This window comes from Paenibacillus pectinilyticus, from assembly GCF_001700435.1.
Lineage (GTDB): Bacteria > Bacillota > Bacilli > Paenibacillales > NBRC-103111 > Paenibacillus_E > Paenibacillus_E pectinilyticus.
On sequence record NZ_LYPC01000014.1, the window covers coordinates 922,742 to 1,038,084 of the forward strand.

At 46.6% G+C, this 115,343-nt stretch carries 73 protein-coding genes (2 of these 73 running past the window's edge); 60 read left to right on the plus strand and 13 right to left on the minus strand.

All coding sequences use genetic code 11. The features are described from left to right. From A8709_RS10920 to A8709_RS10940, 5 genes are all read left to right on the plus strand, one after another. Positions 1-824: the 3' portion of an MFS transporter gene (locus A8709_RS10920; RefSeq protein ID WP_065852373.1), read on the plus strand. 442 nt of this gene lie to the left of the window's left edge; the window shows 824 of its 1,266 coding nt (coding positions 443-1,266); the start codon falls outside the window, past its left edge; its stop codon occupies positions 822-824. Positions 825-976: 152 nt separating this feature from the next. Continuing rightward, entirely contained in the window at positions 977-1,432 is a 456-nt protein-coding gene (locus tag A8709_RS10925; protein WP_065852374.1) for a CBS domain-containing protein, read from the plus strand. Positions 1,433-1,564: 132 nt separating this feature from the next. Continuing rightward, on the plus strand, positions 1,565-3,052 hold the full coding sequence (locus A8709_RS10930; RefSeq protein WP_084224820.1) for a spore germination protein: 1,488 nt from the start codon (positions 1,565-1,567) through the stop codon (positions 3,050-3,052). Beyond that, the gene (locus tag A8709_RS10935) at positions 3,049-4,143 is read left to right on the plus strand and encodes a GerAB/ArcD/ProY family transporter (protein ID WP_065852375.1); all 1,095 of its coding nucleotides are present in this window, start codon (positions 3,049-3,051) and stop codon (positions 4,141-4,143) included. Before A8709_RS10930 ends, A8709_RS10935 begins: the two co-directional genes overlap by 4 nt. A 2-nt stretch (positions 4,144-4,145) precedes the next feature. Next, on the plus strand, positions 4,146-5,279 hold the full coding sequence (locus A8709_RS10940; protein ID WP_065852376.1) for a Ger(x)C family spore germination protein: 1,134 nt from the start codon (positions 4,146-4,148) through the stop codon (positions 5,277-5,279). 15 nt (positions 5,280-5,294) lie between these two features. Here the strand turns inward: A8709_RS10940 and A8709_RS10945 are convergent, their stop codons facing one another. After that, positions 5,295-6,779: an oligosaccharide flippase family protein gene (locus A8709_RS10945; RefSeq protein ID WP_065852377.1), complete on the minus strand. Its 1,485-nt coding sequence runs from the start codon at positions 6,777-6,779 to the stop codon at positions 5,295-5,297. Positions 6,780-7,040: 261 nt separating this feature from the next. On the opposite strand from A8709_RS10945, the gene A8709_RS10950 reads away from it, so the two are divergent. The 11 genes from A8709_RS10950 (at position 7,041) to A8709_RS11000 (ending at position 26,092) form a co-directional block, all read left to right on the plus strand. Further along, positions 7,041-9,365 carry a helix-turn-helix domain-containing protein gene (locus A8709_RS10950; RefSeq protein WP_065852378.1) on the plus strand — a complete coding sequence of 775 codons (2,325 nt, stop codon included), beginning with the start codon at positions 7,041-7,043 and terminating at the stop codon, positions 9,363-9,365. Between the two features lie 218 nt (positions 9,366-9,583). Further along, positions 9,584-11,233: a type 2 periplasmic-binding domain-containing protein gene (locus tag A8709_RS10955; RefSeq protein WP_065852379.1), complete on the plus strand. Its 1,650-nt coding sequence runs from the start codon at positions 9,584-9,586 to the stop codon at positions 11,231-11,233. 83 nt (positions 11,234-11,316) lie between these two features. Then, complete coding sequence (locus tag A8709_RS10960; protein ID WP_244163166.1) at positions 11,317-12,210, plus strand: ABC transporter permease; 894 nt, start codon at positions 11,317-11,319, stop codon at positions 12,208-12,210. Positions 12,211-12,225: 15 nt separating this feature from the next. Further along, positions 12,226-13,104 carry a carbohydrate ABC transporter permease gene (locus A8709_RS10965; RefSeq protein ID WP_065852381.1) on the plus strand — a complete coding sequence of 293 codons (879 nt, stop codon included), beginning with the start codon at positions 12,226-12,228 and terminating at the stop codon, positions 13,102-13,104. A gap of 14 nt (positions 13,105-13,118) precedes the next feature. After that, positions 13,119-15,353 (plus strand): glycosyl hydrolase family 95 catalytic domain-containing protein, encoded by a 2,235-nt coding sequence (locus A8709_RS10970; RefSeq protein ID WP_065852382.1) that lies wholly within the window; start codon positions 13,119-13,121, stop codon positions 15,351-15,353. A gap of 73 nt (positions 15,354-15,426) precedes the next feature. Continuing rightward, a complete protein-coding gene (locus A8709_RS10975) occupies positions 15,427-17,688 on the plus strand; it encodes a chondroitinase-B domain-containing protein (RefSeq protein WP_065852383.1) in 2,262 nt (753 codons plus the stop codon). A gap of 243 nt (positions 17,689-17,931) precedes the next feature. Further along, positions 17,932-18,225: an HPr family phosphocarrier protein gene (locus A8709_RS10980; protein WP_065852384.1), complete on the plus strand. Its 294-nt coding sequence runs from the start codon at positions 17,932-17,934 to the stop codon at positions 18,223-18,225. After that, positions 18,225-19,691, plus strand: a complete 1,467-nt coding sequence (locus A8709_RS10985) for a protein adenylyltransferase SelO (RefSeq protein WP_065852385.1) — start codon at positions 18,225-18,227, stop codon at positions 19,689-19,691. Before A8709_RS10980 ends, A8709_RS10985 begins: the two co-directional genes overlap by 1 nt. Positions 19,692-20,050: 359 nt before the next feature. After that, on the plus strand, positions 20,051-24,175 hold the full coding sequence (locus A8709_RS35115) for a fibronectin type III domain-containing protein (RefSeq protein WP_065852386.1): 4,125 nt from the start codon (positions 20,051-20,053) through the stop codon (positions 24,173-24,175). 147 nt (positions 24,176-24,322) lie between these two features. Further along, complete coding sequence (locus tag A8709_RS10995) at positions 24,323-25,087, plus strand: sugar phosphate isomerase/epimerase family protein (protein ID WP_065852387.1); 765 nt, start codon at positions 24,323-24,325, stop codon at positions 25,085-25,087. Between the two features lie 30 nt (positions 25,088-25,117). Beyond that, on the plus strand, positions 25,118-26,092 hold the full coding sequence (locus A8709_RS11000; RefSeq protein WP_065852388.1) for a Gfo/Idh/MocA family protein: 975 nt from the start codon (positions 25,118-25,120) through the stop codon (positions 26,090-26,092). Positions 26,093-26,120: 28 nt separating this feature from the next. Here A8709_RS11000 and A8709_RS11005 read toward each other — a convergent pair whose 3' ends face one another. Next, positions 26,121-27,197, minus strand: a complete 1,077-nt coding sequence (locus tag A8709_RS11005; RefSeq protein WP_065852389.1) for a YncE family protein — start codon at positions 27,195-27,197, stop codon at positions 26,121-26,123. A gap of 176 nt (positions 27,198-27,373) precedes the next feature. Between A8709_RS11005 and A8709_RS11010 the strand changes: the two genes are divergently transcribed. From A8709_RS11010 to A8709_RS11050, 9 genes are all read left to right on the plus strand, one after another. Next, positions 27,374-28,264 carry an SMP-30/gluconolactonase/LRE family protein gene (locus A8709_RS11010; RefSeq protein ID WP_065852390.1) on the plus strand — a complete coding sequence of 297 codons (891 nt, stop codon included), beginning with the start codon at positions 27,374-27,376 and terminating at the stop codon, positions 28,262-28,264. A gap of 183 nt (positions 28,265-28,447) precedes the next feature. Continuing rightward, positions 28,448-30,265 (plus strand): sensor histidine kinase, encoded by a 1,818-nt coding sequence (locus tag A8709_RS11015; RefSeq protein ID WP_167357053.1) that lies wholly within the window; start codon positions 28,448-28,450, stop codon positions 30,263-30,265. Positions 30,266-30,365: 100 nt separating this feature from the next. Then, complete coding sequence (locus A8709_RS11020; RefSeq protein WP_065852392.1) at positions 30,366-31,136, plus strand: response regulator transcription factor; 771 nt, start codon at positions 30,366-30,368, stop codon at positions 31,134-31,136. Between the two features lie 115 nt (positions 31,137-31,251). Further along, positions 31,252-32,637: an ABC transporter substrate-binding protein gene (locus A8709_RS11025; RefSeq protein ID WP_065852393.1), complete on the plus strand. Its 1,386-nt coding sequence runs from the start codon at positions 31,252-31,254 to the stop codon at positions 32,635-32,637. Between the two features lie 95 nt (positions 32,638-32,732). Next, positions 32,733-33,674 (plus strand): carbohydrate ABC transporter permease, encoded by a 942-nt coding sequence (locus A8709_RS11030; RefSeq protein WP_084224823.1) that lies wholly within the window; start codon positions 32,733-32,735, stop codon positions 33,672-33,674. Then, complete coding sequence (locus A8709_RS11035; RefSeq protein WP_065852394.1) at positions 33,674-34,498, plus strand: carbohydrate ABC transporter permease; 825 nt, start codon at positions 33,674-33,676, stop codon at positions 34,496-34,498. Before A8709_RS11030 ends, A8709_RS11035 begins: the two co-directional genes overlap by 1 nt. Before the next feature lie 45 nt (positions 34,499-34,543). Then, positions 34,544-36,703, plus strand: a complete 2,160-nt coding sequence (locus A8709_RS34905) for a carbohydrate-binding protein (protein WP_065852395.1) — start codon at positions 34,544-34,546, stop codon at positions 36,701-36,703. 18 nt (positions 36,704-36,721) lie between these two features. After that, positions 36,722-39,073: a glycoside hydrolase family 31 protein gene (locus tag A8709_RS11045; protein ID WP_065852396.1), complete on the plus strand. Its 2,352-nt coding sequence runs from the start codon at positions 36,722-36,724 to the stop codon at positions 39,071-39,073. Positions 39,074-39,286: 213 nt separating this feature from the next. Further along, positions 39,287-41,125 (plus strand): LTA synthase family protein, encoded by a 1,839-nt coding sequence (locus tag A8709_RS11050; RefSeq protein ID WP_244163155.1) that lies wholly within the window; start codon positions 39,287-39,289, stop codon positions 41,123-41,125. A 368-nt stretch (positions 41,126-41,493) separates the two neighbouring features. On the opposite strand, the gene A8709_RS11055 is transcribed toward A8709_RS11050, so the two are convergent. Both A8709_RS11055 and A8709_RS11060 read right to left on the minus strand, forming a co-directional pair. Then, positions 41,494-42,159 carry a DUF559 domain-containing protein gene (locus A8709_RS11055; RefSeq protein WP_065852398.1) on the minus strand — a complete coding sequence of 222 codons (666 nt, stop codon included), beginning with the start codon at positions 42,157-42,159 and terminating at the stop codon, positions 41,494-41,496. Positions 42,160-42,624: 465 nt separating this feature from the next. Beyond that, a complete protein-coding gene (locus A8709_RS11060) occupies positions 42,625-43,491 on the minus strand; it encodes a helix-turn-helix transcriptional regulator (RefSeq protein WP_065852399.1) in 867 nt (288 codons plus the stop codon). A 154-nt stretch (positions 43,492-43,645) separates the two neighbouring features. On the opposite strand from A8709_RS11060, the gene A8709_RS11065 reads away from it, so the two are divergent. Further along, positions 43,646-45,628, plus strand: a complete 1,983-nt coding sequence (locus A8709_RS11065; protein ID WP_065852400.1) for a glycoside hydrolase family 127 protein — start codon at positions 43,646-43,648, stop codon at positions 45,626-45,628. Positions 45,629-45,683: 55 nt separating this feature from the next. On the opposite strand, the gene A8709_RS11070 is transcribed toward A8709_RS11065, so the two are convergent. Then, positions 45,684-46,160 carry a hypothetical protein gene (locus A8709_RS11070; RefSeq protein WP_065852401.1) on the minus strand — a complete coding sequence of 159 codons (477 nt, stop codon included), beginning with the start codon at positions 46,158-46,160 and terminating at the stop codon, positions 45,684-45,686. Between the two features lie 197 nt (positions 46,161-46,357). Beyond that, positions 46,358-47,224 (minus strand): phytanoyl-CoA dioxygenase family protein, encoded by an 867-nt coding sequence (locus A8709_RS11075; RefSeq protein WP_065852402.1) that lies wholly within the window; start codon positions 47,222-47,224, stop codon positions 46,358-46,360. Positions 47,225-47,351: 127 nt separating this feature from the next. Here A8709_RS11075 and A8709_RS11080 point away from each other — a divergent pair, with 127 nt between their 5' ends. Continuing rightward, positions 47,352-48,206: an AraC family transcriptional regulator gene (locus A8709_RS11080; protein WP_065852403.1), complete on the plus strand. Its 855-nt coding sequence runs from the start codon at positions 47,352-47,354 to the stop codon at positions 48,204-48,206. A gap of 81 nt (positions 48,207-48,287) precedes the next feature. Here the strand turns inward: A8709_RS11080 and A8709_RS11085 are convergent, their stop codons facing one another. Continuing rightward, the gene (locus tag A8709_RS11085) at positions 48,288-48,611 is read right to left on the minus strand and encodes a winged helix-turn-helix transcriptional regulator (protein WP_065852404.1); all 324 of its coding nucleotides are present in this window, start codon (positions 48,609-48,611) and stop codon (positions 48,288-48,290) included. A gap of 171 nt (positions 48,612-48,782) precedes the next feature. Here A8709_RS11085 and A8709_RS11090 point away from each other — a divergent pair, with 171 nt between their 5' ends. From A8709_RS11090 to A8709_RS11205, 24 genes are all read left to right on the plus strand, one after another. Beyond that, positions 48,783-50,579, plus strand: a complete 1,797-nt coding sequence (locus A8709_RS11090; protein WP_065852405.1) for a sensor histidine kinase — start codon at positions 48,783-48,785, stop codon at positions 50,577-50,579. Beyond that, on the plus strand, positions 50,576-52,177 hold the full coding sequence (locus A8709_RS11095) for a response regulator (RefSeq protein ID WP_065852406.1): 1,602 nt from the start codon (positions 50,576-50,578) through the stop codon (positions 52,175-52,177). Before A8709_RS11090 ends, A8709_RS11095 begins: the two co-directional genes overlap by 4 nt. 126 nt (positions 52,178-52,303) lie before the next feature. Continuing rightward, positions 52,304-53,677 carry an ABC transporter substrate-binding protein gene (locus A8709_RS11100; protein WP_065852407.1) on the plus strand — a complete coding sequence of 458 codons (1,374 nt, stop codon included), beginning with the start codon at positions 52,304-52,306 and terminating at the stop codon, positions 53,675-53,677. A gap of 113 nt (positions 53,678-53,790) precedes the next feature. Continuing rightward, positions 53,791-54,675 carry a carbohydrate ABC transporter permease gene (locus A8709_RS11105; protein WP_065852408.1) on the plus strand — a complete coding sequence of 295 codons (885 nt, stop codon included), beginning with the start codon at positions 53,791-53,793 and terminating at the stop codon, positions 54,673-54,675. A 27-nt stretch (positions 54,676-54,702) separates the two neighbouring features. After that, positions 54,703-55,536 carry a carbohydrate ABC transporter permease gene (locus A8709_RS11110; RefSeq protein WP_065852409.1) on the plus strand — a complete coding sequence of 278 codons (834 nt, stop codon included), beginning with the start codon at positions 54,703-54,705 and terminating at the stop codon, positions 55,534-55,536. 57 nt (positions 55,537-55,593) lie between these two features. Then, positions 55,594-57,990, plus strand: a complete 2,397-nt coding sequence (locus tag A8709_RS11115) for a glycoside hydrolase family 95 protein (protein ID WP_065852410.1) — start codon at positions 55,594-55,596, stop codon at positions 57,988-57,990. A gap of 1,172 nt (positions 57,991-59,162) precedes the next feature. Next, positions 59,163-60,440 (plus strand): hypothetical protein, encoded by a 1,278-nt coding sequence (locus A8709_RS11120; RefSeq protein ID WP_065852411.1) that lies wholly within the window; start codon positions 59,163-59,165, stop codon positions 60,438-60,440. Positions 60,441-60,799: 359 nt separating this feature from the next. Then, entirely contained in the window at positions 60,800-62,914 is a 2,115-nt protein-coding gene (locus A8709_RS11125; RefSeq protein ID WP_065852412.1) for a glycoside hydrolase 5 family protein, read from the plus strand. Between the two features lie 153 nt (positions 62,915-63,067). Next, on the plus strand, positions 63,068-64,921 hold the full coding sequence (locus A8709_RS11130; RefSeq protein WP_065852413.1) for a sensor histidine kinase: 1,854 nt from the start codon (positions 63,068-63,070) through the stop codon (positions 64,919-64,921). Beyond that, on the plus strand, positions 64,899-65,630 hold the full coding sequence (locus tag A8709_RS11135; protein WP_065852414.1) for a response regulator transcription factor: 732 nt from the start codon (positions 64,899-64,901) through the stop codon (positions 65,628-65,630). The genes A8709_RS11130 and A8709_RS11135 overlap by 23 nt, the downstream gene beginning before the upstream one ends. A gap of 116 nt (positions 65,631-65,746) precedes the next feature. Further along, positions 65,747-67,063, plus strand: a complete 1,317-nt coding sequence (locus tag A8709_RS11140; protein WP_167357056.1) for an ABC transporter substrate-binding protein — start codon at positions 65,747-65,749, stop codon at positions 67,061-67,063. Positions 67,064-67,143: 80 nt separating this feature from the next. Then, entirely contained in the window at positions 67,144-68,022 is an 879-nt protein-coding gene (locus A8709_RS11145) for a carbohydrate ABC transporter permease (RefSeq protein WP_065852416.1), read from the plus strand. A gap of 52 nt (positions 68,023-68,074) precedes the next feature. After that, a complete protein-coding gene (locus A8709_RS11150) occupies positions 68,075-68,917 on the plus strand; it encodes a carbohydrate ABC transporter permease (RefSeq protein ID WP_065852657.1) in 843 nt (280 codons plus the stop codon). 20 nt (positions 68,918-68,937) lie between these two features. Further along, positions 68,938-70,920, plus strand: coding sequence for a Sip1-related alpha-galactosidase (locus A8709_RS11155; RefSeq protein ID WP_065852417.1), 1,983 nt, complete (start codon positions 68,938-68,940; stop codon positions 70,918-70,920). Positions 70,921-70,952: 32 nt separating this feature from the next. After that, complete coding sequence (locus A8709_RS11160) at positions 70,953-72,902, plus strand: glucosidase family protein (RefSeq protein WP_065852418.1); 1,950 nt, start codon at positions 70,953-70,955, stop codon at positions 72,900-72,902. A gap of 137 nt (positions 72,903-73,039) precedes the next feature. Continuing rightward, a complete protein-coding gene (locus A8709_RS11165) occupies positions 73,040-73,750 on the plus strand; it encodes a YebC/PmpR family DNA-binding transcriptional regulator (RefSeq protein WP_065852419.1) in 711 nt (236 codons plus the stop codon). Between the two features lie 1,642 nt (positions 73,751-75,392). Next, positions 75,393-76,415 (plus strand): LacI family DNA-binding transcriptional regulator, encoded by a 1,023-nt coding sequence (locus A8709_RS11170; RefSeq protein WP_065852420.1) that lies wholly within the window; start codon positions 75,393-75,395, stop codon positions 76,413-76,415. 313 nt (positions 76,416-76,728) lie between these two features. Then, the gene (locus tag A8709_RS11175) at positions 76,729-77,829 is read left to right on the plus strand and encodes a Gfo/Idh/MocA family protein (RefSeq protein ID WP_065852421.1); all 1,101 of its coding nucleotides are present in this window, start codon (positions 76,729-76,731) and stop codon (positions 77,827-77,829) included. A gap of 23 nt (positions 77,830-77,852) precedes the next feature. Further along, complete coding sequence (locus tag A8709_RS11180; RefSeq protein ID WP_084224825.1) at positions 77,853-78,743, plus strand: carbohydrate ABC transporter permease; 891 nt, start codon at positions 77,853-77,855, stop codon at positions 78,741-78,743. Positions 78,744-78,745: 2 nt separating this feature from the next. Beyond that, on the plus strand, positions 78,746-79,576 hold the full coding sequence (locus A8709_RS11185; RefSeq protein ID WP_065852423.1) for a carbohydrate ABC transporter permease: 831 nt from the start codon (positions 78,746-78,748) through the stop codon (positions 79,574-79,576). Positions 79,577-79,625: 49 nt separating this feature from the next. Then, on the plus strand, positions 79,626-81,002 hold the full coding sequence (locus A8709_RS11190) for an ABC transporter substrate-binding protein (protein WP_065852424.1): 1,377 nt from the start codon (positions 79,626-79,628) through the stop codon (positions 81,000-81,002). A 124-nt stretch (positions 81,003-81,126) separates the two neighbouring features. Then, positions 81,127-85,686, plus strand: a complete 4,560-nt coding sequence (locus A8709_RS11195) for an S-layer homology domain-containing protein (protein WP_065852425.1) — start codon at positions 81,127-81,129, stop codon at positions 85,684-85,686. Between the two features lie 45 nt (positions 85,687-85,731). Beyond that, entirely contained in the window at positions 85,732-87,207 is a 1,476-nt protein-coding gene (locus A8709_RS11200; RefSeq protein ID WP_065852426.1) for a hypothetical protein, read from the plus strand. Between the two features lie 109 nt (positions 87,208-87,316). Beyond that, complete coding sequence (locus A8709_RS11205; protein WP_065852427.1) at positions 87,317-89,380, plus strand: methyl-accepting chemotaxis protein; 2,064 nt, start codon at positions 87,317-87,319, stop codon at positions 89,378-89,380. A gap of 50 nt (positions 89,381-89,430) precedes the next feature. On the opposite strand, the gene A8709_RS11210 is transcribed toward A8709_RS11205, so the two are convergent. Beyond that, on the minus strand, positions 89,431-92,490 hold the full coding sequence (locus tag A8709_RS11210) for a rhamnogalacturonan endolyase family protein (protein WP_065852428.1): 3,060 nt from the start codon (positions 92,488-92,490) through the stop codon (positions 89,431-89,433). Between the two features lie 143 nt (positions 92,491-92,633). Between A8709_RS11210 and A8709_RS11215 the strand changes: the two genes are divergently transcribed. Together A8709_RS11215 and A8709_RS11220 are read left to right on the plus strand one after the other, a co-directional pair. Then, a complete protein-coding gene (locus A8709_RS11215) occupies positions 92,634-93,500 on the plus strand; it encodes an AraC family transcriptional regulator (protein ID WP_065852429.1) in 867 nt (288 codons plus the stop codon). A gap of 219 nt (positions 93,501-93,719) precedes the next feature. Further along, complete coding sequence (locus tag A8709_RS11220) at positions 93,720-95,426, plus strand: extracellular solute-binding protein (protein WP_084224829.1); 1,707 nt, start codon at positions 93,720-93,722, stop codon at positions 95,424-95,426. A gap of 140 nt (positions 95,427-95,566) precedes the next feature. Here A8709_RS11220 and A8709_RS11225 read toward each other — a convergent pair whose 3' ends face one another. Further along, a complete protein-coding gene (locus A8709_RS11225) occupies positions 95,567-99,781 on the minus strand; it encodes a fibronectin type III domain-containing protein (protein ID WP_065852431.1) in 4,215 nt (1,404 codons plus the stop codon). 297 nt (positions 99,782-100,078) lie between these two features. On the opposite strand from A8709_RS11225, the gene A8709_RS11230 reads away from it, so the two are divergent. The 7 genes from A8709_RS11230 to A8709_RS11260 all read left to right on the plus strand — a co-directional run bounded on the left by A8709_RS11230 (position 100,079) and on the right by A8709_RS11260 (position 111,223). Continuing rightward, the gene (locus A8709_RS11230) at positions 100,079-101,842 is read left to right on the plus strand and encodes a sensor histidine kinase (RefSeq protein WP_141692492.1); all 1,764 of its coding nucleotides are present in this window, start codon (positions 100,079-100,081) and stop codon (positions 101,840-101,842) included. 32 nt (positions 101,843-101,874) lie between these two features. Beyond that, a complete protein-coding gene (locus tag A8709_RS11235) occupies positions 101,875-103,545 on the plus strand; it encodes a response regulator transcription factor (protein WP_065852433.1) in 1,671 nt (556 codons plus the stop codon). Positions 103,546-103,669: 124 nt separating this feature from the next. Then, positions 103,670-104,569 carry an ABC transporter permease gene (locus tag A8709_RS11240; protein ID WP_065852434.1) on the plus strand — a complete coding sequence of 300 codons (900 nt, stop codon included), beginning with the start codon at positions 103,670-103,672 and terminating at the stop codon, positions 104,567-104,569. A gap of 19 nt (positions 104,570-104,588) precedes the next feature. After that, the gene (locus tag A8709_RS11245) at positions 104,589-105,473 is read left to right on the plus strand and encodes a carbohydrate ABC transporter permease (RefSeq protein WP_065852435.1); all 885 of its coding nucleotides are present in this window, start codon (positions 104,589-104,591) and stop codon (positions 105,471-105,473) included. 35 nt (positions 105,474-105,508) lie between these two features. Continuing rightward, complete coding sequence (locus tag A8709_RS11250; protein WP_065852436.1) at positions 105,509-107,578, plus strand: beta-galactosidase; 2,070 nt, start codon at positions 105,509-105,511, stop codon at positions 107,576-107,578. A gap of 63 nt (positions 107,579-107,641) precedes the next feature. Next, positions 107,642-110,161, plus strand: coding sequence for a hypothetical protein (locus A8709_RS11255; RefSeq protein ID WP_065852437.1), 2,520 nt, complete (start codon positions 107,642-107,644; stop codon positions 110,159-110,161). Between the two features lie 27 nt (positions 110,162-110,188). Continuing rightward, on the plus strand, positions 110,189-111,223 hold the full coding sequence (locus A8709_RS11260; RefSeq protein WP_065852438.1) for an SGNH/GDSL hydrolase family protein: 1,035 nt from the start codon (positions 110,189-110,191) through the stop codon (positions 111,221-111,223). A gap of 536 nt (positions 111,224-111,759) precedes the next feature. On the opposite strand, the gene A8709_RS11265 is transcribed toward A8709_RS11260, so the two are convergent. The 4 genes from A8709_RS11265 to A8709_RS11280 form a co-directional block, all read right to left on the minus strand. Next, entirely contained in the window at positions 111,760-112,452 is a 693-nt protein-coding gene (locus tag A8709_RS11265) for an LrgB family protein (RefSeq protein ID WP_065852439.1), read from the minus strand. Further along, complete coding sequence (locus A8709_RS11270) at positions 112,449-112,853, minus strand: CidA/LrgA family protein (RefSeq protein WP_065852440.1); 405 nt, start codon at positions 112,851-112,853, stop codon at positions 112,449-112,451. Before A8709_RS11270 ends, A8709_RS11265 begins: the two co-directional genes overlap by 4 nt. A gap of 106 nt (positions 112,854-112,959) precedes the next feature. Next, positions 112,960-114,774 carry a cache domain-containing sensor histidine kinase gene (locus A8709_RS11275; RefSeq protein ID WP_065852441.1) on the minus strand — a complete coding sequence of 605 codons (1,815 nt, stop codon included), beginning with the start codon at positions 114,772-114,774 and terminating at the stop codon, positions 112,960-112,962. Between the two features lie 4 nt (positions 114,775-114,778). After that, positions 114,779-115,343: the final stretch of a response regulator gene (locus tag A8709_RS11280; protein WP_065852442.1), read on the minus strand. It continues 1,061 nt past the right edge of the window; only the last 565 of its 1,626 coding nucleotides appear in the window; the start codon falls outside the window, past its right edge — the gene reads right to left on this strand; its stop codon occupies positions 114,779-114,781.

The following is a 115,343-nucleotide window of genomic DNA, read 5'->3' on the forward strand; positions in this document are numbered from 1 at the left end:
TGGGTGTGGCTAAGTCGATTATTTTGTTCGAAGTGGCCGTTGGTCTTGGAATTTCCGTTGGCCCACTCTTAGGTGGAGAACTCGGTGCGATTTCATGGCGCGGTCCTTTCTACGGCGTAGCAGGGCTAATGGTCATTGCCTTTTGCTGTATTTACTTCTTAATGCCAAAGAAATCTGCAGGAACAGTCGCAGCGACGATGCCGAAGAAAAAAGTTTCGATTCTAGATCCATTCCGTGCGCTCAAACATCGCTCATTATTCGTATTCGGTATTGCGGCCATGTTGTATAACTTCGGATTTTTCACATTGCTCGTCTATGCAGCACTTGTACTTGGCCATTTGCATCATCTTGATGTTCACCAGCTCGGGTATGTATTCTTGGGATGGGGTCTCTTGTTGGCATTTACCTCCGTCTTTACAGCGCCAAAACTGCAGCAAAAGCAAGGCACGATCAAAGCGATGTGCGTTCAATTACTGCTCTTCGCAATTACGCTTGGGGCAATGGGTTATTGGACGACGGATAAAGCGGTTGTCATTACCATGGTTATCTTGGCTGGGGGCTTCCTAGGAAATAACAATACACTCATTACAACGGCAGTCATGAACGCTGCGCCTATAGAGCGGTCTACGGCTTCCGCGGCATACAGCTTTCTACGTTTTATCGGTGGCGCGCTAGCTCCTTACTACGCGGTTAAATTTGCAGAATGGTTCGACTTCCATGCGCCTTTTTATATCGGAGCAGGCTTCGTCGTACTGGCGGTTATCGTCATTTGGATGAATCGCAAACACTTGAAACACGTGGATGAAGTCGAAAGCGCACATTAAGAAACGAATGATGAATAATATTGAAGATTACCCAAGAACAATAGGTGAAAATGGATTGACTTCATCTCATATAGTTGTATAATACAAGTGTAAAACGTTTTCAATTGTCTGGTTTGAACAACAATCCATTTTACTTTGGAGGGGGAACCGTCATGAAAGCACATGAAATTATGGTCCGTCAAGTATACAAAGTAAAAGAAGACGATCCCATTCGTGTAGTTATCGAGAAATTTATCAAATATCGCATTAGCGGTTTACCTGTCGTTAACGACAGGAATGAAGTCGTCGCTTATTTAAGCGATGGGGACATTATGCGTCATATTGGTAAGCATGATGATCATGTTTTCGATTCCTATTTCTACACGGCTGTATTTAAGGGTGACAACGAAGAGTTCGAGGAACGAGTTCGTAACTTGCTCCCATTAAATGTCATGAGAATTGCCCGCAAGAAAGTCATCACCGTGGATGTGAATGAGGATATTGAGAATATAGCTGCTATTTTGGGTAAAAAACGGATAAAGAAATTACCTGTTGTTAATCAAGGCGCTCTAGTCGGGATCATCAGCAGGGGAGATGTCATCCGACATTCCTTCCAGTCGATTTTGTGAATTAAAGGAAATAGCCATTATAATAAATGAAGAGCCAAGCGACGTTCATTCGCGGGGCTCTTTTTCTTTGTGGAATAAAAATGAAATTTCTCCGCATGCTACTAAGTAAGAGCATATAAAGTAGGGGTCATAATGGGATCCAAATTACAAGGAAAAGAACCAATTCAAGCACATTTACCTGACACGCTTTCCATTCTTCAGTCGATGTCAGCAGAAGCCCCTGATCTGATCATCCGAAAGTTGCAGATTAAAGCTTCTGGGGTGCAAGCTATTCTCAGCTATATGGAAGCCATGTCTGATCGGGATATGATACAGAATAATGTTCTTCATCCCCTCATGCATGAGGGGACAGGGGACTTTGCCATTGGGGACATCGTGACCATTGGCAGCGTTGATCAAGCAGATGATTGGGCACACGTGAATCAGGCTATTTTGCAAGGGAAAAGTGTGTTGTTCCAAGAAGGCAAGTCGTGCGCTGCTATTCTGGATACAAGCAAACCGCCGCAAAGAGCGATTCTCGATTCACAAGTAGAAAAGTCAATCAAAGGCGCTCATCAAGGCTTTATCGAGACAGGAAGTACGAATATTGCCTTGATCCGAAAGCTCATTCCTAGCCGCGAGTTGAAAGTAAAGGAAATTGATGTGGGAGCGAGGGGTTCGCTAAAGGTTAGTCTTCTATATTTGGATGATGTTGCGAATCCGGAAGTATTACAGGAATTTGAAGACCGTATTCGACAAATTGAAATCGATTCAGTCTCAGGTATGGGGGAACTGGAGGAGTTAATTGAGGATGACCCGTATTCGCCTTTCCCCCAATTTCTCACGTCAGAAAGGCCGGATACTGTCGCTCCCAAAATTTTAGAAGGAAGAATTGCAATAGTACTCGAAGGATCACCTAGCGTCATGATGGGGCCGGCTTCATTTGTAAACTTTTTTCAAAATATAGATGACTATACGATGGGGTGGCAACTGGCCACGTTCATGCGCTTGCTAAGATTTACTGCTTTCTTCGTAGCGGTTTTGCTGCCAGCTGTATATATTGCCGTCATTTCCTTCAATTTCGAGGTCATTCCGCTGCAATTGCTGTTGTCAGTAGGCGCTTCTAGGTCAGGCGTTCCCTTTTCTCCCCTAATGGAAGCCTTGATTATGGAGTTTACCCTCGAATTATTGAAAGAAGCAGGGATTCGTCTGCCAGCTCCCATTGGTCAGACCGTAGGGATATTAGGCGCTATCGTGATCGGTCAAGCAACGGTTCAGGCCGGCATCGTGAGTAACATCATGGTAATCGTCGTTTCTTTAACGGGTTTGTCTTCGTATATTATTCCCAATACCGATATGTCCAGCGCCGTTCGCTTAATTCGTTTTCCGATGATGCTGCTGGCATCTTTCTTTGGACTTATGGGCGTGGGAATCGGTATGATGGTGCTCCTTGGCCATCTCATTACATTAGAATCGCTAGGGACACCGTATTTTAGCCCGCTTAGTCCTGTTCGTTTTGCGGATTGGAAAGATGCGTTTATTCGCTTTCCACTGTGGAATTTGGATAATCGACCACTAAACGCACGTCCAAAGCAATTAATACGCCAGCGCTCTAAACGGTCCAAAGGTGATGGTGAATGAAAAAATATGCCTTGAACGACATTACACTGTTTCAATTTATTTTTATGATTCATGGTGCGCAACTAGGTATTGGGATATTTAGTCTTCCTTCTGACCTTGCTAAGGTTTCGGGGACGGATGGATGGATCTCCCTTATTATCGGATGGGCAATCACTGTCGTGATAAGCATGATCATCGTTCAAATTATGAAACAACATCCAGATGATACGCTGTATGACTTACTTCCACGTTATTTTGGCAAATGGATCGGCAAATTATTACATATATTGGTAATTTCTTACTTTCTTTTTGCTTTTTTTACTAGTGGATTAGCTTCGCTTACTGTTATCAAGCAAACACTTTTGCCGAAAACACCGAATTACTGGCTCATGATTTTGATCATACTCCCTATTTATACGATAGCTAGAAATCATGTCCGTATCCTGGCTAGATATGCGGAGATCACCTTCTGGGGATTCCTTTGGCTGCTCCCCCTGTATTTGTTCGCGTTGAAAGAAGGGGTTTGGCTCAATTTATTGCCTGTATTGAAAGATGGCTTGAGTCCTGTATGGGCTGGCATCAAAACAACATCGCTTTCTTTTCAGGGATTTGAAACCATATTCATGCTATATCCCTTTTTAAAACGTAAGGATAAGGCCTTGCAGGGAGTTCTTATAGCGAATACATTGACGCTGATTATTTATTTGTGTGCCGTGATTGTCTGTTTTCTTTATTTTTCACCCGATGGGATCACCAATTACAACTGGCCGCCGCTTCGGGTATTAAAAAGTCTTGAATTTCGCTTCTTAGAACGGTTCGAAGTGATATGGATTGTGGCCTATCTGTTTTTACTATCGAGAGTTTGGATCATTAATTTGTACTTTGCCTCGCTAGGATCAAGCCAACTTATTGGCAAGCAGGATCATCGTCCCCATTTAAGGATATATCTATTGTTTTTTCTAATCCTTTCACTCTTCTTTAAACCTGGATATAGCAAGGGACAGTATCTGACGGACTGGTTAGCCTATGCAGGAATCGCATTCGCTTTTGTATTTCCATGTATATTATGGCCGTATACGGCACTGGTTCGAAAATGGCGGAAGGGGCATTAGCCATGAAGATAAGTTTAATACTCTCTCTTAGCGTTTTCTGCCTCGCCGTATGTTCGGGGTGTTATGATCAAATGGCCTTGGAGGATACTACCCTCACGCTTATGCTCGGATTAGATCTGGATGACAAGAACAATCTCATTGTCTACCAGCAAAGTCCTGTTTTCTATAAAGAAGCGCAGGAAAAATCAGAGTCCATAGGCGTGAAAGTCTCTTCCATACGCGAAGCTCGCTCGAAATTTGATGCGGTAGAGACAGGATTGACGACAGGAGGTAAAATTCAGACGATTCTGCTTGGCAAGCGTCTGATTAAACAACGACAAGATTGGTACTCTTTACTTGATGTGCTGTCACGTGATCCGAAACAAACGGTTACATCGCGGATGGTTATTGTGGATGGTCCTGTCGGCGACATATTCGAGTTTAAACCGAAAGATAAGCCGCGGCTAGCCCTTCACATGAGGAAACTAATCGATACGGCCAACCATAGAATTATCACTACATCTACAACACTGCAAGATTTGAGCTGGCAAATGGAAGAAAAGGGCACGACACCTTCACTTTCCAATGTGAAATTGGACAAAGAGCAAATCTGGGTTACCGGTACTGGTTTACTCCATAAAGATGGCAGCTATGCCACGTCACTCGGATTGCAAGAAAGTTCATTATTACTGCTGTTGCAAGGCCATGCCAAAGGGGAAATATCGCTCTCTGTACCTGTCAGTGGCATGCTAGTCTCGAAAGATCAGAATGCGCAACGTGATCAAAGCATTTCATTGACTATTAAGAAAAGCAAAAAGAAAATCAAAACCCGTTTGAATGCTCAAAACGGATTTGATTTTGATGTAGATTTGAATTTGGCTATTGATATAACTTCGCGTAATTTTGAGTTGAATATAGCCCAAAGCCAAGAGCAATTAGAGGAGCAGATCGCTGCATATTTTGGACAAGCGCTCAGTGATCTCGTTTCGAAATGTCAAGCTGAACATATTGATCCATTTGGTTTCGGGCTGCATGCAAGGGCTTATGAATACGCCGCATGGAAACCCGTCCAAAATAATTGGGCGGAAGCCTTTGCAGAGGCAAAGGTTTCCTTTACGACGAAAGTCTCTATTAAAGCATTTGGCGCGAAAAAGTAAATTTTTCAAGCGCTATTAGTTCATAGTGCTGGTTTGAGGGTGATAACTGTCACGGTTTTTCGGGCTCTTCTCGATGAATACGGTCATAATCAACAGACATAGCAGTCCTGCACATAGGAAAACCGGATACCATGCTTTCGTGAAACGTCCAGCTTCCATAATCACGATCATCCATATCGAGGGGAGAAGCGGCTGTCCGTAGGCTTTCCACCAATCTAACGTAAACTTTTCGATATAAAAAAGCACAATCATCGTTACGGCCGAGACGGCCCAACCCCCGGTATATATCAAGACCGCCCAGACCGGGTTTTTGGCCGCGATAAAAGGGACGATCGCAATCACGAAGATGGCGGCTACGATCATGACCCAGAAGTTGGCCCTCGTTTTGCCGATGCCGGCTAGAATGCTGCCGCCAAGCCGACCTACGGAGGAGAAAAGAACGCCTAAAGCCATCAAGCGAATATACGTGGCGGAATCCCCCGTCGAGTAACTGGAGCCAAATAAAAAGCCATTAATCTGATTGGGAAATAAACAGATCAACGCCGTCAAAGGGTATAAAAGAATATTGTTGTACCGAATACAACTTGTCCCCCGGTGTCTGCTTTCCTCTACATCCTGTGAGCTTTCCGCTACGAAAGGCAGTGTCACGATCATAAAAGCCCAAGTTATGATGCCGATAAACCCTGTAATCCGGAACCCATTTGCCAAATATCCGACCGCAATGACTGAACTTGAACCGACCATCATGATCAAAAATGGTTGTTGAAAGGCTTTGGCAATATTCCCGGCCCATGAAGGTAATCCATACGCTAGCATACTGCGAATTTCTAGTACAGGAAGCCGTCCGAACCATTGTGGTTTATGCACACGTTCAACCTTCCAGCAGACAAAAAGGGCTGTCAGCATCGCACCAACGCCCATCCAAAGCGAAATATTTTCTAAGTGATTCAGCTTTCCAACTGGCCAGACAACCCCCAGCACAGTACCAGCGGTGGCTAGCGCAGTGGTGATGACCATGAAGAAGGCTTGTGTGCCGAAATCTCGATTTCCCGCAAAAGATGAGACGCCTACATTGACGATGGAATTGAATACGAGCATGAACGAACTGAGAATTAAAGCGCCTTTGAGCTCAGGTAAATGATAATAACGAGCCAGCACGGGTGCCAATATGGCGAATAACAGGCCGAAGAAGATCCCGAATACGGTGCTACCCGTCAAGGCAACGCGAAATTTACTTTGGATAGCCTCTTCCGGCTTCCGGGAGAAGGTATAAATCAAGGAAGATGTAAAGCCAATATTCAGAAACAGAGAAGCCAAACCAAAGATTTGAAGCAGGAGATTCACCTGCCCGAATTGGACAGGATCGTGCAGGGCACGGGCCAGAACGATGCTGCCAACGGTTTGGAGCATTTGATTAATGAAGAGACCCAGCACAATGATGGACACATTTCGAAGTAAAAAACGCTGTGTATCCGTAAGTTTTAACCGTGACTTTGGCATATGTAAGACCCCTTCTCTAGTTCGATTAAACGTTTCAACTATGTTAACCAAAGAGTAGCAGAGCCTTAAGGCGATGACAAACCAAGAAATGTAAGCTGAGTGGAGGGAAATGAAGGGATTCGCAGATAAACAATTATAACCGAAGGTAAATGAAGAGATTTATACCTTCCCTTATTTGTAAATCGGTGAGACGCACTCCCTTATTTTAGGTATAATGTGAAGAAAGATCAGTTACCACACGGTGATGAGGGGTACATACGCATGAATCTTAGTCGAATAGGGTTTGACAAACGCAGTGTGATGGTCACGTGGCTCACTTCGTATATCTCGGTGTTACTCGTTCCCATTATTATCAGCGGCCTCTTGTATATGGCTTCTTGGCATGTCGTGGAATCGGAAGTGAATCGCGCGAATAATTCTGCCCTGCAGCAGATGGAGCAAGCGATCGATAACAGCCTCGGCGGGATCGAACGGCTCAGTGTAGAGATTGCGTTGAATAAACAGGTAAACGCTTTCTTGAATACGAGTAAGCCGCTGACGGACAACGATTATTATGATCTGTTCAATATCGCGAATGATCTGAGAGTTTATCAGACGGCGAATGACTTCATTGAGCAAATTTTTATCTATTACAGGAATAGTGATACCGTCATATCGGCAAGAGAACGGACGGATAGCCGTGCGTTATATCAACTCATGGGCCAGCAAGATGGAAGAAGTTACGAAGACTGGAAGTCCTTGTTCAATAAACAATATATTCAGGAATATGCGCCAATTACACTCAGTGAGGATGGTCATTCAGCGAAAGCGGTGGTGTATGCCAAATCCGTCAGTTTAGCTAATTTGGATCAGCAGGGCGCTGTTATTTTGTTCGTGATCAAAGATTCGAAGCTCCTTGAGAAAATCCCCACTTCCGATGCCAATGCCATAGCTGTTCTGGATAAGGAGAACCGATTGGTGGCTGGGAGCGGGTTTGAGCAACGGTTGAATTTTATGGTGTACAATCAGTTGTCAGAGAAAAATGGGTTCTTTTATAACCGTGATGCCGGCACCAAGATGGCGGTTTCGTATACCACTTCGGCGAAGACGGGGTGGAAGTACATCTCGATGATACCTGCTGCGTTGTTTAACGATAAAATGACGTATATGAAAAAATTAGTCTTCGCAAGTATTCTGTTGAGTCTTCTCTTTGGCGGCATTGTCACGATCCTTTTTCTTAGGAAAAATTATACGCCCATCAATCTCCTCATTCGCAGCTTTTCACTGAAAGCCGGTATCCCCTTTAGCGAGGGTTCGAATGAGTATGGTTTTTTACAAGAAGCGCTTAATTCGACCTTCGCCGAGAAGGAGCAGGTTGATCGCAGATTGCATCAGCATCGGGACGTGATTCGTTCCCATTTCCTTCAAGGGCTGCTGAAAGGGCGTTTGGAACCAAGCATCCCGATGTATGAATCCCTTTCTGTGCATGATATGCGGATGGCATCCCCTCATTTTGCGGTACTGCTTTTTCACATTGATGACTATGGGAAATTTCAAGAAGAGGACTATGCAGATACGCAGAAGCTGAAGCTCATTCAATTCCTGATTCTGAATGTGACGGAGGAAGTGATGGGGGACCATCAACAGACGTTCAGTACAGATATGGATGATATGCAAGCTTGCATCATCAATTTCGGGGAAGAACCGAATAAAGACGAGCTGGTTCGCATTGCCGTGGAGGTCAAAGCGTTTTTACTTGAGCATTATCATGTTCATTTGACAGCAGCAATCAGTGGCATGCATCAGGAGTGGCTGGGCATTGCGGAAGCGTATCAAGAAACATTATCTGCCCTGGCTTATCGCCTTGTGATGGGAAGCGGAGAGATCATCTGCTATGATGAATTACCGAGTTCGGATGCATCCGTGCAGTCACGAAGTTATTATTATCCTATGCATGTTGAGCACCAATTAATTAATTTCGTCAAAGCAGGTGACTATGAGAAATCAAGTGCCATGATCGAGCAGATTATCGAGGCCAATAGCTCAAATGCCCTGCTTTCCATCTCACTGGCCAAATGTCTGATGTTCGATCTTGCGAGTACCTTGCTCAAAACGATGGATGACATTAGCGCAAACGGCAACAGCGGTAATAAGCAGGTAGTGCTGGAACAAATGAATCCGATTGAGCGCTTGACCGAATGTGAGACGATGAAGGACATGCAAAGAGAACTTCAGGTCATTCTAGAGCACGTGTGTCGATCGATTCAAGAGGATCCCAAGCGGGAATTGAATCAGCTTAGCGAGTTAGTGAAAGCATACGTGAAAGATAATTACCACGAGGAGAGCTTAAACATCTCGATGATCGGCGGCAAGTTCGGGTTAACGCCTTCCTATTTGTCTAAACAGTTCAAAATGCAAACAGGCGATGCGCTGCTCGACTATATTAGCCGAACTCGCATCGACGAAGCAAAGCGCTTGCTGCGGGCAGCAAGCATGTCTGTTGCGGAAATAGCTAGAAAAGTCGGGTTTGCTGACATCAATACCTTCAACCGAACGTTTAAGAAAATTGAAGGAATAACGCCAACGACATTCAAAGAGATTGGGTAACGATTCACATAAAGACAGTCGTGTAAGCATGCTTACGCGGCTTGTTTCCGTTTTTTATGGATTTTACAGAGTAAGTATCGATTGTGATGACTGCGATTTGCGATTTTAATGATCGTTTTTGGGTTTCGATGATTTCGTATTCGCGCTTTGCCTTCCATAATGAAGCCAAGGTGCAGCACCAACGTGCAGATCACCAACATCCGCAAGGGGGATTATACATGGGGAACTATTCCAAGAAGAAATCAGTTAGCGTGGCATTAAGTGTCGTTGTGGCTTCCAGCCTGTTCGTTGCCTGCTCCAAAGATTCAACGAATGAACAGAGTGACACCAGCAGTGCGAAGCCGACAACAGCACCAACGGCCCAGGTAGGCAAGTACCCACTCACTACACAAGATACTTTAACATCGTGGGAACAGATTGATACGAACTTAACTTCTTTTGTTCCTAATTTGGCGGATGCGCCATTTGGTAAACAACTGGAAAAAGAAACAGGTGTGAAAGTGAAATACACACATCCAGCAGATGGACAATCGAAAGATCAATTTAATCTCTTAATTGCCTCCAATAGTTTGCCTGATGTGATTGAATATAATTGGGGTGGCGTCGGCGGTGGCGGAGGTACGGGCTATCCTGGCGGACCTGAGAAAGCGATTGCCGATAAAATTATTCTTCCATTGAATGATTTGATCAACAAATCTGCACCTAATTTAAAGAAATTGCTACAACAAGACAAAGAGCTAGACAAAATGATTAAGACTGATAATGGCACGTATTATGCCTTTCCGATGATTCGACCTGATAATGGTTTGGTTTTCCGGGGGCCTATGATCCGTAAAGATTGGTTGGATGAGTTGAATTTGCAAGTGCCGACGACAATCGATGAGTGGTACACGGTGTTGAAAGCCTTTAAGGAAAAGAAAGGCGCATCCGCTCCTTTTACAGCCCAGTACAGTAATGAAATGAATATTCAAGATGCCTTCATCGGGGCTTTCAAAACAGCGAATCGCTTCTATGTGGATGATCAAGGGAAAATCAAGTACGGTCCGATTGATCCGCAGTTTAAAGATGCGCTGAGCTTGCTGCGCAAATGGTATGCGGAAGGGTTGATTGATAAGGATTTTGCCCTAAACACGGATACCAAGGCACTTGATAATAAATTGATGAGCGACAGCGCAGGCGCAACGGTTGGTCTATTAAGCGGCGGCATGGGCAGATGGATGGATACGGGGAAGAAGAAAGATCCGAAATTCCAGCTGGTTGCAGCACCATATCCAACCTTGAATAAAGGCGAACGCGCTTACATTGGTCAACGTGATTTCAAATACAATCCCATAGCTAGTAAAGCTGTAACCGGGGATTCCAAAAATGCAGAGCTTGCAGTGAAATGGCTGGATTATGCGTATAGCGAAAAGGGTTCACTCCTATTCAACTTCGGTATCGAGGGTGAAAGCTACACGATGAACAATGGCGTTCCGACATTTACGGACAAAATAAAGAAAAATGAGAAGTATAACCTGCAACAAATGGTTTCGCAATATACGAAGCCGAACGGGCCGTTTCTGGGAGACAGCAGAAAGAGCTTCAATACGTACAAGGAACAAGATGACGCTATCAAAATATGGGGTGAAACGGACGCTGCGAAGCATGTCATGCCACTATTCTTGACACCGACAGCAGACGAAAGCAAAGAACTGGCGAAATATAATACGGCGATTACCAGCTATAAAGAAGAAATGTTCGTGAAATTTGTGATGGGCAAAGAACCGATTGAGAAGTTTGATGACTACGTCAAACGCATTAAAGAAATGGGCATCGACAAAGTAATCAAAATTTATCAGGATTCTTTTGATCGCTACAATAAGCGGTAAGACAAAGAGAGGGATCAGAGATGAACACAATCACCCCTAAACCACAACATCCCTTTTTGCAAAAGAAAAGGTTCACGCTCGGTATGTGGACCGATATTCGTAGAAATAAGCTGTTATACGTAATGTTGGTACCCATTTTACTGTATTATGTCATCTTCCACTATGTCCCGATGTATGGCGCGATCATTGCGTTTAAAGATTTTTCGCCCAGACTCGGGATATGGGGCAGCCAATGGGTGGGATTTGACCACTTCCAACAATTCTTCACAGGTCCATATTTCTGGCGAACGATCAAAAATACGATTCTCATCAGCTTCTACCAGTTGTTATTTGGATTTCCGGCACCGATTGTGCTGGCGCTGCTGCTGAATGAATTGAAACATGCTTTATTCAAAAGGACGGTGCAGACCGTTACGTATATGCCGCATTTCATCTCGCTCATCGTTATTTGCGGTATATTGAAGGATTTCACTTCCAGTGAAGGCGTGATTAACGATATCATTGCCTTTTTCGGAGGGGAGCGTTCAACCTTCCTACTGGAGCCTAGCTTGTTCCGTACCGTGTATGTCTCATCAGGCATTTGGCAGAACATCGGTTGGGGAACGATCATCTTCTTAGCGGCTTTAACCGGGATTGATCAGGAGCAGTACGAGGCTGCTAAGATCGATGGGGCAGGCAGATGGAAACAGATGACGAATGTGACGCTGCCGGGTTTGATGCCAATAATTGTGATTCTGCTTATTTTGGATATTGGGCGAATGATGAATGTTGGTTTTGAGAAAATTATTCTGCTCTATAACCCAGGTACCTATGAAACGGCAGATGTGATCTCATCCTATGTCTACCGTGTTGGCTTGCAGGACTTTAATTACAGCTTCAGCTCTGCGGTGGGCTTGTTTAACTCTGTAATCAATTTCGTTCTGCTCATATCGGCCAACTGGTTAAGCCGCAAATTCAACGATACGAGCCTATGGTAAGGGAGGGGAATGAGCATGCTGAATCGGGCGACGACTTCCCAGAAAAGCTTTGATGTACTGAATATGTTGTTCATGGTCATACTGATGGTCATAACGATTTATCCGCTTGTGTATGTCGCTTTCGCCTCATTGAGTGACGCAAGCCGATTGATGGCACACCAAGGGGTGCTTTGGCGCCCTCTTGGCTTCTCGCTAGACGCTTATACGAATCTATTTCGGAACCCGATGATCCTAAAAGGTTACGGGAACACCCTATTCGTTGTCGTCGTAGGTCTCTTCTTTAACCTCTTGCTAACCTCGCTAGGGGCCTATGCTCTTTCGCGGAAAAGTCTACAATACCGTAAGCCTTTGATGCTGTTTATTATTTTCACGATGTTTTTCAGTGGAGGTCTCATCCCGCTCTATTTAACGATCAAAGGGGTCGGGCTCGTTAATTCACTATGGGCACTCATTCTGCCGCAAGCCGTCAATACGTTTAATCTGATCCTGATGAAAACAGCATTTGAAGCGATTCCAGATGCACTTGAGGAATCAGCCAAAATCGATGGCGCCAACGACTTTGTCGTGCTGTTCCGGATCGTACTGCCGCTGTCCATGCCCGTTATTGCTGTCATGCTGCTGTATTACGGAGTAAGCCACTGGAACTCATGGTTCAATGCAATGATATTTTTGCAGGAACGATCGCTGTATCCGTTGCAGCTTGTCCTGCGTGAGATTTTGCTGCAAGGGGAAGCCAATGCGAATACGGGCGCTTCGGACGGGGATGCGGCGATGCTGGCCGTAACACTGAAATATGCGACGATTATCGTGGCGACGGTACCGATACTGTTCGTGTATCCGTTCTTGCAGAAGTATTTCGTGAAGGGCGCGTTGATCGGCGCAATTAAAGGATAGAGGATGGTGCTGCGTTGAGCGAATTCGAGACATCACAAGTGAAGCTCGATGTGGATTGGGAGCACTTCATGGCAGACCAGGATATGGAGTGGGTCGTGAAGCCGACTAGCTGGGAGGAAGGCGCCTTTCTTGGAAATGGTCTAATCGGCGCGATGATCTATGGGGAGGAACATGCGAGCAAGAGGAATGTGCTTCGCTGGGTTACTGGACGAACGGATGTGGTCGTTCGTAGGACAGACCAGCCAGGCTTTCCTCCCCGCGTACCGATTGGAGAGCTCCATCTGGAGCTGTCAGGAAAAATATACCATCCAACGACGATGCGTTTGGATATTTGGAACGCGGAATTGCATGCAACGCTCACGACGACACAAGGTGAAGTTAAGGTTCGAACTTTCGTGCATAGCGAAGATCCAGTCATTGCAATCGAGCTCGAGACCTCAGAGGGGGAAAGGGATGCGCGATGTGCTTGGGTTGCGTATCCCGAAGTCGATCATGTGCTGAAGAATGCCGATGGCTTTAATTTAAATCAATATGTACCTTCTGTGGATGTGGAGAAATTAGAGGTTAATGGGGTTCATGTTTGCAGGCAACATTATTCGGCGGAAGAAATGTGTGTGACAGCTTGGAAAGAGGTCCAGATCGCGCCGAATCGTCGGGTATGCTTCTTATCGATTGCTTTTGGGCAGGGTAATGCTGATCTTGCCGAGGCTGTTGATGCCATTATAAGGGCTACTAGTCAAGATTTCCAAGCATGGGTGGATACCCACCGTACATGGTGGCACCGATATTACCAACAAAGTTTTATTTCGATTCCTGATGGGCAGTTAGAAAGTTTTTACTGGCTTCAAATGTATAAATTAGCTTCGGCTACGAGAGCAGACAAACCTCTCATTGACAACCAAGGTCCGTGGTTGACTTCAACACCTTGGCCTGGCGTTTGGTTCAATATGAATGTGCAAATGAGCTATTCACCTATCTATACAGCGAATCGGCTTGAACTAGGGGAATCCCTTGTGCGAGCTTTGGAAGCGAACGTGTATAACCTTATTCGCAATGTACGGCAAGAGTTCCAGCACGATTCAGCAGGACTCGGGCGAAGCTGCAGCTATGATCTAGTGGCTACGGTGGATGACGAGGTTGGAAATCTAACGTGGATTTGTCATAATCTATGGCGACACTATCGCTATTCCATGGATGAGGATATGCTCAGCGACGTGTTATTTCCGATTTTGCGTAGAAGTATTCAGTACTATTTACATATCCTTGAAGGGGATGAAGAAGGCAAATTGCATCTGCCGGCAACGATATCGCCGGAGTATGGGTCTTTTATGCGAACGACTGTACAAGATTGCCATTATGATCTGGCTTTACTGCGGTGGGGCTGCAAGACCTTGCTTCACATCTGTGAGCGACATCACATCGAAGACTCGCACATTGAGTCATGGAAGGATGTCTTAGCGAGGCTGACGGCTTTTCCCGTCGACGAAACGGGATTCATGGTCGGGAAGGATACCCCGCTTGCTTATGGGCACCGTCATTTCAGCCATCTGCTGGCGATCTTCCCCCTGCATCTCATCGGATGTGAGGATGAGGCAGATCGCAAACTCGTGGCAACCTCCTTGCGCCATTGGCTAGAAAAAGAAGGGGATTTGCGTGGCTTCAGTTTGACGGGAGCGGCATCGATTGCCGCAACGCTGGGGTGGGGGAATCTGGCCTTAGATCTTCTGAAATCACTCATGCTGTTGATCAAGCCCAATACGATGTATAAGGAAGCAGGCCCTGTCATGGAGACCCCTTTGGCTGGGGCAGAAGCCATTCACGACATGCTTCTTCAGAGTTGGGGCGGCATGCTGCGTGTATTTCCCGCTGTTCCGGATGCGTGGGACGAAGCGGTCTTCCATGACTTACGCGGAGAAGGGGCCTTCTTGGTCAGTGCGTCCCGCAAAGGCGGCGAAACACAGTTTATCCGTGTGAGCAGCTTGGCTGGCGAGCCTTGTAGGATTAAGACGGGGTGGAAGGAAGCTATATACTGGCGAATCAACGGTGATAAGCCCCGTGAGGGGACGGCAGATTTGAGCACAAGCGATGGCGAGATTCAAATGGAGCTTGCGCAAGGGGAAGAAGTTATTTTGCATAGGAGGAAAGAGTCACTAGATCTGGGTATTCGCGCTATGACAAGGAACGATAAGGTCGTCCGCTATTTCGGGGGGCATAAGCCTTGGCGTCTCTATGGAATAACGTGTAGGTGAGGCTCCGATTGTTGATTCTAGGAAAGGAGAGGCAAGTGGGTTTGCGTAAATCATGGATGAGAGGTGTGATTTGATGAGAAAGAGTTGGATTGTTTTCCTATTAACCTGTTTGCTGCTTGCGATGGTACCCTTTTCCGCATCTGCTGCGGATACGAAACGAACGATTGATGCATCAGGTGTTACAGCAAGCTCTGATGATGGGAATGTTGCTGCCAATACGGTAGATGGCAACCTAAGCACCCGGTGGTCGGCAAGTGGTGATGGGCAGTGGATTCAGTTTAACTTAGGCACAGACACGAAGCTAGCCTATTTGAAAATGGCTTTTCTGAATGGCGATACGCGAACATCGAGCTTCGATATTCAAACTTCTTCGGATAATGTGAGCTTCACAACCATCCAGACGAACTTAACCAACAGTGCGAACACGAGCCTTCAAACCTTTGATTTTCCCGACGTGAACGAAGTACGGTATGTTCGGATTATCGGGCATGGAAACTCCGTCAATGCGTGGAACAGTTACACGGAAGTAGAAATATACGGCGAACCTTCTGTAAGCGCTCCCGATGATGCTAAGTTTCCCGTACTAAGCACTTCTGTAACGGCAAGTGGGGATGATGGGAATGTCCCAGCGATTACAATAGATGGCAATATCGCGACTCGCTGGTCCGCAAGTGGCAATGGGCAATGGATCAAGTATGATTTACTCTCCAAAGCGAAGGTGGCTTTTATTAAAATAGCCTTCTTAAATGGTGATACACGAACATCCACCTTCGATGTGCAAACATCTGTCGACAATGTCAATTTCACAACCGTGCTTTCCAATGCATCAAATAGTGCGAATACGAATCTGCAGACGTTCGATTTCACAGACTCAAGTCCTGTTCGCTATGTGCGAATCGTCGGCCACGGTAACTCCGTCAATGCATGGAACAGCTACACGGAAGTTGAAATTTATGGAACTATCCCGGTATCTACATCGGCAGAACTAGCTACAGCACTCAATAATGCGGGCGCTGGGTCCACGATCGTACTGGCTAACGGCACCTATTCGCAAACGGGAGCTTTTATTTTATCTGGCAAAAATGGCACAGCCGCCAATCCCATCAAGATCAAAGCTGCCAATCAGGGCATGGCGATTATTTCTGGTGGTGCTGCCCTGCAAATTCAGAACTCGTCCAATGTGATTGTGCAAGGATTGAAATTTACGAACGCTGGTCAAACCGGTCTCCTCCTGGATGGATCGAACCACGTTCGGGTCACGCGCAATACATTTGCTTTGCAGGCTTCGGGAAGTACGTTAATCTGGCTGCAGGTCAGTGGCGTTAATAGTCACCACAACCGCATAGATCATAATGATTTCGGACCGAAGAGCGACACCGATCCACTGATTGCTTATCAGGGGGACAATAATGGTAATATTTCGCAATATGATGTGATTGAATTCAATTATTTTCATGATGTTGGACCTTGGGTAGACAATGGAAAAGAGACGATTCGACTTGGGTTATCGGGCATTTCGTTATCCAATGGCTACAATACCATTCAGTATAATTTGTTTGAAAACTGCGATGGGGAGCCGGAAATCGTTTCTGTGAAAAGCAGCAGTAACACGGTACGTTATAATACGTTTAAGACATCAAAGGGGGGACTCACCTCCAGACATGGACATAATAATTCTTTCTATGGGAACTTCTTCTTAGGTGATGGTGTTGAGTCCGAGGAAGCGGGCATCCGTATTTATGGGAATGACCATAAGATCTATAACAATTACATGGAAAATCTGACAGCGAACGCGATCATTCTGGATAATGGTAATTACGATGGCGGTAGCAGCGGATATCCGGTGAATCCATCAGCCGATGACTTACGGACTCAGTGGAAAATTTATCGAGCGCAGGTTGTGAATAACACGATTGTGAACAGCACGACGGGCATCGTGGTCGGTTCGGGTAAAACGTATCCCACGCAGGACAGCATCATCGCAAACAACATTGTTAGAAATACGACGGGGACGCTGTACAATGAAGTCGCTTCAACGAATACGCTTTTTGAAGGGAACATCGGGTTTGGCAGCACGGTAAGTAATAATAGCGCGCGAACTACCGCTCAAATTTGGACCATTAATCCGTTGTTCACAACGGTAAATGGCCTGCAAAAGCTAAGTTCAACGAGCCCTGCGATAAATGCTGCAACAGGTACTTACTCGTTCGTTAAAGAGGATATGGATGGCGGCACCCGATCCTTGAATGATATTGGTGCAGATGAAAGATCCAGTGCTACGTTATTCGCTAATCATCCGCTTTCAACGACTGAGGTAGGACCGAATGCACCATAGCGAGTGAGCTCTTGTTTAGGATTTTGTCCCGATCGCAATTCTGTATGACTTCAGGGAAAGCACCATTTTCTATATTGACAATCGACAAGAATGATGATAATTTAAATAAAGTGTATAAATCATATAGATTTAATCGGAATTAAAGCTAACTGGTCATCCGGAAGCATGGATAGGGTATCCATGCTTTTTTGTTTTCCAACATGGCCTACATTTTAATAACGGTATAGCTTAAGGAGGAATAGTATGAGAATTGATTGGACGTTTACGATGAATCAACCATGGACGATAGATCGCGTATTGGACTTTGTGACGATTGCGAATCGCTATACATGCAATATTTACGTTGGCATACAGGGTAGAATGCTGAATGCGAAAGGATTATTAGGCATCGTTTCCTTGAGTCTTTCATTAGGTAATCAATCAACGGTAGATTTGCAACTCGATGGCGTTGATGCGCAGGAAGCTTTCGAAGGTGTATCGGTCTATTTGCAAAGTGCGGACCTCACAGCTCATAAGTCCTTCGCGCAAAGTTCGTGATGAAAACGGTAACCCTCGACATGGGATGGAACTTCGACAACAGTTACGCGCGTTTACCGCATACTTTTTATACCCAGATTCATCCGACGCCTTCCCTATCACCTAGCTTAATCGTGCTAAATGTTCCGTTGGCATTAAGCCTAGGACTGGACGAAAAAGTGCTGCACGGAACGGAGGGTCTAGCCGTCTTGGCTGGCAATGAGATTCCAGTAGGTGGGTTGCCGTTAGCTCAAGCTTATGCCGGGCATCAATTCGGAATCTTTAAGATGCTTGGGGATGGCCGTGCACATTTATTGGGTGAACAGATTACCCCTCTAGGTGAGCGATTTGATATTCAGCTCAAAGGCTCCGGCATAACGCCCTATTCGCGCCATTTGGATGGTCGAGCAGCACTGGGACCCATGCTGCGTGAATATATCATCAGCGAAGCCATGTTTGCGCTTGGCATTCCTACGACGCGCAGCCTAGCCGTGGTAACAACGGGCGAATCGATTCAACGGGACACTGAGCTGACGGGTGCTATTCTCACTCGTGTGGCTGTTAGCCATTTACGCATTGCTACGTTTCAATATGCGGCTCATTTCGGCTCGCATACGGATCTTCGTACACTGGCCGACTATACATTGGCAAGACATTTCCCCGAAATTGGCGAGCAGGAGAACCGTTACTTGCGCTTACTTCAAGAAGTGTTCAAACGCCAGGCGTTGCTGATTGCCAAATGGCAGCTCGTCGGTTTTACGCATGGCGTGATGAGCACGGACAACGTGTCCATTAGTGGCATTACGATGGATTACGGGCCCTGTGCTTTCTTGGATGTCTATGATCCGAGTGCGTTATTCAGCACGAGAGATACAGAAGGACGCTATGCATTTGGCAAACAACCAGAAATTGCAAGGTGGAATCTTGCAAGGTTGGCTGAAGCCTTCTTGCCGTTGTTTGATGTCAGTGAAGCGCAGGGTGCTCACCTTGTGGAAGCTGCTCTTTCGGATTTCTCTGCGCTTTATCAGCGCACATGGCTTTCGGGTATGAGAGCCAAACTTGGCATTTATAACGAAGAATTAGAGGATGACGCTCTCGTTAAAGGACTGCTCGATTTGATGGAGAAGCACCGTGCAGACTACACCAATACCTTTCGAGCCCTATCGCTTGATCAGCCAGTGGATACGGGTCTCTCCGACATACCAGAATTTACGCAGTGGCATGAGCTTTGGCAGGCAAGACTAGGTCGGCAGAAACCGTCTAGATCAGCTGCACATCAGTTAATGCGAAGCAGTAATCCTGCAGTGATCCCGCGCAATCACCGCGTAGAAGAGGCATTAGCAGCTGCCATGCATGGCGACTACAGCGTGATGGAGCGTCTGCTTGATGCACTTGCGAATCCTTACGCCTATCGTCCAGAGCAGGTGGAGTACGCAACTCTGCCAACGGTATGCAGCGTACCTTATCGTACCTTTTGCGGTACTTGATGGTCACAAAACAACAAGCGTTCATGTAAGTCATTTGAGGTAAAAAAGGCTCAGAAATGAGTCTTTTTTTGCGTTGAGGTAATCATTTGACCATAGATGTAAGAAGAACCTGTCTAACACCTGTTTGTGGGGTTATCATCTGAGGATTCTAGGGTTGTCGCCTAGGTGGTCATCCCTTCATAATGAAGCCATGATGGAGTCTGTTTCGAAGGGCTAATAGTCCAAAAGGGCTCTCATCTAGAAGGGTGGTGGTAAGCGTTTACAATGATTCGGAACGGAACCTCGCCAATTCAGTCCTCAAGCTGCCGTTCGCTCGTGAAACACGGAAGTGCTTTTCATACAAAGGAGGAATAACTAGAATGAAACGTCCCAAACGGAAGCAGTCTTTGACCATGTTTCTTTGCTTTATTCTTGTGTTCGTAGGTTTACCGTTCGGCGCCTCTGTCGCTTCTGCAGCGACGACTTTCTCTAATGTATCGCTGAATACGACTACTCCGGGCATGTATGACAAGCTCGAAATCAAATTCGATCTCAGCTCGTCCTATTCCAACCCGTTCAATCCAGATGAAGTGGATATCGAGGCTTATTTCACGACACCATCGGGTGCCACGGAAGTTGTTCCTGGCTTCTATCAATCCGATTCATCGCCTAAATGGGCAGTTCGCTATTCGCCTCGGCAAACTGGCGCTTATAGCGTCGTGCTGAAAGTAACGGACGGTTCAGGAACGGGCACTTCGTCTACCTATAGCTTCTCGGCAGGTGGAGCGGGCTCCAATCGGGGCTTCATGGGCGTTAGCGGCAGTCGATTTGTTGACAGCGCGGGCAAGCAGCTTACCTTAATTGGAACGAATTTCGCTTGGGGATCACCAAGTGATATCCTGTCAGCGATGCCGCAATACAGCGCGGCGAAAATGAACATCATGCGTGTTTGGTACAACGTCTGGTGGGGCAACTACGCGCCGGAGTGGGGGCCAACTGTCACTACGCAGAATGGCATCACTATGAATTACAGCGGTGTCGGTAAATATCAGCTTGAGAATCAAGCACGGATGGACACACTGATTGATACAGCAGCAGCTAACAACATTTATGTGATGCTGACCATGAACAGCTTTGGGGATTTCTATTACGATTGGCCGCAAAATGCGTATAATACCGCCAACGGTGGACCGTCCTCATGGTCAGAGAACAACACGGATTTCTGGACGAATTCGACAGCAATTAGTTATCAGAAGAAGCTGCTTCGTTATGTTTTCGCCAGATGGGGCTATAGCCGTGCACTTGGCATGATGGAGTATTGGAACGAATCGGATAATCGTGTTGACACAAGTGCGACGAACCGTACGTCGTGGCATAATGCCGTCGATACATACTGGAAAAGTCTCGATTTTTACAACCGTCCTACAACAACTAGCTTCGCGTGGAAGGATCATAAGGAATTTAACCAAACGACGTGGGAGACGTTACCTACACTTAGCGCTACGAACTATCATATTTATGATAGTGCCTCGAATGTCATTGATAAATGGGAGGCAGAACTCAAGCATTTCAACGCCGATTTCGGAGGACGTCCTGCTTTCATTGGAGAATTCGGGATCGATGGAAACACGGAAAATCCGAATGATGCCGCTACGCAGCGGTATGTCCATGATGGCTTATGGGCGCCGATATTCCGAGCTGGCGCTGCGGGGGGTGGCCTCTTCTGGGAGTTCTCAGGTACGGGTACGTTTAACGTCCCAGCGAATATCAAAACTTTGCATACGGCGCTTGCTAATTTCGTGCAGCCTGTTGAGCAACAATTGATCACGATGCCGTTCACGGACTTTGGTGTTCAAACGAATACAACGAAGGTTGGCGGCTACAAAAACAGTGACAGAGCTTTGCTCTGGATCAATGATCCAGCAGCTAATTACACGATTGCTAGCCCAAGTACGATTAGTAGTATGAGTTTCTCGCTTACAGGGATGAACAATGGCACATACGATATCACCTATTACAACACGGTGACAGGTACGAATGTCTCGACGGCTACAGCGACTGCTGCTTCGGGTACGTTGACATTGAGCGCGATTCCAGCGTTTACAAGGGACATCGCGGTCAAAGCCATTCGTCAAGGCGCAGATGTGCCTGATACGCAAGCACCGACGGCACCTTCCAATCTTGCGGCACCTTCCAAGACATCTACAACGGTGAATCTGACGTGGAGTGCTTCTACGGATAACTTCGGTGTTGCCGGATATGATGTTTATCGCGGTACGACGCTGATTGGCTCGACAACAGGCGCGGGCTCGACGTCTTACGTAGCAACGGGTCTTACGGCGAATACGGCTTATAGCTTTACTGTGAAAGCCAAAGATGCAGCAGGCAACATCTCATCTGCTAGCAGCGTGTTGAATGTGACAACGAATGCACCTGATACACAAGCACCAACGGCACCGGGCAGTCTGAATTCGCCTTCGAAGACAGACGTCACAGTCAGCCTATCGTGGACAGCATCCACAGATGACACAGGTGTGACTGCTTATGATATTTATCGCGGAGCTTCGCTCGTGGGTTCCACAAGTGGAACATCCACGACGTTTATCGACAGCGGTCTGACCGCATCGACGACCTATAGCTACACGGTGAAAGCTCGTGATGCAGCAGGCAACATTTCCGCAGCGAGCAACTCAGTTGGTGTAACCACACTTCCGCCTATCCCTGCGAATCTACTTCAGAATGCAGGCTTCGACACGGATAGCGGTTTCGGGAAACCAAACCTATGGACATGCGAGCAGGATAATTACTGCTTCTTGGATACGTCTGTCAAACGGTCAGGAACAGGTTCAATGAAAGTTGTGAGCACAACTGGCCCTTGGTTCGGTTTCTACCAAGATGTGAATGGGACTGCGGGTACTGCCTATACGTTCGATGGGTATATCAATGTGGCTGCGAACACAACGACGAATACAAAGGTGAAAGTACAGTTCCTGAACAGCAGTGGCACGGTTTTGACGGATAATATTGTTGCTGAATATGTCAGCGGCACGACGACTGCTGGTTTTGTAAATATGCACGGCATATATACGGCACCTGCGAACACAGCGAAGGTTCGTGTGTACACCTACTTCACGGACAATCGCAGTACGATTTATTTCGATGATTTCTCTTTAACAAGCGGATCAGGCGGAGGTGGCGGTGGGGACACGACGGCGCCAAGTGCGCCAACGGGTTTGACTTCACCGAGCAAAACATCCACGAGTGTCAATCTCTCGTGGACGGCATCGACGGACAATGTCGGTGTAACGGGGTATGATGTCTACAATGGAACTACGCTTGCCGGTTCAACAATGGGCACAAGTTTTACGGCAACAGGCCTCACTGCATCGACAGCCTACAGCTTCACGGTAAAAGCGAAGGATGCCGCTGGCAATGTATCGGCAGCGAGCAGCGCGCTGAATGTAACGACGAACGCGGCCGCAGATACGACAGCGCCAAGCGCGCCAACGGGTTTGACTTCACCGAGCAAAACATCCACGAGTGTCAATCTCTCGTGGACGGCATCGACGGACAACGTTGGAGTAACGGGTTATGATGTTTACAACGGTGCAACATTAGCGGGTTCAACAACCGGAGCGACAACGTTCACGGCAACAGGCCTCACCGCATCGACAGCCTACAGCTTCACGGTAAAAGCGAAGGATGCGGCTGGCAATGTATCGGCAGCGAGCAGTGCGCTGAATGTAACAACGAGCGCGGCTGCAGACACGACAGCGCCAAGCGCGCCAACGGGTTTGACTTCACCGAGTAAAACGTCCACGAGCGTCAATCTCGCTTGGACGGCATCGACGGACAATGTCGGTGTAACGGGGTATGATGTCTACAACGGAGCAACATTAGCGGGATCCACGACCGGAGCGACAACGTTCATGGCAACAGGCCTCACCGCATCGACAGCCTACAGCTTCACAGTAAAAGCAAAGGATGCCGCTGGCAATGTATCGGCAGCGAGCAGCGCGCTGAATGTGACGACGAATGCAGCAGCATCGTCAAATCTCCTGTTTAATCCAGGTTTCGATACGGATAATGGCTCGGGTCAACCAGCTTCCTGGACAGTCGAACAGCCTTATTATTCTTCCTTAAATACATCCGTGAAGCGAACGGGAACCTCATCTCTTCGTATTGACGGCACGACGGGGCCATGGTTCGGGTTCTATCAAGCTGTTTCTGCAACCGCAGGCACGACGTACACGTTCGATGGGTATGTGAACGTTGCAGCCAATAACAATAGTACATTGGATTTCCATCTACAGTACTTAGATGGAAGCGGCAATGTACTGTCAGACAGCGATCTGGCTACGTACAGCGGCACAACGCCGACTTCCGGCTTTGTGAACGTACATGGCTCCGCTGCTGCACCTACTGGAACAGTCACGGTGCGAATCTACGTGTTCTTCCATGATATGCGCGGAACGTTCTACTTCGACGATTTCTCCATCAACTAACTCTTTAAGAGGATCCTCCCTGACATGTCAGGTGAGGATTCTCTTTGTTTGCGGAATCGGTTACCCAGACAACCACTTCATAATTCTTATGAAATCAATTACACTTATAGCGTGGTCTAGAATTTCGGAGTGAGAGGTGGGTTACCAATGATTATACCGGGTATTGTTTCAGTCACTTTTCGGGATAAGACGGTAGAGGAGATCCTTCGTGTAAGCGCTGCCTGTGGATTGCAGGCCATTGAGTGGTCGGAGAATGCCCATGTTTTCCCTGGTGATGCAGAGGGCTCAGTGAAGCTTCGTGAGAAGACAGAAGCGAGTGGCTTACAGATTGCTGCCTATGGATCTTATTTTCGTTTGCTGGAGGAGGAGACGGATCAGGCTTTTAAGCAAAGTCTGCTGTCTGCCAAAGCATTAGGAGCCCCTGTTATCCGCATTTGGGCAGGAAATGTAGCATCTAAGGAAGTGAGTGCGGCCGATCGCATGCAACTTGTTGAGAGGGCAAATCGAGTTGTTGAAATGGCGGCAGTGGAAGAGATTAAAGTTGCTTTGGAGTGGCACAGAAATACGCTGACGGACGAGAATGAATCAGCCCTGAGGTTCCTGGATGAGGTCGATCATCCCAATTTATATTGTTTGTGGCAGCCGGCCATAGGCCTTCCGATGAAAGAGCGCTGTGCAGGTCTTCATGAGTTGGCAGTACGGAAGAAGCTTCTAAATTTGCACACCTATTACTGGAAAGAAGAAGAGCGCAAGCCGCTGTCAGAGGGTTTTCCAGAGTGGCGTCAGTATCTGGCGCAAATAAATCGTCAAGAAGATCGCTATGCACTCATTGAATTCGTCATGGATAATTCAACGGAACAATTAGCCTTAGACGCTAGTGCTTTGAAGCAGCTTATAGCTGAGCTAAACTAAAATAAAATACATAAAGAGCAGGTGGATTTAATGAAGTTACGCATCGGTATGATTGGTTCAGGCGGGTTTAGTAAGATGCATGCCAAATTGTTAGCTGAGAGAGATGACGTGCAGATTGTCGCGGTATGCGGGACGAGTAAAGCAAAAGCAGAAGCCTTTGCTATGGCATGGGAAATTCCGTCCAGCTATGAAAGCTTTAGTGAGATGTTGGACGGCGAAAGCTTGGATGCCGTCTATATCCTAGTTCCGCCCATGTCACATGGTGAATATGAGATGAAACTTATTGAAAGAGGTATTCCTTTCTTTGTCGAGAAGCCGCTGGGTGTGGATATTGAGCTGCCACAGCAGATTCGAACGGCCATTCAGCAGAAATCCTTGTTGACTTCCGTGGGCTATCATTTCCGTTATACAGATACGGTTGGTACGATGAAACAATGGTTGTGTGAGCAGCCTCTCGGCATGATGACAGGTCAATGGATGGGAAGTATGCCTCAAGTTGCTTGGTGGCGGGATCAAGCCAGATCAGGCGGGCAATTTATCGAGCAAAGTACACATATTGTGGACATTATGCGTTATTGCGCAGGAGAGATCGATGAAGTCTACGCTATGTATAGTCAACAAGTGATGCATAAGCAATTTGAAGGTGTTACCGTACCCGACGTGGGAACCGTAACGCTCAAATTTAAAAGTGGCGTCATAGCGAATATATCGAATACATGTGTATTGCCGAATGGCGTAGGTAAAGTTGGGATTACTTGTTATACGCAAGATGGCATACTGGAGTGGGATACTGAACGTGTAACAAGGATCGAAGCGCATCAAACCACAGTTAGGAACAAACAGGTTGACCCGTATCGAGCTGAAAATGAAGCCTTTATTCATGCATTGAAAACGGGAGATACGGGTCGTATTCTTTCGGATTACGAGGATGCTTTCAAGACACAACAAGTGACGGTCGCCGCTTGGGAATCGGCGAAATCAGGATTGCCAATTCGTCTTAGCTGATCAACGCATGTATAATGTGATCTGCGTTTTAATCCTGTACAACGGAAATTGAATTTTCACCACCTATATAAATCCGGTTCGTGCGCGGGTTCATCACCATATCCCCGGCGCCTTTGGCGATTCGAAGAGTCGTAATGGATTTCAAGGTAGTTCCATGATAGACGCTAAGTGGAGAGGTTCCCGTCTCGGAAGATCCGGCTATGAACAGATGGTTTGTAGTCGGATTCACAAGCGTGTTTGTAAAAGTAGGCACAGTTATTGTACGGTAGACGCGATTTGTGTCGCCATTAATGGCAAACAGTTTTCCCTTTTCGGAAACTTGGGCACTTGTTACGTAAATGTGATTCGTCATGGGGTTCAGAATGACATTACTTTGTCGTCTTTCAAGCTCAATACTGCGAACTTTCAGCGTTCGGAGGTTAACCACGGAGCAGAAACGACTGAGGTTGTTCGCGACATAGAGCAGGTTGGTTTTCCTATTAAGAGCTGGGGTAATGACAGGGTTCTTCCCTACCTTGACTGTAGATAGGATGGTATGACGAGTGCCGTGGATGACCGACAAGGTATCATTGGTTGTATTGGTGACATAGATACGGTTCGTCAACTCGTTAACGACGAGCTGAGAAGGACGGCCGATAAAGCGGATACGACGTTGAAGCTTGTTCGTGGTACCGTTCAGAACTACGACGGAAGCGAACTTCGCGGTCAGAGAAATCGTTGTGACATAAATGAGATTGGTGCGTGTGTTTACTGCAATATGGTCGCAGCGTTCGCCGACTTTGACCGTGGTGATGACCCGGTTGGTCAACCCGTTAATGACAGAAACCGTACCATCTAAGAAGTTAGCAACATAGATGCGGTTCGTACGTGCATTAAGAGCAAGATGAGAAGGCAATTGGCCAATGTTCAATGTGGTTATGATTGTATTGGTTTGTGCGTCGAGCACACCCAGACTATGTTCGCCTTGAATAAAATAAACCCGATTCGTAACGGGATTAAGGGCTATGTTGCCTACTCGCGCGCTGACAGGAATCGTGGCGACTAGGCGTGGTAAGCCAAGAGCGACTTGGCGTTTTGCAACGCGTAATGATTTGCGGATCAACATGTGGGAATCCCCTTTCCATAGGCATATGATCCTAGCATCATATTCAAGGCATCGTGTGAGGGGAACTGATTAGATAGACATTGTGAGTTAGCATAGGGGCAGCACAACTTTTCCACGTATCGAACGTCAAATTGGCAAGGAACACATTACGCGCGAAGGGTAAAGGAGAGGTAACTTTGGTACAAGGGAATGCTGAACTTGAGTTAGTGTGGGACGGGAAAGCGACACTCGGAGAAGGACCTGTATGGGACCATCGAACAGGTCAAATGATCTGGGTTGATATTATGGGACAAGTTGTACATCTATTCACGCCTGCTGAGGGCACAACACGGTCCATCGCGGTAGATCAAAAAGTCGGAGCAGCTGTGCCAAGGGAGCAAGGCGGTATGGTCGTGGCCACGGAGCATGGCTTTCATTTCTTAGATGCAGCCTCTGGGTCGCTAGCACGAATAGTGGATCCCGAAAGCCATCTGCCTAATAATCGGTTTAACGATGGGAAATGTGATCGATCAGGCAGGTTTTGGGCGGGAACGATGGCACAAGATGATTCAGGTACAACGGGGTCACTGTATTGTTTGGATGTAGACGGGTCGCTGCGAACTGTTCATGATGGCGGCATTGGGGTATCCAATGGGCTGGGGTGGAGTCCCGACAATAAGACGATGTATTACATCGATTCGCCAACGAAACAAGTTGTGGCCTATGCCTACGACGAGGAAACCGGCGTAATTTCCGATCCTCGAACTGTCGTAACGATCCCGGAGGGAGAAGGATTCCCGGATGGCATGTCCGTAGATAGCGAAGGCATGCTGTGGATTGCGCAGTGGGGAGGCTGGCAGGTCGGCTATTGGAATCCGCATACTGGTGAAAAGTTAGGGTCCATACCTGTTCCAGTGGAGAGAACGAGTTCTTGTGCTTTTGGCGGGGAGCAGTTGGATGAGTTGTATATTACAACGGCAAGTGTAGGTATAAAGGAAGAGGAGTGGGACAAGCAGCCGAATGCGGGTGGTTTGTTTCGAATCAAATTGCATGTAAAAGGAGCCCCGGCGAACTTCTATAGGGGTTAACGAGCAAGCCTTGCGACTAGCATCAGTCGCAGGGCTTCTTTTCATTTTACAGATAGAAATGAAATTTATTAATCGCGTCACCTAGGCCGTATACAATAATCATTGTCTAACCCGTGACAATCAGCTACGATTAGGAAATCTAGCAAAGTTGACGGGGAAGGGCGATTTCACATGGTCATTAAAATGAAATCAAGATCTATCCAGACGAATTTATTCATGACCTACTCGATCATGATTATTGTGGTTAGTCTTTTTCTGGTAACCTCTTTTTACACCTATGAATCGACGATTCTGAGGAAAAGAACGTTCGAATCCTTTCAAGATTTGTCCCAAAGTCTTTCGAATACGTTAGATACCGAAATTAAGAAGATGAATGATCAAACACTCAATGTCGCGTATGCGAATTTATTGAAAGAATACATGGTTACGATGGGCAAAAAAGGGGAAGATGCGAGCGCATCGAGTCTTGATTCGGAGAATTTAATTCATACCAGTCAAATTATTAACATGCTCGTAGATTTAATGGGACCAGCCCAAACGATTAAACAAATTTCACTCTACGATTTGGACGGAAATCGCTATTCCGCAGGGTTGTTTTCCAAATATTTACATGTCCAACTGAAAGAGATGCCGTGGTACAAGGAAGTGTTCTCCAAAAACGGCGGAAGTTACATCTATGGCCCTTTTATCGATCGGGATCTAGAAAATAAATCAAGCCTGTACGCGAACAAAAAGTACATGTCCTTACTGCGCATTTATTATGATAATAATAAATCGGCCCTTGGTGTGATTGAAGCGCAGCAGGATAGCGATGTGATTTTTGCGGGCATCAATGAGTTAATTAAGAATGGTCATGGTCAAAATAAAGTAGTCGTCTACGACGGGAACGGCAAAATTCTGTATCCGTATCAGAATGAAAAGCTGGATCAAACGGATTTGTATTATAAACAAATCTCTCAGAATCCAGATCAAGCTTCGCTGTTGATTCAGAATCCAGAATCGAACAAGCGCGAGCTGCTGTCTTACCACCACTCCAATGAAACCGGTTGGTCGACGGCGATCGTGACGAATGAGCAAGAAGTTCTAGCTCCATTAGCGAGTTTTACGCGGATGACAATCATGCGTGCGGCTATCATTTTGCTGATTGCGCTGCTGTTTTCATTCATCGCAGCGAAACGATTTACCGTACCCATTGCGAAGCTGCGCACTGCGATCAAAAAGATGAACTGGGAGACCATTTCCTCTGGCGAAGTGATGACCCTTGATAGCGGATTGAATGAGATCGAGGAGCTCAATGTCGCTTTTCAGAGGATGAATGCTAAGATCAAAAATTCCATTAGTGATCTTCTGCTCTCGCAGTCCGAGGAAATGAAGTCGAAAATTCATGCGCTGCAGTCTCAAATGAACCCTCATTTTCTGTACAACACATTGACGACGATTAGTGTGATGGCGGAAGCAAATATGAACCAAGAAATCGTTGAGATGTGCCTTAAGCTTTCCTACATGCTGCGCTACATATCGTCAGGCCAGTCTGACTTCGTTCCGATGCAAGCTGAAATCGATTACACGGAAACGTATTTGAATTACATGCAAATTCGTTATCGGGAAGAACTGCATTTCTCCATGGACATTGACGATGCGCTAAAAGCTATACAAATCCCTAAACTCATCATTCAGCCACTGGTTGAAAATGCACTGAAATATGGCATCAACGGTGAACCGCCATGGCATATTTCGATTACGGGTACCATGGATGACAAGCAATGGCAAATTACCGTCCTGGATAACGGGACAGGATTTACCTCCGAAGCTATAACCGTGTTGGGTGATAAAATAAAAAGAATTAACGAGCAGAATGAGCTACCTAGTCTGGAACTGGAAGGCATGGGACTCGCGAATATTTATACCCGTTTGAAACTGTACTATGGCGATCAATTTCAATTTATTTATGGCAATGATGATTCGGGTGGTGCCATAGTTAAGATCGGTGGACCTCGCTGAGTTGGAGGCAAAAAAACACATATAAAAACTCGGTTTATTCCATAGCCTCACAGCGATTCAACATGTAAACTTAATCAATCTCAAAAAAGGAGCTAGTTCTATGACATCAACCAAACCGGCTAACTTTCAAGTTGTCATTGTTGAGGATGAACAGCTAATACTTGATAATCTTGTTCAGAAGATAGCACAATTCGATCTAGGATTCAGCGTTGCAGGCACGGCAAAGAATGGTAAGAAAGGACTTGAACTGATCGCTGATGTACAGCCAAGTCTCGTCATAACCGATATTCGCATGCCTGTCATGGACGGCTTGGAATTAATGAAAGGGGTCTCGTATCAGTTCCCTAATATTCACAAGATTATTATTAGCGGGTATAGCGAGTTTACCTACGCCCAACAGGCGATCCAATATGGGGTCAAAGATTATTTGCTGAAGCCGGTCGATACGAATGCCTTTCGTAAAACTTTAATCGAACTCAAAATCCTGCTTTCTACCGAGCTGCAGTCCTCCAAACAGAAAGAGGGAGATCAGCTTTCGACCGATGAACTCATTGCGGAGTTCCAGTTTTACTTAAAAGAAAACTACACGAGTGAAATAAATTTGGAAGCGCTTTCTAAAAGACTGAATGTCAACCCGACGCATTTGAGCCGGTTATTTACCAAACGTTATGGTGAGAATCCATCGACCTATGTCATTAATTTGCGTATGAATAAAGCGAAATATTTATTAACGAATCACCCGGAATTATCGGTGAAAGCGATAGGCGAGCTCGTTGGCTATACGGATCAGAATTATTTTAGCCATGCCTTTAAAAAGCTGACAGCCGTCAGCCCCGCCTACTATCGAGCGGAGAAGAAAGTCTTTGAATAAAGGCAAAATACAGGCAAAAAAACACAGATAACGCGTTGGTTTACTCCATAGAGTAAACGAGCGAATCGGCATAGAATTACAAATGTAAGAGATACATCAAGGGGAGGAAATAAAAATGAGTAAAATGAAAGCGATAACATCCATGGCGCTAGCTTCGGTTACAGTATCCGTAGTACTGGCTGGTTGCGGAAGTGAAGAAACGAGCAGTTCGGCAACAAAAGCTGCAACGGCAACAGCGGGAGCCACGGCAACTGCAACCGCATCAACTGCGGCGAAAAAAGACGTGAAACTTACCTTCCTGGCGAACCAGGATCAGGTGCATGAGCCATTAACAGCGTTAGCCAAGAAATTCGAAAGTGAAACGAAAATCTCCATTGATTTTCAAATCGTGCCATCGGATCAATTCTCGAATTTGCTGAACACGAAGCTTAATGCCAAAGAGGGTCCAGACCTCTGGATGGATCAAGGCGGGAAATTTAGACTGGCTTCTAAAGCCATTGATGCTGATAATAATTTGGTTGATTTTACTAGTGAAGCCTGGACGTCAACCTTGAAGCCGATCTACGCGGAGCATGTGACAGCGAATAAGAAAGTTGTCGGTTTACCTTACTGGGATTTGGGTGCAAGCACTTCTTGGGTGTACGTGTATAACAAGAAAATCTTCGAGAAATTGAACCTAACCGTTCCCAAAACCTATGACGAATTTATCAATGTCCTGCAAAAAATCAAAGATTCGGGCATCACGCCGATCTATGAACCTGGTGCAGACGGCTGGCATCAGCAGTTGCCTGTTTTTGAAATGGGCCCCCGCATTAATGAAGTAAGTCCTGGCATCTATGACAAGCTCAATGCGAATCAAGTCAAACTTGCGGATGACCCTAACACGGTGAAATTAATGGATCAAATTAATCAGCTTGTCGTGAAAGGCTTCTACGGTAAGGATTACATGAGCCAACAAAATGCGAACAATTATCAAGCGATTGCTTCTCAAAAGTTCGCCATTACTCTAGATCATACGAACTTTGGGACAGAAATGGTCAACGCGGTGAAAGACTCTGCCGTTAAAGCAGAAGATATTGGTGCTTTCGTCATGCCGTTCCTAGATAATCAAACGATCAATGTAAATCCACAAGGTCCTTCCATCTTCGCGTATAAGCCAGGCAAGCATGTCGCTGAAGCGAAGCAGTTTATCGCCTACCTAGCGAAACCTGAGAACCTGCAATACTACTTAGATAATGATGCGAAATTCTCCGACTTGCCTTATACAGGGTTAAAAGCGAAACCGAATCCAATTGTCGATCAACTGATGGCGACAGCACAGAACAAGCTCGGAACGGTTATGCAATCGGCTGTTGCTTACATTGATCCACAATGGATTGATACAGGCAAAGATGTCGTCTCGCTCTTCTTCCAGAAAACAACATCCAAAGGTGTTTGGGAGAACGTAGATAAACGAAGAGAACAGCAAGCGAAAGCGAATCAGGACCCTAGCTGGAAATAAACCATAGAAGAGATCACAGTCTGCAGGCGCAAGAGTCTCACAGCTGTTGCTGCCTGCATGACGGATCGGTGATCGGTAGTAGGAGGAGAACGGAGATGGCGTCAGTAGCTCTAACCGTCACAGAAGAGAAGAAGCGTACTCGTCGTAAAAAAAGTTTTCAGCAAAAGCTGTATCCGTTCCATTTTGTACTTGGCGCGTTGATTTTATATGGTTTTTTATATGTCATACCTAGTTTAATGGGGATTTATTACTCCTTTACCGACTGGAGCCAATTCAATCAAGGAATTCATTTTGTCGGCTTGGCGAACTATAAAGCGATCTTTGTAGAAGACAATGCGGGCGTTCATTATGTGCAATACATCTTCAATACACTCAAATTCACCGGTATTACGACTGTTTTAAAAGGTGTCATTGCCCTTGGTTTAGCGCTGCTCGTTAATAAAGGCATTCGCTTCAAAAATATCCATCGTGGATTGATCTTCCTGCCGGCCATCCTTTCCTTCATTGTGACAGGTTTGGTGTTCAAATCGATCTTGCATCCGACGACTGGATTGTTGAATCATTTGCTGACTTCCATCGGATTAGAAGGGTTGGCACAATCATGGCTGACCGATCCGAGTTGGGTGTTTACCTCGATCTATGCAGTTGATGCATGGAAGGGTGTGGGTTATTTAATGACGATCTTTCTCGCAGGCTTGCAAACGATTCCAGAGGAATATTATGAAGCAGCAGAAATCGATGGTGCCAGGTTTTGGCGAAAATTGTTCCATGTCACGTTCCCTTTGCTCATGCCGGCTGTTATGGTAACGACGGTGCTTAGCGTCTTATATGGGCTGCGCGTATTTGATATCATCTACGTGCTTACCAATGGCGGGCCTGGTGATTTGACCGATGTTCTCTATACCGTTGTTTTAAAAACATTCGGCTACGGCTACTACGCCGTTGGTTCCGCGCTTTCTTCCATTTTGTTTGTATTTATGATCATCATCGGTTACTTCATGATTCAATTCATGATCAAAAATGAGGTCGAATTATAATGAACACATCTAAAATTATGCTATGGGTGACCAAAAACACAGCCGTTTGGCTGATCAGTCTCGTCATGTTCATTCCATTTATACTTGTGCTACTGAATTCCTTCAAGTCTGTAGGCGAATCTACATCCATGTCCATGTCATGGCCGACTAGCTGGCACTTTGGGAATTATGTGGAGGTTTTTAAGAAAGGAAAGCTGCTCACCAGCTTTTATAACAGCTTGTACTATGCCATCATTTCCAATGCCGTAGGTGTTATTTTCAGCGCGATGGCGGCCTATGTCCTCTCCAGAAATCGAACCAAGTGGAACCACTTCCTGTTCTTTTTTATTGTGTTGGGGATTGCCCTGCCGATAAACCAGATTCCGCTTACGAAAATGATGCAAATGACGCATCTGATTGACACGCGTACAGGGATGGCTTTGCTCTTTGCTTCGCTGCAAATTCCCTTTAGCGTATTTCTAATTTATGGTTTCATCGGCACGATTCCTAAGCAATTGGACGAATCTGGGAGCATTGACGGCTGCGGGCGTTGGTCGTTATTTATCAAGATCATTTTACCTTTACTTTTACCGGCATTAACCACGGTGATTGTGCTGAATTTCTTGAATACATGGAATGATTTTATGCTTCCGCTGTATTTCCTTCACACCACAGAGCTGTGGCCGATGACGTTGGCGATTTACTCGTTCTTTGGCCGATATTCGGTCCAGTGGAATCTCGTATGTGCGGATATTATGTTGACCAGCCTGCCGGTTATTCTCGTTTATTTGGTAGGACAGCGGTATATCGTTGCTGGGATGACAGCAGGTGCGGTGAAGGGGTAATGTAGGCCAAGCGCACCATAATCGGATAAAGGGGTTGACATTGACATGTTAAAATCAGTTCGATGGACGCAATTCGTTGGGTATATAACGTTTGTCATGCTATGTCTTATAGTCACCGCAGTAATGGCTCCAAGTTCGGCTTCAGCAGCCGTTCAAACGGTAACGGTAGATTTAAATCCTAACAATGGTGCTCCTACGTATCGCGGATCTGGCTTTCTCTATGGATTAAGTGCAGATGGAAGCGCTCCAGCAGGCTCGCTGTTATCGGATTTGAAACCCAAGCTGTTTCGAGGCGGCGGTGCTGGACTGAGCGGTGGGGCTTGGGCGGTTGGCGGTTACAACGGTTATGTGACCCGTTTTAATTCGATTCTTGCGCAATATAATCGAGTGAACGCGATTGGTGCTAAATATCAAATCCTAGTGAGTGATGTCTGGGGCTCTGACGGGCGGACCATTCCAGATAATACGCAGCCGATTTTCCCTGGAGATAACGGGAATTGGACATCGTGGAACAATTTTATCACACAGCTGGTGACAGATAAAAAAGCGAATAACATGTCTAACGCGCGGTATGACATCTGGAATGAGCCAGATGGCGCTTATTTCTGGCCGCGTTCTGAGGCGCAATATTTCGAGATGTGGAAACGAAGTGTGCAATTAATTCGTTCTTTGGATGCTAACGCGGTTATTGTTGGTCCCGGGTATGGAGGCTTTAATGCGAATCAATTAAGCACCTGGCTGGATTATGCCAAAGCGAATAATGTACTTCCCAACATATTGGATTGGCATTTCAGCGCTGATCCTGTGGCGGATGTGCAGACCGCGCAAGGCTTGCTCACGGCGAAGAGTATTACCTCTGTGTCGGGGATGACCATTGGTGAATATATTTGGTCTGCGCAGCAAAATGCGGGTTATACCGCTTGGTATTTAGCTAGATTAGAAAAATCCGGCGTGCTTGGCGCTAACCATGCTATCTGGGATCATTGCTGTGATCAAGGGCTTTTGGATGATATTCTGACCACGAGTTCGCAAAAGAAAGGGCAATGGTGGGCTTACAAAAGCTATGCCGATATGTCTGGAACGATTGTAGGCACTACTGCCTCTGCCAATATTGATGGTGTAGCCAGTAAGGATGCAACGAAACAATCCGCCTCTATTTTGTTAGGAAATCGTGGCGGCGAGACAGGCGATATGGACGTGAACGTCATTAATTTGAATACTGCTGCTTACTTGATCAACAATGGGAAAACGCATGTCGTCGTATCATGGATTAATAATCTCGATCCGCTGGCTGCACCAGTCGTGACCCAATCCTTCGATGCTACAGTCGTGAACAATGCGATTCGAGTAACAATCCCTTGGAATTATGATGTAGATGCCTTCACGATTGCATTGACTCCAGCAAGTGCATCGGCACCGGGTGAAACGAACCTGCCGGGCAAGCTGGAAGCGGAGAATTATAGCATGATGAATGGCATTCAAACCGAAACGACAAATGATACGGGCGGCGGATTGAATGTTGGTTGGACGGATGCCGGTGATTGGATGGACTACCCTGTGAACGTGCAGAACACGGGCACGTATACTGTCGGATTCCGGGTGGCTAGTGTCAATACAACAGGTCAAATTCAGTTGAAGAACAGTGCAGGTACCGTATTGAGCACCGTCAATGTACCGAATACAGGCGGATGGCAGACGTGGACTACAGTGAATGCTACTGTCAACTTGACAGCAGGAGGACAGACAATTCGTCTTTATGTACCTACCGGAGGCTTTAACGTGAATTGGTTGAACTTTACACTGAACCCACCGACAGGGCCTGTAGTTTATCAAGCAGAGAATGCCGTACTTGCCGGCGGCGCTAAGATTATGACGGATCATACAGGGTTTACCGGTACTGGATTTGTTGCGGGTTATGAATTCCAAGGACCATCAACGGCCTTTACAGTGAATGCGGCGTCGCAAGGCAATTATAATGTAGAACTGCGTTATGCGAACGGATCGGGCAGTGTGCGAACACTCAGTATTTATGTCAATGGTACGAAAATCAAACAAACCAGCCTGACGAATCTAGCCAATTGGGATACGTGGGGAACTAAGACAGAAGTCTTGAACCTGCAGGCGGGCAACAACACGATTACGTACAAATTTGATGCAGGTGACAGCGGTTTGGTCAATCTGGATAAAATTTCGGTCAGTCCCTAGTTATGCGAGGAGGAACACATGAAAGACTTTGCTTTTCCCATATCGAATCGTCCTATCGATATCAGTAAGGATTTTACGGTACAAGAAAATACGTATTTTATGGCGGCCGAAATCACGCAGTTCGATAGTCGAACAGCGACAGGCGTTGTACAATTTCGCAGGTATGCACGTAAAGCTAGGATCTGTTTTAATCAGGTGAGTATGCCTTTCGAAGAGACGATGCCTTGGGAATTTCCACCTGAATATGATCACCATCTGAGCGTTCCGATTGCGATTTCCTTTGTTACGAATCGTACCGTGCGTGTTCGAATGTCCGCGAGAACGGTTCGGAAGAAGCAGAATGAGGGTCCTTCCCTGATGATACCGGAAGCCGTGCCGGTGGATGCAAGCTGGGAAATTGAAGAATCAGATGCCTTTACCATCTATCGGCAGCGGCATGGCTCTGTGAAGGTGATCTACGCTCCGTTCCAAGTTGAACTACGTGACCCAAACGGCAAGTTGTTAACCAAAACGGAGCAAATTAACGATACCAAAAATCTGGAAAACTCAGAGCCCATGCCATTCTCCATTGTTCGTCGTGCCCTTGATTTTCAAAGAAGATTAGCTGCGAGCTTCTCGCTAAGTCCGGATGAAAAAATATTCGGCTGCGGTGAATCCTTTACACGATTGAATAAACGAGGACAGAAGCTTGTATTATGTACGTCGGATGCGTTCGGTGCACAGAGTCAGGAGATGTATAAACCGATTCCATTCTTTATGAGCGATAAGGGATACGGGATGTTTGTCCATACCTCAGCTCCGCTGACGTTTGATTTTGGCAACACGTATGATAGCACGAATACGATCTTCCTCGGTGATGAAGAGATGGATTTGTTTCTATTCCTGGGCAGCCCGAAAGAGATTTTGTCCGAATACACCGCGCTAACAGGAAGAAGTCCAGTGCCGCCTTTATGGTCCTTCGGATTGTGGATGAGTCGAATTACGTATAAATCGGAGGAAGAAGTAAGAGAAGTAGCAGCTAAACTGCAGGAGCATCGGATACCTTGCGATGTTATTCACCTGGACACCGGCTGGTTTGAACAGGATTGGCGCTGTAATTATCAATTCTCGAAGGAACGTTTCGAGGATCCTGAAGTGATGATTCAGGATATGCGGGAGCAAGGTTATCGGCTTAGCTTGTGGCAGCTGCCTTATTTTACACCGGGGAATGAGCTGTACCAAGAAATGATCGAGGCCGGGTATGTGGTGACGGATAGCAATGGGAATTTGCCTACAGAGGATGCCATTCTGGACTTCAGTAATCCTGGCGCGGTAGCTTGGTATCAAGCGCATATTGCTCGTCTGTTGGCCAAAGGAATTGGTGCAATCAAAGTTGATTTTGGCGAGGCAGCTCCTATCCATGGGCATTACCACTCGGGGAAAAGCGGGTTCTACGAGCACAACCTGTATCCGCTTCGGTACAATAAAGCTGTGGCAGATATGACAGAAGCGATCCATGGTGAGTCCATCATTTGGGCGCGTAGTGCTTGGGCGGGGAGTCAGCGATATCCGATTCACTGGGGTGGAGATGCAGAGAACACGGACAGCGCCATGGCGGCTTCCTTGAGAGCGGGACTATCGCTCGGGCTGTGCGGATTTTCATTTTGGAGTCACGATATTGGCGGATTTGTTCAAAAGAGTCCAGAAGCGCTCTATCGCCGGTGGCTCCCGTTCGGGATGTTAGTCTCCCACAGTCGCTGTCACGGAGCTCCACCTAAGGAGCCATGGGCTTACAGCGATGCCTTCATGGATGCTTTCCGCCTAGCGGTGGAAATGAAATATAAGCTGCTGCCGTATATCTATACGCAGGCACATATGAGCTCTGAACAGGGCTTTCCGCTGGTTCGATCGTTGTTCTTTGAATTTCCGCAGGATGCTACTTCCTGGTACATCGAGGACGAGTATATGCTTGGAACCGATATATTGGTTGCTCCGCTCATGGAGGAAGGCACAGGTCGGAACGTTTATTTGCCAGCTGGTCAATGGATCGACTATCAAACAGGTCGGGTGTATGCAGGCGCAGCTTGGCATGCGATAGAAGCGGGAGTCATTCCGATTGTTATGCTGGTGAGGGAAGGAGCAGCTATTCTTCATTTGAAAGAAGCAGCGCTGACAACGAATCACCTCGATTGGGATCGGATGGTGTGTACGTTGTATATGGCTTCAGAAGTGGAAGAAATTATTCAACGTACATTTTACCACCCGCTGGAAGAGAAGTTATATACAGTAGAAGTGACGCAGACGAATGGCTGCTTTCAATTTACTGAGGCAACGAAGCAGCAGATACAAGCGTGGGATTGGGAAATTATGAGTGGTGCGAGCTCGAAATAAACAGTTGGCCTTACGATTCGTCGTAGGGCTTTTTCTTTTTGTCTAGCGTGTGCTTATGGGAGATTTGAAAGGTGATTAGAGTGTGCATGACAGTGGTCATAAATCGTTCATAGATCGTTCAAATGATCCAAAAATCCACCATATACGGAGCCATTACCGAGTGGTATACTATTTCAACAGTTTAATATTTAGACAGTGAAAGGAGCGCTCTGTGTGTTAGCACGGCTCAATCATAGATTCTTTTTATTTCCGCTATTTATTGTGATCAAAATTTATATGGCATGGATGATTTTATTTGAAACAGGACCTTCCGCAAGGATCCTTTTAACCGAAATACCAGCAATTTTGATTACGTATTGTATCGTCGAATACTTTGTGAAAAAACATAAAATCGCCTGGTACTTAGCCGTTGACCTTATCATCACGATTTTGTTTTTCTCACTTGTGATCTATTATAAGCATTTTGGTGTCATTGCTACGTATCATGTGTTAACCCAAGCCAAGCAAGTAGGCGCTGTCCAGAAAAGTATTTTTTCTGTGATCGAGCCCCAATATTTCCTATTCTTTTTGGACATTGTGGTTATTGGTTTCTTTGCATTTTTCAGAAAAAAGCAGCCAAGAGTCTGGAAGCCGATTAGTTTCAAAATCGTTACAAGCGTCGCTTGTTTCTCTCTTTTACTGTGCGCCATAAGTGTCATTCCTAACCGCGGTTCTTTTAATGAAAATGTAAAAGCAAGTAAAATGGGCATATTAAATTATGAAATGTATAATCTGCTTTCGCAAAAGAAAGAGGAAATTATCAGTGCAGATCTAATCACACAACCGGCCATTGATGCCTTGAAGAATAAAATTACGGCAGAACAACCAGCCCTGCAAGGCGCGGCGGAGGGCAAAAATTTGATTATCATTCAAATGGAATCTCTGCAAAACTTTTTGATCGGGATGAACATTGACGGTAAAGAGGTTACGCCAAACCTCAATAAATTGGCCCAATCGAACTATTACTTCCCCAAATTTTATCAGCAAATTGGTCAAGGCAATACGTCGGATGCTGAGTTTATGATCAATACATCGTATTATGTACCACCGGATGGCCCGGCCACACAAGTCTACGGCAAGAAAAATTTACCGAGTCTTCCGAAGCTGCTTGAAGAACAAGGCTATACGACGATGAATTTCCATACGAACGAAGTTGGCTTCTGGAACCGTGATGATTTGTACAAGGCGATTGGCTTTGATACGTATTATGACAAACAATTTTTCAAAGACGAGGATGCTTTCTTTTACGGCTCCTCCGATGAAGTACTGTACAGAAAAACCGCTGAAGAGTTAGCGAATTATCAGAGCAAGGGGACACCATTTTACGCGCATATCATTTCTATGAGTTCGCATAATCCATTTACGATTCCCGAGGAAAAATATAAGATGACCCTGCCTGAACGCTATGAAGGCACGTTTGTAGGGGACTATATTCGCGCTGAAAACTATGCCGACTATTCACTCGGATTGTTTATCGATGATTTGAAGGCGCGAGGAATTTGGGAAAACAGCGTCGTTGTCGTCTATGGCGATCATCGCGGATTACCGCTATTTTCTTTGAAAGCTGATGATAAAGCATTAATGCAAGAGGCCTTGGGGCATGAATATGCCGAAAAAGAACTGATTAACATTCCGCTCATTATCGCGGCAGATGGTGTTACCTCCCCTAAAGTACAGACGCAACTTGGCGGGCAAGTGGATGTGCTGCCGACTGTTGCCAACTTACTGGGCGTATCGCTTACGGACTATATGCACTTTGGTCAAGATTTGCTCAACCAAACCAGTTATAACCTGCTGCCGCAGCGCTATTACCTGCCAACGGGATCCTTTGTAAATAGCGAGGAGCTGTTCATGTCTGGCAGTGGATTCGATGATGGCAACTACTATACGCTTGCCGGTAATGCCCATGATCATCAGTCGGCTACCGAAGATGAATTTAATCGTGCATTGAAGCTGCTGCAGCTATCGGATAGCTATGTGTCGCAGTTGCCAGATCGGTTGGAAGAGGATTAAGGATAGGAGGGTGCCCCTCCGCCATTATGATGGCGTTGGGATGCCCTCTTTTTGCGTTCGAATGTGAGGGCATTTCCCGGGGAATATCTGATTGACGATTGGTTTATAAGATGTAAAGAGTGGTGTAGTTTAGTGTGAACTGGTGAATTTAAGAAACAGGGGGTGAATAAGACAATGAGAAGGGCCTATTCGTTTAAAATCTGACTAGTTGGATGGCTTAAGTAAGCGGAGAGTGCTTATTTCATCTCAATAACATAGTTGCAGCACGATTTGTAGAGAATACGCACTCACTGAGGGCTTATTAGATGAATAAATATAGGCACATGTAACTTCCTTATCTGATTGGGTTAGAGCTAGCGAGTGATTGCTTATCCGAAAAGGCTACGATGTTTACCAGTTAGTTTGTAAGAGCGAATACGCGTGGTTCCCGAAGCGGGTTGCAATAGCTCCAATTGAACAAGTCTACGTAGAAGTTTACCAGCATGGTTTCTGCAAATGTGCAGTTGTTCAGAAATTGAATAGGGAAGGAGGGGGGCGTGGGTACGTCCTGCGATTCTAATAATTTCCATTTCCTCTAAGGATAACACAGGCCCTGTATATTGTTCACCAAACCAACTCCCCATCATTTGGAGAACTAGTTGTTGGCTTCGGCGCGGTTTTTCTTTGATTTCATCATAAGCGAATCGAAGTACTTTCCATCCATCCAAGATAAGATGATTTTGACGCGTCAACTGGTCTGCAAACTGCCAACGGTTCAGATCCGAATGGTGAGATTTATAACCATCAATTTCAATACAGACCCTATGAGTTCCTCGTATGTAGGCAAAATCCAAAAAACGAACCCCATCTTTGAAATCAGAAATGGGATATTCCGCATGAAGAAAATCAAAATGGCCAACTGCTGGCCACCAAACCTGCTCGAGAAATAATTTCTCAGCGTGGCCGTGGCCCTCCGTAAGTCGTCTGCGAGATTCTCCCTCTCTCTTTTGCTGCTGTTCCTGCACAAATTTCTCATAGCAATCGTCGAATCGCATCGTATTTCCCCCTCGGATTGGCGTCAGCACAAACAAAAACCGCCCATCTCCAATTGGAGAGAGCGGTCTGTGTGCTTCACGTCCCGAAATATCTATTTCCATTTATTGTACTCGAATTCTTATCTGGGTGGCAAGATGCTGCTTACGAATCTGGATGGTAGGATAGCTGGTTGTTAAACTACGAAGAATGCAGCAGAAATTAAGCTATTTGAGAGTGCTTATTTGTTCGTAAATCCGCTGAATGGTGAGGTTTAGCAAGTCTGAAGTGCTAATTATGGGGTAATAGGTGTGGGGGGCTACGTTTTGAAGTGGATAAGCAATTGTCGTGGTCTTATATGACGATATTCCCCCAGATTAGTTGAAATAAGCAACCTAGGAGTGCTTAAAGCTCTGAAGTCACGATATGCGCAGGAAAAGATGAATGAGATCTGGTAACTGGTATCAACCTGCCATCCTACTCTACACTCACAAAGCATGCTGCTTCCTGAACCTAAGCGGCGAAATATGCGTCGCTTCCTTGAAGCAATTCGAGAAGTAAGGCGCATTCAAAAAGCCTACACTTTCGGCGATGCGGGCGATCGACCATTCGGTTTTGATCAGCAGCAGCTTCGCTTGCTCGATCCGATATGCATGGAGATACGCCATCGGCGTGCAGTCATAGATCTCTTTCATACACCGTACGATGTAATTGGGGTGAAAATGAAACTCCTCTGCGAGTGAGGTATTGGTCACATCGGATTGAAAATGCTGGCGCAAGTAAGCTTCGATTCGCTCAGCAAGCTTGAGAGCGGGCGAGGCATCGCTGCGAGATTGGCCTGCTTCCAGCAGCAGTAATAACTCCATGAAGAGTTGTTGCTCGCTCCAATACGTCGAAGAACGCTGCTGAGCCGAATTCGCCAGGAGCTTGCGGAGATGGCGCTCGGCAAGCGCGAACTCCGGTGGGGAGCTATACTGCGGTATGCGAATCGTAAACGGATTCTCCCAAGAATTCCGTACCTGTGGGTAGACGGGGCTTGCGGAACGCTCTGAAATCAAGCTCCATTTTCCAATAAAGTCAACATGTATCCAATAGAAAACGGTCTCCACATCGCATGGCTTGACTGGATAATGGTGGCGGTCCGGCAGCAACAGCAGCGTTTGACCTTCCGTTACTTCCCATTGGTTGTCATCCTCACCGATGTATAGTGTCCCTTTAATGACCCAAAGAAGATCGAACAGTCCGAGACTCCGTCTTGCCGGATGCTGTTCACCTGGCGAGTAGGTGGAATGACCGATAGTAATGTAATAAGGGAGTGGTGGAAGCTCCATCCAAATCAATCCCGCGTCACTCATTTTGCACAATCTCCTCCAAATAGAGTTAGTGTTAAATTTTATAAAAAAGAGGTTGGATTTATTCGTAGTTATTGCTCTATTTCAAGGATAAACTGAATAAGCGTAATAATCAAATTGTATATAAATCATAGCTGATCTGGAGGAGAATTAACACATGCTGAATACAGCAGGCCCACTGATGAATGCCAACAAAGTTCGTGTACAGGATACATTCTGGAATAGGTTCACTGAACTTGTCCGGGACACCGTGATTCCGTATCAATGGCAGGCACTGAATGATGAAATTCCTGACGCTGAACCGAGCCATGCGATTCGCAATTTCCGTATAGCCGCTGGGTTGGAGGAAGGGGAGTTTGGCGGATTTATTTTTCAAGATAGTGACTTGGCAAAATGGCTGGAGGCTGTTGGATACTCACTTGCGGCTACGCCTAATCCTGCACTGGAGGAAATGGCTGATGATATCATTGATGTGATTGGCAAAGCGCAGCACAAGAACGGTTACATCAATACTTATTTCACGCTAAAGGAGCCTGGAAAAACTTGGACGAACCTGTATGAAGCACACGAACTGTATTGTGCAGGGCATATGATGGAGGCGGCTGTAGCGTATTATGATGCGACGGGTAAAAGAAAACTACTCGATATCGTGTGCAAATTTGCTGACCATATCGAAACGGTTTTTGGGCCCCAGCATGGCCAAATACGCGGCTATGACGGGCATCAGCAGATTGAACTGGCGCTCGTGAAGCTGTCACAGGCGACAGGTGAGGAGCGTTATCTGAAGTTAGCTCAGTTTTTTATTGATGAGCGCGGGGCAGATCCTAATTTCTTCATTGAGGAATGTAAGCAGCGAGAAGGATACAGCTATTGGACAGGTAAACAGGAGCCCATTCCCACTGTTCAACAAATGGCTTATAATCAAGCGGATAAACCAGTACGTGAACAAGACAAAGCGATGGGGCATTCTGTACGTGCTGTTTATATGTATACAGCTATGGCAGATTTGGCCAGATTGACAGGTGATCAGGAGCTTCTCGCCGCTTGCCGTCGCCTGTGGGAGAACACAACAAAAAAGCAAATTTACATCACCGGCGGAATCGGCGCGACGCATCATGGAGAAGCGTTTACCTTTGATTATGATTTGCCGAACGATACGGTGTATGCCGAAACCTGTGCGTCTATCGGTTTAATCTTTTTTGCTCAGCGGATGTTACTAGCAGAAGCGAAGAGCGACTACGCCGATGTGATGGAGCGCGCTCTGTACAACAACGTGATTGGCAGCATGTCACAAGACGGCAAACACTACTTCTACGTGAATCCACTGGAGGTATGGCCAAAAGCTTCCGATATGAATCCGGGGCGTCGACATGTGAAGGCGGTACGTCAAAAGTGGTTTGGATGCTCCTGCTGTCCACCGAATGTGGCGCGCCTGCTCAGCTCATTAAATAGCTACGTGTACACATCTTCTCCTGCTGAAAATACAATCTACATGCACCTCTTTATCGGCAGCGAAGCAAACTTCACCCTTGCTGCTGGAGAAGTCGCATTTACACAGCAATCCTCGCTCCCTTGGAAGGGGGAGGTGCGTCTCGAATTCACAGCTGCTCCTGCGTCGGCAATCACACTTGCGCTGCGTATCCCATCTTGGAGTCGAGGTCAAGCTGTGTTGACCATTAATAATGTGAAGACGGAATATGAAACGCTTAATGGCTATGCCATGGTGAATCGGCAGTGGATGCCGGGCGACACCGCGCAGTGGGAACTTGCTCTGGACGCACAGTTGATAACCGCACACCCCCAAATTCGCGTCAATGCGGGCAAAATCGCGATCGAACGCGGACCGATCGTCTATTGTTTAGAGGAAGTAGATAACGGTACACCCCTTGCGGTTGTTTCGCTCGATTATACGAAGGGACTTACTTCGCAGTTTGATGCAAATTTTCTAGGCGGAGCCGTTATTGTAGAGGCTGAAGGGCTTGCCGATGAAACGACAACGTGGGAAGAAGATACGCCTTATCGTCCTCTGACGTTGCAGTCCGAAACAAAGAAAGTGAAGCTGAAGGCGGTGCCCTATTACTTGTGGGGTAATCGTGGCGAGGGCGAAATGACGGTATGGATTCGTAAAAGCATGGCGTAATAGGTTTAGAAGGACGGTTGCTTGCTAAGCAGACCGTTCTTTTTCGTCTATAGATCTACTTCATTCGCAAACAAATCTCTGTCGAAAGCGTATGAAGCCGATGATAAAGCTCATCAGGGGAGGCGTACTGAAAGCTGGATTTTAATTCGGAGTAGGACCACTCTATGCCTAATTGGCTCATTAAACTATGAAGATGGGTTAGGAGTCCGATGAATTGTACGCGGTGAACGGGAGCCTGGGCATTAGCGGCTAGAATCGGTTTGAAAATGGTTTGCAGGGCATGCTGGGCATGGAGGTGATTCCCGACCTTTAGGCTTTCTAACCAAATGTGCTGTGTTTCGATGGGGGCTAGATGAATTTCACTAGGAATGCCAGGTGATTCGGTAGGTAAATCAGATATTACTATCTCAGGCGGAGGTGCGAGCGGCTGCGTAGTTGTCGAAGTTCTTGGCGAAGTAAAGCCAAGCAGCCATTCGCGGATGCTCCCGATAAAGTGGGGGAGATTCGGAAACAGGTAGGACGTTTTGTTCATGATATAACCTCATTTCTGATCAAATGAACAAAGAGACCTATCCCTTTTGTGATGAAAGGGAAGGTCTCCAGTTATCTGGTGGACGCAGATGTGATATTTTATTATTCCAATAAATTTTATCGGGATTGTTTGCTATTCTTTATTTTAATGGAAATTAGTTTTCAAAGTCAACAGTTTTTCTTGTTCAGTTCCACCTATTAGTCACTATGCTCGGACTTTTCCGCGAGCCAATCCGATAATGTCGCCACACGAGTCGGATACTTGTGACTTCTAGCTAGGAAGCCAACGCCGTGCTGCGGCATCGGATCTTGATCCGTAGGTTGATAGCGCAGATCAACGCTCCAGCGAACTTCATGGGATAGATTCGGGGTGGACATATGCAGACAGCGATCATTGAAAAGAATGGCGCTCCCAGCGGGGACCGGCAAGGCTACAGTTTCTGTTTTGCCAAGCTGGCTGTCTTTCAGTGCCGTATAACCAGTTCCTGTGTAAGTTTCACGATGCCATTTGAGCACACGTTTTCGGTGTGTCTGAGGTTTGATATGCAGACAGCCATTGACTTCATTCGCATCAACAAGGGGGATCCAGACAGTAATAACAGGATTGGCATTGGCATCGGGCCAGTAGGATTTATCCTGATGCCAGGGAACCGCGCCAGCTGCTACCCTTGGGACTTTCGGACGGACGTTATAGACCGGATTCGCGAAAAGCTCTCCACCAATTAAGGATTCCACAGCATCTAGAATTTTGGGATTACTCATAAGCGTGAAATAGCCTGGAATGCGGTCACGCCAGCTGCGGCCATATTTCAGGAAGTTTTCAGCGGTCAAATGTTGAAATAACTCAGCTAAGCGATTGGGAAATGGGCGATCCTCCAGTTTATCAGTGATAAGCCCGTCTTCGAATAGCTCATCTGCAATCATCGAAACTTTCTGGGTCATCGCATCGCGGGCAGAGGATAAATCCTCCTGAGACAAGAGATGGGGGATAATGAGATAGCCTTGCTCCTCGTAAAACTGTTTTTGTTCGGTAGTTAAACTTCCGCTTCCACTTTGCTTAATCATTCTAGTCACCCTCCAACATGTGTTGTAATATAGAAAATAATAACACGATATTGGATAGGTGTATTTGCTCGAGCGTTCGAAGATTGATCAATTCTTCCGATATTTCATTTGGAAAACGAGGTGTATAATGACATCCATTTCTTCGGCGATACCCCATGTAAGAGTTGGTCATTACTATCGATTTCCGATCGAAAGAAACCGAGCGGAAGTTGGCAGGATCGGTTATTGTTATGCCTTCCATCTCGTTGCAGGCGGCAAAGGGACGGTTTCAACTGGCGGAACAACGTATCCTGTCAAGAAAGGGGATTTGATCTATTTTTCGCCTGAAGTCAGTCACTCTTTTTATGCCAATCCGGACCATCCATTATCGACTTATAATCTGTATTGTGATCTCTGGAATTTCAAAATGTCGAACATTCAGCATCTCGTATGGGATGAATCGGATTTCAATCGGGATATGCTTACTCCCATTGAACCTTGCCCAGAACTAGATGTACTTCCTGTTGTGACTCCCATCCAGCATCATGCTGCATTAGGAGATTTATTTATCCATACGGTGATGCAAGCGGGCAAAAAAGAACCCTATTCGGAAAGGATTGTCAGCCATCTCCTTCAGGCGTTTTTACTTGATTTGGTACAAATTGCTGCAAAGTCCGCATTTACCGATTACCGCATCATCCCCATAATCGAGCGAATGGATAAGGAAGCGAATGCGAGCCGGAGCTATGAGGATTGGATGGCCGCTTGCGGGCTTCGCAAAACCCAGTTCCACGAGCTTTTCAAGCAAGCCACAGGCATCTCGCCCAAAGCATACTGGACGAAGGCGATCATGCGGCATGTAGAGGCTGCGCTGTGGGAGAGTAATCGATCGATCACCGCAATTGCGGAGGATTTCGGGTACTCATCCGTGCATCATTTTACCAAACAATTCACACAATTCCATGGCGTTTCGCCTACAGAGTTCAGGAAGAGGAAGACTTGAATAACGTCCGCTGATTCATATTAAAAATCAAAAGGTCATCCCTACTGTCAAAAAGACAGCGTGGATGACCTTTCTCATGAACTAGGATTCCGGTACTGGCAACCATTCGGAAGACCATTTGGCAATCTCGCTGAAGATGGGGGCCAGTGCGAGTCCTTTGTCACTCAGCGAATATTCAATGCGAACCGGAGTTTCCGGGTATACGACACGTTTAACAATTCCTTCTTGCTCTAACTCTTTAAGCCGCTCAGACAATACCTTGCCGCTCAAATTAGGAAGCGCATGGTCAATATTCACAAAACGATGCGGGCCCGAGAGCAATTGGAAGACAATGAGCGACGTCCAACGCTTGCTCAGAATCTCGACCGCCTTCTCGAAACGAGGACACATCTGCGATTGCTCCATTTTCATCACCTCATTATATTCTTTTTATTATAACGTAATGAAGCGATGAAACATAGTGGCTTCTCGCTGGGGTTGGTCGTTCCCATGTCTCGAAAATTACCTGCGAATGCCTGTTTTTTACCTTTCCAAATGGTTTAGAATAGGAGTAATTCTAGTAGAGGGGGCTGCCCGTTGAAGAAGTTACTGTTCATGTACCAAAACATGGTGATTCGCAAGAAGATTATCATCGTTTTCTTGCCGATTGTCGTGCTGCCCCTGCTTGTCATCGTGTTTACATCGAATTATATTTTCTCCCAATCCACGATCCAGAAAACGAAGGTGAACATATCCGGAGAGTCCAGCATTATCGTGACGCGGATTCAGAGCATTTATAACAATGGCGAAACCAGCGCACGCGTGCTGATCAAAAATATCAATAACATTTATCATGAGCTAAATGTCGATTCGACGACGTCTTTTAACAGTGTCAAATTACGTAATCAGCTCTTAAACGAATTTGACTTTAACCTGCGTGCCTTCAAAGATATTGAATCGATTGTATTTATTGATGCGCACGACAATTTCTTCGTATCGGACAATCGACTCGAGAACAATGCAAAGCTTGCCCTGCAGAGTGACATGGTCAAATTACTCAAGCAGGATGGGATTCCGAACAATGAGTGGTTTCCGATGCAGACCCGTAATTATTTGGTGATCGATGAGAAAGCGCCTGTCTTAACGATTGGCAAACGCGTCGTGGACATTGATACGGGTCTCACTTTGGGGAGTTTAATTCTGAATATTAAAGAATCGACGATCTCGGGTATTTTTCCAAACGTTGCTATGAAAGGTGAGGAAGGTTACTACATTGCAGACAGCAAAGGACTCATTGTATCTACCAAGGTAGCTTCCAATCTGCTTCACCCCATTGGCGATGAGCATCTTCGGAGTTGGCTGGAAAGTGGGACGGACGGGGCTTCGATTAATTTGAAAATGAATCAATCCCCCTACCTCATCATGCAGAAGCGTATCCCTGAATTGAATTGGGTGCTCTACAAGCAGATGCTCGTTAATAATTTGAACAAAGAGACGTATACGAACTCCATCACAATTTTTATCGTTGGGGTGCTGTGCATATTGATTGCTTTAATCGGGTCCTTCATGTTATCCAGACATATCGCTAAACCGATCATCGGCCTGACGAAAGTGGCGAAGCATATCCGAGAGGGCAATTTACATATCACCAGCTCGATCCAAACGGTAGATGAAATTGGTATCCTTGCAAAGACGTTCAACGATATGATCGGAACGATTAATGAATTGCTGCTTAAAGTGACGCTGGAGCAAAAGAAGAAAAGGGAATACGAGTTTGCCTTGATGCAAGCTCAGATTAAGCCGCATTTCTTCTATAATGCGCTAGATTTGATTTTCGTTCTGTGTGAACGTGGGAAAACGGAGCTAGCGGCCGATACGACGAAGGCTTTGGCAGATTTTTATCGCGTTTCACTGAGCCAGGGCAAGGAAATTATTACAATCGCCGAGGAACTCAAGAATGCCGAAGATTATCTTTTTATACAGAAGACGAGATATTCGGATATCCTCGATTTTCACATCGAGATTGATGAAGAGATTAAGCCGTATACGATCATGAAACTAGCGATTCAACCCTTAATCGAAAATGCGATCTACCATGGCTTGAAGCCGAAGCTAAGTCGGGGCCAAGTGACGATCCGAGGAACGTTGAAGAAGGATCATATTATCCTCAAGGTTATCGACAACGGAATTGGTTTAACACCTGATAAATTACAACAAATTGAAGATCATATGAATGCGCTCTCTCCCATGAAGTCATTTGGATTGAAGAGTGTGAATGAGCGTATGAAGCTCTATTTTGGTGAACGATATGGAATTGAGATTCAGTCGACGCCGGATGTTGGCACTGAGATTACGTTAATGATTCCGATGCAAAAGGAGAGCTGGTTGCCATGATAAAGGTTTTAATCGCGGACGATGAACCGGAATTCAGACAATATATGGTTGAACTCGTTGACTGGGCAAGCTACGGGTTTGAGATTTGCGGACAGGCGCGGACAGGTGTCGAAGCCGTGGAGCTTGCCGCACTAACGATTCCACAAATTGCGTTGCTGGATATTAACATGCCCGCTATGGATGGTATCGCTGCGGCAGAGATTATGAAAGCGCAGAACAGCGACATCTGTATTGCGCTTGTTACGGGGTATAGTGAATTTGAATATGCACGCCGCGCCATTAAGCTGGGTGTCGAGGACTATGTCCTGAAGCCTTTTCGCAAGGATGAACTGCTAGCTGCAATGCTAAAGTTTAAATTAATGATTCAGAAAAAAGAAGAGGATGCGACGCAGGCGAAAGATGATGCTTTCTTCGCCAAAGAGCGTTTATTGAACGCGCTCATTACCGATGGCTTTGAGACGATGGAAGAGGAGTTTCTGCGCTTTTTTCACAAATTAGGAGTCTCAGTTGATGCCGAGTATTATGTCGTAGCTTCGATAGAAATCGATCAACTGTTTCAAAAGTGGCTGAAACCGCATGATATTTCCCTATGGCGCTTCGCCGTATCGAATGTATTGGGCGACTTGGATGCGCCAAGCGCGAAGCATCTGATCTTCAATGGACCGGAGGGACGGATTATTTCGATCCATTGCCTGGACAGTCAAGAAGAAGTGGATGCGCTGAACCTCCATGCCTATCAACTCTTGATCGATTACGCGAAGAAATATTTCCGCTTCTCCGTAACGATTGGGATATCGAGCCCAGCTGGGCATTTGCGTGAGATTCGGAACGCTTATTTTGAAACCGCTATCGCACTGCAAAATAAATTAACCTCCGGCGTAGGCAAACTCATCGAATATCGCCACTTGAACGAAACGGGGAAGGGCTTTGGCTATTACCCTTTGAAGCTGAATGAACAAGTGCTTTCCGCCTTGCGCAGGAATGAATTGGACGAAGTGAATGGAGCGCTCTTGCAAATCAAAGCATTTATTTCCACGAACCCGACATCTGTAGATCTCACTTATGCGATGATCATGAACTTGATATCCCTGTGTTTATCCCACATAACAGAGCTTGGCGGAGATATTGTGGCGATTCTGGGGGAGGATTTCAAACCTTTTCAGCATATCAAAAAAGTGACCTCACTCGATGAATCCTTCACTTGGATTTCGCTCATTTTTACGAAGACGATTCAGCATTATAGTGTTCAAAAAATGTCTCGGATGGGCAAAATCGTCAAAGATGCACAGTCTTATATTGAAGAAAATTACGCTGACGCAGATTTAGGTGTCGAACAAATCGCGCAGCATTTCCACTTAGACTCTAGCTATATTCGCAAAGCGTTTGCGAAAGAGCTCACGATTAATGTCACGGAGTATATGACGCAATTTCGCATGAAACAGGCCAAACAATTGATGGATACGGTAGATATGAAGCTGCAAGAGCTGTCGGAGCGGGTAGGTTATACGGATGCTGGGTATTTCAGCAAAGTGTTTAAGAAGCACTTTGGCTTATCGCCAAGTGAATATTTGGGAAGAAAAGATACGGCAGACAAATAAGTTTTGGCACGAAAAGTACGGATGGAAGCCCGTTCTTTCCCTTCAAGCGTGGTCTCTCGCCTTCTATAATAAAGACATGACATAGCGCTATGTTCACAACTCACATAATGGTCTAGGGGGATTCATATGAAACGGAAACTAATGAAGGCTTCAACGGTTGTCGTCACGGGTGGATTATTACTTGCAGCAACAGCTTGTGGTAATTCAACATCTACGGATTCATCGACAAGCTCACCATCTGCTTCGGCAGGTGCAGCGGTTAATTCGCCAGCAGCTACGGCGAAAGCAAGCACAGAAACAGTGACGTATAAGCTCATGACGCACTATTCCAATGACAGTGAAAAACAGCCAATCGACTTAGCGATTGCGGAAGTGAAGAAACAGTTCCCAAACGTAACGATTACGCCAGAAGCGATGGCGAACGATAATGGTGAACAGTTGAAAACGAGAATCGCGACTGGCGATCTTCCTGATATCGTAGATATCAATGGTCAGACGATGCCGAATGTGGTGAAATCAGGCAGTATTCTTACATTGGATGCTTTCTTTGCAGCTAACCCAGCCTATGTGGGGAAATTAGCGCAGAACATCGTGGACAATCAATTGAAATATACAGATGGCCACATTTACGCCTTCCCGCGTTCAGGACCAACGGTGGATGTACTCTTTTATAATAAAAAAATATTTGAACAAAATGGCGTAAAGGTGCCTACGAATTATCCGGAATTGTTAACAGCCGTTAAGGCGTTTAATGCGAAAGGGATCGTGCCGATCACTTCCTTTGCGAAACAAGCGTGGCCAATAGGCGCTTTCTTCGATATTTTTACGATGAGAGCGAACCCAGAAGGCATGATGGCACTTTCAAAAGGCACAGCGAAAGCGTCTGATCCTGGTTATACCGATGCGATTAACAAAATGGCAGAATTGATTAAAGAAGGTCTGTTCCAAAAAGGTGCAGTTACAGCCGATTACGATACAGCTCGAGCACTTTTCTATAGTGGCAAAGCAGCAATGCTGATCAATGGGGAGTGGGAGATTCCAGATTCCGTTAAAAATCTAGGCGATGACACGGTAGACTTCCTTGACGTCTTCCCAGTGACAGATCCAGGTAAAGAAGATCAGAATAAAATGGCGCTGCCAGGCGGCTTTGAAATGAATGGCTTCGCAGTTTCCAAGAACGCCAAAAACTCGGAGCTAGCGATTCAAGTTGCTGCGGCTTTCACGCAAGCGTACCAAGAAGTTTCGTTCAAAACGACAGGAAGCACGATGACGACGATCAAAACTGATGGTATTACACCGAACCAACCGCTTCCAAAAATGGCCGTTAAACTCTTGAAAGTGAAAGGCCAATACATCACCAAGTCACAAGTCGAGCACTCACTACCTAATCAGAAATTCGCAGCTTCCTTCGGTGAGGAGCTTCAGAAGTTCGTAGCCGGCGAGCCAGCTGCGCTGTTCATTAGCAATACGGACAAAATGATTGAGAAGTACAAAGAGTAAGTGTGAAGACGAAGCGCAAAAATGAATACAAAAAATAAGTGCAAAGACGAAACACGCTCCATCACGGTGGGGTGTGTTTCCTCACAAATGACTGATAAGGTGTTGAGACATAGATGAATGCTTTGCGAGCGAATTATAAAGCGGTCTTCCTGTTCACGTTTCCGGCACTAGCTGTTTTCACCGTTATTGTCGTCTATCCGTTGATTCAAATTTTTTATCGCAGTATGTTCGACTGGGACGGCATTACAGAAGGTACTTTTGTATTCTTGGATAACTATAAAAATCTGCTTCATGACAGCCTGTTTTATACGTCTTTGAAGAACGGACTTCTTTTCGCTGGAATTCTCACCGTTTTTCAGTTGGGGATAGGAACAATATTAGCCCTTGCGCTAATGAACAAGAGAATGGTCGGACGCAATCTTTTGAGAAGAGTGTACTTTCTGCCTGTTGTGTTATCCGTTTCTGTGGTATGTCAGTTGTGGATTTCGATGTATAACCCGATGTTTGGGCTGTTTAATAAAATATTTGAATTCCTACATCTCTCGTACCGACAGGATTGGCTATCAAGCCCAGGTATCTCGTCGATCATTGCCGTTACAATTGTAAGCTCGTGGCAGTATCTGGGCTATCAGTTTGCCTTGATTTATGCAGGGGCGAAGTCGATTCCGGAGCAATATTTCGAGGCTGCCAAGATCGATGGAGCTTCCACGTGGGTTACACATAGGAAAATCACAATCCCGATGCTGGCTGAGACGTATAAAATGTGTTTGATTTTCGCCTTAGTCGGCGGCCTTAACGCATTCGCACATATGCAAATTATGACCAAAGGCGGTCCTGGAACCGCAACCTATACGCTCACTTATCTAATGTATCGTTCTGCGTTTGTGGTGAATGATTTTGGATATGGCTGTGCCGTTGCCGTTAGTTTAGTGCTGGAATGCCTGCTCGTTACCATTGTTGTTAATCGTTTGGTGGCTAGAGATAAGATAACTTACTAGATAGAGATTAGGATTGAGGTGAGAATCATGCCGCAACATCTCGGCAAGAATATGTTATTTAAATCATTTTTGTGGCTGTATGGAATCGTTTCCCTATACCCCATCCTGTATATGTTGTTTTACTCCTTGAAAAATAATGATGAGATTTTTTTCTCCAATCCGCTAGGGATTCCGTTACATTTTCGCTTCGAAAATTATACGAAAGCTGTTTCGGCTTTTAATGTGGTGGAGCTTTTCAAGAACAGTGTCATCGTTTCAGTGATTTCCATCGCTTTCATTCTGATTCTTTCGCTGGGATTCGCTTATGCAACTGCACGTATAACTTGGCGGTTTCGAGGAGTTGCCTATACGTACCTCATGCTGGGTTTGTTTATTCCTGTTCAAGTTATCATGATCCCATTGGCTATTCTGGTCAAAGATATCGGTTTCGCGAACACGTATTTCTCGCTCATTGTGCCTTACACGGCGTTCAACTTGGCGTTCTCGACGTTGATTTTTTATGGCTTTTTTCGGACGATCCCTGTGGAAATTGAAGAATCGGCCTATATGGATGGCGCTAGCATATATCGGACGTTTGCCCAAATTATTGTTCCATTAGTGAAGCCCTCTATTGCGACAGTTACGATTTTTGCTTTTCTGAATATTTGGAACGAATACCCCATGGCACTTATTCTCGTTACGAATGCCCATTTGAAGACATTGCCGACAGGGCTGATTTCTTTCGTTGGTCAATTTTCGACGGATTGGGGTGCGATGGGGGCTGCCATGGTGCTTTCCAGTTTGCCTACGATTCTCGTATATTTGTTGCTGAGTGAACAGGTGGAAAAAGCTTTGACAGTGGGTTCGGCTGTGAAGGGGTAAACGGTTTCATGGTGAATATATAGAGAGAAGAGTTACGATTGAAAAGGAGTGGTCGGAATGAAATTGAGCTATGAGAGACCTGCTAATGCATGGACAGAAGCGCTCCCCTTGGGCAATAGTCGGTTAGGTGCGATGTTCTTCGGCGGTGTTGAGCAGGAACAGCTTCAGTTGAACGAGGAGTCGTTATGGTCAGGTGCTCCACGAGACTGGCATAATCCACAGGCGATTCAAATCTTGCCAGAAGTGCGGGAGCAGCTAGAGGCAGGTAATTATGCCGAAGCAGATCTGTTGGCCCGAAAAATGATGGGGCCCTATACGCAATCGTATTTGCCTATGGGGCATCTATTCCTTGCGATGGAACATGGGAGCATACATCGAGATTACAACAGATGTCTTGATTTGCAAGATGGCGTCGCTAAGGTGACGTACCGAATAGGCAAGGTTATTTACACACGTGAGATGTTTGTTTCACATCCAGATCAAGTTATCGTGGTTCGTTTGAGCGCAAGTGAACCAGGCATGTTGAATCTGCGTGCAAGCCTTCAAAGTGATTTGCGATTCGACACGACTGCCAGCGAGTCTCAGCTCGTTCTTCAGGGCTACGCGCCGGAGCAGGTTGATCCGAGCTATTACGAAACGAGCCAGCCAATTGTGTATGGCGATCCTGCGACAACGAAGGCGATGCGGTTCGAAGTACGCTTAGCGGCACAGCAGGAGGGCGGAAGCTGTAAGGCTGATGCGAACGGTCTGCATATATATGGAGCAACAAGTGTCACCTTGTTCGTTAGTGCAGCTACAAGCTTTAATGGCCACGACCGAGTGCCGGGGCACGATGGGAAAGATCCTTCTGTTTATACGAAGCAAACGTTGAATAAAGCGCTGCAGTTATCGTGGGCGGATCTTAGAGAGCGACACGTGGAAGACTACAAAAGCTTATTTGATCGTGTTTCGCTGGATCTAGGGGCTTCTCTTACAGCCGAGTCGCTTCCTTCGGAATTGCTGTCCACTGATCAAAGGATAGTGGCTTATGGCGCCACGGATGTTGGACTCGTTCAGCTTTTGTTCCAATATGGACGCTATCTGATGATTACAAGCTCACGGCCAGGATCATTGCCAGCGAACTTACAAGGGATTTGGAATAAAGAAACAAGGCCGCCATGGAGCTCTAATTGGACGCTAAATATCAACGCACAGATGAACTATTGGCCTGTTGAGACCTGCAATTTGGCGGAGTGTCATGAGCCATTGTTGGATTTCATTGGGCATCTGGCTGCGAATGGCCAGGAGACTGCCCGTATTCATTATGGGGCTGATGGATGGGTGGCCCACCATAACACGGATATTTGGTGCCAAACTTCACCGGTTGGCGATTATGGACATGGCGACCCCGTGTGGGCGTTTTGGCCAATGGGTGGGGTTTGGCTGGCGCAGCACCTCTGGGAACACTACGCATTCGGTGGTGATTTAGCCTTTCTGCGGGACAAGGCCTATCCAACTATGAAGGGAGCAGCCCTGTTCTGTTTGGATTGGTTAATCGAGGATGAAGATGGGAAATTAATTACTTCGCCGTCAACGTCACCTGAGCATAAATATGTCGTGGATGGGGTTACATATGGCGTCAGCAAAGCTTCAACCATGGACATGGCGCTAATGTGGGACTTGTTCACGAACTGTATAGAAGCAGCGGCGTTGCTAGAGGACGATACGGACTGGCGTGATCGGCTAGTTGAGGCGAGAAGTCGCTTGCTTCCGATGCAAATTGGTCAGTACGGACAGCTGCAGGAGTGGTCGCAGGACTTCGAGGACGAGGACGTTCACCATCGTCATGTTTCGCATCTGTTTGGTGTGTATCCAGGCAGACAAATTACGGCTGCTGACGAGCCTCGTTTCTTTGAAGCAGCGCGCCAGTCGTTGGAGCGCCGGGGTGACGGCGGAACAGGCTGGAGCTTAGGTTGGAAAATCTCGTTATGGGCTCGTTTTGGAGATGGCAACCGAGCTTTAGGACTAATCGCCAACCTGCTTACACTGGTTGACAGCGACAAGGAGAATTACCATATTGGCGGTGTGTATGCCAACTTATTTGATGCGCATCCGCCATTTCAAATTGATGGGAACTTTGCCGTAACGGCTGGTATTGCTGAGATGCTCATGCAATCTTATCAAGGGTACATTCAGTTCCTGCCGGCTTTGCCGGATGCTTGGGGCACAGGCAGCGTGAAGGGGCTTCGCGCGCGTGGCGGTTTCGAAATCAGCCTGAGCTGGAAGGACCATAGGGTCACCGACGCGACGGTCTTATCCAAGCTTGGCGGGCTCTGCCGAGTGCGTGCCGGTGCGAGTGCTCACTGGCGCGTAGTTGCTGGTGAACAAGGGGAGATACCATTCGTGCTGGAGGATGGTTTGGTGCAGTTCCAGACGGAGAGAGATGGAGCATATCGACTACTTCTTGTGGAGTAGTTGGAATTGTATAGAGTTTAGTCAAATAACCCTTGGAAAGGGTTATTTGGCGTTAGGGCGATATGATCGTGAGTGACAGCTTTGATAGGAGCGAAGATAGTCGGGGGAACAGGTTAAATTGTGAGTAATAGTGGGGGAAGGAATGAATATATCGGAGAAACTAGTTAATTTGAGAGTGGAAGTTGTGATAAGAGTGAAGATAGTCGGGAAAACCAGTTAATTTGTGAGTGACGGTTGTGTTGGGAGTGAAGATAGTCCGGTAAACCGTTTAATTTGTGAGTGACAGTAGTGATAGGAGTGAAGATAGTCGGGAAAACCGGTTAAATTGTGAGTGACAGTTGTGATTGGAGTGAAGATAGTCGGGAAAACCGTTTAAATTGTGAGTGACGGTTGTATTGGAAGTGAAGATAGTCCGGTAAACCGTTTAAATTGTGAGTGACAGCTGCGTTGGGAGTGAAGATAGTCGGGAAAACCAGTTATATTGTGAGTGACAGCTGTGTTGGGAGTGAAGATAGTCGGGAAAACCGTTTAATTTGTGAGTGACAGCTGTGATAGGAGCGAAGAGAGTGTGGAAAACCAGTTAAATTGTGAGTGACAGCTGTGTTAAGCGAACAGCTACTCGGGTACCGGTTAATGGGAGTACTTCGGCCACGCGGCCCAGCCGCAAGTAGAAGAAATCGACATACAGCCATCTCAAGCCCCGCAATCCCAGCCGCAAGTCGAAAGAATCGACTTACAGGCATCTCAAGCCCTGCAATCCCAGCCGCAAGTCGAAAAAATCGACATACAGTCATCTCAAGCCCCGCAAGCCCAGCCGCAAGTCGAGAAAATCGACTTACAGGCATCTCAAGCCCCGCAAGCCCAACCGCAAGTAGAAGAAATCGCCCTGCTTGTCTCCACAAGCCCCGATAAGTAAAAAAATCGCCTTAATATGCTTGTGCGAGGCACTACCTGCCAAACCTGTATGTTAAAACATACAGTTTTTCTACCCCCATCATTCCCCCTAATTTGTCCTGTTTCTTTCCTCGATTTGCCCGTATATTCCCTTCAGTCACCCTCCTGTCAACCTTATACTTATGTGTATAACGCAAGACACGAAGGAGGTGAGGAGCGTATATAGCATTTCAGCTTAGCGCATCAGGCATAAAATCATTCAATTGGAGGTTATTTTCATGAAGAGGACAAAGACACTTGCACTCATGTTAGCGGCAGTAATTATGTTTGCGATTCCATCTCAAAGCTTTGCAGCAAATCCAGTAATGACCGTTAATCTTGGTCAATCAACTGGAGCGCCGCTCCACGGTGCAAACGGTTTTCTGTACGGTTTGAAAGACAGTACCTCACTGAGCGACTCTTTGCTTACAGGCTTAAACAGTCTCGACATGACAGGTCAGATGGCGCCAGACGGGCTCCAACATGCTGGTGGTGACGCCTTCAAGGTGTCGGATCAATGGTTCCGCGCAGGCGGAAAATTTGTACAAATCTATATGCAGGATATCTATAAAGACTGGCCATATCCAACACGTAATATGACAGATTATTTAGCGAAAGTTACGACAATTGCGAACCAAGTTAAAGCTCACAAAGACCGTGCGAAGTTTCTGTACGTGCCTTTCAACGAACCAGATTGGATCTGGTACGGCACTTCAGGAACCAAACTGACAGACTTCAAAAACGATTGGAAAACGGTTTTTCAAAAAATACGCTCTATTGACTCTTCGGCCAAAATTGTCGGACCAAACTTTGAACATTATAACAGTGCAGCGTACCGGGACTTCTATACGTTTGCTAAAGCGAACAATGTCCTTCCAGACTACACAAGCTGGCATGAACTCGATGATACAGTTGACACGTGGTATAACAGCTATAATGATTATCGCAAAATTGAGAGTGACCTCGGCATATCAGCTCGTCCCATTACGATTAATGAGTATGCTAAATCAACCGGTGAGCTCGGTGTTCCAGGGAAATTGCTGCAGTACATGGTTAGATTTGAGAATAGTAAGGTTCATGCGGGACTAGCTTTCTGGCAGCCAGAAGGTAGATTGGATGAGCTCTTAACGGCCAGCTACACCAAATCGGGTGCCTGGTACATGTACCAATGGTACGGAGGATTCACAGGAAATACCATCGCTGTAACACCGCCAACTCAGAATGGTCCAATGCAGGGCGTTGGCTTTTACGATAGTGGGAGAAAGTTGTCTGCTACGATTTTCGGCGGAGGCAGCGGAAGTTTAGATGTGAATTTAACCAATATTCCAGCGGCACTACAGACGAGTGGAAAGACGACGATCGAGGTATGGGGCGTTGATAATTCCAATGGCGGCACTTCATCAGGCACGTATCGCTTATCTAGAGCAGCCTACACGGTTACGAATGGTTCTGTTAAAATCACAGTGAACAATATGAACGCTTCCTCGGCGTATCAAATCGTGATGCTGCCCCAATAAGGCTATCTGAAATCAGGTAGGATGAGCTTCGATTTATTTGAAAAGCGGAAGGACAGAGAGTTTCTCTGGCTTCCGCTTTTTTGCATGATCTTCAGTTCATGGTTCTTCGTTCCATTTACATTAGATCTCGACTTCTTCGCCTCATATACATCCATTACTATAAATCTAAATATCGTCTGTTAATTAAACTACTTCTCTATATTATAATTGGAAACAGTCAGATGAAATTAACCCATGTTGTAACTTGCAGCAGATGAGAAAGAATAAAAGGAGGTTTCAAATTTATCGTAATGGTTAACGTAAAATTGTGTTACAGCCCAGTTATGTAAGCGCATACTTCAAAGGAGGGTAATTAAAAAATGAAAAAAATGTTAGCTCTGTTCTTAGCTTTAACGTTGATGATGACATTGTCCGTGATGTTCGTTCCAACACCTGCAAAGGCGAGTCCAACTGATTTTGTCACAAGAAGCGATCGGTACTTCATGCTAAATGGAGAGAAGTTTTATTATGGCGGCGATAATTTATATTACCTGGGCTTAACACCGGATCAAACGCGAGTAAATAACATATTGGCAGCAGAACAAGCCAAAGGCATTAAAGTAATGAGGATCTGGGCCTTCAACAATCGTCCAGATGATGGCATTCAAACCTCGCTAGGCGTATACAATGAAACGAACTTCAAGCAATTAGACTATGCGTTGTCCCGTGCAAGAGTTTATGGAATTCGTTTAATTATGACGATGGTAAACAATTGGAACGATTATAATGGGATGCAATGGTACGTGGATTCTCGTCTAGGAACGGGGCAGCCACAATATAAATTTTATTCTGATACAGCGGTTAAACAAGATTTTAAAAACTATATCAGTACGATGTTAAACCGCACGAATACGTACACAGGAGTTAAGTACAAGGATGATCCCTACGTATTTGCTTGGGAGCTTGCGAATGAGCCTCGTAACCAGTCCCTTCCAACGAATGATAATGGCGATATGATGCTGAATTGGATTAATGAGATGGGTGCTTACATCAAAGGGATTGATCCCAATCATATGCTGGCCACAGGTGAAGAAGGCTTTAAATATGGCGGTACACAAGGCGGGGAGCCAGATGCCGGCGGGGACAATGTGGATTTTAACCGTGACATTATGAGTCCTTATATTGACTTCGGGACGATCCATGTGTATCCGCAAAACTGGGGAGCACGCGATGATGCATGGGTGAACTATTACCTGACCGACCGTGCGAATATTGCACATAATACCGCACATAAGCCAATGATCGTGGAGGAGTATGGTGTTGAAACAAGTGATGCGGCCTACGGCGGCAGGGATGCGCGATTCACGAACTGGCATAATTATGCGACAGCAGCCGATTACGATGGCATTATGGTATGGCAAATGGAGGATTTCACGAACAGTTCCTTCAGCTTCGATTTCGGTACGAGTTCAGCGACCTTAATACAGAATATGGCTGCGGTTCAAAATAATAAATCGGACAGCACGACTTCTCCGCCTACGCAAGGCATAATCGATCTCTCCAACACATCAACTTCTGGTTCTTCGTTTGGCCGTAATGATACTGATCAGAAGAAGCGGTATGAAACGTTTACAGCAACGAATTTATCCCAAATTACAAGCTTGGATCTACGAATAAAAGCCGACAATGGCGTGCCAAGTAATCTAATTGTGGAATTGTACAATACGAGTAGTAACATGCCAACTGGCTCTCCTTTGGCGTCTGCCCAAGTAGCTGGCTCCTCTATTCCTGCCTCATTTGGTACAGTGAATGTACCTTTAACGTATTCGGGACTAGTCAGTGGGACGAAATATGCCGTTGTGGTTACTCAGGCGACATTATCGAACTCCTCCTTCTATGAGTGGGCAGTGTCAACAGGTAGCAGCAGCACAGAATTCGGCAAATATACGACAACTTGGGTAGATGATTCAGCTGTGGGCGATGGTTCGCTAAAAATCTACGTCTCTGGCACAACGGCTCCAAGTCAAAGCAGCATTGATCTTTCAAATACATCCACCAACGGTTCTTCGTTTGGTCGAAACGATTCGGATCAGAAGCGACGTTATGAAACCTTCACTGCCACGAATTTACCGAAGATAACGAGTGTAGATTTGCGACTCAAAGCAGATGGCGGTGTACCCAGCAATTTGATCGTTGAACTGTACAATACGAGTGGCAATATGCCGACGGGGTCACCACTTGCTTCGATACAGGTTGCAGGAAGTTCGATCCCAGCTTCCTTCGGTACCGTGAATGTTCCCTTGACCTTTAATGGCCTCGTCAGTGGCACAAAGTATGCGGTTGCGGTCAGTCAGGTGACACTGTCTAATACGACTTTTTATGAGTGGGCTGTTGCGACCGGAAGCAGTGCCAATGATTTTGGCAAATACACCACGACGTGGGTAGACGATTCTGCGAGTGGTGACGGTTCAGTTAAAATAAACGTGTCCAATTAATAAACACCTGGAAAAGGCTGTGGTTCTTACACATAGCCTTTTTCAGGTTATGCCTGTGTAACATAGGTGACTAGCGATATTTCTCCTTAAACACAGCCGTTTATTTTGTATAATAAAGTAACAGTCTTACAAGGCGAAAGGAGCTCCACGCGAATGTTCGAACGGCAAATAGGAAATCGTACGCATAGGAATCGAATGTGGATGATGTTAATGAATAGCAGCATGGAGAAGAAGCTCATTTTGGTGTTTATTTTACTGGTCATTATTCCAATCACTGGGATCAGTTACGTCTCCTATCAAAATTATGACAAGTCGATTGAGTCCAATTCCATTGACTATGTAAATGAGTTGTCTGCCCAGTTGATGTCAAAATTAGATGATTACATCGCAGATATGAAAACGATTGCAACCATCCCCTTGTATTCGAGCTGGCCATCGAATGGACTGCAAAATTTATTGGAGGATCCAGAACTCGACCTTCAGAAAGAACGTGAAATCGACGATTACATCCAATTGCTGAGCACGTTTAAAAAGGGCACGGATTCCATTTATATTTTCGATAATTTCGGTAATATTTTCTTTAAAATCAACAATGAAGGTCTGCGTAAGGATATTAAGGAACGTCGAGAAGAGTGGCAGAACTTGGCAAGGAGTTCGAAAGCTCAGCCCGTAGTGTTACTTAGTACGAAAGAAATCTCATCGACTGCGAATTCTAGATATGTGTTTAGCATTATTGAGGATATTAAGAATACCACCACCATGGAGTCGGTTGGCACGATTGTGATTGATACGAATGTGAATGTGATTGAAAAAGAAGTGAAGGGGTTAGACGCTGTAACGAAAGGGAAGACCCTCGTCATCGATGAGCAGAATAATGTGATATTTGACTCGACCAAACAATTGCTAACGAAGAATCTCTCTGACGATCCGGCTGTTCAGAAGGCTGTCGGGAAGCAGGGGGATTTTAAAATAACGATTAATAATGAAACATTTATTTGTACCTATTTGCAATCGGAAGAGACGAATTGGAAAACGATTGTGTATATACCTGTGCATTACTTATCTAAAACAGCGGCAGTAACCAAAAATTTTGCCATCATAGCTACGACCTTAGTCGTCGTACTTGCCTTATGTATCTCGTTCTACTTCTCTAGTGCCATTACCAATCCGCTGCGTAGACTAACCAAATTGATGAAGAAAATACAAGAAGGTGACTGGAATGTCCGGTTTCATGTGACGTACAAGGATGAAGTCGGTGTGCTGGGGAATACCTTCAACACGATGATTAAGCGCATGAAAGAACTGATCGAAGAAATTCATCAAACGAATATTCGAAAGCGAGTGGCGGAGATGGAAGCTTTTCAAAGTCAGATCAACCCGCATTTCATCTATAATACGCTGGAGACGATCCGCATGACAGCCTTACTCAACGATGATAGTGAGGTATCGGATATGATCTATGTTTTAGGTAATATGATGGGCTATAGCATCAATCGAGGTAATGAAATGGTCACTATTCGGGAGGAAATCGAGCACTTAGGGCATTATATGCAGCTCCAAAATTACCGCTTTGACAATAAATTCGATTTTCAAGTCACGATTCCCGAGAGTGTTTACACGTTTCGGATGATCAAATTAATTTTTCAACCGATTGTGGAAAATGCCATCTTTCACGGCTTGGAAAAGAAAAAGAGTGATTGCCGCATTTCGGTTTCGGCCACCTTGGATCAGGGAACAGCTGTCTTCGTCGTTGCAGATAACGGCATAGGGATGGATGAATTGACCTTGCAGCGGCTCCGCAGGCAAATTAATGAGGATCATTATGATCAGGTTTCGAAGCATAAAATCGGCTTAAGGAACGTTCATCAACGGATCAAGCTTCAGTATGGGCCTGCCTATGGCCTTGTGATCAACAGCCAACAGCAGGTGGGGACCACCGTTACATTTTCGCTGCCAATTGGACTATTAGAGGAGGGCTACAGAGATGAAGATAGCCATCGTGGATGATGAATCAAAAATTCGGTTAGGGTTGGCCAAAATGATTGAGCAAGCGAGCCCGCATTATAACATAAACGGTAGTTACTCTGATGGAGACGAGGCGCTGCGCGAACTGAAAACGAACATGGTAGATGTGCTGATTACGGATATTCGAATGCCTTCGATGGATGGACTGCAGTTGATTGAGCACCTTCGGGGGTTGAATCCTGATCTCAGAATCATTATTTTAAGTGGTTTCCGTGACTTTGATTACGCGCGAACGGCTTTGCGAAGCGGGGTTGAAGACTATTTGATGAAGCCAGTCAATCGGGAAGAACTGTATCGATTACTGGAGAAATTGGCGAAAAGTTTGCCACAATCCCTCGTATCAGGCGCTGAGCAGACCGGCCAGAGTCGCATTGTCTCCCTTATTGTGAAGGAGATTGAAGAAACGTATTATCAAGAATTTGATTTGGCGTCATTTTCGGATAAAGCGGGTCTTAATCCGAATTACATCCGACAATTATTCAAGCAGCACCGTGGACAATCCATTACAGACTTTGTCATGCATTTTCGTGTGGAGAAAGCCAAAGAGTTACTGAAATACAACCTAGAGCTCAAAATATACGAAGTCGGTGAGCATGTCGGCTATCTGGATTCGGTATATTTCAACCGTTTATTTAAGAAGATCGTTGGCATGACGCCAAAGGAATATAAGGAAAGCATTCGTTTGATTTAAAAACTTCATTGAAGACTATAAATATGAATCGGGTTACTTTTGACGATCGTTCCAATTTTTTATAATTAAATTGCAAGCGATTACAAGACAACTACATACACGAAGGGGAAATGAAAATGAAAAAATGGTTAACACATTCCATGGGACTTGTTATGGTCATGTCCGTGTTCGCAGGTTGCTCTTCGAAGACGGAAACAGCAGCAACGGTTTCTCCAGCTGCACAAAGTACGGCAGCTGCGACAACGACTGCGGCACAAGCTACGACAAAACCCGAAGATAAGATCAGCGGGAAAATTACCTTTCTCAATCACCGCACAGATATTGCCGAAACCAAGATGAAAGACTACATCGCCGCTTTCAAAAAGCTGTATCCAAACGCAGATGTAGAGAATGAAGCCGTCAAAGACGAGAGCAATATCGTCAAGGTTCGCGCCGCATCACAGCAGCTGCCTGACGTAGTCTTCGTGGGTGGAGATGCCATGAAGCCGCAGAATTATCCAGACTATTTTGTCCCACTCGATGATCTTGGTCTGAATGGTAAAGTGTACTTCGAGGACTCATTTAAGGTGAATGGCAAATTGTACGGCATATCGAGCGGAGGGTCCATCACAGGGGTATTGTATAACAAAAAGGCTTTCGAAAGCGCTGGAATTACCTCCGTTCCCAAAACATTAGATGAGTTCTATGCGGATTGTGAAAAGCTAAAGAGTAAGGGGATTGTCCCTGTTGCGACGAATTTCAAGGATAAGTGGCCTTTATCCCAATATGAAGTTTTGGCCCAATCGATTGCTGGTGATGCCTTAATTATGGATAAATTGGCTGTATCGGATGCGCCCTTTACGTTAGATTCTTCCTATGGCAAAGCGTTAACGATTCTTCGGACTTTAGCGGATAAAAAATATACGGAAAGCGACCTCTTCTCGACAAATTGGGAGGCTTCCAAGAAAGATTTGGCTACAGGTAAATTTGCAATGGCAGTTCTAGGCAACTGGGCGATTCCTCAAATTATTGAGAATGGGGCTCAACCAGATGATATCGGATTTTTCCCAATGCCCGTCGATAACAACGGTACTTTGGTGAGTCCAATTGGATCCGATGCGGCATTAGTCGTTAGTAAAACAAGTAAAAATATCGAAACAGCGAAAGCGTTTGTGAAATTCTTTATTGAGCAATCCGGTTATGCGAACGATTCCGGCTTCGTGCCTCCGATCAAATCCGAACAGCCGAAACTGAAGCAATTAGCAGATTTTATGAACGGCACGAAAATGCTGGAAAGCTCGCCGACCAAAGATTACACGAATCAGGTTTCGAATAAGGCGCAATTTGCATTCCCGGATTTAGCCCAAGAGTTCATGACAACCAAAGATCAACAATCGGTCCTCGATAAATTCAATAAGAAGTGGGCTGCTGCGCGTAAAACAGTTACACAATAATCCTTACATGTTAGCGGGGGAGCAATCATCACGACGTTGACGGACCTCCCCCTTATTCCGAATGACAGAAGGTGAGGCGCATGAGCCTTAGCTATAAAGCTCAGAAAAAGATCATTTTAATTACATTTATGCTGATTCCACTTGCGCTCCTGCTCACATTTTCGTACTACCCTGCCTTGGATCTTGTTTACTTGAGTATGACATCATGGGATGGCGTAAGTCCTACGAAGCTTTGGGTTGGCTTTCAAAATTATACCGAACTATTCTCGGACCCGATGATTTTCAGCATTTTTGCTCATAATTTAGCTTATGTGGCAGCTGGAATCGTGCAAGTTAGTCTAGCCTTATTTTTTGCAGTGCTCTTGAACACAAAGTTAAAAGGGAGAAATATATTTAAAGTTATTATTTTTCTGCCTTTTATAATGAATAGTGTGGCTGTCTCGTATATGTTCGGCTATTTGTATGATCCAGCAAGCGGCGCGCTCAATCTTGTCTTGGGGCATTTGGGCTTGTCCGATAAAGTGAATTGGCTAGGAAATCCGCATCTGGTGAACTTCTCCCTGGGTTTCATTAACATATGGCGGTTTACTGGATTTAATATGGTTATTTTCTTGGGTGCCCTGCAATCCATACCGAAGGAACTGTATGAAGCAGCGCAAATTGACGGGGCAAGCGCGATGCAGACATTTAGACGTATTACTTTTCCAAGTATCGTATCGATCATTGAGGTGAATATGTTTCTTACAATTACCGGTGCAATGGAAGTATTCGAGCTTCCCTTTATTTTGACCAAGGGCGGACCGATCGGTTCAAGTGATACGTTTGTAACGAAAACGATTGAGATTGCCTTTACTTTCGGTAATTTCGGCTTAGCGTCAGCAATGGGCGTTGTGCTTCTTCTGATGGTAGGTATCATTGTTACACTTCAGAAAAAAATCATTTTGCGTGGGGGCGATTAGGATGCGCGAAGCAACTAGAGCGCTGGTGGATCCTGTCTCGTTGAACAACTCGATGGGGAGGAAGTTCATTCCCTCGAACTTTATCGTTAATTTCGTCAAATATGCCATTCTATCTATCGCAACGATATTCGTACTATTTCCACCCTTTATCATTGTGATTAATGCTTTCAAAAGTAATGAGGAATATGCCAAATCGGGGTTGTTCGATTTGCCTCACAGCTTTATGAATTGGGACAATTTCTTGGTTGTTCTGCAGGTAGGGCGGATGGGCCAGGCATTTGTTAACATCGGTATCGTCATTGTGATGGCTGTCGTGTGTAACGTGATGCTTGGCACGATGATGGCATATGCATTGGGCCGATATGAGTTTCGATTGAAGAAGATGGTAATAGGGCTCTACGCGGTTGCAGTACTCATTCCCAGCATCACAACCCAGGTTGCCACGTTCTCGATCATTAAACATTTAGGTTTGTTTAATACGTATTATGCACCAGTTTTACTTTACAGCGGTACCGATTTGGTTCAACTTTTTTTATATTTACAGTTTATCCGCAACATTCCGTACGAGATTGACGAATCCGCCATGCTGGCTGGGGCTTCTCTGTTTCGGATTTACCGTGCAATCATCTTTCCGCTCTTAGCACCAGCAACAGCGACTTTGGTTATTTTGAAAACGATCGGTATTTATAACGATATGTACACGCCTTATTTATATATGCCTGCGCAGCATCTAGGCGTCGTATCGACCACGCTGATGAAATTTTCAGGAACACATAGCGCAGAGTGGAATAGCATTAGTGCCGGTATTCTAATTGTTCTGATCCCTACGGTAGTGCTGTATTTATTTCTGCAAAAGTATATATTCGCCGGCATCATGAATGGTTCCATCAAGTGAGTGTGCAGGGGAGTGGAGGGGTGAAAACGAAGAGCTTGCATTTTGACGATATTATTCAGGTTTCAACATCGGCCGATCAGTGGAAAGTAAATAAAAGCGATCCTGTTGGAGGATGGTTTATCGAGTGTGAACGTATTGCTTCACGATTCATGGAAAGGATCGGTCCCATTTGCCTAGAAAAAGCAGTGAGATGGTTGTCCTTATCCAGAATTGATCCGTACTGGATGGAACCGTACGTTGGTGCAACTGGGGAAGCTATTCCCGCCGATACCCAGCTGCTGCTTTGGGAGCGGAGTGATGGGCTGTATGGTGTCATCCTGCCGCTCGTTTGCGCAGATTGCCGTACAACACTAGCGTCTGATGAACATGGCATCCACCTTAGGATAAAGGGCGAACTGCCCGCAAGTGACGAAGCAACGGTGGCTCTCGCCTACATCGGTTATGGCGCGGATTATGCTGCCTTGGTTGAGAAAGCCATGCATGCTGCGGCTGCTCGTGTGAAGACATTTCGACTCCGCGAGGCGAAGAGCGCCCCTCCTTTTCTCCAGGGACTCGGCTGGTGCACATGGGATGCTTTTTATCATGAAGTCGATGAAGCGAAGCTGCTTGAAGGTTTGGAAAGCTTTAAAACTGGAGGGGTAATCCCCCAATTTATCATCTTAGATGATGGGGCATGGGATACGGAAGGCGATTGGATATCTGATTTTTCCATTAATGCGAGTAAATTTCCTAGTGGGCTAGGTCCGTTTATTCAGAAAGTTAAACAGTGTTACGGTGTGACATGGTTTGGGATATGGCATGCGTTTCAAGGATATTGGGCAGGGATTCAGCCCGAGGGTGCGCTAGCCCGTAGATTTGCTTGGTTCCATAATCGGGCCGTTATTCGGCCGTGGGCACCTGAAGAAGTTGATCTTTATCTCGTAGAGCCCGAGGAAGCTCCTCGCTTATATAACGAGTTGTACCAGTTTCTGGCGGAGGTTGGTGTCGATATGGTCAAGGTCGATGGCCAGTCGGCACTTGAGCTTTTTGCCCATGGCAAGCGAAATGTGGTCAGCACGATGAGAGCTTATCAGGAAGCGATGCAGTCGGCAGCACAACGCTATTTCGACGGCAACCTGATCCATAGTATGTGTCACGGATCTGATATCCCGTTTCATATGAATTCTTCCCTTGTATGGCGAAATTCACAGGATTATTTCCCAACCAAGGGCATGGCCGATCAACAGAAACACATCTATGTCAATGCGATGAACAATATTTGGTCTTCTACCTTTGCGATTCCCGATTGGGACATGTTTCAGACCCATCAAGAAGGGGCTGCTTTTCATGCTGCGGCTAGGTCAATATCTGGGGGGCCTATATATGTGTGTGATAAGCCAGGTCAGCAAAATTTTGATCTTTTGCAGAAGTTAACGATCTCAGGCGGGGTTGTGCTGCGCTGTGAAAGCCCAGCTTTGCCTACGGCGGACTGTGTTTTAGTTAATTGCTTGGGATTCCCGCAGATACTAAAAGTGAGGAATTACGCAGGCGTAAGTGGACTGTTGGGTCTCTTTCATTGTTTCAAAGGTGGTGGTCGGTTGTCCACTTCGATCAGCTCAAGAGCTATCCCAGGTTTAACAGGGGAACGCTTCGCTGTTTATTGTAATCGTCAACAGATGCTTCGCATCGTCGCTGCGGAAGAAGAGCTTCAACTTACGCTCGATACCGCGGAATATGAACTCGTCTCATTCACGCCAATTCAGCGAGGTTTTGCACCGATCGGAATTACGGACAAGTTTAATCATGCGGGAAGCATTGCCGAATGGGAAGTCACAGAGAATGGACATAAGGTTTTCGTGAAAGATGGCGGTGCTGTGATTCTTATGTACTGTGAAACGATCCCTCAGGAAGTACGGATCGACGGTTGCGGAACCGATTTTACCTACGACGAAGTGCACGGAATCTTGCATATTTCGGCGCCTATTGGCAATGCAGTTGTCATAGAAGTGCTCCTTACGAAGTAAGGTTAAATAGAACAGGAAGGGGGGCAGAGAACGTGCCAACATCGAAAATTAACGAGCCCAATTCGGAGAAAAAGTTGCGTTGGAAAATTGGGAATGAAGCAGGTATTGTCTGGGACATTCAACGAGATGACCTGGCTCACCAAGATCATGTTGAAATGAGCGGCAAAGAGATCTCCCTCATTGTGACGTATGGCATAGATTCGCAAGGCGGTATTATTTTAAAACGGAAAGTCGTTTGGCCTGGTTTGCGCACGATTCCGAATGATACCCATGCTAGCTTAATGGAGGAATTTGGGCAGGAGCTTTTGCCTAGAATGTCTGTAAGCGGTCAGGTTATCCATGAAAAAGTGTTTAAGATCTCGTTTGATGGCATGCTTCGGATATCGTCTGTTTCGGATCAGGGGATCATGATAGAGAGAACGATATTCCCCTCGAGAGACAACCCCTATGCGTTAGAACGTATACAGGTGGAGAACATGACAGATGCTGCCATGGAGATCGAGATGGAGCAGATAGCAATCCAGCAGTATCGACGAGGCACGAAAGGGGTTTATATCGTTGAAGCGGGACATGATGCCCCATCATCTGTGATGCTGCAAGCAGGTGAATCGATTACCTACATGTGTTGGATGTGTGCTTCGACGTTACAGGCACCTAAAGTGAGTGTGGACCTTGTTTCAGAGGAAAGGATGCGGCGGCAATTCTTACGTGAGCTCGGTTCGTCTTTGCGGCTTGAATCCCCAGAGCCCCATTTGGATAGAATGTTTGATTTGGCCAAAATCCGCGCGGCGGAGAGTATTTTTCGCACCAAAGGCGGTTTGATGCACAGCCCTGGAGGCGGTTCGTATTATGTTGCGGTTTGGACGAATGATCAAGCGGAGTATGCAGGGCCATTTTTTCCATTTTTGGGAGATCACGATGCAATGGCAGCATCCATGAATGCTTATCGTCTTTACATGCCTTTCATGGGGCCTGACTTCCGCGCCATTCCTTCTTCAATCATCGCAGAAGGTGTGGATATCTGGGAAGGAGCGGGGGATCGTGGGGATGCAGCGATGTATGCCTATGGCGCAGCGCGATTTGCGCTCGCTAGCGGCAGCCTGAGCATAGCCGAGGAGCTGTGGCCCGCGATTGAATGGTGCTTGGCGTTTTGCAGAAAGAAGCTCACATCGAGTGGTGTTATTGCATCCGACTCCGATGAGCTAGAGAATCGATTTCCGAGTGGGGACGCCAATCTGTTCACTTCATCGCTCGCCTATGGCGCGTTGATTTCTTCGGCACAACTGGCAAGAGAATTGGCAAAGCCAACAATCGCTTCTGGTTTAGAGGAAGAAGCGGGCAGGCTTCGACAAGCAATTGAAGCGCATTTTGGCGCAACCGTCGAGGGGTATGAGACCTATCGGTACTATGAAGGGAACGACATTCTGCGTTCGTGGATCTGTGTGCCGCTGACGATGAATATCTTGGATCGCAAGGACCAAACGATTTCTGCTTTGCTATCTTCACGATTATGGGTAAACGGTGGACTCGTCACACAGGCAGGAGAAACTACCTACTGGGATCGATCGACTTTGTATGCGCTGCGAGGAATTCTGTATGCTGGAGAAACGGAGCAAGGCATCACGCGACTCCTCGAATATTCCCGTAATAGGCTGCTAGGCGAGCATGTTCCTTACGCAGTGGAAGCTTTCCCCGAAGGCAATCAACGGCATCTTTCTGCAGAAAGTGCGTTATATGCCCGAGTAATTATCGAGGGATTATTTGGCATTGTCCCGACGGGACTTAATTCTTTTACGTGCTGCCCGCGACTGCCTGATGATTGGGAGACGATGTCGCTTCGTGCAATCCGAGCTTTCGGTTCTTGTTTCGATCTCATCGTTTCACGATGTTCCGACGGCATAAATGTGGAGTGTGTGACACCTGATCAAAAGATAAGTGTTGATTGGGATCAGCAAAGCCCGCTAACGATCCATATAATGTGACATCAAACTCCCCACTCCGCTAAAAATTTGCTATTATCTATAGGGACCTATTTAACATGACGAACGGAAATATTTTAATTTCGTGTGAAAATAGGTTATGATAGGTAATGAAATTATAATAGAAAGTGGGATCCATAGTGGGACGTAAATGGAATAACATAAAAGAAAAGAAAGCTTCGAATGATGCAAGCACAAGTCGCGTTTACGCGAAGTTCGGACTTGAAATTTATGTAGCAGCACGTAAAGGTGAACCAGATCCGGAATCGAATCGTGCGTTGAAAGTCGTTTTGGAACGCGCCAAAACCTATAACGTGCCAAAAGCGATCATTGATCGCGCGATTAATAAAGCCAAAGGCAGCTCAGACGAAATTTATGAAGAGCTTCGTTATGAAGGCTTTGGACCCAACGGTTCCATGGTTATCGTGGATACATTGACGAATAACGTAAACCGTACCGCGTCAAGCGTGCGCGCAGCTTTTAGCAAAAATGGCGGTAACATGGGCGTTACAGGCTCCGTTGCCTATATGTTCGATGCGACAGCGGCTATCGGTATTGAAAACAAGAGCGTCGACGAGATCATGGAAATTCTGATGGAAGCTGACGTTGACGTTCGTGATCTTCTGGAAGAAGAAGACATGGTCATGGTGTATGCGGAGCCAGAGGCGTTCCATGCTGTTCAAGAATGTCTGAAAGCAGCAGGCATCACGGAGTTTACGGTTGCTGAGTTGACGATGATTGCTCAAAACAATGTTACGCTTTCCGAAGAAGGACAAGCTCAGTTTGATAAGATGGTTGATGCGTTGGAAGATTTGGAAGATGTGCAGCAGGTTTATCATAACGTGGAGTAGGTTTAAAAAGTAGCGGAATGGATAGGAGCTAAGCGGTGTGTTTGCGCTTAGCTCCTTTTTCGCGATGGAGGGGGAGAGTTCAAGTTGATCAAGCTCGGAACCCGAGCCTACCGTCAGTAGTCCCTCGCCGAGAGCCCGGAACCCGAGCCTACCGTCAGTAGTCCCTCGCCGAAAGCTCGGAACCCGAGCCTACCGTCAGTAGTCCCTCGCCGAGAGCTCGGAACCCGAGCCTACCGTCAGTAGTCCCTCGCCGAAAGCTCGGAACCCGAGCCTACCGTCAGTAGTCCCTCGCCGAGAGCTCGGAACCCGAGCCTACCGTCAGTAGTCCCTCGCCGAAAGCTCGGAACCCGAGCCTACCGTCAGTAGTCCCTCGCCGAGAGCTCGGAACCCGAGCCTACCGTCAGTAGTCCCTCGCCGAAAGCTCGGAACCCGAGCCTACCGTCAGTAGTCCCTCGCCGAGAGCTCGGAACCCGAGCCTACCGTCAGTAGTCCCTCGCCGAAAGCTCGGAACCCGAGCCTACCGTCAGTAGTCCCTCGCCGAGAGCTCGGAACCCGAGCCTACCGTCAGTAGTCCCTCGCCGAAAGCTCGGAACCCGAGCCTACCGTCAGTAGTCCCTCGCCGAGAGCTCGGAACCCGAGCCTACCGTCAGTAGTCCCTCGCCGAAAGCTCGGAACCCGAGCCTACCGTCAGTAGTCCCTCGCCGAGAGCTCGGAACCCGAGCCTACCGTCAGTAGTCCCTCGCCGAAAGCTCGGAACCCGAGCCTACCGTCAGTAGTCCCTCGCCGAGAGCTCGGAACCCGAGCCTACCGTCAGTAGTCCCTCGCCGAAAGCTCGGAACCCGAGCCTACCGTCAGTAGTCCCTCGCCGAGAGCTCGGAACCCGAGCCTACCGTCAGTAGTCCCTCGCCGAAAGCTCGGAACCCGAGCCTACCGTCAGTAGTCCCTCGCCGAGAGCTCGGAACCCGAGCCTACCGTCAGTAGTCCCTCGCCGAAAGCTCGGAACCCGAGCCTACCGTCAGTAGTCCCTCGCCGAAAGCTCGGAACCCGAGCCTACCGTCAGTCATCCCTCGCCGAAAGCTCGGAACCCGAGCCTACCGTCAGTAGTCCCTCGCCGAAAGCTCGGAACCCGAGGCTACCAGCAGTCGTCCCTCGCCGAAAGCTCGGAACCCGAGCCTACCGTCAGTAGTCCCTCGCCGAGAGCCCGGAACCCGAGCCTACCGTCAGTAGTCCCTCGCCGAAAGCTCGGAACCCGAGCCTACCGTCAGTAGTCCCTTGCCGAGAGCTCGGAACCCGAGCCTACCGGCAGTCATCTCTCGCCGAAAGCTCGGAACCCGAGGCTACCGTCAGTCTTCCCTCGCCGAAAGCTCGGAACCCGAGCCTACCGTCAGTCGTCCCTCACCGAAAGCTCGGAACCCGAGCCTACCGGCAGTCATCCCTCGCCGAAAGCTCGGAACCCGAGCCTACCGTCAGTAGTCCCTCGCCGTAAGCTCGAGCCAAATCGGTGTGGACATCACCTTTTACTCCATTTACATAAGAAAAACCCGCCTTTACAGTAATTTCAGTTGTTCAGATGATAGAAATTTGCTATGCTAGGCTAAAGCGCAAAAATTTGGCGCAAACTTTGGCTACGGGAGGGTGCAAGTTGTCAACATTGAAAGATATTGCTGAGCATGTGGGCGTCTCGATATCCACGGTATCCCGTGTAGTAAATAATGATACGAGAAGATCGGTGAGCGCCGATACCCGCCAAAAAATTTGGGATGCTGTAGCCAAACTTGGCTACCAGTCCAGTAAAGGCACCAGAGAAACTGTCGTTCGCGGTAAGCCATCGAAGTTAAATAAGAAGGTGGGCTGCATTGTTGCAGTTCAGCAGAATAAATATAATCACCCTTACTTTTCTTCAATTCTTGAGGGGATTGATCGTGGACTTGAAGATCATGGCTACGATTTGGCCTTCATCCACTCGGGTGAAGAGCTAAAGAAACCGAATTTGCTGCACAAAATTGTGAAAGAAAGCGATATAAGCGGCATTATTCTGGTTGAGGGGATTGATTCAGCTTCGTACGAATATATCAAAGCACATGTTCCCTATGTCGTAGGCATCGATATTCCGGATAAAGAAGTGCCGCGTGTGGGTTATGATCGTTTATTGGCAGCGAAACATGCGGTTGGTCATTTGATCGAGCGTGGGCATAAACGCATTGGCTTCATCGGAGGATCCGGCCTTTCCATGGATATGGAGAAGGAAAAGCGTTACCGCGGATACCGTGAAATGCTGCAAGAAGCCGGATTATCCATTCCGAAAGATTGGGTGCTCGATACACAATGGGACGTGGAAAAAAGCCACGAGCTCATGAAGCAAGCTTTAGAGGGGCAGAAGGATCGTCCGACAGCCTTTTTTGCCGCCAGTGACATGATGGCAATTTCTGCGATGCGGGCAGCGCTTGAACTCAACTATCGCATCCCAGAGGATATCGCCTTCGCCGCCATCGATAATATTGAGTTCTCGCAGTATTGTTCACCGCCATTAACGACGATCGATATGCCCAAATTTGAAATTGGTTGGATCGCGGCCAAAACATTAATTGATTATATCGATGAAAAAATGCCTGTTCCTGTTACGATTACATTGCCTTATAAATTAATTGAACGAGGATCATCCTAACGAAAATGGACAACAAATCCCCATAAAAACCGTTTGGCTTTGTGCACCCTACATAGTCAAACGGTTTTTTGTTGGGCAGCCGCACAAAAATGCTCTGTTTGTCCAAACTTTTGGATTAATGTGCTATAATGTTTGGATTATTAACGTGTAATTTGGCGCAAAAAATAATCCAAAAACATTGATAAAACTGATTGACAAAACAAGCCAAACCCCTTAATATTCTAAGTGTAAAGAATATTGGCGCAAACGAAAAATAGTTTGGACAAATTTGGCTAACAACTAACTAGACTTTGGCGGGGGAGATAAACAGAATATGAATAAAATTCGAGTAGCTTTAATCGGTGTCGGCGACATGGGAACAGGCCATGCAATGGGATTTGATCAAATCGAACAATGTGAAATAACATGGGTAGCTGATCCAAGCCCAAGTAACTTGGAAAGAGCGCTTCCGTATATCAAAAGAAATAATCCCCAAATTGTTTCGGATTATAAGGACATTTTGGCGCAAACAGATACATTTGATGCTGTCGTGATTTCGGTTCCAAACTATATGCACAAAGAAGTGGCACTAGCTTTTATCGAACGTGGGAAGCATATATTTTTGGAAAAACCAGTAGCCCCAACGCTTGCGGATTGTGATGCCATCATCGAAGCTGCAAAGAAAGCGAATGTCATCCTCCAAATCGGGCTTGTTTATCGCTATTCCAATTTATATCGCCGGATGGAAAAGGAATTGAGCAATGGACGTCTCGACGACGTAACGATGATGTGGTGTAAAGAGTTCCGCGATTCGTTTCCGCCTGTGGATTGGTTCTACGACAGTGCCAAATCTGGCGGTGCGTTGGTCGAAAAGGATTGCCATCATTTCGACATTTTCAACTGGATGATTGGCGCGAAGCCGGTTCGTGTTTTCGCTTCTGGCGGTCAGCATGTTATTAAAAATGGCGAAGAGAATATGATCACCAATTCCTATACGCATTATCCGCCGAAAGTAATTTCGCAAACCAATATTGTGGATCACGCTTGGGTAACGATTGATTACGAGAACGGCAGTAAAGCGAATCTGGGATTGTGCATGTATCTGAAGCCAAGAAACCTCATGGATGAAGGCTTGGAAATCGGGTTGATCGGAAACAACGGCGCTGTCATGGTAGCGAAGAAAGATCGCACAATTGATATCGCGGGTGGACCTGATATGACCAAAGAACATATTGATACGGATGTTGCGTCTGATTCTTACAGTAACGGACACACAGGCAGTCAACGTCAGAGATATGAATTCCTAGACTCCGTCGTGACGGGCAAAGAGCCTTTTGCGAATGGGGAAGTAGGCAGACAGGCCTTGCTCGTCGCGCTTGCAGCGGAGAAATCAATCAAAGAAGAACGCTATGTGTATCTGAATGAATTAGTGTAAGGATTCTAGATTGGAGGTACATGATGGCGTCAAAATGGAAAGAAGAGCTCAAGTTTTTAGGATTTATTTCACCCTGGATAATCGGATTCCTTGTATTCTTCGTCGTACCAGCGTTTACAAGCCTCTTGTACAGCTTCGCGGATTACAATTCCGTTGCTGCACCTGTATGGATTGGTTTTAAGAATTATGTGGACTTATTACATGATCATATTTATCTGAAAAGCTTTGGCAATACGATCTACTTTGTTATTATCGCAGTTCCTGTAACCGTGACGTTTCAGATTCTCACATCCGTCGTTCTGAACGTCGATGTGAAAGGCGTCCATTTCTTTCGTACCTTTTACTACCTGCCCTACCTCGTTCCACCTGTTGCAACCGTGATTTTATGGGTGATGCTCTTCGGAACAGACAGCGGCATGGTTAATCAGCTGCTATCCATCGTTGGATTGCCAAAATTTGATTGGTTCGGTACCGAATCGTTAGTGAAACCCATCATCATTACCATCGGTATTTGGATGTCTGGCGGACCTGTACTCGTTTTCCTTGCTGCGCTGAAAGGCATTCCTGGCCATTTGTATGAAGCGGCCAAAATTGACGGAGCTAACGTTGTTTCTCGCTTTTTCCGCATTACGCTTCCGATGCTATCGCCTTCCATCCTGTTCGCAGTCGTCATGCAGATGATTTACTACTTCCAAATGTTTACGGAATCCATGCTCTTGAACAATGGGGGACCTAACTACGCATCACGTACGTATATGTTCAACACCTTCCAAACCGCGTTCCGTGATTTCAAATTTGGATATGCCATGGCGCAATCTTGGATCTTGTTTATTATTATTCTCATTCTAACGTTAATCGTGATGAAGACGTCGCAAAAATGGGTTTATTATGAGTCAGAGAAAGGAAACGGATAACGATGCGACTGGCGAATGTCTCCAAACAACTTGCCCAATATTTCTTCCTCATCGTCGGACTCGGGATATTCTCAGGACCACTTCTATGGCTCATATCGACGATGCTCAAGACACAAGAACAAACCTTTCAGTTTCCACCTACGTTTATACCCAAACCTTTCACGCTAGATGCTTTTCCTAGGCTGTTTGAATCGATGCCATTAATGGGAAGATGGATCGCCAACTCTTTTGCGATATCTGGATCCGTTGGTGCAGGGACCCTGCTTTTCGCTTCGCTCGTTGCCTTCGGCTTTGCTCGTACAAAAGGGCGTTCGCGCGGCGTACTCTTTGCTATCGTGCTTGCAACCCTCATGATTCCTTCACAAATTACATTGATTCCGCTTTACATCATGTATAAGAAAATTGGCTGGTATAACACGTGGTTTCCACTGATTGTGCCGCAAATTCTAGCAAGTCCGTACTTTATCTTCATGTTCCGTCAGTTCTTCATGACAATTCCCCGTGAATTGGATGAAGCCACTGAAATGGATGGCGGCGGCTATTGGACCATTTACAGTCGTGTCATTCTTCCGCTCTCACGTCCTACGATGATTACGGGATTTATTTTCGCCTTCGTATTCTCTTGGACCGATTTCTTTTCTCCCCTCATTTATATTCAGTCAGAGAAGCTGCAAACATTAAGCGTCGGCTTACAAATGATTATGGGGCAAACCTCACATGATTTCCCTGTGCTGGCTGCTGGTTCTTTTCTAGCGTTACTGCCAATCGGCTGTATTTACTTCTTCGCACAACGTTACTTTATTGAGGGGGTGGTCATGTCCGGCATTAAGTAACAGAGTTGTACGATGTGATGTGAACAGATAAATCTGAGGAGGGTTTTCTATGAAAACGATCAAATTGCTTACTGGTCTGACATCTGTTGCGGTATTAGGTTCTTTGGTACTGACGGCATGTGGGAAAACGGAAACAGCAACGACAACGACTCCAGCCCCAACAACAGCAACTACTACACCTAAAGAGACAGCGAAGGCTGAAGAAGAAATTTCAGGTAAAATCGTCTACTCCCAATGGGGAACCAACGTAGAAACGGAGCAAACGAAAACACTGCTCAAGGAATTCAATAAGAAATATCCGAAAATCGATGTCGAAGTCGTAAGTAAAGACTGGGGCACGTATTGGACATCCTTGACGGCGCAAGCGGCTTCCAAAGATTTACCAGATGTATATAAAATCAGTTTTGCCTACGTAGATAAATATGCAAAGCTAGGCGCGATGAAAGATTTAACAGACATTATCAAAACGAACAACTTCAACACAGGCGACTTTGAACCGGGCGTTCTGGCAACTCATCAAGTGGGGGGCAAACAATATTCCTTGCCTCGTGATGCCAATACCATTGTAACCTATTACAATAAAGCGCTATTTACCGATCCGAAGAAGAATCCAGCAGGCGCTCCTATGCCTAAGGGTGAAATGACGTGGGATCAAGTACTCGACATTGCGAAGAAACTAACTTTGGATAATAAGGGTAAAAATGCTTCCGAAGCTGGATTCGACGATAAAAATATCGTGCAATGGGGTCTAACGGTGGATGCAGCGGGTTCTGCTGACTCCGTTCTGGAACCGCAAATTATTTCCAATGGCGGGAAAATCGTAAACGATGATCAAACCCTTGCCCTGGAATCACCTGAAGCTAAGCAAGTACTGGAGTTCTACCGTGACCTCGTTACGAAATACCATGTGACACCGTCTTCCAGTCAAAGCCAGTCCTTATCCAAAGATCCTTTCCTAACGTTAACAACAGGTAAAGTGGCTATGAGCTTCGCGGGCTCCTGGTCAGCAGCGGAATTCAAAAAAGCGAACATTCAGTTCGACACGTTCTTGCCGCCGAAATTTAAGGATACGAAAACCGTTGTTCAGGTTGCAGGGAATGCACTGAGCCCTTATACCAAGAACGAGAAAGCTGCATGGGCGCTGCTTAGCTGGTTAGCGGGTCCAGAGGGTCAAATTGCACTTGCGAAACAAGGGCAATCCATCCCTGCAAACAAGCAAGCTGCGCAAACCTACTTAGGCATCGATGACGGCTACAACAAACAAACGTTCATCGAGTCGCAGAAGTACGCGATTCCGGTTCCTTTCTTCGATGGTAAAGATAAATTGCTGTGGGATATTATTCCGCAAAAATTAGCTCAGCCGCTTTCTGGCAAGGGTGATATCGACGCTACGTTGAAGGAAATCAAAACGCTTTACGGTAAGTAAGATCATCGTAGTTACATAGTAAGGAACAAAAATGAGATCCATGAATTGACATGAAAACCGTCAACGCTCTGGGTCTCATTTTTTGTTTCCAAATTTATACAATTACTGGAGGTTTGGTTAAAAAATGAACACTTTCAGACCTTGGCGAAGGCTAACCGTACCGCTTTCCTTGGCATCCTTATTAGTCAGTTCTTTCATCGTACCAGCTGGAATTTCAGCACAAGGGAGTGAGCCAGTCGCAACGAAATTTACCGGTGCGTCGGATGAATGGGCCGCAATCCAAAAGGATTCCGTTGCTTACGGCCAAAGCTTGAATCTGCTGAAGGCTGTGCAAAAAAACGGTAAATTGTATCTGTTAGCGACGGGAACACAAATGGATGTTGGCAGTACGACGTTTTATATCGATAGTGATAATGTCGAGACGACAGGGGAGGCGCTTGCCTCTTGGTCGAATAGTGGCGGGATCGATTATAAAATCGTGGGTGATCAGTTGTTCCATTTGGTTAGTGGAGCTTGGGTAGGAATAGATTCCGTTACGCTTAGCAAGACGTCAACTGTTGTAGAAGCTGCAGTTGATCTTTCGAAGCTTGGCCTCTCGGACTCCTCGAAATTGAAGGTAAGCTTCACGAAGAATGGCAATAGCTATTTGCCGGATGCGGGAAAAACCATGTTGGATGTTGATGCTGAAACGACAATGTTTGCTCCAAGCGTGAAGGTGACGGTAGATGGTGCTGTTGATGATTGGGCTGGTGTCACCCCGCTCGGACAGTCGGCTGATGGCAATACGAAATTATATGCATCGCAGAATAACGAAACTTTATCTGTTCTCGTCACAGGTAAGTTAGCTGCGAGCAACGATGTATTCATCGATACGGACAAAGAGAATAGTACCGGATTTGCTTCATGGGCTTGGCCGAAAGCTGGGGCAGATTATTTGTTCGAAAATGGCGGTTTGTTCAAAAATACGGGCGTTGGCTGGTCTTGGGCCTCGGTTGTTGCACCTGACATTCAGTATGCAGCAAGCGGAGCTGGGGATAACCAAGTTATTGAGATGTCGGTTCCTCTACAATCACTTGGGTTAAGTGGACCCAAACCAATCAATATAACGTTCAATGGCGGTGATTATTATGCACCAGCACCAGGTGGAAATCCAGGGCTTGTCATTCCATCTCTCCCTGATGTTACCGTAGATAGCAACGATACGGATTGGGCTGCACTTACGCCTGTTGGCGTTAGCCAAGGAAGTAAACTACAAGATTTATATGCTGTTGTTGAAGGATCGAAATTATATGCCCTTGCGCATGGAACTGATTTCTCAGGGGAGAAGAATCTGTTCATCAATAGTGATAATGATTCGTCCACTGGCTTCCAAGGCTGGCAATATACACATACGGGTGCTGACTATTTGATGCAGAATGGGAGCGTATACAAGAGCGCGGGCTCAGGTTGGGCCTGGGATTTTGTTGGGCCTGCCGAGACGGTCATCAGTTCAACATATGCTGCGCCAGGTCACAGCATCATGGAGAGCGTTATCGATATGAGCGGATGGACGAATGTGTCTAGTACGGTGAGAGTATCTTTGGGTGTGGGAGATGACTACGCGCCTCAAACGTCATCTGTTGCGAATTACCCTGCTGCCGTATCTCTCGCTGGAGCCGTGATGACCGTTGATGGTCTTACGGATGATTGGGCGCAGATTGATACGCAAGCTGTAGCTGGCAGCACGAATTTGACCTTAAATGCTGTTCAAGACAGCCAAAAGTTGTATTTTCTTGTGCAAGGTGCAAATTTGAACACGCAAAACGAATTCTTCATCGACAGTGATAATTCCGCAACTACGGGATACACAGACCCAAGATGGGCTGGAGCTGGCATCGATTATCGGATTGATCGCAATTCTATCTATCGATATGCAGGCGCTTCAGCAGACTGGGTTCGTGTTGGTTCAGCATTTTATAAGCCAATGCCTGACGCCGTTCAAGTTGTTGTGTATCTGGATCAAATTGGCCGAGTTAGCCCTGGTGCGATGAAGGTTGGTTATGTATCGAAGCAGGCGATTGCACTGCCGGAACCTGGGACACCGCTATTGGGGATATCCAAAGTTGTGAATCAGCCCGTAGTGGCCAATGCTTATATCCCAAGGCAATCGTTTGATGTGTTAAACAACCCTTTCATGGGTTGGGTTGCTTGGGCGAGGGATGCAGCGAAGAAGCCAGCAGGTGAGCCGTATGTGCAGCCAAATAGCTTAATGTATGTGGGGATTTCCTGGCGCGAGCTCGAACCGGTCAAAGGTCAATTCGACTGGGCTGGCATTGAAGCCAAGTATCAATTTGCTTACTGGAGCAGTTTAGGAAAAAAAATGAATCTTCGACTTGTCTTGGATACGCCAACGTCCGATCCAACACATAAAGACATTCCCGATTGGCTATACGATGAATTAGTGCAAGCGGAAGGCACGGCAGGAGCAGGTAAATGGTACAACACAGAATCTATTGGCTCTGGATTTGCACCGAACTATAGCTCGCCCGTTCTCATTAGTGAGCATGAGCGCATGCTCAAAGCGTATGCAGCGCACTACGATAACGACCCGCGTGTAGCATTCATTCAGTTGGGCTCATTAGGGCACTGGGGTGAATTCCACAACTGGCCAGAGGATGTATCTGGGAAGTTCCCGCAATTAACGGTAACGAATCAGTATGTCACGCAATATTTGGATAATTTCCACCATAAATTGCTGGGGATGCGCAAGCCATTCCCAATCGCAGCAGATAACCATTTTGGTTTGTTTAACGATGTGTTCGGTGATAAAGGTTCTACAGCATCCTGGTTGGATTGGACGATTAACGGCTGGAATGAAATTAATCTGTACCTCGAGCCAGGCGAAAATGCCGCAGACGTTCAAGCGGCTTCGAAGATACCAGATTTCTGGAAATCGAATTTCTCTGGCGGGGAGTTCACCAGCGGGAATCCGCTGCAATCCTTGAAAGACGACGCGATTATGGAATCACTGTATGAAACATACGCTTCCCATACTTCTTGGCTTGGACCTTCCTCACCGGCCGATTATCAAGTAGGGAAAGATGGTGTGACACAAGCGGTTCAGGAGAATATGGATACGATGCTCAAAACGATGGGCTATCGCTTCATCTTGGAGTCCGCAGCGCATCCAGCTACCGCGAATGAGGGTGACAGCGTAACGTTGTCTACGTACTGGACGAATAAAGGTGTGGCTCCGTTCTACATGGATTGGCCTGTTGCGGTCGCGCTTGCAGATGCTTCAGGACAAATCGTGACTTCCTCGATTACGAAGGCTTCACAGACCGATATTCGCAATTGGCTGCCAGGTGAGCAGCAAGCTGAGCTTCCCTTACATGTGCCAAGCACGTTGACAACAGGAACGTACACGGTGCTTGTCGGTATCCTAGACCCACAAACGAATCAACCAGGCATTCAGTTAGCAATTGCTGGTAAACGTAGTGATGGTTGGTACGCTTTGGACACGATTGCGATTCATGGCGAGAACCCGCCAGTGTCACCACCGTACACGGGTCCAACTCTGTGGCAGGATGATCAGGTACAACAGGTTACCCAAGTTGATCAAGTTAACGGGCATATGTCAGTTACACTGGATGAGAAAAAATCAGAACTCCACTTGCCATTGTCGGCTTTAGCCAATAAAGATGCGGCGTTAGATGTAAAAGGTGGAGCCTTCTCATTGCAAATCCCGAAGGAGGTGATGGATAAGGTTCAGAGCCTGCAGCAGCTGAAAGGATTTACGAATGCACAATTGTCCCTCTCATGGAAAGCTGTGCAAGGTACGGAATTGCAAGACGTGGTTGCTGGATTGTCTACAGCCTCAGGCTCGAAGGGGTGGAGTTCAAGCGGAGGCGCCATTCGACTGGAACTGAGCTTGATTGGTGGAGAAGGTCAAAGCGAAGTGTTGAATCAGTTTACAACACCATTAACATTGACGCTTCCACTGAATGCCAATGCCAATCATGATTTAGTCGGCGTTTATTATCTGGCTGAGGATGGCGTTCCTATCTTCGTATCCAGTCGTGAAGAAGGCGACCATCTCATCGCGCAAGTATCGCATTTCAGCTCCTATGCGGTGTTAGAGCTGCATAAGACGTTTGGTGATGTGCCTAGTGATCATTGGGCATTTGCTGACATTCAGAAGCTAGCGGCCAAACACATCATTGAAGGCGACAGCGAGTCTGAATTTGCACCAAACCGTACAGTAAACAGAGCTGAATTTACTGCCATGCTCGTGCGGGAGCTAGGGTTGACTGCGAAAACGTCAGACTCATCTGGATTTAACGATGTCAATCAGAACGATTGGTATGCAGAGGCTGTGCAAGTTGCCGTGCAGAACGGACTTGTCACAGGGATCGGTAACGGCGCTTTCGGACCGAATCAACCGATAACGAGGCAGCAAGCAGCCGTGCTGTTGCAGAATGCGATCAAAACAGCCAAACTTCAGGCACCAACAGTGACGGGAAGTTCATCTTACGAGTCGTTCCGAGACAAGGAAACAGCAGCAATATGGGCCCAAGATTCATTGCGAGCTAGTGTGGAGCAAGGCTTACTGCAAGGACTTGAAGACGAGACGCTGGCGCCAACAGCACCTATGACAAGAGCACAAGCAAGTGCCATCCTATCCCGCTTTATGGACTTGAAGTAATCGTGAAATCATCTCGCGCATCGCGCGAAAAAGGAGCGATTTACTATGAAAAAGGTTTGGGCTGGCTTAATTAGCAGTGTACTTGTTATGCAAATGTTTACAGCAACGGCTTCCGCAGCAGATTCAACCGGGGCACTGCCTCATCTGGCCATCTATTATGGCTGGCCTTCTGCCGTCAATGGGGCAGGCGGCAATGTGACGACAGCGACCAATACGTTCAATCAATTCGATATTATTGTTTTCGCTGATGGGATTGAGCACAGCACGCATGGCGACCATGCTAACACCGCAACGATCATGACCAATTTGAAAAATGCCGGCAAAAAAGTGTTCGGCTACGTGGATCTCGGCGTCAGCACGCAAAACTTGTCCATCGCTACGATGAAAACCTATGTCGATGAGTGGTACGCAATGGGAGCATACGGTATCTTCCTCGATGATTATGGCTTCGATTATGGCGTTACACGGGCAAGGCAGAATACGATGCTCGACTACATTCACGGTAAGGGCATGAAGGTGTTCATGAATTCGTGGAATGTTGATGATGCAAGTGGGGATAAGGATGAAACCGGCGCAGCAAGCACGACACATGCGCAGTCGGGCGACTGGTACTTAGCTGAGAGCTGGTTGGTATCGGGCAACACGTATCAATCCACGACAGATTGGTACACCAAGGCCAATAAAGCGCTGGCTTATCAGCGTAACAAAGGAATTCTCACCGCAGCCGTCTCGAGTGCTGCAAGTGGAGCGGCATCCTCATCCGACAATACGACCGATAAATTTAAGATGGCTTGGTGGGGGGCTGCGATGTACAATTTTGCCTTCCAATGGACAGATCTGAACTATTCAGCGAGCAATGGCACACTCAACTATTACAGCAATCTAAGCACTTCCTATGGAAGTACGTACTCGGCGGATCCGACGAACCCTAGCTCCGGACAGTACAAACGTACCACGAATACAGGTCAAATCATCCTGCAAGGCAATGGTTCATCGACAGGAACAGGGTCTTATACAGCTGGTAGTGGCGGAGGCGGCGGAGGAACAACGATCACCGTTGACGGAAGTGCCAGCGATTGGAGCTCGATCGGCACTCTAGCTAGTACGACGACGACAGCCCAAACCCTGAAAGTGACCAATGACAGCACGAATTTGTATATCCTTGTACAAGGAACTGGCCTCAATGTGAAAAGCCAATTCTACATCAACAAAGATAACAACACTGGCACGGGCTACAATGCCGGGGGTTGGACAACATCGGGAACGGATGTATTGGTGGAGAACAACGGTGTTTATACGTATGGGGGTACCGCAAACGGCTGGACCTGGAACGGACCTGCGTTAACGCTATCCGCATCCCAACTGGTGAAGAACAATACGGTTATCGAGGCTGCAATCCCTTTATCCACGTTAGGGATTAGTGCTGGCCAAAGCATTAAACTAGGCTTTATTCAAAATGATTCCGCAAGTGCGCGTCTGCCTGGTGCGAGCGCAGCACTGCCAACGTATACCCTGCAATAAAAGAATAGCCTCTAATCTGTATTCGTAACTTGTCATTTATTCGGAAAGAGCCATGCGAATAGGTCATGGCTCTTTCTGCTATTCTACTGTAGTGAGGAGAATTCGGGACATGCGTACCCTTCGGCAAGTATTCCCAAAGTTGCAAGTATCGTTACGATCGACGGGTGCTTCAATTTTTGTAGTGATCCTGTTATTGATCTTGAGCACGGTTATCTTTCTAAGTACGATGAATTACCAAACAACGAAGTCCATCCTGCAAAATGAAGTGGGCAAATTGGTCCAGCAAATGATCACCTTAATTAGTTATAAGTTAGATGTCAGCTTAACGAATGATGTATCGCTTTCAAGTGAATTATTCTCGGATAGCACCGTGTTGAAACAACTTTCTGACTACAGCTTGGGGGATGAATCTATTTCGTTTGCTGGAGGGCTTGCCACAGAGAATACATTCAAAAAGTATATGGCCTCCCAACCGCAATTACAAAGTATGAGCTGGATACCGCTGCAAGACGGTAAACTGGTTTTATCAACAGAACGGCAATTGAAAAGGGAACAAGTGATTGACCAAGCGTGGTTTAAGAAGACGGTGGAAAAGGCTGGAGAAGCCGTGTGGTTTCAGCCGCACCCGGGAGGTATTGTCAGTCAAAACGGAGATCTTCTGTTTGGTTATAGCAGATTTCTTTCTAAGACGATATCTGGAGCAAAAACAGACTATGTGCTCGTCGTTGAGTTTCAAGCGAAGTCACTGCTCAAGGAATTAACCGCCGTGACGATTACGGATCATACCCAGATGTTAATCGTGAATCGAGCAGGCAGCGTCTTGCTGTCAACCGCATCTTCTACCCCCTCGTCCGAGCCCCTGGCTGGGATAACTGGTGATCGTTTCCAATCGGAATTAGGCAGTTTTTCTTTAAAAGAAGATCGAGCATCCAACTATTTGGCCTATCAACACTCTCCAATTGCCGATTGGTATGTCGTCTCCAAGACGCCGACCAGCGATTTGATCAAAAACGCCCAAAGCTTTAAAAATTGGGCCATCCTTGTGTCAGCGATCGCGTTCATAGCGTCGATTATTGTCTCTCTATTCTTGGCTGCGCGCATTGGCAAACCATTAGCTAAGCTTCGTCAACTGATGCAGCTTGGCGCAGATGGCAATCTTACGGGTCGCATGAAGGTCATAGGCCATAATGAAATAAGCGTAGTTAGTGAAGATTTTAATACCATGCTGGAGAACATCTCTACGATGGTTACCCAAAGTAGTCGCAGCGCACTCGACATGGCTCATATCTCGGTTGCGATGACGGGGAGAGTCGAAGTGAATGTAACGGCCTCAGACAATATCTTTGAAGCCATCACGGAGGTGGCAGCGGGGGCAGAAGGCATGGCTGCGGAAGCAGAGAAGGGCCAGCAGGTCATGAGGGAAGTGAAGCATCAAATCGAGGAGTCCAACGCAGTTCATCGGCTCATGATAGCTTCCGTTCAGCAGGTGAACGACATTTCGGATGAAGGGATGACCTTCTTGAATGAGCTTCGACAAAGTTCTGACAGCACGGAGCAAATCGGGCAAGAGGCCGTTGCCCAAACGGAGACGCTCCTTCAAGGGATTTCCTCGATTCATCGTGTATTAGCACAGCTAATCGTATTTACGAAGCAAACGCATATACTTGCGTTGAATGCTACGATTGAAGCAGCAAGAGCTGGGCAGCATGGCAAGGGTTTTCACGTTATCGCGATGGAGACCAAACAACTGGCCGAGAGCTCGCGTTCTTTTATTCAGGAAGCCAATAGCTTGGTTGAAGCTGTCGTCCAGGATGTTAAAAAATCGGCCAAACTCAATCATGACATGTACGAAATTGTACGAGAGCAGGTTCAATTTGCTTTCGAGACGGAGCGCGTGTTTGTCCAAGTCAAGCAGCTTATGGAGGATTCGCAGGCCAAAATCTTCATGCTTGGCGAGGCGTTGAAGCAAGTGGATGAGCGGCAAGGCGTGCTGTCCGAAAGTGTTACTTCCATTGCCAGCATCGCTGATCAGTTCTCAGCTATTTCAACTGTCGTGGCAGAAAAGAGCCGTAATCAATTCGTAACCTCACAAGCCTTGTTCGAAAATGCCAAGCAACTAGAGCATATTTCGGAGGAATTGGAAAGGTCTATGAACAAGTTTGTCTTGAAGTAAAAGGAGGATGCAGATCGAGACTGGCTCGTACTGCATCCTTTTGTATTACACTATGGGCCTAAAGTAATCGAAGGAAGTACAGTATTCTGCGCGGGTAAACGATCTGTGAGCGAATCATTTTTGATATAGCCGATGCGGATCACAGCTCCCTGTGTAACGCCTAATGTGGCGTAAGGAACCGTTAGTTCTACTGTGGTAGCATTGCGTTCAAATTCCAGTGAGGTGCCCGTAGTTGCCAGATTTTTGACGTTACTCCAAGACCACCCGCCACCCAGGTTTTTGTAAACAATATTGTTCTCAATCATATATTCGGCGCCGCTTTTACTCCCCGTATTCGTCCATCCAGCGGCATTGTACCCCGTGAGAGGGTTGTTATCCGTGTCGATGAAGAATTGACCTTTGACATTCATACCCGTACCTTGAAGGAGCAGTTTGAGATTTCCGCCAGCACTTGTCGCTTGTAACACTTGAACCGTCGATGATCCGGATGCTAAAAGGGGAACATTACCCCAATCGCTGGCATTGCCATCAATCACGATCGAGACCGTCGCACTAGGCGTTGCGTTGACCGCAGTGGATTTCGAAGATTCTAAACTGCTTGTGTTCACGGCTGAGATTTGATACGCATAGGTCGTGCCATTCGTTAAGCCTGTATCCACATAACTTGGAGACGTGAGTGGGGTGCTATTCAGCTTCACATTATTCCGATACACATTGTACCCGGAAAGATTAGGTTCTGTATTGGAAGACCATGCCAAGGTTACTTGATTATTGCCTGCAGTAGCGGTGACACCTGTTGGCGCATTGGGTGCAGTAGGCGCATGTGGGCTAGAAGTGATGGTAGAACTCAACGCAGATTCATTGCCAAGCGTATTGACTGCAGACACTTGGAAATTGTAAGTCGTACCATTGCTTAGGCCTGTGCGCAAGTAGGTGAGACCGGACACAGGAGTCGTATTCAATTTCACACCATTCTGATACACATTGTACCCTGTTAAGTTGGTTTCCGAATTGGCAGCCCAAGAAAGTGTGACTTGACTGTCACCAGCTACAGCTGCAAGGCCGGTTGGTGCACTAGGAATCGCTGGAGCAGCTGGAATGGTGAAAGCGATCAAAGATCCTCCGAAATTCGCTGTCCGGAACCACGTCCAGATCGGCTTGCCTGCCAAACTGCTTGGAAACACATCGCTCGCATTAAATTCAAGCTCAGCTTGTGTTCCGGATTGTTTAAAACGAACAGGCCATCCATTGTTGCTAATCGTGGTTACGGGAAATTTGAACACATCCCCTTGCCCCTCAATATGTGGCGCTAGATACGCTTTATTCGCATTTTCAAAATAGATTCGTGCATCCGGTGTTATCGGCCAAGAGACGCCTTGCCAGCCAGTTGTTCCTTTCTTATCATTGTCAAAATAAATCATCTCGCCAACTAAGTTTAAGGTGGTATTGGCGTCAATCTTCATGAAAAATTTATCATTAATAAATTTGGTATAGATTTTGGTAATCCCCTTGGCATTGCTGCCGCTTGGATCATTGAAGATCGGCGTCTCATTCGTCCAATCGGTAAAGAGACCGTCGTTTTCGAAGCCACTGTACAGATCAGTTGCATGGACACCTGCTAAGGATGGAGCAGCGTAGGTGGACCCTTTGGCATCTAACCAAGCTTTGGCATTGCCATAGAAGTTGGTGAAATTCGTAGCGCCACTAACGTCATACCCCATGTAGTGACTAACATCCACAACTTGGTGCATCCATTTGTCCGTGGAAGCAGAAGGGATGGTGAAATCGCAAATAATGACATTAAATCCGTCATCTTGATTCGCCTGTGCATTGATATAGTCCTGCCAGAACCCGCCGAAGTTGTCGCGATTCCGATAGGTGGATGAGGCCGGGTTGGTGTTCCAATTCGCAGCGAATGCGGTATTTTCATCGTAGAATTTGGACCCGCTTGTGATGTAAGGATTGTAATACCACGACTCCGTGAGGAGGATATTAATGGCTTTTCGATATCTTACAGCGAATTGCGAGGTACCTTCATCTGGATTAAAGTACCAATAAGCGCGGTTGGCAGCGACAACTTTGGAGGGATCTACAGCTTTAACGGCTTCAACGAGCTCAACCATGCCTTGGGCCGTGAACCCGAAATTGCCTCGGGGTCCCCAACTTGTTGTCGGTCCTGCGCCGCCGACAGGGTCAGGGGTATCGACCGTATCCAAAAAGACACCGTCATATGCAACATCATGCTCTAATTTATCCGTCATAAAGGTGATGAGCTTCTTCCAAGATGGATCTCCCCCGTTGATGTAGCCGCCGCCATAAGTCAGATTGGTATCGGGACTGCTATCGCCATTCTTCCAGTAACCACCATATATATACCGAGAATCTGTAATCCAATTGGCAGTGGCGCCTTGTTGGTCCAGATACCAAGGCATGAGCCCGCTATTTCGCCATTGCAGCAAGCTTCCCGTCGAGGAGTAATCACTTGCGATGGACATGTTTGCATAATTGTTGTAGCCGGCATTATAAGTTCCGTCGGGGATGGCGCCATTTTCCACGTTGATATATTGCCCTTGTGCGTTATAATTCCAAGGGTTTGGACCATGTAAAGGGCCGCTTGGACCGCTGTAGTTGGCTGGAAGAAGTCCGACATCCTTCCCATTTTGAATAGTCATAGAGCCCGTAAAACCTGTAAAAACGCTGCTCGTAAGAAGCTCTCCGACGGAAATATAGGCCAGAACAATGACATCGTCCGCGGTACCCAATATGCCGTCTGTGCCACGCTTAATTTCATTCACCTGATTAGCCGTAAACGTTTCCAAATAATATTGACCTTTGTCAACGTTAATGATGCGAATCGTGGGCTCCAAAATAACTAAATTATACGTCTTAAGCGTGTCTAGCTGCGATTGCGTTGCGGTGTTCGTACCATACCAGATGGTAACACGGCTTTTCTCATTGAGACCTGGGACTTTGCCGTAAAAGGCATCCTTGCCAATTTGGATCGGTGCAGCTGAGGCTTGCTTGGGCAGCATAAGTGAGGCAGCAACGAATAGCCCTAGCATCAAGATGAGTAAGACGGACCGAACGTGACGTTGGTAATTCCACAACATCATAAACCACTCCTTCATTCAATTTAGTCGTCAACCATCTTTCACTATAAGTTACCCGCAGCGGGATTCGAATAGATAAAAACCATCCGTACATGGACACTTTCGTGATGCTTCACAATGAATGTGATAGAGGGGAGAGTCAGATGGAAAATCAGGTATTCGCATTGGACTTCAATCCATGGTGTGGGAATGGCGAGGCCGTGGTGTTATTTAGCGGCGAGCATCAGACAGAAGCATGTCAAGAAAGGGGACCGCAGGTGCTGGATTATTATTTGATGCATCTCGTTCTTAGTGGGAAAGGGAGATTTCAAACGAGAGGGAATACATTTGAGCTGCGAGCGGGGCAATGCTTTTTCATTTTCCCGAATGAGCTGACGAGTTATGCGGCGATGCCGGATGATCCATGGCATTATCGCTGGGTTGGATTTACAGGATCACGAGTGCAGCACATTTTAACCTCAATTGGTGTGACGCCTCATCATCCCGTGATTCATCTCAGTCATCTTCAACATGCCAAGTATCTGTGCACCCAAATTCAAGCCACTTTGAACCGTGGGGCAGCCTATTGTGATCTAGAGGCAACAGGTTATTTGCTCTTACTGTTCGCCGCATGCGGCCCTATCCGATCGATGGAGGGGGAAGATAAGCTTGCTTTGGTGAAACGACACATCCAAAAACAAGTAAGAGAGGCCATTCATGTATTGCATGAGCGTATGCCCGAGAAGGTTTCAATTGCTGAAATAGCGCTGAAAGCTGGTTATAACCCCTCGCATTTCTCGAAAATGTTTAAAAGCTGCACGGGCATGACGCCGAACACGTATCTTTTGCAGCTTCGCATGGAGCATGCGAAGCTGCTTTTGAAGAAAACGTTAACGATTCAAGAAATAGCTTCTCAAGTCGGATACGAGGATCCGCTTTATTTCTCAAGAAGATTTAAAGCGTATTTCGGATTCCCGCCTAACGTTTATCGGAAAATGCACGAAATGGCAGATAGCTATCACTTATTATAAACCTATTCCTAGAAAGAGGTTTTTCCAAGGTTTCTTCATTCATGGCTGCCAACTTTCATGTCTTGCTATCCCCCTCGAGCTTCTATTATCCTTAAGATAGACAAAGAGCGTAATAAAAGGCAAGGTTCGCAAGAATGTCCCGTTTCGAGCTATGCTCCGGTGATTCTATAATGAAAACGTATCCACTATGAATAAAGGGCCAACGAGGGGGAAATGAAAATGAATCATGGGAAAAAGTACGGGGCAGTCTCAGTAGGTTCAATTATGTTGTTATCGCTCATCGCAAGCGCGTGCAGCAATTCGACTGATCAACCAGAAGCATCCAAATCTGCAACAGCAACGGTGAGTCCAACAGCAGCTTCAACGGCGGCGGTGGCCGTAGATCCATTAGGGAAATATGATCCACCGATTGAGGTGACCACGGTTCGCTCTGTAGATGCTACGTTTAAGTATGCGGCTGGTGATTCGATCGACAGTAATATCTGGACCAAAATTTTTGAGCAAGATTACGGCATTAAAGTGAAAAATACGTGGGCAGTTGATGGCACACAATATCATCAAAAGTTGAATGTATCGATCGCATCCGGCGATATTCCTGATTTTCTCGAGGTTAATAAGGAAGAAATGAAGCGTTTATCGGATGCAAGGATGCTTGAGGACTTAACTAAGATTTGGGAGCAATACAGCTCACCATTTTTGAAAAGCATGCTGAATCAAGATGGTGGTGTCGGACTTAAAGCAGCTTCCATTGACGGCAAACTGTATGGGATTCCTCATACGTTCAGCAACGGAGGGATTAGTACAGCAGAAATGATTTACGTGCGTACCGATTGGCTGCAGAAGCTGAATTTGCCTGAGCCGAAAACGATGGATGATGTATTCAAAATTGCAACGGCTTTTGCCAAACAAGATCCAGACGGTAACGGGAAAGCAGATACGATCGGGCTTGCCGTGAATAATAATTTCTGGGATTACGGACACGGTTCACTGCGTGGATTCTTTAACGGCTATCATGCTGAAAGCGATATTTTCATCAAAAATGCAGCGGGCAAGCTCGTCTATAGTTCCATTCAACCGGAAATGAAAGCACCTTTGAAGAAACTACAGGAACTCTATAAAGATGGCGTCATTGATAAGGAGTTCGGCGTTAAGCCGCCAGCCAAAATTCAAGAAGATGTAGCAGCAGGTCGAGTTGGGCTCGCTTATGGCTACGTGTCAGATGGTGGTTTTATCCAAAAGGAAAATCATACGAAGGATCCGAAAGCACAGTGGAGAGCGTATCCGATCGTTTCGATTGACAGCCAGCCAGCTTCACCGCAGCTTTTCGATACAGCAAATACCTTCTATGTGGTTAAAAAGGGAGCTAAGCATCCTGAGGCTGCGATTAAACTAGCCAATATTTATATCAATCGTTTCTACGAGAAATCGTATGCACCTGATCCTAACCCTTTCATTACGGATGCCAAAACAGGCATTATGGCGGCGAAATATGCGCCAGTCACGATGGATGCGCTTAACACGAATTTGGATGCTTACCATCAAGTGCAAGATGCCCTTAAGAAAGGGGATGGCAGTAAGCTTGGCTTCCCAGCTAGTGTCCATTTCGATCGCATGACGAAGTTTAAAGCCGGTGATGATTCCATGTGGTTTGCCAACATGGTTATGGGTGATGGTGGCAGCTATAGTGTTATCGATCAGTATAACAATGCGAAGCTTGGGCAGTACAATCAATTCCTGGCTCCAGCTACACCGACTATGGCTGAGAAGCTGCCGACGCTAAAGAAGAAAGTCGCTGAAACGTTCACGAAGATCATTATGGGGGATTCACCTATCGATGATTTCGACAAGTTTGCTGATGAATTCCAAAAGCTTGGCGGAGATAAGATCGAGCAAGAAGTGAACGATTGGTACGCGAAAAACAAATAGGAAGAGGATAGCTACCCTGGAAGTAGAGAAATCTACGGAAGGGGTAGTTTTTTTGTGACTATCTCCACAATGGAAAAAGCAGGCTACCCCCTCAATCAAAGAGAGGATAGCCTGCTTTGTTCTATACCGTTCGTCTCATCTTACGGAGCTAAATACAGAACGACCATGCTTTTACTCGGGACTGTAAATTGCGTAAGTGCCTGTGTGCCATTCACAGTTGTATCTGTTACGGTAATCGGACGACTTACCTCGGTATCATCGTCAGTGAGATTCGGTGCGGTGAGCACCGTTTTCTTCTTTAGCTTGTAGCTGTTCTCGAATTGGAAGGTGAGATCACGTGAAGAGCTTGCATCTCGATTGATTAGGATGAGGTTAAGCCCGCCAGTAGCCGTTGTGATCGCATTCACCGTCAATGTGGTGTTCGCGTCCGTGAGCGCTGTTCGTGAACCGCTTGTTTCTGTTTTGACAACATTGGTGCCTAATGCTTGATTCATCAGTTTCAGCATATCGCCAAGTCCCGTCGTGTAGATATTGGGATTCGTCGTGCTGGATGCTTTGCGATACAAAACTCCCCACGGTTCGCCTCCCATGACGTGCAGTGTCGTTAGGGCAACATCTTGGCGATTATACATACGGTTAATAAACTCAGCAACACCAAGCGTTCCTTCTAGGTTGTGGGAATTAGTAGCGCTATCGGCAAGAGAGATCGCATTGTCACGAACCGGCCATACACCATGCTCGGAGATGTACGTCAAGATATGATGGGAACTGTTAAGCCGAGCAGGACTATTTTCCCAAGTCGTGATGTCCGTGTGAATATCGTTTAAATAATTATCAATTTCACTAAGAGGTAGGCCTAAATAGTAAGGATGGAATGTAATGTAGTCAATATCATTGCCAAGCTCTTGCAGCACTTTCTTGTGCCAGTCACGCCATTTGCCATTGCTATATTTGGGATCCCAAGCTGCTGTCGTGGCTAAAGCCGCAAACTTCGCGTTCGGATCTACGCGTCGCACCTCGCGTATAATTGCCTTGGAGCGTGCGATATACGTATCGACATCAAGACCAATATCCAGCTCATTGCCAAGTTCATAAGTGGCAACGGGAACCACATCAGGATGACCTAGGGTGATGCGTTGCTGTGCCCAGTTGGTGCCACCATTCGGATCATGAACACCGTCGCCCGTAAAGAATTCAGCTAAGTCAGCAGCATCCATCGCGGTTTCTTTCATCATGTTAAATGTCCAAGTGATTTTACGGTTGGCATCTACAGCTTTGGTGGAATTCAACCATTCCATGAGCCCGTAACGATTGATCTGAGGATTTCCCCAGACATTGGGATATTTTGGTCTGTTGGCTACAACTGCATCAAGAGAGAGCTTCCAATGAAACGTTTGCGAGTCGGAGCCTCCGAATCGAGCAAGTCCTAAGGGAATACCTTGCATTTGTGTGTAAAATTCACTGCGAATCGTATTGTCTGTTACGGTATCTGTTAAGAAGACGGATTCGCTTGATAATAAGTCGAAGTTTTCCCCTAAGAGATCTTTGGAGGCGGGTTTAACAATCTGACTTTCGTGAACAGTGACTTGAACGGGGGATAAGCTGGTCGTGACCACGACACTAGGCCCGCCAATCGTCCAATTTCCATTGCCATCTCCAGCTTCGATTCGGAAGGTATATGAAGTGATAGGGTCTAATCCAGTGACCGTATAGCTGGTCACATTGGATAAAGCTACGTTGGTTTGAACGATCTGGCTGCCATTTAAATAGCTTTTATATAGTTTATATTGCGTGATCCCTGTGCTGTCAGTTGCGCCACTCCAACTAAGTGTAACGGATGAACTGGTTAATGCACTCGACATGAGCGCAGGTGCTGTCCAGATTGGATCTGTTAAGGAAGATGTCGTGATATTTAAGGAAAGTGGACTCGCTGTCCAATTACCTCCAACATCCTTGGCTCTTACTTCTACATGATAAGATGTGCCTGTTGCAAGACTGGACAGAGTAACAGATGTTGTGCTTTGTTCAGGTTGGGCGGTACCATTCACGGACACTTGGTAGGTCAGATTCGTTGTATTGTCCGTTGCGGTATTCCAGTTCAACGCCAAGAAATCTTTGCCTTTGGCTGTTGCTTGCAATGACGACCCAGCTGGCCAAGTTGGCAATACGTTGTCGCTGACAAAAGGGATCACCAGTGTTGTTGTTTTGCCAAGATAAGTCGCTTTCAGGGAGACGTTGCCGCCTGTATTCCCGCCTGTAAAGCTCAGTAAACCATTATTCAAGGATGCTGAACCGCTTGTAATTTCCCAGTTGACGAGAGAAGACGTGGCATCGATGGCTGTTAATTGACTATCAAAGGAACCATTTAGTGTTAGGTCTTTGCTTAAATCCACGCTGCGACCAACCAGATAGTTGGTATTCGAAGTGCTCATTTGTAAGGAATCAGGAACTCGGGTGAGGAAGACATTATCCATATACAAGTCCCCGGATACCGTCTGTGTTGTGATTGAACTTTGAGGTCTCTGAATGAGAAAACGCAAGGTGTTGATATCTGTTGGCATCGTGACTATGTTCTGATAGGTTTGCCAATCTTGGTTAGATGGCAGGTTCGTAGCTAGATCGATCTTACCTTTGAACGTTGTAGATTGGAACGTATGGAAGATAACACTCGGTCCCTGAGAAACCGTATTCTGATCGGCGAGTTGTGAGGTCTTAAGGCCGAACGAGTAGTAATATTGTTTACCGCCGGTGACGGTAAAATATTGATCGTATGTCATTTTGACATTGGAACCAGGAAACAGAAAGTGGAGAGCGCTGTTGCCGCTTTGCTTCACAGCTGTTTGGACTTCGCCGATGAAATACCCACCACCGCCATTGTACCAGCCATTCAATGCACTTTCGAAGCCGCCATTTTGTACGAAATTATCGGTGGATCCAAGCGTTCTCGACATTATGGTGGGACCATCATTGGAAATGCCCGCAGCGGTCACGGCTTCAACTTTGAAGTGATAGAGGGTATTCCCTGTTAATCCCGTTACACTAAAATAAGGTTTGGATGCCGTCGTTCTGCCAATTTCAACCCCCTCTTGATAAATAATATATTGGGTAATTGTACTTGGATTCGCCGCTCCACTCCATGCGAGCGAGAGCGCACTATCGGTTTTGGAACTGGCCTTGAGACTTCGATCGGATATACTCCAGTTGTGTGTAATATCGGGAACAGTCAAGGTTTGCAGGGGACCAGTTGTACTCCAGTTACCGCCTTGATCACCTGCCTCAATCCGGAAAGTGTAATTGGCACCAGGTGTTACAGTCAGATCGTAGGTCGTACCTGCAGTCGTAGCTTCTGCATAATTATCTGCATACACCATATATTGTGTGACGCCTATATTGTCTGTGGCACCCGTCCAAGTCAAACGAGCTGTTGAAGCATCCGGATAAGTGATGATGAGAGTGGGATTCGTCCAAGTGGGGAGTGAGGCATCGTTAGGGTTCATCGTCAGATTGATCGTCTGCGTTGCGCCTAGATAGGAAGCCTGCAGCGTGACCGTTGCCCCATAGGATGTTCCTGTATAGACGACATTGCCGCCACTGATGGTGGCATTCCCGCTCGTGACCGCCCAGCTCAGATGTGAGTCGGAGGGAGCTATGGTAACGGGAGTCGCACCATAATTAGCGGTGATAGTCAAATTGGTCAAGCTAGCGGTGCCTGTTAACGTACCGCTCCCTGTGCGAGTAAGTCCTAGCGAAGTTGGTGCTAGAGCGAGGAAGGCATCATCGTAATAGACCGAGCCGCTTAGCGCACCGATCGGATTGAAACGTCCAATGAGGAATTTCAAGCTGTCTGCACCGGCAGGCATAACGAAGGTGCCGCTGACTTTCGTCCAATCTTGATTAGGGGGTGTGTTCGGAAGACCGGCAGGGTGACCCGTCCACGTGCTTCCATTGTACGAAGATATTTTCATAGCAGGGAAATAATTAGCACCGTAAGTGGCATCCACCACAGAGGGGATCATGTTCTCTGATTTCACCCAGACCTCATAGTAGTAATTGGCCCCTGTGGTTACAGGCTTCACATCATTAAAGAACTGAAGCTCAGAATTTCCAGTAAACGCAGCCTTGAAGGCATAATTGCCACTTCGTTTCACTGTGTTCTGAACACTAACGGTTGCTTGACTGGCGTTGAAGAATCCCCAACCATTCCAAGTCCCGTTCTCGAAGCCGGGGTTCGCCAGCAGATTGTCATTCGGAGATGCTGCATAGGCCGGCAATAACCGAATTGGAGCGGCGATTGAGAACAGGAGTGCAGCAACTAATGTGAGTGTCATGTATTTGAAATAACCGTGTTTGGACATTGGATGTCCCCTTTCTTTTGTGAAAATAGGATCCATTCCATGTGGCGTGCGTGTGAAGAATCAGATGTTCATTCGTTATGAATTGTCAATCATACCTCCTTCTTCTTAATAGTGATGGTAAGAAATCCCATAATCGGCATCTCTTATAGATGTCTATTATAGAGGGGGCATTTGGGCGCGAATAGGGGACAATTTTATCCTGCTTGCTTTTTATTGTCTTATGGACGCTGTATTCTATCCAACAAGGAGAATCTTTTGTATAGTGAGAAAAAGGATGTTGGAGTGGGGAGTTATGCAATGGCAGGGAGACAACGACGGTTCTCGATACTTGGTAAATTAATTGTTACCTTTTTAATTGTACTTTCCCCCATGTATCTGATCGGAACTCGCATTAACGAGTGGGGGGCAGATCTCGTACGGGGCGAAATTTCCAAATCACTCGAATCGCAAGTCCAGTTCTACCGGACATCGCTTGAAAATGAAATCGACAGAATGGGACGCATTCAACGCCAATATATGAACGATGAAGATCTGGAATCGCTCAGTATAACACCTGGCAGCTTGACGGAATATCAGAAGCTTGTGAATTTGAAAAGATTTCAACAACGCCTTGTGCTATTGAAAGAATCCAGCATGTATATTGAGCGGGCCAGTGTGTATATTCCGCCGATTAATAAAATAATTACCTCCTCAGACTTAGCGGACAGCTTGCCAAGAGAGCGCCTCGATCAAGTGAAAAAAGAGTCGCTTTCCCGCAAAGGGTTATTTTATCGCGACGATGATCATCTTTATCTGCGTGAGTATTATCCAAATAATCAACTGGCGGAAGGGCGCGACCCCATGTTCGTGCTGGAGGTGGAGTTGTCCATGTCAGCGATGCAAACCTATTTGGCACAAATTTCCAACTATGAGCAAGGGGGCGCAGCGATCATCAGCGAGGATTGGGATATCGTCCATACGCAAAATAACGAGGCTTACTCACTGATCAGTCAAACGGTTAGGAAGCAAATGTCAGACACGACTTCGTTAAGGGCTAAGAGCGCTAACGAGTTGATCAAAATCGGTAATCAGCGACTTCTTACTGTGTCTACCTATTCACAGGCCTTGGACCTGACGCTGGTCGCTTTTGTGCCAGAAAAGGCTGTTATGGGGCCGCTTGATCACTATCAAGTGTACTTATATCTCATTTCATTTTGCGCGCTGATCGTCATCATTTTCTTCTCGCTGTATGTGTACCGGATTATTCATCGTCCGCTCAGCAGGCTTGTCCGCGCTTTCCGCAAGGTGGAATCTGGCGATCTGCAGGTCGAGCTAACCTACAAGAGCAGCGATGAATTTCATTATTTATATGCCCAATTTAATAACATGGTCGCCAATTTGAAGAAACTTATTTTTGAAATCTATGAGCAGAAAATCCGCACCCAACAATCTGAATTGAAGCAGCTGCAATCGCAAATCAATCCGCATTTTTTATATAACAGCTTTTATTTGCTTTACCGGATGACGAAAGCGCATGATTTTGACACGTCAACGCGATTCACGAAGTATTTAGGTGATTATTTCCAGTACATGACGCGTAACGGCAGTGAAGAAGTCCCGTTAGAGCGGGAGATGAGTCATGTTCGCTCTTTTGCGGAAATTCAAAGCATCCGGTATATGAACCGAATTTCCTTTGAGATGGAACCTTTGCCAGAAGCGTGCAAACAGGTTATTGTGCCAAGACTCATCCTGCAGCCTATTGTGGAAAATGCGTATCATCATGGCTTTGATCAGGATCATCATGAACGCCATTTGCAGATTACAACCACATGCGAAGAAATCAATGAGGGAGAAATGCTCGTTATCATCCATGTGGAGGATAATGGGAAAGGGATGACGGATGAGGAGACTCGCGATTTCCATGCCAAAACACAAGAGGGGCAAGCGCCCGAAGAAGTGACGGGCATGCTGAACGTTCACCGCCGTTTACAACTGCGATTTGGAGAGAAGGCAGGAATTCGAATTCAACAGCGTGAGGAAGGCGGACTGATTGTCTCAGTCGTTATTCCAGTTGCTCGATAGATTGTTCAATTTGTCAAAGAGGACGTGATTGTATGCTAACGATGATGATCGTTGACGATGAACCGCTGGCCGTTCATTATTTGACGGAAACTTTGCTAGAACTTGAAGATATGGATTTCCAAATTGTGAAAGCCCACGCTGGCAAGGAAGCCATTGAGAAGATGGAAGCGGGCAAAATTGACATCTTGCTCACCGATATTCGGATGCCAGGCATGAGCGGGATGGAGCTAGCGGAGTATACGCGCAAAAGGTGGCCGCGCTGCCGTATCGTGTTCTTAACGGGCTTTGATGACTTCGCTTACGCACAGACGGCGATTCGCAATGGGGGGATCGACTTCGTGCTCAAAACGGAAGGCGACGAAGCCATTATTCAAGCTGTGCACAAGGCGGTGCAGGACATTGAGATCGAAATCGATCGCGAAGAGATTTTGAAGCGCTCGCGTGAGCAGCTTCAGTCGGCATTGCCAACGATACGCCGCGATTATTTGCGACAGCTTATTCAAGGCGAGTCGGAGGCGCCTGCGGTGCGAGCTCGACGCTTCGAGGAGCTCGGCATTCGGCTCGACGCAGAACGGCCAATCCTCCTTGTCATCGGACGATTGGATGAGTGGGGCTCCTTCGCCGCACCGTCGGATCAGTCGCTTTTGTTTTATTCGGTCCATAACATTGCAGACGAATATTTGAATGGCTCCTTACAAATGATAGCGCTTCCGTATGACCGCAATCGGTTTATTTGGCTCGTTCAGCCTAGCGAGTCTATAGCGGAGCAAGATGCGCAAGAGCAGGCTCTTCGCACGCTTGCAGGTGGCGTCGAGCTTGTGCAAGCGGCCTGTCGCCGTCACCTGAAGGTGCCGGTCTCCTTCATGATGGCCGCAAGCTTCTGCCCTTGGGAATCCCTGATGCAGCGGATTGAGGTCCTGAAGCTGCAGCTTGCCTATGGCATCGGCAAGGACCAAGAGATGATGCTGACCGAGCAGCGCAGTGAAGAAAAGGAAGAACTGCGCTCCAGCAAGCAATTCTATGAGGAGCAGGATCTGCGCATCCATTTGCGCAAAATGGATTTGCTGGAAACCTACTTGGATAACGGGGAAAAGGAAGGCTGCGTGTATCTATTTGGTGAGATCGTTAAGGCGATCAACCTGCTTTCGCGCAACGATGCAGGGGAGGCGCTTGCCTATGAAGCATTCTCGCAGCTTTCTGCCTTCCTTTTGACGTATATCAACAAGCGCCATTTAATCAATCAGCTCGGCGAAGCATTCCGAATGGAGCAGCTGCTGAATCCTTTTCAGCATAGTAGTACCGTGGAGGGTATTCAGTTTCTGGGAGGCATTGCCTTGTCGCTCGCGGATTATCATGGGCTGAAAAAGGCAGAACGCACCACCGATATGATTGGGCAAATTCAGCATTACGTACATGCTTTTCTCCAAGAGGAGCTGTCGTTAACGCGCTTGGCGGAGCATGTGTATTTAAGTCCGCCTTACCTTTCCCGCATGTATAAACAGACGACAGGTCAGGGGCTGTTAGACTACATTACGGAGGTGCGAATTCAGAGAGCAAAGACGCTGCTAATGACTACAGAGCACAAAATCCATGAGATTGCGACCATGGTGGGATTGGAGTCTGCCCCTTATTTTACAAGGCTGTTTAAGAAGGTCACAGGCTTCACACCACAGGTATATCGCGACTCCAAATTATCTGGTTAATATAAAGCAAGACCCGCAAAAATGTCCCGTATCGGTAGCCTGTTCGTTAATTTTATAATGAAGACATGGAAGAGGTTGGCGATAATCCAGCTTCTTTTTTTATATCCGGTAAGGGGGAGAACAGATGAATAGACTAAAATGGAAAGCACAAATGCCCCTGCATTTGATGCTCATTCCCGGATTAATAGCCATCCTCATTTTTCAGTATTATCCGATGGCTGGCATCGCAATTGCGTTCCAGAAATACATGCCGACACAGGGGTTGTTTCATTCCAAATGGATCGGGCTCGATAACTTTCGTTACGTGATGGAGCTGCCAGATTTCTATCGCGTACTTTGGAATACGATCTATATTGCCTTGATGAAAATTATTGTAGGTCTGATCGTTCCGATTATTATCGCGATTCTGCTCAATGAGATCGGAAAGAATGCTGTGAAACGTCTCGTTCAGACGCTGGTTTATCTGCCGCATTTCCTCTCGTGGGTCATTCTAAGCGGCATCTTGCTGGATATTCTTTCGCCCAAAGAGGGAATCGTCAACGCTGGTCTTCGGGCCTTAGGGATGCAGTCGATTTTCTTTCTAGGCAACAATCACTGGTTTCCGTTTACGCTGGTACTAACCAATGAATGGAAGGAGTTCGGCTTCAGTACGATTGTGTATTTGGCCGCAATTCTTGGTATTAACCCTGCGCTGTACGAAGCAGCGACGATGGATGGCGCCAATCGATGGAAACAAACGCTGCACATTACACTGCCAGGCATGGCTCCGATTATTGTTTTGTTGGCAACGCTCAGTATCGGGAATGTATTGAATGCAGGTTTTGATCAGGTGTTTAATTTGTACAGTCCGATCGTCTATGAAAGCGGAGACATTATCGACACCTTCGTATATCGAATCGGGATGATCGACGCACAATATGGCGTTGCGACAGCTGTGGGGCTCTTCAAATCGCTCGTTTCCCTTATTCTTATCGCACTTTCGTACACAATGGCTTATCGCTTTGCGAACTATCGCATTTTCTGAGTAAAAGGGGGGATTCAAGATGATCAAAACTACGAACTGGGGTTATAAAGGGTTTACAATTGTCAATTATATCTTTCTTATTGGTTTATCAGTCCTCTGCATACTGCCATTGATTCATCTGCTAGCGATGTCGCTTAGCTCTAATAATGCCGTAGCGACAGGCTCAGTGACCTTCTGGCCTATTGACTTTACTTGGAAATCGTATCAATTCATAGTTGAAAAACCGGAATTTATGACTTCTTTTATCATCTCGATCAAAAGGGTCGTGTTAGGCGTCTTCGTGAACATGGTGCTGACGATTCTGGTGGCTTACCCGCTTTCCAAGGAAGCGGCAAGCTTCAAGGGTAGAACACTGTACGTGTGGATTTTCGTGTTCACGATGCTGTTCAGCGGGGGGATTATCCCGCTTTACATGACGATGCGTTCACTCGGCTTATTAGATACGATTTGGGCATTGATTTTGACAAGTGCTGTGCCTGTATATAACGTTGTAATCTTGTTGAACTTTTTCCGGGCGCTGCCCAAAGAGTTAGAAGAAGCAGCTCTTATGGATGGCGCTGGGCAGTGGCGAATTCTGTGGAGCGTTTACTTGCCATTGTCTACCCCATCCTTGGCAACCCTAACATTGTTTGTAACGGTTTCCCATTGGAATGCTTGGTTTGATGGGATTCTATTCATGAATTCACCGACCCATTATCCGCTGCAAAGTTACTTATATACGGTCGTGGTAGGTTTGGATACGTTGATCAAAAACAATACCGATTTGGAGTTATTGGCCCTCATCTCCGATCGCACGGCGCGTGCCGCGCAAATCTTTCTGGGGGCGCTACCGATCCTCATCATATATCCGTTCTTGCAGCGGTATTTTACGAAGGGCATTATTTTGGGCAGCGTGAAAGAATAAGTCAGCTATAGGCATCGCGAAGGAGAGAGAATGAAATGGCGGAGTCGTTACAACTAGGCAGTCAATTATTTATCAATAAAGATGATACCGAGGAGGCAGTGCGCAATTGGGTTCGAAGTATGGGGGAACATGGACTTACGCTCATTCGGTTGTTCATGATCTGGGAGCAGCTTGAACCAAAGGAGGGGCAGTGGCGATTCGAAGTCTACGATGCTTGTTTCGATGAAGCGCAGCGTTGCGGGTTGCAAGTTATACCGACCTTAATGTCCATCAGCCCTCCCGGCTGGATGCATATGACCGATGGCCCGCAATCTGTTGCGGAATTGGAAGACCCTGCCTATCGGCTGAAGGCAAGTCTGTATATGGAAAAGGTCGTTACACAATATGCCGAGCATAGTGCTCTACATTCTTGGATTTTATGGAATGAACCGACCCGGTATTTGACGAAAACGAAGCTAGCCATGCATGCCTACGCTGGCTATGTGAACGCGCAATTCGGAACAGTTGAAGCCTATAATCGGCATGCATATACCCAATATGCCAACTTTGAGGAGCTGGCGGACGATCATGACGAGCGTTCTTCTCTGAACACACAGCCGTTCCAATCGTTCGCAGAGCGCTTAATGTGGACACGATTTGCCGTGGCGTCGTTGAATAAGGAGTTAGCGTGGATTCGAGATGAGATCCGGAAACATGGATCTGAGCATCCTGTACACACAAACCCGCATAACTTAGGTGCGGAGATGCAAGCAGGGGGGCAGTCAATCTGGCAGCAAAGTGAAATTGTTGATTTCTTGGGCTGTTCAGCGCATCCCATGTGGCATTCGCTGCGGTTCCCGGAGCGGCGCTTTGGTCAGTCGGTCGCGTTCTTCGCCGACTTGATGAAGAGCGCAACACGTCACCCTGAAGGGAAGTTCTGGGTGACGGAGCTGCAAGGCGGACTCACGCTGTATTCGGCGGGTCAGGCGTATACGCCATCCAAAGCGGTAATCCGCGAATGGATGTGGGAGGGCTTCGGCAGCGGCGCGCAAGCCGTTGTGTTCTGGTGCTTCAACGCCCGTAACTCGGGCTATGAAGCAGGGGAATGGGCTTTGCTCAATCCGTGGGGCGGCACGTCGCCGAGGCTGGAAGCTGTGCAGGAGACCGCAAGTCTGATTGCGGCGCATGCGCCTTTATTTGAGCAAAGCCGAAGCGAAAGTGCGAGGGTCATGCTGTTGTACTCGGAAGCCTCCTGGGCGCTGGGCGCGGTAGAAGGCTCAGGTCATGATGCGAAGAATCCGCGGAATGAGAACCTATACGGCGATGCGATGGCAGGAGCGTATCTGATGTTCTCTGATTTGTCCGCAGAGGTAGCCTTCATTAATGAGGAGCGTTTGATCCGGGAAGGCATTCCGCAGGATGTGCAGGTGTTCGTACTTCCGAACACGATTGTGCTGGGGCTAGCGGAGATCGAAGTTTTACAGCAATTCGTGGCTCGTGGCGGCCTGGTTATTGCGGATGGGCTCATCGGAATGAAAGATCGCAATGGGAAACTGAATCCGGAGACGATGCTCGCCGCATCGGAACTGCTCGGTGCGCAGTTCGAAGATGTGGTGACGGAGCTCGATCCATTTTCAGTGACGAATGGCACGGAGGAAAGTTCTGAGTGGCCAGGTTGGTTCTATCGCCTGCCGCTGAGGGCATTGGAGGGGGCTGAAGTACTTGGTCGTTTCTCGGATGGCAGCCTTGCAGGTGTGCGAAGTAATCGTGGCTCAGGTCAGGTGATTCGAATAGGAACGAGTTTTTTCCAACATTATTTTGCTAAGCCAGATCAGAGGCTGCTATCTCTTCTTCAGGAAATGGCAGGAGAGCGATTATATGGTTGTGTGAAACTGTTGAACAGCCATGCTTTGCTGCGACTGCGTATGTTGAAGCATCCAGACGGAGCGATCCTTATTTTGATTAATAAGGGAAATGCAGCCAGAGCAGACCTTCGCGTATCTGTCTCAGGTCAGATCTCAAGTCTTACTGATGAGCGTGAACCGATTGACGTAGAAGCTGGAGAGAGTCTGTGTTGGGAAATACCGGCGAATGAGGTGGCTGTCCTCTTTTTTACAGAGAAGTAAGTTTGTTAAATAAGAAATTTATAAGCTTCAGTTAGTAGGAATCGTGTGTGAGGAGATGAAGGTATGGCGATAGATCAAGTTTCAACTAATCCAATGATAGATGACCAACGCAAGCTGCTTCACAATTCGTTAAGCCCCAATAAAAAGACACTCCAACGTGCTTCTTTAGAAATGAGTTTGAAGCCGTTCAAGAGCCTTGAGCCCTCCGCGATCGATGCTGTGTGTACAGAGGCGTTGCGCCAATGGCAGCCCCTATTGGAAATGGCCGAGACGGCATCCATGCTGCTGTGGGTTTCTGATGGCAGTGAGATTCTGACATGGAATGGGGAGCTGGATGACTCATTTGAATGGGCTCGATATGTGGGCTTTGCGAATGAAGAGATGTTCGGTCATGTCACGGATAAGAAAGACCCGCATATTGCACGGCTATACACCGAATCTCCTGTAACTTTCACGTATGGCGACCTGAAACGCGTCGTAGATGCATTCAAACGGATCGCAAGCGAGCAATTTGGTGTCCTGATGGAGGTTGGTGCCACGTTCGATGCAGGGCCTGAGTTCGCGTATTCGGATTTTAAATATAAAACGCACCCAGAAATAAATAAGGCGGAGATCGGCGGCAAGTATGTTTCTTTGAAAACACACTATACGGTCGTATGCAGTTGGTCGAAATTAAAAGCGGATCATGTCAGTTACGCTGCGTTTCCAGATGGAATACCCGAAGATTTACCGTTCGGCGAATTCCTAGGGAAGCAATGTGCGAGTTACTTGCCTGCGCTTGGGTTTGATTATATTTGGTTTTCAAATGGGTTCGCCTTATCCTATTTTCCTTGGACATATCTTGGCGCCAATTATGATGGGACGAATCTGGCTATCGCGGACTATGAGGAAGTAACGAGCAAAGTTTTATCGTTCTGGGACCTGTTCAAACAGGAGTGCCCGGATGTTCGGACGGAAACTCGCGGAACGAATTATGGCACGGGGATGGATCTCGCCAAGGATTATATTCCGATGCAAGACCTGTACGATAAGGGATATCTCGCCTACCCGCCGCCGAATTCACCATGGGGCGCACTGAATTATGATTTCGGCTTAGAAATCACAGGGTATTTGTCACGGATCGCAGAAGTGCCGAAGGATACGTATATGTATCGTTTTTATGCGAATGATCCGTGGTTCTGGCAAAATCCGTGGTTCGATTATTATGATCGTGAGCCTCACGATATTTATTGTCCGCTTGCAGCAGCGCGGATGAATTCTGATGGTGGTGTTGAGCTTCCAGGCGTCGTTCAAATTCTCACGATTGATACGGAAAATGGGGAACTGCAAGCCGAAAGTGCCGCAGAAATTATTCCGCACATTCGCAAAGCGTTCAAAGACGCGCCAGATCAACCTGGGTTAGTCACTTGGCTGTATCCGTTTCGTGAGCTGCATGATACGCTGCAAGCCGATAAGCAGGATACGGGGCGTGTATTCTTCCATGATTGGCTGATTCGAAATGCGATTAATGAAGGCTTACCTTTGAATACCGTATTGGGAACAGATACCTTCCGGAAGATGAGTGCAGAAGCGAAGAAAAAGTTGAAAGGCACGATCTTGCTTGTTTCCACCTTGGGATTAACGAAGGATCTGGCGTGGGAAATTGTAGCCCTTGTACAAACGGGTGGTCGAGTATTACTTTATGGCGATATCACGCAACCTGACTTGCTAGAAATGCTCCAGCTGGAGAGGATTCAGCCGTTAGAGGGTGATTTTGAGCTGAACATTTCATTAGAGCAGGATGAGGTAGGGGCAAGCGGACCTTCTCATGTGCTAAGGCACCGTGCCGATATCGGGGATGGCGGATTGAGCTTATCTCTAAGAGCCGATGTCGATTCGTGTACACATGTACATGCCGTGGCTGCGCAAAATGGGGAAGAGCGCGTCTTTGCTGTTTCTCGAAGTGAAACGGGTTGGGGGGGCGGCCGCATCGGTTGGATGCGAGGGTCGTTACCGTTCCAACCAGCGGGCGTCACGCATCTGCCTCTTCGGCAGGAGGAAACCTTTTATGATTCTTCGGTGCTGCTGCGCTATATGCTCCAGCCGTTCGGCTACCAGCTCTCTCAAAAGAAGCAAACAACGGATTCGCAATCTGCGCTTCTGTTCATCTCGCGTCATGAGAATGCGTACTGGTTTACAGGCTGTAAACAGGATTCGACGGTGCAATTAGAGCTTGGCCTGCCAGAAGGTGTTCCCTTATTTCCAGGACAATCGGTTCAACTTGGCGGCGAAACAGGACTGTATGCGCTGGATCGTACCTTCCATGAGGAATGTCGCATTGTCGTATCGCAATCCGCGAAATCGAAAGTGCTGTGTCGGGAGAATCAAGCTTTCCCAACATGGAACCGTCAACCGAGTCGGAACCTGACTGTTTGGCATTTAAACGATGCTAATGTGACCTTGTTCCCACCCGTAGAGGCCATTGTTGGCGGAGTTGTGGAAATTAGGTTAAATGAGAAGGAGTATCTAGATATTACGCATGCTTTCCAAGAGGATCGTATTTATCTAGAGGGAATTACAGGCCGGATAGACGTACTCTGGTAATCACTGTTGAAAAGGGGAAGAAGAACTGTGGGATTTCGCAGACAGTTAGGTGAAACGTTCGTTTTCCTTGGTACGGAAAAGCAAAAGATGCGATATGTCCCCTCTTCTAGTGGCGAGGGAGTGAAATTGAGAAGTCATCCGGATGCTAGGCATCCGGAGTGTCGGCACTATCAGGATGGCATCGACTACATGGTAGATGAAGTCGTTGGCACGATCTCGCGCTTGGAAAGCGGGGCGATTCCGGATTGGCGAAGCCATGCCTTGTGTGGCAAGGAGAAGTTTGATCATCGTGATTATGCGATGATTTCGAATTCGGCATATACAGTGTATGCTGACTATGGGTATGAGGAGAAGGATAGCGATAATGAGAGCATTCTCGCAAGAACTGAGATTGCGTCGCATGTAGAGAGCAACGATGGGATGCATGACACCAATTTGGCTCACTGGGCTCAAAAATTGCATACAAAGCAATCAATCTCACTCGTCGTACTGGGCGACAGTATTTCTAGGGGAGCTGAAATTCCTGATGAAAAGTTCACGTTTGCTCACTGTTTTACTGCTCTTTTATGCGAAAGGTTTCCCTCGGCAGAAGTTAAGTTGACGATGAAAGCCATTGGCGGTGAATCAAGTGAGGGTGGCTTGCTTCGACTACAGGAGGATGTAATTGCCCTCCAACCGGATTTGGTCACAATCGGATATGGCATGAATGACCAGAACTGGGATGCAGATAGTGGCAACGGTGTTCCACTGCTTGATTTTGAGCACCATATAGCTACGATGATAGAGCAGGTACAAGCTCAGACGGAAGCTGCAATCATCCTCATCACACCTTGCCTTCCCAATCCTCAGTGGCATTTTGCCAGCGAGAATGTGACGGAGTATGCGGACACCTTGCGGCTGCTTGCCAAGCGATACGAGGTTACTCTCGCAGATGTCCAGAAACTATGGATAGCTGAACTAGCTGCAGGTAAATCGACCGCAAGTTTGTTAATGAATAACGTCAATCATCCGAATGAATACGGTCATTCGATCTATACGAAGGCATTGGCGGAGGTACTTTGATTTGGCTGAAAGTCATGATTACATGTCTGAGTCTCACCTGAATCTGCGTTAGTTCGATTTATTCAAATTAAACGGATGATTCCTCCTCGGAAAACAGAAATAGTCAGTTTCTATCGAACTAAATCTTCATATTTCATGACAGTTGGTTGTTTTGATTGATTTAGTTCGGCCGAATCGGACTATTCAAGTAAAATGACGCGAGCAGCGAAATTAGTTCGATGTTTTCGGACTACAGATGATGTGGGGAAGCGAGCTTATCCATCGCGGCCATCTGCGAAAGGCACGGAACCCGAGCCTATCTATCGCGGCCATCTGCGAAAGGCACGGAAACCGAGCCTATCTATCGCGGCCATCTGCGAAAGGCACGGAAACCGAGCCTATCTATCGCGGCCATCTGTGAAAGGCATGGAACCCGAGATTATCTTTCGCGGTCATCCGCGAAAGTCTCGGATTTACAGTGTAGTTGCAACTCAACCTACTCACATACAAAAAACCAGACCCGAAGCACTAGCTTCAAGTCTGGTTCTTCCTCATTTTCAAGAAAACCACCAATATATCGGAATAAACAAAATGGATGTAATGATTCCCGCAGCGCCCATGGCGAAGCCGCTCATGCTGCCCTCGATTTCGGAATCTTTGATTAGCCGAGCTGTGCCGATCCCGTGTGCCGCTGTCCCGATGGCAATTCCGATGGAAAGCGCATCGCGGAAGCCGAGCCAGGTCAACAGCTTCCGGCCGAACATGCTGCCGAACAAACCAGTCAGCACGGTGAGCACGGCCGTTAGCTCCGGCAAACCGCCAAGATGACGCGATATCTCTAACGCGATCGGCGAGCTAACAGATTTCGGCAGCATGCTGAGCAGAATCTCACGGCTGCCGCCGAGCAAACCTACAAGAGCGGCGGCACTAGCAATGCCGGCGAGTGAACCGAGTGTAACGGCGATGAGGATGCCGGTTAGCTGTTTGCGAATCAATCCCGCATGTTTGTACAGCGGGACGCCAAGAGCTACAGTTGCTGGTCCAAGCAGCAGCGTTAGAAGATCACCGCCTGTTTTGTAGGCGGAATAGGGGATTCGAAAGCTCAGCAGCACAAGGATAATGAAGCCTGAGCACACAAAAAGCGGATGCAGCCAACGCCAGCGCTTATGCATCATCTGTGCAGCCGTATAGGCAACAACGCTTAGTGTAATACCGAACATAGGGTTCGTGACCCACGTAGGGGTGGTCATGAAATCCCACCTCCTACGGATTTCTGCTCTGCCGATGGTTGATTCACCCTACGATGATGTTCCTTCTCGTCATGACGCTGTAATTTCGAAGTAACAAACCCAGTCACTACAAGAACGACGACGGAGCTCCCAATGACGCCAACCCCGATAGACAACCAATTGGCCCCGATTAAAGGGAAGAAAGCCATCGTGCCTACAACGAAAGGGAGAAAGAAGAGCATCATATGCCCTGTAAACCAATTGGCTGTCGTTTCAACCCATTCAAGCTTAATGATTTTGGCAAATAAAGCGATGGTAAAGAGAATAAGGCCAATAACATTGCCTGGTAAGGGCAGGTGCAAGCCCATTTGAAGCCCGATACCAATAAGGTTAAAAGCTAGTAAAATCGCGAGTCCTAGCACAAGGTCCTCCTATTTATTGTTATTTTTTGTTTATTTGCTTTGTTTATTTGCTTTTTTTGTTTGTCTGTTTGTTTTTACTTTGTCCGTTTGTCTGTCGATTTGTTTGCTATTTCTGCTCAGCAGGAATTCGAATCCGAACGGTCGTGCCCTCGCCAAGCTCACTATCTATCTCAATCCCATAAGGATCACCGAAGTAGAAGACAATGCGATCATGCACGTTTTTAATCCCGATATGCGTTTCATCGAGTGTGTCAGAAGGCTGGGCAAGTCGAGTCCGAAGCTGATGCAGCTTCATTTCATCCATCCCTACCCCATTATCCTTCACCTGAATCAACAAGTCATCCCCCGATATCTGGGAAGATACCTCCAGCAACCCCGAACGACTGCTCCGTTCCAGTCCATGAACAAAGGCATTTTCAATCAGCGGCTGCAGCGAAAAATGCAACACCTGCAACGTCTCGCTATTCGCCATCAAGTCCTCATGATACTGGATTTTGTCCCCGAAGCGCAGCTGTTGGATTTTAACATAGAGTCGAATATGAATCAATTCTTCTTGCAGCGTCACAGTTTCCTTACCCGTCTGGATATGTATGCGGAAGAGTCGTCCTAGTATGCCAACCATCTCGGCCACGTCCCGCTGTCCGCCAATGATCGCTTTCATCTGAATCGTTTCCAGTACATTCGCTAGAAAATGAGGGTTGATTTGGCTTTTCAAGGCGCCGTATTGTGCAACTTTTTGCTGCGCTTTGGCCATAGAAGAACGTTCGATATAGTTCTGTAAGTCTTCTAGCATTTTACGAATACCTTGGTACAACACGCCGAATTCATCTTGCCGGTTGGAGCTGAGATCGACATCGAAATTACCTAGCCCGACCATTTTCACTTTGCGGCTTAACACAATAATCGGCTTAGTCACCCGAGCGGACAAAATGAACATAAACAAAATCGCTGTACCGAGTGACAAGCAGGCGAGTGCTAAAATAATTTTGATCATGATCTTCGCTTGCTTCGTCATTTCCTTCTCATCGATGGATTGAATAACCTTCCAGCCCGAATAGGGCGATGTCACGAAGTTGATGAACGAATTGGTCCCGGCAAAATACGCATAAAAGCTGCCATTCTCCTCTTCCAAAATGGTGCGAAGCTTCTCATCCGCTAAGGTGATGGGGCCGCTTGCGCTATCAGGTGTACTTGCAGAATTGTAAATGCTAGCTCCGTGATTATCAATAATCGTAAAACTCCGCTTACTCGTCTCGGATAGCTTCAATATTTCCCGTAAGGAATCCAATCGAATGTCGATCAGCATCACGCCAAGCGGCTGCTTGCTGCCAACCTTATTAATGACCCTGGCAATCGAAATGACAGGAGCCTTAGCATTCACACGATGGAAGGGGATGTGTGTCCCGAAAAGGACGATGCCGCCTTTACTTTGCTGTGTCTGCAGGTACCAGTCCTCATGTGTGAAGTCCTTCACATCATAATCGGAGCGATTGAAATTCGCCGAGTAGAAGACACGGTTACCTGCGTAAATTTGCACGCTGTCCACATTTTTAATCGTCATTTCGATGGAGGAGACGAAGTGCTCTATGGTGTTTCCGTATTGAATCCGTTCATCATTGGAGCTGTCATCCCCGTCTGCGATCCAATTGGCTAGGGCATTCTGCAGCTGACCATCCATTTGCGCATTGAGCGTCCCTTTTTCAATACTTTGCAAATATTGATCAATATTGAATGACAAGTTCGTAAGAATAAGATTCGAAGAACTTTGGTACTCATTTTTGACGGCTTGGATGGAAAAGAAATAAATAATAATCGAAATGATCAATAAGGGCACGGTGATAATCAGGATCATGAGCACGAAAATTTGATGATTCACATGCTTCATTCGGTATTGCTGGGAGATTCGCCGCCATGTGTTCAAGGGTTTACCATCCCCATTTCTTTCGATAATCTGTGGGTGTCATGTTTGTGATACTGCGGAACGTTTTGACGAAATGCTTATAGCTCTTATATCCGCACATTGTACAGACATCCGTCACGAGGTACTCAGGCTGCTTCAAACATTCTTGGGCATAATGGATACGAATTTCGGTCACAAACCGCATGTAATTCTTATCTAGCTTTCTTTTGAAAATACGGCTTAAATAAGAGGGGTTGTAAAAAAAACGATCCGCCACCATTTGTAAGGTGATATCTTGATCAATATGTTCTTTGATATAGGCTTCAATATGTTCAAAAATGAGTCCATCCTGATGATTCGTTGACGACAACTCATCGCGATACAGGGCGCCTACCTGCACCATCCATGCGGCCAGCCAACTGAAAAGCGCATCCAATGTTGCGAAATCATCGACACATGTCAGTTTTAGCAGCTTATCGCTGTATACGCCTTCGATCGGAATGCCATTTCGATGTGCAAAACGAATCGTGACGGAGATAATTTCTTGGATATAGGCGAATCCTCGATCTATGGAAGATTGGGGGAGGTAG

Coding starts and splice junctions, on each gene's coding strand:
- A8709_RS11135 (WP_065852414.1), top strand. CDS start 64,899: ATGAAGATAGCCATCGTGGATGATGAATCAAAAATTCGGTTAGGGTTG.
- A8709_RS10930 (WP_084224820.1), top strand. CDS start 1,565: ATGGGATCCAAATTACAAGGAAAAGAACCAATTCAAGCACATTTACCT.
- A8709_RS11265 (WP_065852439.1), bottom strand. CDS start 112,452: ATGACCACCCCTACGTGGGTCACGAACCCTATGTTCGGTATTACACTA.
- A8709_RS11075 (WP_065852402.1), bottom strand. CDS start 47,224: ATGATTAAGCAAAGTGGAAGCGGAAGTTTAACTACCGAACAAAAACAG.
- A8709_RS11005 (WP_065852389.1), bottom strand. CDS start 27,197: ATGTTGATCCGCAAATCATTACGCGTTGCAAAACGCCAAGTCGCTCTT.
- A8709_RS11015 (WP_167357053.1), top strand. CDS start 28,448: ATGAAATCAAGATCTATCCAGACGAATTTATTCATGACCTACTCGATC.
- A8709_RS10945 (WP_065852377.1), bottom strand. CDS start 6,779: ATGCCAAAGTCACGGTTAAAACTTACGGATACACAGCGTTTTTTACTT.
- A8709_RS11100 (WP_065852407.1), top strand. CDS start 52,304: ATGAAACGGAAACTAATGAAGGCTTCAACGGTTGTCGTCACGGGTGGA.
- A8709_RS11190 (WP_065852424.1), top strand. CDS start 79,626: ATGAAAACGATCAAATTGCTTACTGGTCTGACATCTGTTGCGGTATTA.
- A8709_RS10995 (WP_065852387.1), top strand. CDS start 24,323: ATGATTATACCGGGTATTGTTTCAGTCACTTTTCGGGATAAGACGGTA.
- A8709_RS11250 (WP_065852436.1), top strand. CDS start 105,509: ATGGCGGAGTCGTTACAACTAGGCAGTCAATTATTTATCAATAAAGAT.
- A8709_RS11080 (WP_065852403.1), top strand. CDS start 47,352: ATGACATCCATTTCTTCGGCGATACCCCATGTAAGAGTTGGTCATTAC.
- A8709_RS11070 (WP_065852401.1), bottom strand. CDS start 46,160: ATGAACAAAACGTCCTACCTGTTTCCGAATCTCCCCCACTTTATCGGG.
- A8709_RS11215 (WP_065852429.1), top strand. CDS start 92,634: ATGGAAAATCAGGTATTCGCATTGGACTTCAATCCATGGTGTGGGAAT.
- A8709_RS11230 (WP_141692492.1), top strand. CDS start 100,079: ATGGCAGGGAGACAACGACGGTTCTCGATACTTGGTAAATTAATTGTT.
- A8709_RS11210 (WP_065852428.1), bottom strand. CDS start 92,490: ATGTTGTGGAATTACCAACGTCACGTTCGGTCCGTCTTACTCATCTTG.
- A8709_RS10925 (WP_065852374.1), top strand. CDS start 977: ATGAAAGCACATGAAATTATGGTCCGTCAAGTATACAAAGTAAAAGAA.
- A8709_RS11110 (WP_065852409.1), top strand. CDS start 54,703: ATGCCGCAACATCTCGGCAAGAATATGTTATTTAAATCATTTTTGTGG.
- A8709_RS11185 (WP_065852423.1), top strand. CDS start 78,746: ATGCGACTGGCGAATGTCTCCAAACAACTTGCCCAATATTTCTTCCTC.
- A8709_RS11120 (WP_065852411.1), top strand. CDS start 59,163: ATGAAGAGGACAAAGACACTTGCACTCATGTTAGCGGCAGTAATTATG.
- A8709_RS10950 (WP_065852378.1), top strand. CDS start 7,041: ATGAATCTTAGTCGAATAGGGTTTGACAAACGCAGTGTGATGGTCACG.
- A8709_RS34905 (WP_065852395.1), top strand. CDS start 34,544: ATGTTAAAATCAGTTCGATGGACGCAATTCGTTGGGTATATAACGTTT.
- A8709_RS11095 (WP_065852406.1), top strand. CDS start 50,576: ATGATAAAGGTTTTAATCGCGGACGATGAACCGGAATTCAGACAATAT.
- A8709_RS11000 (WP_065852388.1), top strand. CDS start 25,118: ATGAAGTTACGCATCGGTATGATTGGTTCAGGCGGGTTTAGTAAGATG.
- A8709_RS11180 (WP_084224825.1), top strand. CDS start 77,853: ATGGCGTCAAAATGGAAAGAAGAGCTCAAGTTTTTAGGATTTATTTCA.
- A8709_RS10940 (WP_065852376.1), top strand. CDS start 4,146: ATGAAGATAAGTTTAATACTCTCTCTTAGCGTTTTCTGCCTCGCCGTA.
- A8709_RS11055 (WP_065852398.1), bottom strand. CDS start 42,159: ATGCGATTCGACGATTGCTATGAGAAATTTGTGCAGGAACAGCAGCAA.
- A8709_RS11235 (WP_065852433.1), top strand. CDS start 101,875: ATGCTAACGATGATGATCGTTGACGATGAACCGCTGGCCGTTCATTAT.
- A8709_RS11240 (WP_065852434.1), top strand. CDS start 103,670: ATGAATAGACTAAAATGGAAAGCACAAATGCCCCTGCATTTGATGCTC.
- A8709_RS11020 (WP_065852392.1), top strand. CDS start 30,366: ATGACATCAACCAAACCGGCTAACTTTCAAGTTGTCATTGTTGAGGAT.
- A8709_RS11195 (WP_065852425.1), top strand. CDS start 81,127: ATGAACACTTTCAGACCTTGGCGAAGGCTAACCGTACCGCTTTCCTTG.
- A8709_RS11220 (WP_084224829.1), top strand. CDS start 93,720: ATGAATCATGGGAAAAAGTACGGGGCAGTCTCAGTAGGTTCAATTATG.
- A8709_RS10985 (WP_065852385.1), top strand. CDS start 18,225: ATGAAAACGGTAACCCTCGACATGGGATGGAACTTCGACAACAGTTAC.
- A8709_RS35115 (WP_065852386.1), top strand. CDS start 20,051: ATGAAACGTCCCAAACGGAAGCAGTCTTTGACCATGTTTCTTTGCTTT.
- A8709_RS10955 (WP_065852379.1), top strand. CDS start 9,584: ATGGGGAACTATTCCAAGAAGAAATCAGTTAGCGTGGCATTAAGTGTC.
- A8709_RS10960 (WP_244163166.1), top strand. CDS start 11,317: ATGTGGACCGATATTCGTAGAAATAAGCTGTTATACGTAATGTTGGTA.
- A8709_RS11125 (WP_065852412.1), top strand. CDS start 60,800: ATGAAAAAAATGTTAGCTCTGTTCTTAGCTTTAACGTTGATGATGACA.
- A8709_RS11025 (WP_065852393.1), top strand. CDS start 31,252: ATGAGTAAAATGAAAGCGATAACATCCATGGCGCTAGCTTCGGTTACA.
- A8709_RS11115 (WP_065852410.1), top strand. CDS start 55,594: ATGAAATTGAGCTATGAGAGACCTGCTAATGCATGGACAGAAGCGCTC.
- A8709_RS11225 (WP_065852431.1), bottom strand. CDS start 99,781: ATGTCCAAACACGGTTATTTCAAATACATGACACTCACATTAGTTGCT.
- A8709_RS11105 (WP_065852408.1), top strand. CDS start 53,791: ATGAATGCTTTGCGAGCGAATTATAAAGCGGTCTTCCTGTTCACGTTT.
- A8709_RS11200 (WP_065852426.1), top strand. CDS start 85,732: ATGAAAAAGGTTTGGGCTGGCTTAATTAGCAGTGTACTTGTTATGCAA.
- A8709_RS11065 (WP_065852400.1), top strand. CDS start 43,646: ATGCTGAATACAGCAGGCCCACTGATGAATGCCAACAAAGTTCGTGTA.
- A8709_RS11140 (WP_167357056.1), top strand. CDS start 65,747: ATGAAAAAATGGTTAACACATTCCATGGGACTTGTTATGGTCATGTCC.
- A8709_RS11150 (WP_065852657.1), top strand. CDS start 68,075: ATGGGGAGGAAGTTCATTCCCTCGAACTTTATCGTTAATTTCGTCAAA.
- A8709_RS11130 (WP_065852413.1), top strand. CDS start 63,068: ATGTTCGAACGGCAAATAGGAAATCGTACGCATAGGAATCGAATGTGG.
- A8709_RS11045 (WP_065852396.1), top strand. CDS start 36,722: ATGAAAGACTTTGCTTTTCCCATATCGAATCGTCCTATCGATATCAGT.
- A8709_RS10980 (WP_065852384.1), top strand. CDS start 17,932: ATGAGAATTGATTGGACGTTTACGATGAATCAACCATGGACGATAGAT.
- A8709_RS10935 (WP_065852375.1), top strand. CDS start 3,049: ATGAAAAAATATGCCTTGAACGACATTACACTGTTTCAATTTATTTTT.
- A8709_RS11245 (WP_065852435.1), top strand. CDS start 104,589: ATGATCAAAACTACGAACTGGGGTTATAAAGGGTTTACAATTGTCAAT.
- A8709_RS11175 (WP_065852421.1), top strand. CDS start 76,729: ATGAATAAAATTCGAGTAGCTTTAATCGGTGTCGGCGACATGGGAACA.
- A8709_RS11145 (WP_065852416.1), top strand. CDS start 67,144: ATGAGCCTTAGCTATAAAGCTCAGAAAAAGATCATTTTAATTACATTT.
- A8709_RS11035 (WP_065852394.1), top strand. CDS start 33,674: ATGAACACATCTAAAATTATGCTATGGGTGACCAAAAACACAGCCGTT.
- A8709_RS11030 (WP_084224823.1), top strand. CDS start 32,733: ATGGCGTCAGTAGCTCTAACCGTCACAGAAGAGAAGAAGCGTACTCGT.
- A8709_RS10965 (WP_065852381.1), top strand. CDS start 12,226: ATGCTGAATCGGGCGACGACTTCCCAGAAAAGCTTTGATGTACTGAAT.
- A8709_RS11060 (WP_065852399.1), bottom strand. CDS start 43,491: ATGAGTGACGCGGGATTGATTTGGATGGAGCTTCCACCACTCCCTTAT.
- A8709_RS11085 (WP_065852404.1), bottom strand. CDS start 48,611: ATGGAGCAATCGCAGATGTGTCCTCGTTTCGAGAAGGCGGTCGAGATT.
- A8709_RS11255 (WP_065852437.1), top strand. CDS start 107,642: ATGGCGATAGATCAAGTTTCAACTAATCCAATGATAGATGACCAACGC.
- A8709_RS10975 (WP_065852383.1), top strand. CDS start 15,427: ATGAGAAAGAGTTGGATTGTTTTCCTATTAACCTGTTTGCTGCTTGCG.
- A8709_RS11205 (WP_065852427.1), top strand. CDS start 87,317: ATGCGTACCCTTCGGCAAGTATTCCCAAAGTTGCAAGTATCGTTACGA.